The organism is Marinitoga aeolica, assembly GCF_029910535.1.
Lineage (GTDB): Bacteria > Thermotogota > Thermotogae > Petrotogales > Petrotogaceae > Marinitoga > Marinitoga aeolica.
The window spans coordinates 519,045-634,387 of record NZ_CP069362.1; the positions used below are offsets into that span (position 1 = coordinate 519,045).

Here is a 115,343-nt window from a genome sequence, read left to right on the forward strand (position 1 = left end):
AATAGCTAATCTTCTTGCATCTGTACCCCCAGCAGTTCTCATTTTAAATTGTAACATAATATTATTTTCTTTTGCAACGCTTAAAATTTTATCAAAAACTTCTTTTGATAAAACTACACCAGAATGCATAAAAAATGTTGCAGGGCCATTTCCAAGATGTGTTGCCCATTTATCCTCGTCCAACAAAGGATAGTCCCCTGCTGTTGTACCTTCTAATACTAAAGCTACATCTGGTTTTATTTGATATGCGGCTACACCACTACCTCTTAATCCTACCTCCTCTTGAACTACAAAAGCAAAATAAGTATCATATTCTGGTTTATTTCCTTCAGCAATTTTATCTATAATATTCATCATCCATGAACATCCAGCTCTATCATCAAAAGCCTTTGAAACTGCTCTATTACCATTCATGTAAAACTTTGTATCAAAGGTTACCATATCTCCTATTTTTATTTTCTTTTTAATTTCATCTTTTGAAAAACCTGTATATATTTTAAAACTATTGTAATCTGGTTTTGATTTTCTTTCATTTGCACTTAAAAGATGAATTGGTTTAATTTGAACAACTGATAATATTTCACCATTTACCTTCAATCTTTGAGCAAATACAACCCTTGGATCAACTCCTCCAACTGGTGAAATATGAAAAGTTCCATCATCATTTATTTTTGTTACCATAAATCCCACTTCATCCATATGGGCTAATAACATAACTTTTTTAGATGAATCTTTACCTTTAATTTTTGTAATTAAATTACCCATTACATCAATATGATATTCATCAACTTTATCTTTTATCTTTTCTAAAATATATTCTCTAACCTTGTCCTCTTTTCCAGAAATTCCTGGCAATTCTGTTAATTCTGGCAAATATTTTAATAAGTTATTCATTCACTTCACCTTCTTTACCATAATCTGCTATGAAATGGGCTATTAACATTGCTGATTTATCAATATCAGAAGGATCTACTACTTCTACTGAAGAATGCATATTTAAAATAGGTATAGAAATACCTATTGTTTTTATTCCCTCTTTCACAATTTGAACAATATCCGCTTCAGTTCCGCTTCTTATTGGTAATGGTTCAAGTTGATAATTTATATTGTATTTTTTCGCTGTTTCTATTATTTTTTCTGTAACTTCATTATTCATGGTTGGTCCTAAAGCAATTGCAGGACCTTTTCCCATTTCTATTTTTTCAAAATGACCAGGTGTATCACTTCCAAAAGTAACATCTAAAATTATTCCTACCTCTGGATGAATTTCAAAACTTGTTCTCTTAGCACCTTTTAATCCTATTTCTTCCCCTTGATTAAATAAAAAATACACTGTTTTATCTTCTAATTTAAATTTTTCAAGATATTCTAATGTTTTTAAAAGTACTGCACATCCCGCCCTATCATCTATAGCTTTTCCTGTTATTTTGCCATTTAATTCATCTGCTTTTACATCAACAACTCCAATATCCCCAATCTCAATATCTTCAGTTCCTCCATCTATAGAAAAGTCAACATATAAATTGTCAAAATCTGGAGCAGTATTTCTATGTTCTTGTTTTTGTAAGTGTGGTGCTAGCATACCAACTAATCCTAATTTAACACCTTTTTGGGTGAAAAATTTAACTCGTTTGGCTATTAATGTTCTCGGATCAACTCCTCCTATGGTATGAATCATAGCAAACTGTTCATCCACTATTTTAGAAATCACCAATCCAATTTCATCCATATGGGCAAACAAACCTATTTTCTTCATACCGTTTCCATATTTTATCCCTAATGACCCTTTACCAACCTCTAATATTTCTATATTTTTTGAAATTTTTTTAGCTAATTCAATTATTTTTCCTTTAACTTCATTTTCATACATTGAAACGCCAACTGCATCACTCAAGAGTTTTAGTATTTCTTTACTCTCCATTTTATAACCTCCATTATAATTCTATAGGTTCAACATTTATTTGATCATTGTCGTAATGTATCGAAACAGGACCCTCAGGCCATGCATAATTATTTAAAACTATACCACAAATTTCTACAAGTGGAGAATCCATTTCAGATGCTACAATAAATGTATTTTTATGTTGTGTCATACCAACTCTTACAGTGCCTTTTACTTTTCCAAATACTATAACACTACCACCAGCACGAATTTCAGCACCTTGATTAACATTACCAAATATTATTATATCACCCGGGTTATCAAGGATTTGTCCAGATCTTACATGTTTTTTATAAATATTCGTCCCACTTAATCTAAATTCTCTTTTTTTCTTTTTTATTTCAGGGAGATCTTCAAAATATACACCTGATAAATATAAATTCTTTTCTTTAGCCAATTTACCAACTTTAGGAACTATAGAATACATCTCCGGATTTTTCACTAAAATATAAAAACCATCCCCTTCTGAAAAAAAATTACTTAATTTTTCCAGATTCTCAGAAAGTTCTTCTAAAAGTTGCTTTTGTGTAACATTTTTTTCCAGGAAAAAAATGATGTCTCCATCAATAAATTTAGGATATACAATTTCCTTTTCCGAAGCCATACAAAAACCTCCCGTAATTTTCAATTAATATCTATATAATATAATAACATATAATTATTGCTAATGCCAATTTATTATTCTTATTATATTGAAGATAATCCTTAATTATTAGTTGAAATTATGATTTATTGTGGTTTTTTTCATTAGCAAAAAAAAGAAAAATATTGTAAAATATATTATGGTGTATTTTATATAAAAATTTATCTGGAGGTGCTTTATGTTTAAAGAAGAAAAATTAAATGAAATTTTAGAAAAGAAAAAACAGTGGGAAGAAAGCACATTGAAAAAAACATTAGAAAGATTTCCAGAAAGAAAAGAAAAGTTTAAAACAACTTTCAATGAAGAATTAAAAAGATTATATACTCCAGAAGATATAAAAGATATAGACTATTTGGAAGATATAGGATTCCCTGGCGAATATCCTTTTACACGTGGTGTTCAACCAACAATGTATAGAGGTAGATTCTGGACAATGAGACAATACGCAGGATTCGCAACAGCAGAAGAATCAAATAAAAGGTATAAATATTTATTAGAACAGGGACAAACAGGTCTTTCCGTAGCATTTGATTTACCAACACAAATTGGATATGATTCTGATCATTCTATGTCCGAAGGCGAAGTTGGTAAAGTTGGTGTAGCTATAGATTCATTAAAAGACATGGAAATATTATTTGATGGAATTCCGCTAGATAAAGTTAGCGTTTCCATGACTATAAATTCTACTGCTTCTGTTTTACTTTCCATGCTAATAGCTGTAGCAGAAAAGCAAGGAGTCCCACAAGAAAAATTAAGAGGTACTATACAAAATGATATTTTAAAAGAATATATTGCTAGAGGTACTTATGTATTTCCACCAGAACCTTCAATGAAAATTATTGTGGATATTTTTGAATATGGATCAAAATACTTACCTAAATTTAATTTAATCAGTATAAGTGGATATCATATTAGAGAAGCTGGAGCTAATGCTGTTCAAGAAGTCGCATTTACTTTGGCTGATGGTTTAGCTTATGTAGAAGCTGCTATAAAAGCTGGTTTAGATCCAAATATATTTGGTAAAAATTTATCTTTCTTCTTTAACGCCCATAATAATTTTATAGAAGAAATTGCTAAATTTAGAGCCGCCAGAAAATTATGGGCAAAATTAATGAAAAATAAATTTAATGTAACCAATCCAGCTGCATTGAGATTAAAATTCCACACTCAAACTGCAGGTTCAACATTAACTGCCCAACAACCATTGAACAATATTATCAGGGTTACAATGCAGGCTTTAGCTGCAGTATTAGGTGGAACTCAATCATTACATACAAATTCATATGATGAGGCATTGGGATTACCTACAGAACTATCTGCTACTATAGCATTAAGAACACAACAAATTATTGCATATGAATCTGGTGTTACAGAAACAGTTGATCCATTTGCAGGCTCTTATGTAATAGAAGCATTAACAAAAGATATTGAAGAAAAAGCTTTAAAATATATAGATAAAATTGAAAAAATGGATGGAATGGTTAAAGCTATTGAAGATGGTTACATACAGAAAGAAATCTTAAATTCCGCATATGAATCTCAATTAGCTGTTGAAAATGGAGAACAAATAATTGTTGGTTTAAACAAATTTACTGTTGAAGAAGAACAAAAAAGTGGTACTATATTAAAAGTAGATCCAGAAGTTGAAGAAAGACAAAAAGAAAAATTAAGAAAATTAAGAAAAGAAAGAGATAATGATCTCGTTAAAAAGAATCTTTTAAAATTAAGAAATGCTGCTGAAAATAAAGAGAATGTTATGCCTTATATTTTAGAAGCTGTAAAATCTTATGCTACATTAGGTGAAATTACCGATGTATTAAGAGATGTTTATGGCGAATATCACGAAGCTGTAATTCTATAATTTAAATACATTATCAGTTTATTTGAATCTTCAACTATCTTAATATAAATATTTTATAAAATAGAAAAGAGGAGGACTAATAATGGAAAAAATCAGGGTATTAGTTGGAAAACCCGGTTTAGATGGTCATGATAGAGGTGCAAAAGTTGTAGCGAGAGCTCTAAGGGATGCTGGAATGGAAGTCATTTATACTGGAATCAGACAAACTCCAGAAGATATTGTAAACACTGCGTTAGAAGAAGATGTACAAATAATAGGTTTATCTATATTATCTGGTGCTCATATGAAATTATGTGAAAAAGTATTAAAATTACTGAAAGAAAAAGATGCTAATATACCAATATTCTTAGGTGGTATTATACCTGAAGATGATATACCTGCTTTAAAAGAAATGGGAATAAAAGAGGTATTTGGTCCAGGAACTCCTCTTGAAACAATAATCAGCAAGGTGAAAGAAATTGCAAATTCAAAAGAAGCTTGATAAAATAATAGAAAAATTTAAAGATGGAGAAAAATATGCTCTTGCACAGGTAATTTCTCTTGTAGAGAATAATATAAACTATGCATGGGATATAATTTCACAATTACCAAAACAAAAAAAAGAAACACAAATAATTGGCATTACTGGAAGTCCCGGAGCAGGAAAAAGTACCACATTATCAAAAATGGTAAAAGAATGGAGTAATCAAGGACTAAAGATAGGAATAATTGCCGTAGATCCTTCAAGTCCTTTTTCTGGCGGGGCATTTTTGGGAGATAGAATTAGAATGAGAAATCTTTCCGGAAGGGATAATATATACATCAGAAGTGTTGCTTCAAGAGGTAGTGTTGGTGGGTTATGCGATTCTATCTATGATATAGTTGATGTAATGAAATCATTTGGATTTGATAAAATAATCATCGAAACTGTTGGAGCAGGTCAGTCAGAAATTGAAGTAATATTTGTTGCAGATACAATCCTTCTTGTATTATCTCCAAATACCGGGGACGAGATTCAAATGTTTAAAGCTGGTATTATGGAAATTGCTGATGCATACATTGTAAATAAGATGGACCTACCAGAGTCTGATAAATTTGTCTTACAATTAAAAAATACATTGTCTTTAGAAAGCGAATCCAAAACCAAGATAATTCTTCCTGTTAGCGCTATAAGAAATGAAGGAATAAAAGATGTTATTGATTGGATTGACTCACACTTTGAAGAAATTAAAAAAACGGGAGAATATGAATTTAGAAAAAAAAGAAGAATAAAAAGACGTGTTAGAAGTTCTATAATTAGAAATATTGATAATATAATTGAATCAGCAAATTTTAATTTTGAAAACATGACTGATTTAAAAGAAAAAATAATAAAGTATGTATGTGAGGTGGATAAAAATGAAAAAAATTGATCATATTGGTATAGTTGTTAAGTCAATTAAAGACGCTTTAAAATTATACAATGATTTACTTGGTTTGGAAATAACTGGTGAAGAAATTTTAGAAGATAGAGGTTTAAGAGTTGCTTTTATAAAGGCAGGAGACACAAGAATAGAATTACTTGAACCATTAAATGATAATTCAGAAGTTTCCGGTTTTTTAGCTAAAAAAGGTGAAGGTATGCATCATATTGCTTATGAAGTTGAGAATGTTGAAGAGATAATTAAAAATGCAAAAAAATTAGGGTTAAAACCTTTAAGTGATGAACCAAAAAATGGTGCTCACAATACAAAAGTTGTATTTTTACACCCTAAAACAACTAATGGAGTACTTGTTGAATTAGTTGAACACCAATAATACTCGAAAGGAGTGTAATAAATGGATGAAAAGTTTCAAGAAATTTATGAAGAATTTTTAAAAAGAAAAGAAAAGTTACTCGAAGGCGGTGGTCCTGATAAAATAGAAAAACAGCATAAATTAGGAAAATTAACTGCCAGAGAAAGAATTGAATTACTGTTAGACGAAGGCTCATTTGTAGAAACTGATTTATTTGTAAAACATAGAAGTACAAACTTTGGTTTAGATAAAAAATCATTTCCATATGACGGTGTAATAACTGGTGTTGGAACAATTAATGGTAAAAAAGTCGCTATTTATTCACAAGACTTTACTGTTCAAGGCGGTTCTTTAGGAGAAATGCATGCCAAAAAAATAATGAAGTTACAAGATATGGCTATAAAATATGGCATGCCAATAATTGGTATCAATGATTCTGGTGGAGCTAGAATTCAGGAAGGTGTAGACTCATTATATGGTTATGGTGGAATTTTTTATAGAAACACACTGGCTTCTGGAGTTATTCCTCAAATAACAATAATTGCTGGTCCTTGTGCTGGTGGTGCTGTTTATTCACCTGCAATAACTGATTTTATAATTATGGTTGATAAAACTTCGCAAATGTTTATAACAGGTCCTCAAGTTATAAAAGCTGTTACTGGCGAAGATGTGGACAAAAACCAGCTTGGTGGTGCCATGGCCCATAATGCTAAAAGTGGTGTAGCTCATTTTATAGCAAACTCAGATGAAGAAGCCATGAATATTGCTAAAAAATTATTGACATACATACCATCAAATAATCTTGAAACTCCTGAAGATTTTGATTTTGATAATAACTTTGATTTACCAGAAACGATTTATGATATTGTTTCTCCAAATCCTAAAAAGGGATATGATGTAAGAGATATTCTTAATTTAGTTTTAGATAAGGACTCTTTCTTTGAAGTTCACAAATATTATGCACAAAATATTGTTGTAGGATTTGGAAGAATTGGCGGAAAAAGTGTAGGTATTATTGCAAACCAACCTAAATTCTTAGCAGGTGCTTTAGATATAAATTCTTCAGATAAAGCTGCTAGATTTATTAGATTCTGTGATGCATTTAATATTCCTATTATTACCTTTGTTGATACGCCAGGATTTCTACCAGGTGTAAATCAAGAACATGGTGGAATAATAAGGCATGGAGCCAAATTATTATATGCATATAGTGAAGCTACTGTTCCAAAACTAACTGTTATTTTAAGAAAGGCTTATGGTGGAGCTTATATTGCCATGGCTTCGCAGCACATTGGGGCTGATTTTGTATTCGCTTGGCCTACAGCTGAAATAGCCGTTATGGGTTCCGAAGGTGCTGCAAATATAATTTTTAGAAAAGATATAAAAAATTCTGAAAATCCAGAAAAAACAAGAATGGAAAAAATCGAAGAATATAAGAAAGAATTTGCTAATCCTTATGTTGCTGCTGGAAGAGGATATATTGAAGATGTTATCGATCCTAGAGAAACCAGAAAAGTTTTAATCCAAACATTATTTATGTCTGAATCGAAAGCGGAAGCAAGACCAAATAAAAAACATGGAAACATTCCATTATAATTGGTGGTGTAATTATGGGTAATGTATTATCTATTACATTCGTAGGAATTGTAATTGTATTTTTGGTTTTATTTATTTTAAGTATGTTTTTTGTTTTTTTTAGATTCCTTTCTCCAACAAATGAAAAAAAAGTAAAAAAAGAGATAAATATACCTCATCAAAATCCAAAACCTGTAAATAATATAGAATTATCAAAAGAAATTGAAGATGATAGCGAATTAGTTGCTGCTATTATGGGAGCAATTACTATGGCTATGGGAAATAAATCATATAAGATAAAGAGTATAAAACCTGCTACTATAATGAAAAATAAAAAATATAGTATGTGGGGAATGTTACCACCTGTTGTTACCTGGAGAGCTAAAAGATTAGGAGGGAGAAAATGATCAGAAAATTCAATGTAAAGGTAAACGGAAAAACTTATGAAGTTGAAGTTGAAGAATTAGGTGTAGAAACAGTATCACAACCAACTCAAGTTCAGAAACCAGAACCTGTTCACGCATCTGTACCAACCGCGCCAAGGGCCGAAACTCCAAAAACAGCAGCTGCGCCTAAACCAACACCAGCTGCAACAGCTTCAGTATCTTCTGGAAAAAATGTTGTAAAAGCACCATTACCTGGAGTAGTAGTTGATATTAATGTCGCAGAGGGTAATAGAGTTTCTAAAGGTCAAAAATTATTGGTTATAGAGGCTATGAAAATGGAAAATGAAATATTAAGTGACTATGATGGGGTAGTTGAAAAAATTCTTGTAAAAAAAGGAGATAACATAGACGGTGATCAAGAATTAATAATAATATCTTAAAAGAGAGGCTCTTTAGCCTCTCTTTTAATTAATTAATAAAAATAATAATGACACATTTCAATAAACTTCTCAATTTATTCCTTTTATCATTTTCATCCAATTATTAAATAATTGTTCTGATGTGATTTGGTCATTTAAATAATCAACAAAATCATTACTAAAAAATTTATAAAGAATATAATCAATTTTATTATCAATAGGAATAGCCATTTTTAATTGTGATGCAACAATATCCCCTTTTTTCTCTAATTCTTCTAAAAGCTTCCTATTTGGCATAATTGTATTATTATATTTATAAAATTGCTCTGCTACTTTATCGCTTGAAAGATACTTAAAAACCTTATTTACAATTTTTTTATTATTTAATATTACCCATTGTTGTCCTCCCATAGGAGAAAATCTTGTATCTTCACCTTTAGGGATTAAAGAAATTCCAAAATCTATTTTCTTATCTTTTAAAGTCGAAAAACTCCATGGACCATTATATATAATCTTTACTTCATTTTGAGAAAACATTTTTATCATATCGTCATAAAAATCTTCCGATGATTTAGGAATTAGCTGGTTTTTATATAAATATTTAATCTTTTCTGCTATTTTTATAAATTTTTCTTTATTTACTTTTTTGGTTAGAAAATTCTTATCTTCGCTTCCAAAAATTGTACTCATCCACCACCCAGAATTATACGGTAAATAAATTGCATACTTATCTATTTTACTTTTATTAAAATCAGATGATTTAAAAGTATGCCCATTTATATCTACTGTATTTTCTTCAATAAAATTCCATAATTCATCTAATGTATTTGGAGGTGCATCCACATATTTTTTATTATACAACATTACAAGGCAATCTACAGCTTGTAATGTTGGTTCTCCATATGTATATTTTTTAAACCATTCAGGCATTTTTATATCAACTCTTGCTATATCTACTTCCTGATTAGAATCTATAATTTCCTTAATTCTTGAAAAGTGGCCTGAAAATGGAATTCTTCTTATGTCAAATTTAACAAAATGGGTTAAACTATAAGATTTCAAAATCTTTTCCAACCCTTTAGTCTCATTTTCTGACATCTGTGTAACTACTGTAATATTTTCTCTTGGAATTAAAAAATATGTAATTATCAAAATAAGTATCACAATAGTTACTTTTTGCACCTTCATATTTACATCTCCTTATAGTAACTTTTTATTTCTTCAATATTTTCAAGAAATATTTGTACTATTTCCGGATCAAAGTGTTTCCCACTTTCTTCTTTAATAATTTTTATTGCTTCACTTATTGAAAATCCTTTTTTATATGGTCTTTCTGAAATTAATGCATCAAAAACATCACAAACAGCAACGATTCTTCCTTCTATTGGTATTTCTTTACCTTCAAGCCCATAAGGATATCCTGTTCCATTGAACTTTTCATGATGATATAACGCTATTCTTGCTGCTAAATCAAAAAATTCATCATCTATTTTTTTCAAAATTTTATATCCTATTTTTGTATGCTCCTTCATTTGTTCATATTCTTCTTCAGTTAATTTTCCAGGTTTTAGTAATATTCTATCTGGTATTCCTATTTTTCCTATATCATGCATCTGAGCAGCATAATAATACTCTTTTATTATTTTTTCATCTTTAAAAATCTTAGAAGCTATTATTTTAGCTACTTTCCCAACTCTAACTATATGATTACCAGTTATTTCATCTCTAAATTCAGAAATATTTCCTAACAAACTTATAATTTCTTGAATAAGAACTTTATTTTTTTCAATATACTCTATATTATTTTTAAACATATCATCTAAAGTTTTTCCAATATTATCTATCTCTTTTATACCTGTACTCGAAATAATATAATTTGTTTCTTCACCTTTCAAAATTTTATTTCCAATTTTTTCAACGTCTATAGAAAACTTTTCTATACTATTTTGAATTTTTATATAATATCTTTTATCTATCCAAAAAGATATTATAAATATAATTCCAACTACAATTATCCATTGAACACTACTTTTCAAAATGTAATTTATTAAATTTAAATCAAGGTCCATTAACATATATATTGGATATACACTATATGTACTATCATTAAATCGCACATAATAATACTTATCATTTAACTTTATAATGCTTTTATTAATCAATTTTATATTTCTGAAATCTATGTTTCTCATATTATTTTCATTTGAGCAAATAATTTCTTTTTTTAAGGATACCATTATATAATTTCCTTCAAAATTTATTTTTCTCAGCACTTCTCTTATTATTGTAGGCAAAAATATCTTTTTTAATATTATTTTATTTTTTTCAATAGAATAATTCAAAAGTTCTTTATCCCTTATAATAGAATATCCTCCAAATGCTCCAACCTCTTTTATTGAATTCAATATTTCCTGTGGAGGAATTTCAATAATAACCTTTTTTGTTCTGACTAAAACACTATCAATTTCTTTGGTAATTTCTGTAAAAAATATATTTGATATTTTATTATATATATTTTTCTTATAACTTATTTCATCTCTTATATTAAAATAAATGGTTATTGGATATAAAAACAAAAACACTAATCCTAACAAAATGATACTTTGTTTATTAAATACTTTTATCAATGAATATTTTTTCATTACTTCTACTCCCTTGATTATTTATATTCATAAATATACAATGTTTGTTTCCCATTTATTATTTTCTTTTTTTTATCTGACTTATTTCCAAAGAATTTTTCAAAATCTTCATGTGAAGTTATTATAGAATATTTAAATTTAGGATATTTTTTTCTTAAATACCTCATTTGTTCATATATTTTTTCTGCATGTTTCTTATCTTTTAATCTCTCCCCATAAGGTGGATTTGTAATAATGTATCCTTCATCATAATCCAGTTTTATACTTTCCATATTATTTTTTTCAAAGTTTATATATTTATCTAAATTAAAGTTCTCAGCATTCTTCCCAGCTATTTCTATCATTTTATAATCTTTATCAAACCCATATATCTTTAACTCTGTATATTTTATGGAATCTATAGCTTCTTTTTTTATTTTATCTAATCTATTTTTATTAAAATTATGCCATGATTCAAAAACAAAATGTCTATAAAGACCAGGAGCTATATTTAATCCATACATCGCAGCTTCTATAGGAATGGTTCCAGAACCACAAAAGGGATCTATTAAAACATGTTTCCTCTTCCATCCAGCTTTCAAAATCATTGCAGCAGCAATTGTTTCTCTCAAAGGAGCTTGGCTCACCAATTTTCTATAACCTCTTTTATGCAATCCTTCACCTGTTGTATCTAAAACAATTGTAACTTTATTCTTTTTTATATATACTCTAAATTTATATATTCCAGCTTCTTCAAGATAACTATTAATTTTATATTCTTTCTTTAATCTTTCAATTATTGCTTTTTTTACAACCGATTGTATTACTGATTGATTATATAATACGGATTTAGATGTTCTAACTTTATCAATTATAATTTTACCATTTTTAGGTAAAAAATCTACCCATTTAATATCTGTAATTCCTGAAAATAATTCATCAAATGTTTCAGCATAAAACTCTCCGATTTTTATAAATATTCTTTCTGCTGTTCTTAAATTCAAATTTAACTTATAATATTCATAATCATTACCATAAAATTCAACCATTCCGTCATTTGCTTTTTCGATTTTATAATTCATCTTTTTTAGTTCATTAGAAAGTATCTTTTCCAAACCCAAAGCGCATAAAGCTATATATTCCATATCCACACCTCTTCTAAATTTTATTATTTTATTATAACATTTATTTTTTAACATAATATTTTATTTTCAAATTGATAAAAAAGCTAATTTTATGTTATAATATTTAAGTATTATTGTTTATAGCCAAAAATCAAAATTTTTCATACATTTTAAGGGAGGGACACCATGAAAACTCTTGGTAAGATTTTGTTATACACTGTAATCGCTCTAATGAATGCCGGATTAATATGGTCTATCTTTATATTATCGGGTTTAGGCAATTATGGATTGGCAATTGTTATTGCAGCTTTTGTAGTATTAGCAAATGTAGCCATTTTCTCAAAAAAAGGATATCCATATAGATATACCTTACCTGCTATGTTCTTTCTATTTATTCTAACTGTATATCCTATATATTATACTGTTAGAACTGCTTTTACAAACTACGGAACTGGTCATCTCTTCACAAGAGATCAAGCAATCCAAATACTCTTAAACGATCCAAACTATTTATTTGAACCCGAAAATGGGAATAGCTATAATTTTAAAATTTTTGTAAAATTAGAAAATTTTAAGCCTACTGAAGATTTCTTAATTGTACTATACAACGATAAAGAAATGCTCCTTTCAGAAAAACCTAAAGAGATAATCTATGATTCAAAGGGAAACCCTAAAAATGCTTCTGCAAATTTAAAGCCTATAAACGAAAATTATATGACAGTCTCTATTAATGGGAATATTTATACTGCTTTTTTGAAACGAAAACTTGATGACACTTTTAAAAACTTATCCATTGAAGAAAAAATGAATAATGTTCTGGGTTTCGAAACAAAAAATGGAAAAAAGTATGTATATTTCTATTCCCCAACTGATCCAGACACATTCAAAAATGCCGCTTTTTATAATTCAGTTTTAAGACAGAAATATCTCGGTGTTTTAGAACTCAAAAATTACGATGGTAAAAAATACAGATTATCTTCAAGATACATTTATAAAAAATTTTCAGAAGCTTATAGAATCTACGAATTGAGGGTAAAACCTGTTTTTATAAACAATAAAAAAACTTATAAAACTATTATTTTTAATACTAAAACCAACAAAGAGCTTATAGATAGAGATAATGCATTCTGGGATTATAATGATAAAGGGGAATTAATAAGATTAATTGGTTATTCTTCGTTTGTTGGAACATACCAATTTGATAGAATAAGAAAAGATCCTAAAATATCAGGTCCTTTTTTAAAAATATTCTCGTGGACATTTACTTACGCAGCTTTAAGTGTTTTATTTAGTTTTGTTATTGGTATGGTATTAGCATTAATGTTGAATGATAAATTAATGAAAGGCAGAATATTATATAGAACATTGTTGATTATTCCATGGGCTGTCCCTGCCTTTATATCTGTATTGATATGGAGAAATGGATTTTTCAATGAAACATATGGCATTATAAATAGATTTATTATTACAAACTTAGGATTACAACCAATAAAATGGTTAAATGATCCTTTTTGGGCAAAAGTTGCCGTTTTAATTGTAAATACGTGGTTAGGTTTTCCATATATGATGACCATAACATTAGGTGCTTTACAAAGTATCCCAGATGAATTATATGAAGCCTCATCTATTGATGGAGCTACAAGGTGGACACAATTCAGAAAAATTACTTTACCTTTATTAATGGTTTCATTAACTCCTTTATTGGTAAGTAGTTTTGCTTTTAATTTCAATAACTTTGTAAATATTTATCTTTTAACCGGTGGTGGTCCTGCAATGCCTGGTGCAACTACTCCAGCAGGTTCAACAGATATTCTGATTTCATATACTTACAAACTGGCTTTTGAAGGTTCGAGAGGTCAGGATTTTGGATTTGCGAGTGCTATATCTATTTTAATATTTGCAATTGTTTCTGCAATTAGTTACTTTAACTTCAAATTATCAGGTGCTTTTGAAGAGGTGAGCAGATAATGGCTATGATACAGAAAAAAAATTATTTATTAAGACATATATTTCTAATTATTATTATTGTGATAGTACTTTTTCCACTAGTTTGGGTTGTAACAACATCCATCAGAAGAGATAACGCTGCTTTTTCGCCAAAACTTTTTTCATCAAGAATAACACTAAATTACTACAGAGACTTATTATTCCCAAGAGCTACTGTTCCAGAATTAATAAAAGATATAAATGGAACTGCACATTTTATAGGTAAAAATTCACAGTTAAGTCTTGAAGAGGCTAGTAAAAAGTTAAATAATGAATTATCTGATTTTACTGCATATATTTCACAAACAAATACATATTTAGACGATATTGATTCTAACTTCAAGAATTTATTGTCTTCTTTAGAAACAAATAAAGAAGATATTATCAATGACATAAATAAATCAAGAATATCTGAATTAAAAAATTTAGAAGAAATTGAAAAATCTATGCTCTCAGATATAACCACAGATAAAATATCAGAAGAATTAGATAATTTAAAGAATTCTATTAATGAGTATTATAAATTAAGAAATGAAATATTGCTCACATTAAATAATATTCCTAAAACAACAAAAAATGAAAAATATTATCAAGATACATTATCAACAATATTTTCCACATCACCAAAATATACTTTATGGAAAATAAAAACATATAAAAAATGGTTAAAAATAGAAAATAACGAAAATATTTCAAATTTAAATTCCAGTGTAAAAACTCTTATTGATAAATGGAAAAATATTTCATTAAGTGCAAAAAAAATTGACTCATACTTTGAAAATTTAGAAAAACAAATGCTTGGTAAAGATCTCGAAAACATAAACTTATATGAAACTGAAATGAAAAATATACAAAAAAATATTTCTATTACAAAAAACAATATATCAAAGATTGAATCATTAGTAGTTAAATATAACAATGATTTATCTTCTTTATTAGAAATTTATGCGCCAGATAGTCTAAAAATAGAATCGGCAGTTAATATATTTAAAAAATATAAAAATCAACAGATTAATAATAGTAATGTCTTAGCCCTTTCCAATGATATAAACTATATATCTAATACATTTTTAGAGATAAACAAAAACATGGCGAGCCTTGCTGACTTTGAAAATTATAAAAATGCAATTGAAATCTACACAAAATCATTTGCATGGTTAAAAAACTATTTAATATATATAAATCCTGAACTCGAATACGTATCTCCTGCTTATAAAACCTTAATTGAAACAATAAAAAACGTAAAAACAACTTTAGATACATTAAATTCCGTAGCATTAAATTTAAAAACAAATCTTGAAAAACTTGAAAATTATCAAAACACACTCAACAAACTAAATAGCGAATTAGAAATAACTCAAGAAAAATACAACGAATTATATAGTAAAAATAAATCAGTTCTAGAAAACTTTGAAAAATTAAAAAAATATGGTGAATTCACTATTATAAAAAGTATAGCTCAAATACCTATTTCTAATTATTATGAATCAGAATATTTTTCAGATATATTAAGTTCTAAGCTATTCGAATTTTATAAACCTTCTAAAAAAGATTTGAATATTTTTACATTAAAGAAAAATATAGAAGAAGCTAATGAAAAATTTCTGGAAAGCAAAGCTTCCTTTAAAAAAATTATCTCTGAAATAAATCCAAATCTTGAAAAACTTGAAAATAATTCATCTGATTATCTAAAGATTAATTATGGTGGTTATACTGCTGATATTGAACCAGTAATGAAAATTTCATCAGTATATAACTCACAATACGGTCCAGCAAAAGCTAATATTTCAAGAGCTTCAAGAATCGTTTCTGATTTAGCTGATTCAGTAAAATACAAAACATTAAAATCAGATTTAAGAAATATTGATAAAAATATATATGATTTATTGGATAATTGGAATCCAAAGCAAAGAAAACCTTTCTTACGATGGTTACTAAATTCTATTATTGTCGCTGGTTTAACTTCTATACTAACTGTAATGATTACCTCTGTTGCGGCATATCCATTTAGTAGAATGAGATTTATCGGAAGAAAAGAAGGATTATTGTATTTAATGCTTATTCAAATGTTCCCTGCTATAATGTATATGGTTGCATTATATGGAATGCTTAAATTCATGGGAGATTATTTTGGCTTTATTGGATTGGACACGTTATCTGGTTTGATATTTGTATACCTTGGTGGTGTTTCCTTTAATATGTGGCTTATCAAAGGTTATTATGATACAATCCCTGATTCACTTGAAGAATCTGCTATGATCGATGGCGCTACACGATTCCAAACATTCTGGTTAATTGTATTACCTTTAGCATCACCTATTTTAGCTGTTGTAACTATATTATCTTTTATGGGTACATTTAATGAATTTGTATTAGCTAGAATTGTATTATCAAGCGAACAAAACTTTACATATGCTGTTGGTTTACAGACATTTACATCAGGGCCATTTGAAACAGAATGGGGATTATTTACAGCTGCAGCACTCTTAGGTGCAGTTCCAATGGTATTATTATTCTTATCAATGCAAAAATATTTAGTTGGTGGATTAACTCAGGGTTCTGTAAAAGGATAATAACAATAATAAATGTCCCAGCATTTCAATTGCTGGGACATTATTATTTTATTTCAACTTCTTCAGTTCTTAAATATTTATACAGGATACACTAATTTCATTATAAAAACTTCTCAATAATAGAATCAAGAAAAAGTCTTTCATTGTCTTCAAAAGAGTAATATCCTAAAGCAACACGTTTTTGACCAAGACCATATTTAATTGCAAAATCACGAACCTTTCCTTTAGGATAAGGCGTAATTGGCCATTTTATATCATAACGAACACAATTTCTTAAGAACATATCAAAAGTTCTCATTTCTTCCTCGTTGAGTTCGAAATAGTTAAGAATAAACTCTTTGAAATTTTTCGCATTTTTTAAAAGATTAAAGATGAGTTTTTTTCTTGATACGTAAAATAAACTGACTTCGTCAGGAAGAAAATCTTCAGTAAGATGAGAATTATTATAAAAATTATCTATCAAATTTTCTTCTTGAAAATTTGATAACATTAGATTAAAAAAATACATCTTCTCATAATTACTTGAGAAGTATTTAATGATTTTATCCTTATTTCCTTCAAAAATTAATTTTAAAATGCGACTTTTTGCAAAATATGGCTTTTCTATTAATGATGAATATGTTGAGAAAAACAATTTAGGAATTTTACTTCTTACAGTTGTTTTGAATTTTGCTATATTACTGTTGAAATTGTTTTTAATATAAATCTTGTAAATTTCATTATTTATAGCAAAAGGATAATTAGAATTAAATGAAAGGTTATAATCATCAATAATCTTTCTTAATTCAGAGGATTTTTTTGATGAATGATAACATTCTTTTTTTATTTTTTTTGATATAAAATTATTCAAATTTTTTGTTAATTCGTAAGTTTTTATATTATCACTAAAGATAAATTTGTTGAATTTATCGCCAATTTTAAAATCAGAATATTTATTATGCAATTTATAAATAATATCAGTTATCTCAAAAATTCTTATATTATTGTTCATAAAATAGATTTCAAAAATAGTATCAAATTGATTATACATTTTTGGTAAATCTTCAAAATAATAACCAAGATAATACTCTAACAAATTTGCTACATATAATGCTTTCTTTTTATCAACATTTCTTAGCCACCACGCAGCATTATTTAATCCAGAACACATTATTGTAGGATGAGGAAATTTTTTAGCTAAAATATATCCTTCAATTGCTTGCTTGTATGCTTCATCATATTTCTTTTCATCTCTAAACTTCCTTGCTTCAGAATATTTCAATAATGCCATCTGAACATAACTTTCATTATATTTATTACTGCATATATTTATATCCCCCAAATCATCTTTATAAATGGAGCATAAATGTTTTAAACCTGGAAGAATTAAATTTCTAGCATACTCTGGAATAAAAGAAAAATTTTTTTTCAAATAAAAATACTCTTTTTTAGCGTAATCTTTTTTATCTAAAATAATAAGAATTTTTATCTTTTCGAATCTTGCAAGTTCTTTTAGGATTGTTGTTGTTGTTGTTGTTGAAATAATAATGTTTGCATATTTAATGGCAAGATTATGTTTATTTTCCCATTTAGCTTTTAATGATTCAATATATAAATTTAAATGATTTTTTTTATCTAAAATTCTTATAACCCAATTAAGGATAGGAAGAGAATATTTACCGTATTCAACAATACTAATAATTTTTTTTAAAGAAATAGTATTCATTTTAATCACCTTGTATAAATATATTAACATAAATGTTTCACAAAAATCCAAAATGAATCAAAACTAAAAATCAAGGAAAAATACAAAATAAAAAAACGTGAAAAAATTTTTGAATTTATTAATATAAGAGAAATACAAAAAATATTACATAAATGTAAAAGAAAACAAATTAATTAAAAATTAAAAAATTACAGTTTCTAAAGCATTGATAAATAGCGGATTTTTATTTTGGATTTTGTTTAACAAAACCACAAAAATTCATTGATAAAATGAAAATTGTGGAGGTGAAAAAGTGAAAAAAATCATATTGTTAATATTAATAATGTTTTTGTTTTCTATAATTATTTTCAGTGATGAAAACAATGAAGATATTTATTCTACAGATTCAACCAATACTCAAATTCAAACTGAAGTTTCTGAATAAAAAACAGCTCTATGCTCAATTGTTTCATTAATATTATAACATATGACACTTTTGCAATACAATGTGGTTTATAAACTAAAATGAAAAATTTTTCAGATGACTATTAATATCCAGTACTAGGAAAACATAATTAGAATCTTCATAAGGTTATAATGTCTGTTTTATTGGAAAGATTATTTTGAATGGCAATGGCATAGAAGAATTATAATTGAGTTGCAAATTACATATTATTTCATTTTTGATTCACCGAGGTGAAAAAAATCACAGGAGGGAAGAAAATGAAAATAGTTAATGATGCAAAAAACGAAAGTTTAAAATGTTTCATTGTTTGTTCTGGTGCATGCGTTGTAATATGTTCTTTGGATACAATAACTCCTTTGTTAGATGCAATGGGTGTGGCATCATATGCTAATGCGGAAAATGTATCCTTATAGGAGTGAGTTTTATGAAAATAATTAATAACAATAACAAAGAAGAAGGTTTAATATGTATTATTGGTTGTGGAATAATTTGTGGAGTTGGATGTCAAACTGATTCTCCTATAATACCTATAATGGATGCTGCAGCTGGTATTTCTGGAACTATAACTGGTACTGGCGCTAAATTGTAATTGAAATTATTAGTTTTTTTAAAATTCACCTCGGTTTTTTTATTAAGTATTATAAATTTAAAATAATTATATAAAATATGCATTTGAGAGGTGGGAATATGAAGGGATTTATTTTTAAAACAAAAAAAGGAAATTCTTATTTTTATTCTGATATTACAGGAGAAGTTATATTCATACAATCTAAAGAAGATATTAAAAACTTTTATAACAAACATCAAAAAATGTATACTTATGATGATAAAATGGTTAATATTACAAATATTGAAAATGATCTAAAAAAAAGAGGAAGTAAAGAATTATTTTTTATTGTTACCGAAGATTGCAATCTTAGATGTAAATATTGCGCTTATTCAGGAGAATATTCTAATATGAGAACACATAATAATGTTCATATGGATTATGATATAGCCAAAAAAGCTATTGATAAATACTTCTCAGATATTTCACAAACCCAAAAGGAAAATCCATATTTTATTCCAGCTATTGGATTTTATGGTGGAGAACCTTTACTTAATTTTGATTTAATAAAAAAGATAATAGAATATATAAAAAATAAAAAATACAAATGTCATTTTACTATCACAACGAATGGAACTATATTAAATGATGAAATAATAAAATTTCTTGTTAAAAATGAAATTTCTCTTGCTCTTAGTCTTAATGGCTCTAAAAAAGAGCATGATAGATTACGAGTATTTTCAAATGAAAAGGGTACATTTGAAATTGTGTATAATAATATATTAAAAATAAAAGAGAAATATCCTCATTATTATAAAAAATATTGTTCTATAATTGCGTGTTATGATTATGGAACAAATTTATTAAAAATGAAAAATTTTTTTGATAGGAGTAATTTATCAGAAAGACTAATCAGACTTAATATGATAGGAAACTCTTATACTAATTGGTATAATCAATATTCAGAAGAAGAAAAGGAAAAGTTTTTTTCTCAAATGAACGAACTAAAAAATTTATATTTCCAGAAAATTAAAAAAAAATGAGAATGATAAATTTTTATCTTTATTATTTGGATTATCATATTTTACTATACTTAATAGAAATATAAAAATAAATTTATATGAAAGCAGACCTTCATTTCTTCCATTTACAGGAACATGTATACCAGGAGAAAAAATAGCGGTATCTCCCTCGGGAGACTTGCATTGTTGTGAGAAAATCAACTATAATTTTCCTATTGGTACAGTTGAAACCTGGTTGAATTATTCAAAAATAGAGAAAATAATAAAAAAATACAATCAAAAATTAAAGTCAGAATGCTTAACCTGTTCTGTGTCAAGATTGTGCCCACTTTGTTTCGCTTTATTAGCGGGGAATGGGGAATTCGAAAAAGATCCTTCAAATATTTGTGAAAATATCAAAAAAGGCATAAAAAAATCTTTTGAAGAAAACTGGGATTTACTTGAGGAAAGAATTAATATATTTGATTTAATCAAGTATTCTAAATATAAACAATGTGGGGTGTTTTTATGAAAAATAAATATTTTAAATTAAACAAAGATTATATTTTAGTGACCGGGGAAAAAAATAAAAGTTTAATTTATGATTTAAAAAATGGAAATATGATAGAATTAGAAAAAGAATGGACAGACATTTTAATCCAATTAGAGAATGGAAGTAAAATAGAGGATGTAAAATCAATTAATAAATATGACGTAATAGAAAAAATAAAAAATGAAAAAATGGGGGAATTTTATGATAATTTTATATATGAAAAAAAAACTCGTAAAGGGATGATTCTTCCTCTTGAAGGTATGCAAAAACTCCCCCCAATAATTCATAAATGTTATATTCAAATACCTACAAGTTGTAGTTTGAATTGCAAATTTTGTTTTTTACTGAAAAGTTATCCATGTTTAGTATGTGCTAAAAATTCAAATGTAAATTCTATAGATTTAAAAGTATACAAAACATTTTTGAATAATTTATTGAATTTAAATGTTCATAACATAATATTTTATGGTGGAAACGTCCTTTCTTATACAAATATAGAAAACTTATTAAAAATATGTTTGAATAGTAAAAAAAGGCCAGAAATATGGTTTTTACTCCATTGGAGACATATTAGAAATAATAAAATGTTAGAAAAAGAAATATACAAAAAAACAAATTTCTATGTTACATTTTCTGCAAATGATGTTTTTAATATTAATAACGGAAAAAATTTTTCTTTATTTATAGAAACATTAGATTATATGAAAAAATACATAAAACATTTTGAATTAACCTTTGTACAGGATACTAAAGAAATATCTGAATTTAAAATTAAAAGTATGCTTGATTTTATAATAAATACATATAAAACAAAAATATATATTTCAGAACTTTTAGATGAAAATAACAAAAGTTTTACGAATCATTCATTTATGCGAGTATCGCCTGAAATTTTTTGGAATAATTATTATTACCATCCGTGTTTGAATGGAACCATAACATTGAATGCAGAAGGAAAAATATTACCCTGTCCTTCAATGGAAAATGAAATAATCGGGGATGTTGCAGAAAACAAAAATGCTCTTAAAGAAGTATTTTTAGATAATAAAATAGATAAATATTGGAAACTAAATCTTGGGAAAATAGAACAATGTAAAGAATGTATATATAGATTTGGCTGTTTTGAATGCAGAGCAATAGAAGTAAAAATAAGTCAGGAATTGAATGGAAAATCATTATGTAAAAGAGGTGATTGAAATGGAGTTATATTCAATTATCATAATATTGACAGTTTCAGTAATATATTATACAGTCAGAATAAAAATGGAATATAAAGAAGGGACATTAAAATATTATTTAAAAAGTCAATTAAGACATTTTATAGTCATTGCAATTATATTAACATTATTCTGGATAATACTAAAATAAGAGGAGAGGATATATATGGAAATAATAAAATTTAAAGGAGTAAAAAAGCGATATTATAATGGGACTGAAGCAATAAAAGGGGTGGATTTTTCAGTAAGAAGAGGAGAAATAATAGGAATAATAGGCCCAAATGGTGCTGGAAAAACCACATTAATAAAATTAATACTGGGATTATTAAAACCAACAGGAGGTGAAATAGAAATCTTTGGAAAAAACATAAAAAACATAAAAAAATCAGAAAAGAATAAAATAGGTATGGTGCTCGATACACCAGGATTATATGATGATTTAACAATAGAAGAAAATATAAGATTCTGGCAAAAAGTATATAAGAAGAACAATAATGAAATCTGGGATTTAATTGATAGATGGAAATTAACAGAAAAGAAAAAAACATTGGTAAAAAAGCTTTCAGCAGGAATGAGGCAAAAGATCGCAATATTAAATTCATTATCGCATGATCCTGAATTAGTAATAATGGATGAACCTACATCAAACCTCGATCCTGAAGCCAGAAGAGATATAGTGGATTTTTTAAAAGGTTTTAAAGGAACTGACAAATCATTGATAATAACATCACATGATTTATTTGATATAGAAAGAATATGTACGAGAATAATATTTCTCAGGAAAGGAAAAATTATAGTTGATGGAACATTAAAAGAAATGAAAAAAGCATTAAAAATAGAAGATAAAGTAAAAATTATAGTTAGTCAAAAAATACCTGAAAAAATAATAAGAGAAAACAACATAAATATATCTGATGAAAAAACAACAATTATACCAGAAGAAAAGGTTGATGAAATATTGGAAATATTCCGAAAAGAAGGAATTGATGTAAAAAGAATAGAAGACGAAAAAACAACACTTGAAGATATGTATATCTCAATTGTCAGGGAGGATGAAGAAAATGTGGGCTATAATTGAAAAAGAATTAAAGACTTTCTTTCGTAAAAAGAAAGAAAGAAATTTATTCATAATAGTAACAATAATATGGACAATAACAATGCACATAGGAGAGAAACATATATACAATCCATATTTTACTGTAGGCGTATTAGTTTCTTTTTTTATTCCATATATCTATGGATGGATAGCTTTTAATGAAGAAAAAAAGAATAAGAATCTTTTATATTTATTATCTTCGCCACTTGATATAAAAGAGATATTTGCTGGTAAAATCATAGCTTTATTTATATTCACAATAGGTATAGAAATTTTGACTATAACAATAGGAATGATAATAAATCCATTTGCGGGAGGAATATATCCAACAGTTTCTGATCTAATTACATTAATTCTTACAATACCTATAGGAATGACAATAATAAGTGCAATATTAGGAATTAGTCTTATGATTTTAGATAATCCATTTATAATAAAAATAGTGCTATTTTTATTAATTTATTTTTTTGCATTTAAGAGTGAAAAAATAAAGAATATATTTATAATATCAGAATTGTACTACATATTATTTGGAATATTGCTGATAATAGGAATAATATATCTGACACCATTTCTTCTTAATAAGGAGAAAATATATGAATGAGAACCTATTAATCTGGAGGTAGTGAAATGGGAAACATAGGATTTCTCTATAAATACACTAAAGGGCATAGAGGAAGATTGATGACATCGACGATAATGATAATAATATTATCGTATGTATCAATAATGCCAGCAAAATACTACAAAGAAGCAATGGATAACGGGATATTGGCAAGTGATTATGAATATTTAAAAAAGGTTTGTATAACATTAATAGGGATTTATGTATTAAAAAGTATATTGAACTATATAACCTCAAAAATATTTATAATCAGCAGTCAGAGTATAATATTTGAAATAAAAAAGGATCTATTAAAAAGGGTATTAAAATTACCAATGACCTTTTTTGAAGGAAAAGAAACGGGATATATAATGGCAAGAGTTGGAGAGACAGATAAATTACAGATACTATTTTCACAACAAACATTTAAAATATTGATAAGCATAATAGAATTTATAATAGTGTTATATATATTGATGAAATATAATGTAAAACTGACATTAATTGCACTGGCAATAATGCCGTTGTATTATATAGTAACAAGTAAATTTACGGGAAATATATCAAAGATTTCAATGGAATTAATGGAAAAAGGCGCAAAAATGAGTGGAAAATTAGAGGAAAGTATAAGCGGAATAGAAGAAGTTAAAAATCTAAATATAGAAGAAAAAGAAACCAAAAAAAATATTGATTATAACAAAGAATTTGTAAAAACCGCGATAAAACAGGGGATATTATACTCAATAGGAATGGAATTATTAACGTTAATAAGTGCAATAGCAGGAATAATAGTATTATTTATGCAGGAAAAGATATAATCTTTTCAGGATTTACAATAGGTGGATATATAGCATTTGCAAACTATATAGGAAAATTATATGCACCTGTAATACAGCTGGGAACAACAACATTAACAATACAACCAGCATTGAATTCATTAAAAAGAGTAAAAGAAATAATGGAAGAACTAACAGAAGAGGAAAGAAATATAAAAGGGGAGGAATTGACAGAAGAGATAAAAGAGATAAAAATGGAAAATATAGAATTTTCATATGATGGAAAAACGAAAGTATTAAAAGAGATAAATCTGGAAGTAAAAAAAGGAGGAAAAATAATTATAAAAGGACCAAATGGTTCTGGAAAAACAACGTTGATGAAGTTGTTATTGGGAATATATGATGCGGCTTGCCCCCTGGATATTGGAGAATAAATAAGGAAAACTCATTTTTTCACACAAACAATAAAATCATTAAATTTAATAGATTTAATTTCGTCTAAGTTAGAATCAATATCTTGATTAGAAAAAAGATTAAAAACAAAATCAGGAGTAAAATAATTTAAAGAACCGTGAGGCCTTAAATTATTGTAAAAATAAATGTATGAAATATAGTAATTATAAACATCATCAATATGTTCAAATTCAATAGATTCAACAAATTCACGTTGAACACTAGAATGAAAAGATTCAATATAAGCTTGAGAATTAGGATTATTTTTGTAACCAAATTCATGAATAATATTTAATTCATCCATAAAAGCAGCAGTAATTTTAGCTTTAAATTGTGGTCCATTATCTGTCCTAATAATGAGATTATCAGGAGTAGCACCTCTAAAATTAATAGCTTTTCTTAAAGTTGAAATAAAATCTTTAGCTTTAATAGAATTACCAATATAAACACCAACAACAGCCCTATCAAAACTATCGATTATAGTAAGTATTGCGATATAACCATCATATTTAGTGGGGATAAATTTAATATCTGATTCCCAGTATTGATTAGGTCTGGTAATATCGTGATTTTTAGGTCTTCTTTTAGGATGTTTTGGATGATGACGATAATTTCTAATAAGATTTAATTCTTTTCTTAATCTATGAATCTTTTTGTGATTAATAATAATATTATACTTGTGTCTAAAAATAGCAGCTAACTTCTTAGAACCAAGAGTTTTGTAAAAGAACTCAGGATTCAAAGGGTCATCAATAGATAACAAATCAACAAGCAATTGTTTAATATAATCATCAGAAACTTTTTTACCGTCAGCAGTATAGGAATGACCTTTAAAATAAGACTTTCTGGTTCTTTTAACAACAAAAAACAACCTGGTATTATAATAAAAAGAACTGGAACTAATGTTATAACGATTGAGTAAAAAAGAAGTAGAAACACCAAAATCTCTATATTTAAAAACAATCAAAAGATTACCAATAAAAGTCACTTTTTCCAGTTGTGTTTTTTTTTCAAAAAGTTAATCTCATCTTCTTGCATTTTAATAAGCAACTCTTTTTCAATAAGAAGACGTTCATAATATTCAATTTTTTTCTTTAAAGAATTAGTATCATTGGAATTATTATCAGGTTTAACAATACCAGCAGACTCATAAATAAAAGGAGGAACCTTAGAAATATCAGAAATAATGGACTTAGGCCTTCCTTTCTTAGAATTGAAGATATTGTCATCATAACCAGAATCTTCATATTTTTTAACCCATTTATGTAAAGTATGAGGGGAAGGAATACCATTCTTACTAGCAATATCGGATAAAGACTTATCAGAATTAAGATATTCTTTAACAACTTGAAGTTTGAAATCAGGAGAATACTTATTTCTATTTTTCATACCAAACACCCCTTTCATTCCTTTAGTTTAATGATATCATTTTCTTATTTTTTCTCCAAATATTCCATGGGGTGATTACGTGATGGATATAGAGGAAAAATAATTATAAATGGAAAGAATCAAAAAGAAATAGATGTAAAATCATTGAGAGAAAAATTCGGAATAGTATCGCAGAAAATATTCCTGTTTAACGATACAATAAAGAATAATATAATGTATTCATCAAAAGAGATCAGAGAAGAAAAATACAAAGAAATATTGAAAAAAAGCGAATTGGAAAAATTAATAAAAAAATTCCCATTAAAGGATAATCATATGATAACAAACAACGGGCAAAATTTATCAGGAGGACAGAAACAATTAATAGCAATAGCTCGAGCTCTGGCAAAAGGAGCAGATGTATTTATATTTGATGAAGCAACAGCACATATAGACAAAGAAATAAAAGAAACAATAAAACGGATAATAAAAGAGGAATTAAAAGACAAAATATGTTTTATAATAACTCATGATGATGATTTTGATGAAATTGGGGATAAAATATTAAAGTTAAAATATATTGAAGGTGATTCAATCTCTGAATAATGTGAGGTAAAAGCTTCACTTTAGGTAGCATGTAATTTTTTGTGTAAATGCCTCTTCTTGGATGGTAATAATTAAATAAAATTAGATTATTATTTTTAAATTATTTTCATATGAATTATCGTCTATATTGTAATGTGCTTTAGTAGTAATTTTTAGAAGTTTTTGATGTGTTTTTTTGGAAATAAACACTCTTTTGCAATTTTAACTGCAAGATTTAACATTATTAAATTGAGAATATATTTTTAGTGTTGTTTTTAGATTTATTTTTATGTATTCTTGATTATTTCAGGTTTTTGAATTTAGTTGTATTAAGAATTATAGACGTATTTTGTTATTCTTTCTTTAAAAAAGATGGATAGTTCGAGATTTCCAGTTTCTATATCGAGCTGTCCATCTTTTTGTTGCATCTATTGTTGCTAAATACAGTATTTTCATTAATGCATCATCATTTGGAAATATGGCCTGCTTTGCCATTTTAAAAACCCTCTTCTTGGTATTCTACTATATAAAGAAGAGGGTTTTTATTTTTTTCTATTTATACAAAATTTTTTATGGCCTATTTTATTCCAACTTCTTCAGTTCTTAAATATTCAATATGACCTTTATTTTTTAATATTTTCAATATTTCATTTTCTTTATCTTCTTCTATTGCAATTTCAAAACTTACATCTGCTGCAAATTCTTGATTTACTATTTTCCACCCATTTAATCTTTTTAATAATCTTTCAATTTCCGCATGTTTTGAATAATCTGTTTTCACTTTATATATTTTTAAATCTATATATTTTCCTATTTTAGAATTTATAATTGTTTCTTCTGCACATTGTGAATAAGCATCTATTAAGCCTCTTACTCCAAGTTTTACGCCACCAAAATATCGAGTTACTACTATTGCTATATTTGTTAAATCGTGTTTTTCAATAATACCAAATATAGGCTTTCCAGCAGTTCCTGATGGTTCTCCATCATCAGAATAATTAAATTTATTTCCATTCACTTTATATGCCCAGCAATTATGTGTTGCATTTCTATACTTTGAAGATATTTCTTTAATAAATTCTTTTGCTTCTTCTTCAGTATTAACTTTTTTTACATTACCAATAAACTCTGAACGCTTTATTTTTATTGTTGTTTCTTTAGGCGTTAATATTGAAAAATATATTTCAACCACCTCATTTCATTATTGATACAATTTAACTTTATATATTTCATATTCTTGAATATATATAAATTCATTTTCAGAAATCCATTTTACAAAATTCACATAACCTTTATCAACTAAATATCTTTTTATTTCTTCACCTGTTTTCAAATCTTTGATTATTATAAATTTTCCATCTGTCATTATGAGTTTATTTTTATTTATATCTATAGAAACTATCTTTCTAAAGAAATGATGGATTATCTTTTCCATATCTCCATTTAATATATTATATACGAACAAATTTGAATTAATATCCTCAATAAGTATTTTATAACTGTTTTTATATGGAATTATTTTTTTTATAGGATATGTTGTTATTATACTTTTTAAATATTTTTCCCCATCATTATAATGAAAAATAACTTTATTAGATGGTGTATTACTAAAATTCCTAAATTTATCCTTTGAATAATATGAAATCATAATTTTATTGCTAAAATCTCTTTTTATTTCTACCAAAAATCCCAAACTTCCATAATACTTTTTTATTTCATTTTTGTTTTTATAATCATATTTCACTATTTCTTTATCTTTATTTCCATAATAAATATAATCTCCATCAAACTCTGCTGCCACCTGATACGTTTGTTTTTTAAAAAGCAGTTTTTTACTTTTTAAATCATATACTCTTACTTCGCCATCTACTGTAGATATAAATAATTTATCTTTTTCTATTTTTATATTACTAATATAATCATATAATTCAATATTTAATATTTCTTTATTATTTTTTCTTATAGCAACTTCACAAAACTCATTTTCTATAATTTCATAATCTCCAATTTTATTATAAGAAACTATAACATCATCTGATTCATAAAAACTTTTTGCATTTTCTATATAATCAGGAAATACTTTTAAGTTCTTAAATCTTTTATAATATTCCCTATTTTCTTCGATATCATTATCAAGAGAATAAAATCTCAAATATCCATCTATATATTTAATAAATAAATTATCTGTTAAATATCCCATTTCAGGATATGCAACTCTACCTACATTGATAGACTTTATTATGTTAAAATCATTCAGATTTATCTTTAATATTTTTCCAGATAAATATAACACATAAATATAATTATTTTTTGAAGTTATTGTACTAATATAATCATTTTCAGGATACAAGACTTTCACTGTTTCATATGTATCTTTATCTAAAAAAGTTATTTTATTAAAACCGGAAGTTACAACTAAATATTTGTTTGTAAGTAATATTTTCTTTATAAACCAATCTGAAATCTTGATAGTGTTTTGAACACTATAATCTTTTATTATATCTATAGTGCCATCAGATTTTCCAATTATAATTTTATCATTAATATTTTTTATTGTCTCAATATTTTCATATGGAATAGTTTTTTCAATCTTTTTTGCATACATATTATAAAAAAACAAAAATTTTCCATTTGAAATAGTTATGAAATTACTTATAATTTTACCTATCGGAAATTTATTCCTATAATTCTCAAGTGTAAAGATATCTAATAATTTTTGTGTTTCCCTATCATATATTTTTAATTCAAATATATCAGAAATAATATCATATGTAATTACATACTTTTCGTTTTCATCTAAAATATATTTACCTTTAAATAATTTATATTCTTTTTTTATAGGATTTATTATTTCTATATAATTATTAGTATGTCTAATAATATCATTCCTATATACAGTAACTTTATCATCTGTTTTAAAGTTATAAATATTTTGAAGTTCTATATTTGGAACTATATATTTATCATAATAAAGATAATAAAAATAGTAATGAGCATATATACCATTAAATTCATTATTTTTATACTCTCGAACCCACCTTATCCAATCTTTAACTAATTCATCAAAATTCATCCCTGTTATTTCTTCAACATTGGTAAATAAATTTACATATAAATTTTTTATTTCTTCAATTGAATATTTACTCAATAAATATTCAAAAAATGATGGTCCATATCTATAGATATTATTATTTTTACTCATTTCGTTTAATATTTCTTTAGAATTTTCAAAATTTAAAAGTTTTCCATATTTAAAAATAAAATTCAAATATGCCGTTGAATATTCCGAAGAAAAATATTGCGGTATTGCTTCCACTAATATTTCAGAATTAATATTTCCTTTTTTATAATTCTTTCCATATTTTTCGTATGGAAATTGTGATTCAACAAAATGTACCAATTCATGCCTTAACACTGAGGGTGTAGTATAAATTTCTTCTCCACGAATTGCTAAACCACTTACTTTCATTATTGCACTTAACTCATTATCTTTTAGAATAAATACTTTTGCCTTCTTTTTCACATTTCCTATATTAAAAAATGAAAACATCCTATCAAGAAATTCCTGTTCTTTTTGAGCTACAATCCATGCATATTTAGAAAACTCATTATCATTTTCAAAATAAATTTCTAAATTTTTAGTTTCAACTTTAGGCCAATTTTTTTCTGCGTATTTTTTAATATTATCCAGTATAAATTCATTTCTTTTTATAAGGTGGTAATCAATTCCAAAAGATATTATTGCAACTAAAACAATAAATAAAAATAACACCATTTTTTTCATTTTTCCCATCACCCCTATTTTTTATTGTTAAAATGCAAAAATCCCGGAAAATTTTTCCGGGATTTTAATTATATTAGAATAAATCTGCTTTTCCAGCTGAACCTAAAACTTCCATTCTATCTGTAATTACTTTAATTGTATATTCTCTTGCTAATTTAAAATATTTCCTTGGATCAAATTCTTTTGGATTTCCATTTAAAAATTCCCTTAATCCTGCTACAAATGCTATTCTTAAATCTGTATCTGTATTAACTTTGTTAATTCCACATTTTACTGCTTCTTTTAATATTTCTGCTGGAACACCTTTAGCTCCACCAAAATCTGCTCCATGTTTTTCTGCAATTTCAACAAATTCTGGAACTACTGAAGATGCACCATGTAGTACTAATGGTCTTTTTACATATTCTTTAACCTTTTTAATTCTATCATAATCTATTTTTGCTGCACCTTTAAATTTAAATGCACCATGTGATGTTCCTACTGCAGGAGCTAAGAAATCAACATCTGTTTCTTCAACAAATATTTTTGCTTCTTCTGGATCAACTAATACGTTCTCTGCTGCTACTGCTTCATCTTCAATACCAGCTAATTGTCCTAATTCTGCTTCAACTGATACGCCTGCAGCATGAGCAATCTTAACAATTTCTTTTGTTATTTTCATATTTTCTTCAAATGGATGTTCGGAAGCATCAATCATAACAGATGAATATCCAGCTTTTATAGCTGCAACAATATATTCAAAACTCTTTCCATGATCAAGATGCAATGCTACCGGGATATTTGCTTCATCTGCAAAAGTTCTTACCATTTTCACAAAAATTTCTGCACCTTTTCTAAAATCTCCATTCCCTGCATATTTCATTGCACCCTGACTTGTTTCAATAATAACTGGTGAATTCATTTTTATTCCAGCTTCAATTATATAATGTAAAAATTCAAGATTATTAATATTTAAAGCTGGAACTCCATATCCATGTTTGTCAGCATTTTCCAAAATAACTTTAGTGTCTACATAAGGCATTTTAACCCCTCCCAACAAATAATTTATCGTAATTCGGAATAATTATATCATAATACTGTTAAATCTCTTCTAACCAATTTACATTATCTAAAACAATTGCCAACTCTTCAAATAATTTTTCAAAAAAAGCTTTTTTTAATCCTTTGTTTTTATTCGCAAAATGATCTATATTCCTTAATATTGAATAAGCAGAATCTTTTGAAAGAATCTGCGAGAATTCTTTTATATTTTTTGCTATCAATTTGTGTTCAGCATTATCCAATATTTTTATCATTTCATCTTCTTCAAGATTCTCAAAATATTTATTTATTCTTAAAACAATAGAATTTTTTTCATCAATATTCATACTTTTCACTCTATTTAAAACTATATCATCAAGTTCAAAAAGTATTTTTTCCGGTGTTGGTAAATTACTTTTTTCCTCCAGATAATTAACAAAAGTTCTTGCAGCTTCAGGGCCAACTATTCCTGAAGCTAAAATATAAGCATATTCTTTAACTTCAAGTTCTGACAAATTATTTAAAACTCTACTTAATTTATACCAACTTCTAGGACTGGGTTTTAAATCCAATCTAAAAGACACACTTTTTCCATTAGAAATAAATTCTGGATATTCTTTTATAAAAGAAATAACTTCATTACTTACATCCTGTTTTTTAGCCCAATTAACCCATTCATTTACCTCTGGATTTAAACTTAAGTGAAAAAATCGTGACATAAATGCAGGATCAGTTATTAAATCTACCTGATCATAATCATCGTCAGGCGGGTTAGCTGCTGCCATTATCCATGTTCCTTCAGGCAAAATATGGTTATGAATTCTCCTGTCTAATAATAATTGCATAATAGCATTTCTAATAGATCTATGAGCCCTATTAATTTCATCTATCATTATAATTGTATTATCCTCTTCAGGCCACCAATCTGGTTTTAAAAAAACTGTTTTATCCTCACTTTTAGAAGGTAATCCTATTAAATCCCCTGGTTCCATTTGAGATATAACTAAAATTATTAACTTCCGATCTGTTTCTTTTGCTATATCACGTGCAATATCCGTTTTACCAACACCAAAATGTCCCCATAATAATGGTATTTCACCAGACTCCATAATCTTTTTTGATAAAAATTTTATATCACTTGGTTTCATTCCATCACCTCATTATCCATTTGAATTAAATCTTCTTCTTGATATTTCTTCTTGGATCTTCATATACCCATTTTTTATGGCAACTTTTCCCTTATTTGCAGTTTTTATTTGCTTTTTTACCTTTTCCATTTCTGATTTTATCTTATTAATCCTTTTTTTATCATCCTCAGTTAATTTTTCTACCCTATTCTTTATTAATAGAGATGAAGAATATTTAACCATTTTATCAAGGATTTTTTTTCTTTGCTCTAAAATTTTTGGCAATGTTTCAAAATCTTCATTTAAAATAATTCTATCTATGAGATTTTCTATTTTATTTAAATCTTCTATCAAATTTTTTATTTCTTCGGAATTTTCTTCCATTTTAATTCCCTCTTTCTGCTTTTTTATCGCGCAAATATGCTTTTATTTTTTCGATTTCATCAGCATTCATCCCATATTTCCACCAATATGGTAATACTGAATTATTCAATAATAATGGATCAGTATCTGGTTTCAACCATCCTTTTGATATCAAGTCCATATACTGGGGAGTGTTAGGGATTGGCGTAAATTCATTCACTGATGGAGTTATCCCTAAATCAAAACAAAAATCAATACCTCTAATTACATCATCAACTTTTTGATCTGGTAAATTTGTCATTATATATGCTGATGTCTCTGTTAACCCTTCATCTAATAAATATTTTACAGCTCTTACCAAATCTTCATTTGTAACTTTACCACCAGTTCTTTTTTGCATTTCTTCATCGGATGTCTCATATCCTAATTTAATAACTTTAAAATTAGCTTTTGCAAATAATTTAGCTATTTTTTTATCTACTAATTTTGCATGTATTCCATTTGGTAAATGATATCTAACATCAAATTTTGAAAGAGCTTCTAATAATTTTTCTTTCTCTGGATGAATCAAAAAAGCATCGTCAAAAAACACTACATCTTTTACTGGTTTTTCTTTAAGAATTTTTTCAAGTCCTTTAATTATATTTTTTATACTTCTTTTCTGATATTTCCACATTCTGGGAGTAACACAATAAGTACATTTAAATGGACATCCAATTGAAGAAGTTATTACAACATTAGGTATCTTCCCTTCATATAACTCATATAATGGTTCTAAATTCTCAAACCAATCTATTTCAGTTATATTTTCATTATAATAATCAAGTAATTGTTTTATAGCTATATTACCTGTTCCGTTAATCACTTTAACATTTAAACTGTTAAAATATTTTTTAGCGTGGTCTGGCATAATATTAACATATATGCCGCCCAAAAATATAGGTTTTTCAGGAAAAATTTCTCTTATTACTTCAATAGTTTTATATACTCCATAATACCAATAAGTCATTACAGAAGTAACCAATATTCCATCAACGTCTTTATAATCTTTTAATCTTTTAATAAATTCATCTTTGGGTAGTCCATATCTTTTGAATTTTCTCGGTATATCTTTTATTACATATGGTTTTTCTACTTCTTCAAAATAAAATTTTCCAGTTCCATAATATCTATCTTTAATTAAATTATTTTCTATAAAATATTTATCATATCTATTCATTAAGTCTATTAAACTAACTTTATATCCATGATTTTTTAATATACTTCCTATGTATAACAGGCCTAATGGTTTTAACCAAAAATCGTATGCTGCTGTATCATAAATCCATGGATTTATCAACAAAAAATGTTTTGATGAATGATTCATCAATCTACTCCTTTCATTAATTCATAAAAGGTGTTTAATCCTTTTAATGTCAAATATGGATCATAATGATTAAATTCAGGAATTATTCCCTTTAATGATTTACCAATACCACCCGTTATAACTATTTTAAATTCTTTTTTATATTCACTCTCAATGTCCTTTAATAATTGTTGTATTCCATATACAACAGTTTTAATTATTCCAATTTGAATATTATCTATTGTATTTTTACCTACAGAATAATCTAAAAATTCCAACTCTACCTGAGGTAATTTGGCTGTTTTAGAAAACAAAGCCATCATTTGCGTATTTATCCCCGGTATAATTGCTCCACCAATAAAATTACCTTCATATAAAACATCTATTGTAATTGCTGTTCCGAAATCTATTGCAATAGCATTCTCACCATAATATTTTTTTAACGCCAAAATATTAGCTATCCTATCTGCACCAACCTCATTGGGATAGTCAACCTTTAACTCAATACTATTTAAATATTGTGAATTTACAAAAATTGCATCTGATTTATAATATTTTTGTGCAAATTTAGCCAGAATATAATTAACCGATGGAACAACTGAAGAAATAACGACAGAATCAATATCCTTTTCTTTTATATTTTCTCTATTAAACAGCGGAAACAAATGTGAATATAATTCATCTTCTGTCTCAAAAGATTTTGTCCCAATTCGCCATGTATGTAAAATTTTTTCTTCATATATTCCTACTACAATATGTGTATTTCCAACATCAAATAATAATCTCAATCTATTCACCCCAAATCTCTGAAGCTGCTTTCCTTAATCTGTTCATTATTGAAATTCCCAATCCTTTATCTTCTACTCCTTCAATTATAATAACATCATTATTTGTTTTATCTGCATTTCTTAAAATAGAAAATAAATTTACGGCTATTCTATAGTAATCATTTTTATTACCCGAAATTATTATATCATATTCATTAAAATATTTTTTATCTTCTTCAAACAAAACAAGCAAAGGCTTTTTAAACTGTTTTATATTCTCTTTTATTTTCTGAATTCTTTTTTCTGAAAATTCCACTAAAATTGTTTTCTTATCTGGAGCATAATGTCTGTATTTCATTCCTGGAGCTTTAGCAATGTCAACCTTTCCCTTTCCATAAATAAAATCTGGAATATTTATTTTACCAAAAACTTCAATTAATTTTTCTGGTGTTATTGGTCCTGGCCTTAATAATGTTGGTATTTTTTCAGTTAAATCTATAACAGTAGATTCCAATCCAAAGTTAACATCTCCACCGTCTATAATAATATCTACTCTTCCTAACATATCCTCTATTACATGTTCAGCAATTGTTGGACTGGGTTTTCCTGATAGATTCGCACTTGGTGCTGCTATAGGAACTCCAGACATTTCAATTAATTTATTTGCAATAGGATGAGCTGGTATTCTTACTGCAACAGTAGGCCGATTCGCAGAAACTATATCAGGAACATTATTTTTTTTATTTAACACAAAGGTTATAGGACCCGGGACAAATATTTTTATTTTTTCCAGCATTTCGTTTGAAATATATGCAAATTCACGTATTTTTTCCAGTTTATCTATATGTAAAATTAGAGGATTGTCCGATGGTCTTCCCTTAGCTTTATATATTTTTTTCACTGCATTTTCATTCAATCCATTAGCACCTAAACCATATACAGTTTCTGTAGGGAATACAACTAAATGGCCTTTTTTTATTTCTTCAGATGCTATTCTTAATTTTGATTCATCGATATTTAATGGATCTAACTTTATTATTTCAGTTTTCATTTTTTCTCCTTTTATTTCTTTTTTTGCCTCCTCTAAGAAAGCAACTGCCTCTCTTAAATGAGGTATAACTATAGATCCTCCAACAATCAATGCAATATCAAAAACTTCATAAAACTCTTTATCTGTAACCCCTTCTTCTAAACATCTTTTAATATGATACGCTATACATCCTTCGCATCTTAATACCATAGAAGCAACAAGCCCCATCATTTCTTTATACTTTGTAGGTATTTCACCATCTTTATACACTGAACCATCTAAATTAAAAAATCTTTTAGTATTTAAAGTTCCATTTTTTAATATTTTCTCATTCATTTTTTCTCTAAAATCATTAAATTCTTTTAAATTCATACTCTACCTCCTTAAAATTTTTTCAAACATATATTTTATAATTTAATATACATCTATAATCTATCTCACATTTGTTTTTGAATAATTATAATAATGTAAATTTTTAATTTCTCAACAAAAAGATAGATGTAATAAAAATACTTGTATATTTTTAGTTATCATTATAGCTTTGGCTATAGGAATTTATTTTTATGATATAATAAATATGAATCTGAAATTAGGAGGTATTTTGATGACACACAAAAAAGTTTTCATCTGGGATCTTTTATTTATCATATATTTAATAGTATTAACATATTTTGCTACCACACCAAAGCCACCATTTAATTATTCAAAGTTCTATGGTGAAGATAAAATATGGCATTTTTTAGCTTATGCGGGAGGTATGTTTTTATTCTTAAAAAGTTATTTTAATAGAAAATTCTTTCTATATTTTTTTGGAGCTATAATTTTTATTCTTCCTATAGGAAGTGAATATATTCAAGCATTATCTCCATATAGATATTTTTCTATGTATGATGCTTTAGCAAGTTATGCAGGCATTTTAGCTGTAATAATAACTTTGATAATTTATAAAAAATTTTTAATAAAGAACAAAACATAATTAAAAGGATTTCCAGCTGGAAATCCTTTTAATTTTTATTATTATCTTCAATTATTTCTTGCTTTACATTTATATATTCTACTCCACCTTCTTCAATTTGCATTTGATTTTCATCTTCACCTTTTTCCCACTTATCAAATTTTTTCATAACTAAATCATATGTTTTTTCACTAACTTCTGGTAATTTACCTCCTAAAATCCCTTTCACATCTTCAAATCCTTTTTTAACTGCATTTCTTAATAATTCAATTTTTGATTTATCATTACCAGAAATAGATTTAGCAAATTCTAATATTCTATCTGATACTGCTTCAGGACTCCACTTACCATTTTTTAATTCTTCTTTCATTTCTAATTTCTCATCTGGTGTAATTCCTAATTGTTTTTTTATTTTATCTTCTACCCACGCTTTAAATTCATCAAACATTTTTTGTGAATCACTTTGTAATTCTTTCCAACGATTAGAATTAATCTTAAGTTTCTTATTAACCAAACTTGAATAAGTAGCTTTCATATATTCTATCTCGGTTTTAACATAAACATCTCCTTTAAATTTTTTGTCTATAACTTTTCCATTGGCTTTTTCAAAATTTTCTTTTTTATCAATTTTTTTTACTTCTGAATACTTAAAATACTCAAAACCATTATTATCGATTCTCATTTTATCACCTCCATTTAACTTATCGACTATTTTTAATATTACATTAATAATAAAAAGGCTCCTTTAAGGAGCCTCAGACTATATTTTAAATTTCTTTAATCCTTCAACCAATGATTCTGATTTCATCTTTAATTCCTCTGTAAATTCTTCTAATTTTCTTATATTATCACTTTGATTACTTATTGCTTCTGCAATACTCGAAATTTCTTCTGAAATTAAAGAAACTTCACGTGTAATTTTATCCATTCCTGCTGATATTTCTTCCGTTGATGCGCTTTGTTCTTCCGAACTTGAACTTAAATCTTCTATATTTAATGTAATTTGACGTATTTTTTCCATTATGACTTCAAATTTTTCTGAAATATTTCCTGATTCTGTTTCTACATCTTTAATTATTTCACCTGTTTTTTCAGTGGCTTTGCTTGCACTTTTTGCACCTTCCTGAATTTCTAATAGTATTTGAGCAATTTGTTCCGTAGCTTTTTTAGATTCTTCTGCCAATTTCCTTATTTCATCTGCAACTACTGCAAATCCTTTACCTGCTTCTCCTGCTCTTGCTGCTTCTATTGCCGCATTCAATGCTAATAAATTTGTTTGTTCAGTAATATTTTCTATTGTTTCAACAATTTGTCCTATATTTTCTGCGTTTGAAACTAATTCATTTACAGTATTTACTGTTTTATTTGATTGTTCTACAGCATGAGATATTATTTCAACGATTTTTATAATTGATTCATTTCCTTCTTTTGCAGTATTAGATACATCTAAAGCTTCTTTTGATAAATTTTGAGCGCTTGTTGATATATTTTGAGCTGCTGCTGTAATTTCTTCAACTCCAGAATTTATTTCTTCTACAGATGCAGCGGCTGAATATGAACTTTCACTTATTTTTTCTGTTTTTTCATTAATATCCTTCATTTGTGCAGACTGAATATCTGCATTTTTGTTTATGTCAAACGACATTTTCTCCAAATCTTCTGATGAATGTTTTATTTCTTTTAAATAATTAACAAGATTTTTAGACATATAATTCAATGATTTTGAAATTTCAGCAATTTCATCCTTTCCTTTAATTTCAAATTTTTGAGTTAAATCACCTTCACCAAATTTTTTCACTTTATCTGCTAATGTAATTAAAGGTTTAGCTATAGAATTTCCCAATAATATTGAAACAAACAAGGCAACTATAACAGCTAATAAAACAATTATATTAAAAAATTGTATTAATTTTTTTGAATTTTCTAACAATATATTTTCTGGAATAGATATGGCAACAGTCCAATTTAATGATTTTACAGGAGTATAAAACAACATTCTTTTTCCATCATTAGCAACAATATTACCGTATCCTTTTTCACCATTAAGCATTTTCTTAGACAATTCATCCATACCCTTAAATTTAGATTCCAAAATATTACTGCCAATATAATCTTTAATTGAATGAGCAATTATAATTCCTTGGGAATCCGTAATAAAGCTATAAATATCTTTTTCATTATCAGTAGTTAAAAAATCCAAAAATCTATTTACGGAAATTGTAGCACCAATTAATCCAATAGTATTATTATTTTCATCTTTAATAGAATGTGCAATAACAATAATAGATGAACCATCAGCTTTTGAAATTAAAACATCACTAATTGCTATATTTTTTCCAGACATTATTTCCTGAAAATATTTTCTATCTTTAATATTTGTTTTTACATCTGAAGTTGTATATGCATTACCATTTTTATCTGCAATAAAAAGCATCGAAAAATCGTTCAAAACTTTCAAATCGTTTTTCAATACATTAATAGAATCATCAATATTCATACTTTTAAATAACTTTTTATTAGAAATTATTTCCATCTGATGAATTAATCCATCAAAAAAATTTTCAATTTGTTTTGATTGTTGTTCTAAAATTGAAAAAGAAGAATCTGAAATCATTGTTTTTAATGAAGATCCTAAATAAAAATATAAAAAAATACCAACAAATAATCCTGCTAAAATAATGATAATTGAAAAAGTTAAAGTAATTTTTGTTTTAATAGATTTCACTATATCCCTCCTTAGCAAACTATATTATATAATGCATTGTTTATTTTATTATACCATATGTTATATAAATATATACAACATAATAGTAACAATGTTAAAAATTATAACATTTATTAAGTTAATTTTTCAAAAATAAAGTAATAAATAAAAACCCCTGTCATAGAGACAGGGGAAAAATAAAAAGAGGGGCGCTACCTACTCTCGCATGGATTGCCCATACTACCATCGGCCCAGATATGCTTAACGGTCGGGTTCGGCATGGATCCGCGTGTTTCCATATCTGGTATCTGCACCCCTCAATACTCATTCACATGTGCATAGTTACTTAATAAGGTCAAGGCCTCGGGCTATTAGTACCGGTCGGCTCAATACATCACTGTACTTACACCTCCGGCCTATCTACGTCCTCGTCTCGAACTGCCCTTACCTCCGAAGAGTGGGAAACCTCATCTCGGGGCCCGTTTCCCGCTTAGATGCTTTCAGCGGTTATCGGTCAGGTACATAGCTACTCAGCTCCTGCTCCTGGCGGAACAGCTGATTCACTAGCGGTACCCTCACACCGGTCCTCTCGTACTAGGTGTGACCCCCCTCAAGTTTCCTACGCCCGCAGCAGATAGGGACCGAACTGTCTCACGACGTTCTGAACCCAACTCACGTACCGCTTTAATGGGCGAACAGCCCAACCCTTGGGACCTACTTCAGCCCCAGGATGCGATGAGTCGACATCGAGGTGCCAATCCGCGCCGTCGATATGAACTCTTGAGCGCGATAAGCCTGTTATCCCCGGGGTAACTTTTATCCGTTGATCGACGGCCCTTCCACTCGGATCCGCCGGGTCACTAAGACCGTGTTTCCACCCTGCTCGACCTGTCAGTCTCGCAGTCAGGCAGGCTTTTGCCTTTACACTCTCCTGTGGATTTCCAACCCACATGAGCCTACCTTCGCGCACCTCCGTTACTCTTTAGGAGGCGACCGCCCCAGTCAAACTGCCCACCTAACACTGTCCCATCACTGCTCTTCACAGTCAATGGTTAGTAACCCATCATGCTGAGGGTGGTATCCCACCAGCGGCTCCACCTACCCTTGCGAGCAGGTTTCTCTGCCTCCCACCTATCCTGTACACAACATGACAAGTTACAATGTCAGGCTACAGTAAAACTCCACGGGGTCTTTCCGTCTAACTGCGGGTACTGGGCATCTTCACCCAGTCTGTAATTTCACCAGGCCCTCCGCTGAGACAGTGTCCAAATCGTTACGCCATTCATGCAGGTCGGAACTTACCCGACAAGGAATTTCGCTACCTTAGGACCGTTATAGTTACGGCCGCCGTTTACCGGGGCTTCGGTTCGTACCTCTCAGCACTCCCCTTAACCTTCCGGCACTGGGCAGGCGTCAGACCCTATACGTCCTCTTTTCGAGTTCGCAGAGTCCTGTGTTTTTGGTAAACAGTCGCCTGGACCTTGTCACTGCGACTCCCCAATGCAGTATAAACCACATCAAGGAGCACCCCTTCTCCCGAAGTTACGGGGCTATTTTGCCGAGTTCCTTAGCGGAGGTTAGCCTGCTCCCCTTAGCCTTCTCAGCTCGCCCACCTGTGTCGGTTTTCGGAACGGGCATACATCAACCAGTAAGCGAGGTTTTTCTTGGCAGCCTGGCTACCACCTCGTTGGACCTACGTCCTCCCCATCACGCTTCAGCCTCCACCGGCGGATTTACCTACCAGCTTCTCAGACCTTTGCGCTTAGATGAGCCTGCCACTTGCTCACGAGGCTTTACCTTCTGCGTCACCCCTCTTACTATCGGTCATGTATGGCACAGGATTCTTTACCTGTTTTCCATCGGTTACTCCTTTCGGATTCACCTTAGGTCCCGGCTTACCCTGGGCGGACGACCCTTCCCCAGGTACCCTTGGGCTTTCGGGGGGAAGGATTCTCACCTTCCTCTCGTTACTCATGCCCACATCCGCTCTTGTGCTTCGTCCAACATACCTCACGATATGCCTTCTCCCTACTGCACAATGCTCCCCTACCAATCCGCAGATTCCGCAGCTTCGGAGTATAGCTTCAGCCTCCTTACATTTTCGGCGCAGTCCGCCTCAACCGGTGAGCTGTTACGCACTCTTTTAATGATGGCTGCTTCTAAGCCAACATCCCGGCTGTCTCTGGCAGTCCACTACCTTTCACACTTAGCTATCTCTTCGAGCCCTTAGCTGGCGGTCTGGGCTGTTTCCCTCTCGACCATGGAGCTTTTCCCCCACAGTCTGTCTCCCAACCACTAAGTAACGGTATTCGGAGTTTGACAAGTTTCGGAGGTTACCCCCCTACGCCTATCAGTGCTCTACCCCCGTTACTCTTGGTTGAGGCCGTGCCTACACACGTTTCGGGGAGATCCAGCTATCACCAGGTTCGGTTGGCTTTTCACCCCTATCCACAGGTCATCCGAATGCGTTTCACTGCATACCGGTTCGGGCCTCCATTGCGTTTCACCGCAACTTCACCCTGCCCATGGATAGCTCACCTGGCTTCGGGTCTGCATACATTGACTCTACGCCCTTTTCAGGCTCGCTTTCACTTCGGATCCACCTCTCCCGGCTTATCCTCGCCAATGCATGCAATTCGTGGGCACATTAATCAAAAGGCACGCGGTCACTCCTCTCAGAGCTCCCACTTCTTGTAGGCTTACGGTTTCAGGTTCTCTTTCACTCCCCTCCCGGGGTCCTTTTCACCTTTCCCTCACGGTACTTTTCCGCTATCGGTCGACGGGTAGTATTTAGCCTTGGATGGTGGTCCACCCTGATTCACGCAGGATTCCTCGTGTCCCACGCTACTTGGGAGAGTAATCCAGGAGCTTCTATGTATTTCGCCTACGGGACTTTCACCCTCTTCGGTGTACCTTCCCAGATACTTCGGCTATACATATTTCACTCCCGAGCCTCATGCAGTTGGCTCCGATTACTTCCCTCTACCCCAGTTAGGCAACGGCTGCACCCTTTTACACCTAACTGGTTTGGGCTCCTCCCCTTTCGCTCGCCACTACTCAGGGAATCTCTCTTGATTTCTTTTCCTCCGGGTACTAAGATGTTTCCCTTCCCCGGGTTCGCCTCCCTTTCGGGATCTTCGGGTTGCCCCATTCGGATATCCACGGATCTACGCTCGCTTGCAGCTCCCCGTGGCTTTTCGCAGCTTGCCACGTCCTTCTTCGCCTCCCGTCGCCTAGGCATCCTCCGTAAGCCCTTTTTACCTTGACCTTATCTTTCACTATGCACTTGTCAATGAGCTGGTGGAGTAGAGGGGACTTGAACCCCTAACCTTCTGCGTGCAAGGCAGACGCTCTCCCAGTTGAGCTACTACCCCTACTCCTTCACTACTGAACAGAGACACCCATTTTTTTCTCCTTAGAAAGGAGGTGATCCAGGCGCACCTTCCGGTACACCTACCTTGTTACGACTTAGCCCCCCTCGCTGACTCCACCCTCAATAACCGGCCTCCTTTCGGTTAGCCTGGCCATCTTCGGGCGTTTCCAACTCGGGTGGCTTGACGGGCGGTGTGTACAAGACCCGGGAACGTATTCACCGCAGTGTGGCTGACCTGCGATTACTAGCGATTCCGGCTTCATGCAGTCGGGTTTCAGACTGCAATCTGAACTGGGGTAGGGTTTCTGGGATTCGCTCCACCTTTCGGCCTCGCTGCCCTCTGTCCCTACCATTGTAGCGCGTGTGTCGCCCAGGACATAAGGGGCACGATTACCTGACGTCATCCCCTCCTTCCTCCGCCTCGTCGGCGGCTGTCCCGTTAGGGTTCCCACCTTTACGTGCTGGCAACTAACGGCAAGGGTTGCGCTCGTTGCGGGACTTAACCCAACACCTCACGGCACGAGCTGACGACGGCCGTGCACCACCTGTTTAGGCTCCCAGTACCGAAGTACCAGGTCGGATACATCTCTGCATCCTACCACCTATATGTCAAGCCCTGGTAAGGTCCTTCGCTTAGCTTCGAATTAAACCACACGCTCCACCGCTTGTGCGGGTCCCCGTCAATTCCTTTGAGTTTCATCCTTGCGGACGTACTCCCCAGGCGGCCCACTTATCGCCTTAGCTTCAGCACGAACGGTACTACCGCTCACACCTAGTGGGCATCGTTTACGGCTAGGACTACCCGGGTATCTAATCCGGTTTGCTCCCCTAGCTTTCGGGCCTCAGCGTCAGGTTTACCCCAGGAGACCGTCTTCACCACCGGCCTTCTTACCTGTATCTACGCATTTCACCGCTACACAGGTAATTCCGTCTCCCTCTAGTAACCTCAAGTCAATCAGTTTCAGACGCAACCCCCTGGTTGAGCCAGGATCTTTTACATCTGACTTAATTGACCGCCTACACCCCCTTTACGCCCAGTGATTCCGGGCAACGCTCGCCCCCTACGTATTACCGCGGCTGCTGGCACGTAGTTAGCCGGGGCTTTTCCTTATCTACCCTCATCAGTGAGTCATTCCCTACTCACCTTATTGTTCGATAAGTTCAGGAGTTTACGTCCCGAAGGACTTCTTCCTCCACGCGGCGTCGCTGGATCAGGGTTTCCCCCATTGTCCAATATTCCCCACTGCTGCCTCCCGTAGGAGTGGGGGCCGTGTCTCAGTCCCCCTGTGGCCGGCCACGCTCTCACGCCGGCTACCCGTCGTCGGCTTGGTAGGCTTTTACCCTACCAACTACCTGATGGGTCGCAGGCAGCTCCTCCAGCCATGCCAAGGCACGCTTTCACCTCTCGGTCTTATCCGGTATTAGCCACCGTTTCCAGTGGTTGTCCCGGTCTGGAGGACACTTTCCTACGCGTTACTCACCCGTTCGCCACTAGTACTACAGCCCGAAGACTGCCTCCTCGTTCGACTTGCATGTGTTAAGCACGCCGCCAGCGTTCGCCCTGAGCCAGGATCAAACCCTCCATCCAAGATTTCGAGTTCGATCTTAACTCTCACTTTTTTACTTCCGCTGGGTGTCTCTGTTCACTTGTCAAGGAGCTTCTTCTTTTCCTCTTCTTTTTCTCTCGCAGACCTCTTCGTCCGCGTCCGAGTATATATATTACCACCTTTCTTCCATTTTGTCAACTTACAATACTGTTAATTTCGTTAAACCTACGTGAATTCATTTGAAAACCATATATATTGTTGGTTTTAACTCTTTATTTTTTATGCAATTAATGTTTTTTTAATTACTTCAAACTTTTATTCTATATCATTAACATATATATGATAGAATAATTTATAAGAAAATCTCAAAGAACAAATATGGAGGTGTTTTAATGCTAACACTTTTTTGGTTTATGGTTGTTATAACAATCGTTGTATTTTTTCATGAATTAGGTCATTTTCTTTTTGCAAAATTATTTAAAACCAAAGTAGAAGAATTTTCTATTGGCATGGGTCCAAAATTATTTTCATATAAAGGAAAGGAAACAGAGTTTCGTTTTAATCTTATTCCGATAGGTGGATATGTTAGAATTGCAGGCGAAGAACCAGAAAACGCAGAAGGACTATCTGATAACCCTGAACTTTTTTATAATAAAAAACCATGGCAAAAATTCTTGATCGCCTTTGCTGGACCATTATTTTCTATAATATTAGGATATATTGTTTTATCAATTTCTGGGTTATTATATGGATTCCCTGAAGTTAAAATAGAAAAAGTTATAAAAGATTCACCTGCTTATTATGCTGGCATAAAACCTGGAGATGTTATTAAAAAGGTCGATGGGCACATTGTTTTTGATAGTTCAATTTTAAGCTTAGCTATTAAAGAGGGAAAAGAATTAAATTTAGAAATTATTAGAAATGGAAATCCCATTAATTTAAACATTAAACCGGGCTTTTTCGATCCTGAATATACTATAATATTTAAAAGTGATGAAGATATAAATATTGATTCCTATAATATAAAATCATTCAATATGAATCCTCCAGAAAAAATTCAAGAAATTTTGCCTAATCTTGAAAAGGGAGATAAATTAATTATTGAATTAGAAAATGGAAAAATTTTAAAAGGAAAAATTGAGGGATACTCAATATCTCCACAAAGATATGCCATAGGTGTTTATTTTGCAACTTTTTCAAATGTTATAAATAAAGATATTTCTCCTTTTAAAAAAGAAGATAAAATTATCGCCATAAATGGCAAAAAGATAAGTAATGGTCTCGATTTAATAGATTTGTTATCTTCAATTTCTATGTCTCCAGATGATAATCTGATTACAATATCTAATAATAAAATCACTGAAGTTAAAAAAAGCATAAATTCCGAAACATTAAATATTATAACTTTAAGAAATGGCAAAAAAGCGGAAATTCAGCTAAGCAAATCTAAATTTCTATCTATTTTACAGGAACCATTAATCTTAAAGTTTGCTTTTGATAAGTGGAGACCAAAAGGATTAGAAGTCATATCTGTTTCTTTTCAATGGGCAAACACCTTGTTAAGAGCTATGGTGGATGTTATTGGTCAATTATTCACAGGAAAAGTTAAAACCACAGATGTTATGGGACCTGTTGGTATTGCAGGTGCAGTTGGTCAAGCCGCAAAAGCTGGCCCAGAAGCTTTAATTTCTTTAATAGCTTTAATCACACTAAATTTAGGTATTGTCAATTTATTACCTATTCCTGCTTTAGATGGTGGAAGAATTGTGTTTTCAATTTATGAAATGATTACTGGAAAAAGAACAAATCCTAAAATTGAAGCTACTATTCATACTATAGGGTTCCTCATACTTATGGGACTTTTCGTATATTTTACATATAATGATATTTTGAGATTTTTCAAATAATTATACTGGAGGTAATTTTATGTTTTCAAAAAATACTGTGTACATTAAAAATATTCCTATTGGAGGAAATAATCCTATTATTATTCAAAGCATGACAAATACAGATACACTTGATACAGAAAAGACCATAAAACAAATTATAAATCTTTCAAACGCAGGAGCAGAGGTAGTTAGAGTTTCTGTAAGAACATTAGAAGATATACCTTCATTTAAAAAGATATGTGAAAATTCTACAGTACCGATAGTTGCTGATATTCATTTTGATTATAGAGTCGCAATAGAATCTATAAAAGCCGGAGCTGCAAAAGTTAGAATTAATCCGGGAAATATAGGTGAATCTTGGAAAGTAAAAGAAGTGGTTAAAATAGCAAAAGAATATAAAATACCTATAAGAGTCGGTGCAAACTCAGGATCAATAAAAAAAGAATATGAAAATAGTAATATGCCAAGGTATCAAGCTTTAGCAGAAAGCGCCTTACAGGAAGTTAAATTAATGGAAAATGCTGGTTTTCAAGATATTGTTATTTCAATCAAATCTACCGATGCAAAAGAAAACTTTCTTGCTAATAAATATATTTCAGAAAAAGTTCCATATCCTTTACATATAGGGATAACTGAAGCAGGAGTATATGAAGATGCTTTGGTTTTATCTTCTGCAGGATTAGGCGCCTTGTTGTTAAATAACATTGGCGATACTATAAGAATATCAATTGCAGGAGATCCTATTCAAGAAGTATTAGTGGCAAAAAAATTATTAACTTTATTAGGGTTCAAAAAAGGCCCAAGAATTATAGCCTGCCCTACATGTGCAAGAACTGAAATAAAAGTCGAAGAATTAGCTACAAAAGTAAAAGAATGGACCAAAGACATAGAGAAAGATTTAAATATTGCCGTAATGGGATGTGTTGTTAATGGCCCCGGAGAGGCAAAGCATGCAGATATAGGAATAGCAGGCACTAAAACAGGTGGTGCAATTTTTATTAACGGTGAAATTGTAGAAACAGTTTCTGAAAATATGTTAGAAAATACTTTTAAAAAATACATTGAGAATTTAATAGAGAAAAAATAAAAACAGCTGAAAAGTTTACCTTTTCAGCTGTTTAATATTATATTTCTCATTTTAACAAATGCTTCTGTTGTAATTATCACATCACCTTCTGCAGAGTGACGACTTACTTGTTTACTAATATTCAATCTTGAAGCAATCGCATCAAGATTATGCTTCCTTTCTTTTTTAAAAATCTTTCTTGACATCATTATCGTATCTATAGTTTTATTACTCAAATTATTATATCCTACTAATTCTAATTCTCTATTCAAAAATTTCATATCAAACCCTACATTTTGAATTACCAATATCTTATTATATATAAAATTCAAAAAGTTATCTGCTATTTCAAAAAATCGAGGAGCACCTATTACATGAAAATCCGATATCCCTGTCATTTTTGTAATAAAATAAGGTATAGATCTTTCAGGATTAATATATGTAACAAACTTATCTTTAACAAAATAATTACTTTCTTCAGTTATAATATTATAAACAGCTATTTCTATTATTCTATCACCATTTTGTGGATTAAGACCTGTAGTTTCTGTATCCAAAATACAAAATTCATTATTATTTTTCAACAAATTTAGCATCATATCACCTATTCAAATATTTTTATAACTAAAACATTAAATTTATCTTCCGAATTATTTTTTAACCCATGTTCAAGATTTTTATCGCAAAAAATCATATCATTTTCATTTACAGAAATATCATTGTTTTCAAATTCAACTATACCCTTTCCTTTTGAAACAAAAAATATAGTATCAAAAGGAACAGCGTGTTTATTTACTTTTTCACCAGGTTCTAAACTTATTAAAACTAATTCTATTTTTTTTGATGTAAATATTTTTCTACCATCAAAATTAATACCAGGAATTTTATTCAGAGAATCATATTTTACTAATTCCATTTTTTCACTCCTTTTTAAATTTGACAATTTATATATAAACTATATTATATCATAATGGAGATGAAGTTATGATAACATCAATTTGGCAAGATCCTTCAACAAAGATTTTCTATTTTAAAGAAAATATAAATTCAGATATAAAACAACAAAAAAGGTATTTTAATCTAATATTTGAGCATACTGAAATAAACAAAGTGCAAAAGATTCTGTCAAAGTACAGAATAAATAATTATGTTGATATAGATTTTGATTGGAAAGATATATATGGAAAAAAGTTAATAAACACTACACTTGATATAAATTATAATATTTTTAGAAAAATTATTGATGAAATGGAAAGAAACAATGTTTATGTGTATGGAAAAAATATAATGAACATATTTAACAGCCCCATTTCCGAAAAACCAGAAGATAAAAAAATATGGTTTTTAGATATTGAAGTGAATAGTGAAGATATTAAAAATTATACAGGAAATATTACTTCTATCACATATTATGATACATATAAAAAAAATGAATATATACTCGTTGTTTATGACAAAAAAATTAAATCCAACAGAAACATCATAAAATTCAAATCGGAAAAAGAAATGTTGATCTATTTCAACAAATTAATCTTTACTGAAAAACCGGATATTATAACTGGTTGGTTTTCAAATGGCTTTGATATACCTTATATTATAAGTAGAGCTAATTATTACAATATAAATCTAACTGCAATTCCTGGTTTAAGACATAATTCTTTTCAAAGAGATGGGAAATATTATAATTCTATTCCCGGTGTAAATTTAATTGATTTTCTGGAAATGTATAGAAGATATGTACTGGATAAACCAGCCTCATATAAACTGGATATTGTAGCCAAACATCATAATATAGAAGGAAAAACAGAAATAAAAGGATATAATTATTATAAAAGCGATATAAATAAGTTTATTGAATATGCAGGCAGAGATGTTGAAATTCTGGTTGAGCTTGAAAATAAATTAAAACTCATAGGTTTAATCTGTTCTTTGCAGGCATTAATTAGAGTTCCTTTTCCTATTCTTTTTGGAACCTCAAATTCTATAGAACATTATATTCAACAATTTATTTTAAAGGACAAAATAACGTTTAGATTTTATGAAAGAGAAAATACCGGTATTCATGTAAGTGGTGCCATTGTTTTAACTCCACCCAATAAAACATATGATAATGTTATAGTCCTGGATTTCACTTCACTTTACCCAAATATAATTGCTACTTTTAATATTTCTCCAGAAACACTTATATATAATATCAATTATAATAAAAAACATATAGATCTCGGGAAAATATTGCCAGAAGAGGAAAACGATAAATATCTTCCTATAAAATTCACATTAGAAAAAACTGGAATATTATCATCTTTAGTAAAACATTTGTTGAAAGAACGTTTATATTATAAAAACCTAAAAAAAGAAACTGATCCCAATAATCCTGATTATACAATTTATGACATAAAACAATATAATTATAAAATTCTTTTAAATTCAATGTATGGTGTTCTTGGTACAAATAATTTTGCTTTACATGATATTAGAATTTCTCTTGCTATATTAGCCGCTGCAAGATCTGCTTTAAGATATGTAAATAATACATTGAATAATCATCTCTTTGAAAACATAAAAATAAATAACCGCAATATAACTTTCAAAACTCATGTATTATATTCAGATACGGATAGTTCTTTTAATTATATTGAATGTAGCGAAAATTTATCAAAAAAAGATATAATAGAAATCGGAAATTATTTAGCAGATTTTATTAACAAAAAACTTCCAGAAGAATTTATCCCTAAATTTACAGAAGAAAAAATAGAATGCACATTAAATATAGAAGTAGATAAGATATATAAGAGAGTGCGTTTTTTTGGCATTAAAAAAAGATATTTTGGTTATGATTTTGATGGCAAAATCATAACTCATGGTGTTGAAATAGTAAGAAAAGACACTCCGGAATCCATAAAAGAGATATTAACCACTTTATTTTTAAAAGCACTAAATAATGAATTAACTATAGAAGATATTATTAGTCAATATAACAAAATAAAACAATATAATATTGAAGAAATTGCATTAATTAAAAGCATTAGAAGAAAGGATTTCACAAAATATAAAACATTACCCAATCATATTAAATCCGCCATATTTATGGAAAGTGTATATAATTTCAAATATGCCTATGATGATAGATTATTGTATTACTATATTAAATATTATAATTATAAGCATTTTGAAAAGATTAAAAATATTTTTAACAAAATGCCCGAACATAATGTCTATTATATTTCTGCAAGTATTGAAAGAGAACATCTTGAAGAATTTAAAAAATTATTATATAATGATTTTGAAATTGACTATTACACTCTTTTCCAAAAACAAGTATTATCTTCTTTGAAGCAATTCTCTGAATATAGAAATTTAATAGAAAAAGCTAATTTAAAAATTAAATTATTAGAAGGTTTTCCTTTAAAAGCAGAACAATTAAAATTATTTAGGGAGGAGACATAATGGAAAAATTACTGGAAAAATATGCTGAACTTTTAGTAAAAGTAGGAATTAATGTTCAAAAAGGGCAAAGAGTTTTTTTAAGATCCACAATTGACGCTGTAGATTTTACAAGAAAAGTTGCAGAAAAAGCCTATGAAGCTGGAGCAAAAGAAGTATACACGGTATATAATGATGAATATATGCTATTTTTAAAATTAAAATATGCTGATAAAGATTTGCTAAATGAATTTCATCAATGGGAAGTAGACATGGCAAAATATTTCTGTGATGACAAAGGAGCATTTTTAAGCATTATTGGTTCAGATCCAGATATTTTAAAAACAATAGATCCACAAAAAATAGGGCAATATTCTAAAACAAGGCAAACAGCAATGAAAGAAGTATCAAAAGTTATAATGGCAGATAAAGTTTCATGGTCAGTGGGAGCTGTACCTTCTGAAAAATGGGCTAAAAAAGTTTTCCCAAAATCTGAAAAACCTATAGAAGATTTATGGAATGCAATTTTAAAAACTGTTAGGGTAAACGAAAAAGACGACCCCGTAGAACTTTGGAATAAACATTTAAATAATCTTAAAACAAAGACTGAATATTTAAATAACAAACAATATGATTACTTAAGGTACGAAGGTCCTGGAACAGACTTAATGGTTGGGCTTCCAGAAAATCATAAATGGCTTGGTGGTGCCCAAAAAAATGAAGATGGTACGGTATTTTTACCTAACATTCCAACAGAAGAGGTATTTACCGCTCCACATAAAGATAAAGTAAATGGATATGTTAAAAATAGCAAACCATTAGTGTATGGTGGAAATATAATAGATGGTTTCACAATGGAATTTAAAGATGGAAAAATCATAAAAGTTACTGCTGAAAAAGGAGAAGATGTTTTAAAACAAGCTATTTCTCTCGACGAGGGAGCAAGCTACCTTGGAGAAGTTGCATTGGTTCCTGTCGACTCACCTATTTATCAATTAAATGTTGTATTTTACAATACATTATTTGATGAAAATGCAGCTTCTCATTTTGCATTCGGAAGAGCTTATTCTACATGTGTTGAAAATGGGGAAAATATGAATGAACAAGAACTAAAAGAAGTTGGATTAAATAATAGTATTACACATGTTGACTTCATGATAGGTAATGAAGAAATGAATGTATATGGTATTAAAAATGGTAAAGAAGAATTAATAATGAAAAATGGAAGATGGGTTATATAATAAATAGCAGGCTTTAATGCCTGCTATTTTAATAATTTTTCATTTCTTTTAATACTTCCAATAAAAATTCCCATGTTCTTCTCACAGAAGATATACTCATTTTTTCTTGTGGTGTATGAACATCATATAGATTAGGGCCAAAGGAAATCATATCTACATCCTTCATTTTTCCAGAAAGAATTCCACATTCCAAACCTGCATGTATTGCTGCTATTTCTGGATCTTTTCCATACATGTTTTTATATACCTTTTTCATTAACTCTCTTATTTTTGAATCTGGTTTATATTCCCATGCTGGATATGGTGCATTTGTAGTTATTGAAGCTCCATTTAATTTAGCTATAATTTCTGATTTGTTATGTATAAAGTCTCTTAATGTTTCTACAGAACTTCTTGTTGCTGATGTGAATTCAATTCTATTTTCATATGTCTTTACAACACCTAAATTGCTTGAACTTTCAACAAGCCCTTCAATAGCCTTACTCATTGTTTGAACACCATCATGAACTAACATTAAAATGTTTACTGCTTTTTCAAATGAGTAATTACTTAAAACCTTTGATGGTTTTTCTATTTCTTCTAGATCTACCTTTACATTAGGATCTGAAATGCTTAACTCATTGCTAAATGTTCTTTGCCAATATTCAACTATTTCTTTTGTTTTTCTAATATCATTTACTACAATTTCAGCTTCTGCTTCTCTTGGAATAGCATTACTTTTATCTCCTCCATTTATTGTTGCACATTCCAAATCTGTTTTTTTCATTAAATCATATAATACTCTTCCCAATAATTTATTTGCATTTCCTCTTTGTTTAATTATTTCCATTCCGGAATGTCCACCTTGTAATCCAGAAATTTTTAATTTTAACCCATATTTATTTTTTGATTCCACATATTCTATTGGTAAGGTTATAATATCCCTTAATCCACCTGCACAACTAACATAAAATATTCCCTCTTCTTCTGAGTCTATGTTTAATAACACTTTACCATTTAATAATTTAGGGTCTAATTCATTAGCACCAGTCATACCCGTTTCTTCTTCAGTTGTAAATAATGCCTCAATTGCAGGATGTTCAATATCATTTGAGTCTAATAATGCTAATGCATAGGCAACAGCAATACCATTATCTGCTCCTAATGTTGTATTAGTAGCTTTAATATAATCTCCTTCGATTTGTAGCTTAATTGGATCTTTTGAAAAATCATGTGTTGAATCAGATGTTTTTTCACATACCATATCTATATGTCCTTGGATAATCACTCCAGGTATATTTTCATATCCTTTAGTTGCTGGTTTTTTTATAATAACATTTAATGCTTTATCTTGAATATATTCTAAATTTCTTTCCTTAGCAAAATTTACAAGATAATCACTTATTGCTTTTTCATTACCTGAACATCTTGGAATTTTACTAATTTCTTCAAAAAAATAAAATACCTTTTCTGGTTCTAACCCTTCTAAAACTCTCATTTAAATTCCTCCTTTTGTAGGTATAATTATTTCTATGATATTATATCATAAATATTTAGCTTAACAAATTAAAAAAACACCTCCTCAGTAGTTAGTGTCATTTTTAGTAATTACACTACTACATTGGAGATATTATTAAATAATTATAGAGTTCCAAAATGCATAATAGAAGCAAAAACTAAAAGATTGTTTTATTTTATACTTTTTGAACATAATAATATGTTATAATATGTATTGAAATCAAAAGTATGAAAACGGAGGTAGATTATGAAAATATTATCTTGGAATGTTAATGGAATAAGAGCAGCAATAAAAAAGGGATTTGTAGAATTTCTTGATGAGGAAGATCCTGATATATTATGTATACAAGAAACTAAAGCAAGAGAAGAACAACTCACCAAAAAGTTTCTTGAACACGGACCTTGGAAAAAATATTTTGTTTCTGCTGAAAAGAAAGGATATAGTGGTGTTGCAACTTTTACAAAAATTGAACCCAAAAATGTATTAAAAGGGTTTGAAAATGAAAAATTTGATTCAGAAGGTAGGACATTAATCACAGAATATGAAAATTTTTCATTATTTAATATCTACTTCCCTAATGGAAAGGCTCGCGATGAAAGATTACAGTATAAAATGGATTTCTACTATTTTTTATTAGAATTTTTAGAAGATTATAAGAAGAAACAACCAAACGTTATAATATGTGGAGATGTTAATACTGCTCATACAGAAATCGATCTTGCAAGACCAAAAGAAAATGAAAACACTTCTGGTTTTTTACCAATTGAAAGAGAATGGATTGATAAGTTATTAGACAGCGGTTTCATTGATACATTTAGGGTGTTTAATAAAGAACCTAATAATTACACATGGTGGGATTATAAAACCAGAGCAAGGGAAAGAAATGTTGGATGGAGAATAGATTATTTCTTTATAAGCACCCCATTAAAAAGTAAGCTTAAAAATGCATTTATTCTTTCAAATGTAATGGGATCAGATCATTGCCCTATCGGCATCGAAATTGATTTATAATTTTAACATAAGTTTAATCAATGATTAGTGTGAAATATGATAAAATATTCCGGAAAGGGTCTAAGGTCTCAAAGCCATAATGGTACCTTAGCCCACTATTATTATTTCAAGAGGAGGTGACTATATGTACGCTATTATCGAAGTTGGCGGAAAACAGTACAAAGTTGAAGAAGGCATGGAACTTTACACAGAAAAATTAAACGGATATGAACCAGGTTCAGAAGTTATATTAGATAAGGTTTTATTCGTAAAAAGTGATTCTGCAAAAATAGGAAAACCTTATGTAGAAAACGCTAAGGTTGTTGCTGAAGTTGTAGAACACGGAAAAGATAAAAAAGTATTAGTTGTAAAGTTCCAAGGAAGAAAAAATTATAGAAGAAAAAAAGGACATCGCCAACACTACACAGCTTTAAAAATCAAAAAAATTGAAGCATGATAGATGTAAAATTTAATTTTAAGAAAAAATTTGTTGAAATTAAAGGACATGCTGAATTTGATGAATTTGGAAAAGATATTGTTTGTAGTGCTGTAAGCGTATTAACTCAATTTGTAGCTGAAATAATCAAAAATGAAAAAAATGGTAATTACAAGAAAAAAGATGGTTATTTAAAAATTAGCTGGAAAGATAATGAAATGTCTGATAAATTGATTATGTATTTACACGATGCATTAAAAGGTATTGAAAAAAGTTATCCCGATAACTTGAAAGTGGAGGTGAATAAATAATGAAAATAAATCTTCAGCTCTTTTCTTCTAAAAAGAGTGGAGGTACAGCAAAAAACGGAAGAGATTCCAAACCAAAGTACCTCGGAGTTAAAAAAAGTGATGGTCAAAAGGTAATTCCAGGAAACATTATTGTTAGACAAAGAGGAACACATTTCCACCCAGGTAATAATGTAGGTATGGGAAAAGATCATACAATATTTGCTAAAATAGAAGGTTATGTAAAATTTGAAAAGAAAAACAACAGAAGATTAATTAGCGTTTATCCCGAAAGATAAGTTGGTGATAGCATGAGCCGTGTAAAAATTTTATCCACGGCAGGAATATTAGGGGCTTTGTCTGTATTATTAATGTTTTTAGAATTCCCTATTTTTCCTTTCGCAAATTTTTTAAAGTTTGATCCAAGTGCTTTACTAATTATTGCATCTTTGTTTTTATTTGATTGGAAAACAGCTATGTTTTCATTAATAACAAAAGATCTTGTTTTTTACTTTGTAAAATCAGGAGATTTAATTGGAGTTTCAATGGATTTTGTTGCTATTTTTACTTTTATATCTATAATTTCTATCTTTAGATTAAACATAAATAAATATATTAAATATGTTGTAGCAGCGTTTTGTGTTGGAATTGCAATGGTTTTAATGAATATGGCTATTATACCAATATATTTTAAAATGTCTTTTAGTGATGCAGCAAAATATTTTGGTTTAACTCCATGGACGCTTATTATCACTATAGTAAGCTTTAATTTAATAAAATTTATTGCGAATGCAATTTTAGGAGACTTGTTATATAAAAGAATTAAAAACTTTTTTTCCTAAGAAAGGAGGACAGCAAAATGGCTTCAATTATGACTCAAAAGAGTTATTTAGCAAAAAATGAAGAAGTTGAAAGAAAATGGTATGTAGTTGATGCAGCAGGTATGTCATTGGGTAGATTAGCTGCACAAGTAGCAAAAGTGTTACAAGGAAAACACAAACCAACATATACACCTCATGTTGATACAGGTGATTATGTTATTGTAATAAATGCTGAAAAAATAGTATTGACAGGTAAAAAATTGACTCAAAAGAAATATTATAGACATACAGGTTATCCTGGAGGAATAAAAGAACAAACAGCAAAAGATATTTTAGAAAAATATCCTGAAAGATTAATTGAAAAAGCTGTTAAAGGTATGCTTCCTAAAACAACATTAGGAAGACATATGTTTAAAAAATTAAAGGTTTATTCTGGTTCTAATCACCCTCATGAAGCACAAAAACCAGAAAAGTTGGAATTATAAGGAGGGAATAATGCATGGCTGAATTAATAGATTATTACGGCACAGGTAGAAGAAAAGCTTCTATCGCAAGAGTACACTTAAGACCTGGCGAAGGTAAAGTTAGAGTTAATAAAAAAGAATTTGAAAATCTAACACAATATTTTAATAACAATCCTGTTTGGTCCAAACACGCTTTAGAACCATTAACAGTTACAGAAAACGAAGGAAAATTTGACTTAGTAATCACTGTTGAAGGCGGCGGAATGAACGGTCAAGCTGGTGCAATCAGATTAGGTATCGCAAGAGCTTTATTACAATATGATGAAAATTTAAGACCTGTATTAAGAAAACACGGATTATTAACAAGAGATCCAAGAGAAGTAGAAAGAAAGAAATACGGTTTAAAGAAAGCAAGAAGGGCACCACAATTCTCAAAGAGATGATTTTTGGATTATATCAAAATGTTGCATAATAAGGGAACGGTTTTTCCGTTCCCATCCTTTTGCTATATGGAGATGGTATTTTGATACCAAAAGAAATTATTGATGAAATAAACTCAAGATTAAATATCAAAGATATAGTTGGGAATTATCTTTCCTTAAAAAGAACGGGAAAGAATTATACTGCTTTATGTCCTTTTCATCCAGAAGATACTCCTTCTTTTTTTATTTTTCCTGCAACTAACACATTTCATTGTTTCGGTTGCGGAGCTCATGGAGATCCTATTAGTTTTATTCAAAAATATGAACAACTAAGCTTTATTGATGCTGTAAAAAAAGCTGCATCATTAGCTGGTGTAAATATTTCTCAATATTTAAAACAAAAAGAATTACCTGTAGAATTACAGATATTTGAAAATTATCATAAAAAATACAAAGAAATCCTTTTAAATTTATCAAAATCTCATCCCGCTTGGAAATATTTGAATAATAGAGGAATTACTATAGAATATGCTGATAAATTTGATTTAGGATTTTCAAATGGTTCTTTAAAATCTTCTATATTAGATGATTTTGATTTACCTATAACCCTCGGAAATGAATTAGGAATAATTAGAAAAAATGGTAGTGAAATTTTTTCTAATAGAATAATAATTCCAATAAAAGATGATTTTGGAAGAGTTGTTGCTTTTGCCGGAAGAACTATAAATAACGAAAATCCTAAATATTTAAATAGTCCAGAAAATAAATTTTTCCAAAAATCTAATATATTATTTTTATATGAAAAATCAAAAAATATCATTAAAAGAGAAAAATATTCTATCTTAGTTGAAGGTTATTTCGATGCAATAAACATGCATATTAATGGTTTTGAAAACACAGTAGCTATCCTTGGTTCTGCATTCACCTCAAATCATGCAAAAAAATTAATTAAACTAACAGACAAAGTTATTACTATGTTTGATATGGATTCTGCTGGACAAAACGCAACATTAAAATCATTGGATTATTTATTATCCTATGGTTTTCAAGTAGCTATTGCACAATACAATTCCAAAGATCCAGATGAATTAATTAAAAAATCTGGTTCGAAAGGAATTTTAAACACCTTAGAAAATTCTACAAAATTCTATGAGTTTATTCCTGAGTATTTTAAAGATAAATATAATTTAAATGATGAGTTTGGAATAGAACAATATCTTGAAAAAATGGCTGAATGGTACTTAAAATTTCAAAAATCAAAACATGCTGCAATCTTAGATACATTTATTAAAAGAATATCATTGATTCTTTTAAAACCCGAAAACAATATAAAAAAAGCCATAGATAATATATTAAAGTATAAAAAATTTAATAAAAAAATCCTCCCATATGTATCTCAAACAGAAAATACTATATCTTCTAAAATAAAAAAATATAATGAGCTTGATAAACAACTTATATGGTTATGGATTAAACATAAAAGATTTAGAAACATTATAACGGAAAAACTTTCATCAAAAGATTTTGAAAGTTATGGAAAAGAATTTTTGGATTTTATAGAAAATGGATATGATTTATCTTATATCCTTGAAAATGGTAGCGAAGAACTGGTTGATTTAATAAAATTGACATGGAATTTTGATTATGATATAGAACCAGAAAAGGTATTTTCAAGTCTAATATTATCAGTGGAGAGATTTCGAAAAGAAAAAGAAATTAAAGAGCTTAGAAAATTATTAAACTCTACTGTAGATCCAAAAGAAAAAAAAGAGATAATGAAAAAAATTTTTGAAATACTCGCTACCCTCAAAAAGCGAGGAGGTGTTTTTTAATGGCAGATAAAAATTTAATGAAAGCCATCGAAGAGATTGGCAATTTAGAAATTGGTGATGTTGACAAATCTAAAGAATTTGTTGAAGTTAAAAAGAAAAAGAAAAAAAGTTATAAACCTCCAAAACCTTTTGAAAAGATTATTAAAGAATTAGTTAAAAAAGCAAAAAAGAATAATATGGTATTAACATATGAAGATATTGATAAAACTTTACCCTCTGAATTGGATACTGAATTAATTGAAAAAGTATATGAAGCATTAGAAAAAGAAGGAATAATGGTTGATGATGGCTCTCAATTAGATGATGAAAGCATTCACGAAATTGAAGAAATTATTGAATCCGAGGGTGCTGCTACAATTGAATTAATGGACTATTTAGAAGATGGGGTTACACAAGTATTTGATAACATGTCTCTGAAAGACCCTATAAAAGTTTATTTAAAAGAAATTGGCAAAATAAAATTATTAACTCCTCAAAGAGAAAAAAGGTTAGCTAAAAGGGCTCATGAAGGCAACAAAAAAGCAAGAGATGAATTAATAAGAGCTAATTTAAGATTAGTTATATCTATCGCAAAAAAATATGTTGGAAGGGGATTATCATTCCTTGATTTAATCCAAGAAGGCAATATAGGTCTTATTAAAGCAGTAAATAAATTTGATTATAAAAAAGGATTTAAATTTAGTACATATGCAACATGGTGGATAAGACAGGCTATTACAAGAGCTATTGCTGATCAGGCAAGAACTATAAGAATTCCTGTTCATATGGTTGAAACTATAAATAAATTCAATAAAATAATAAGGGAATATCTTCAAGAATATGGAGAATATCCTTCTCCTGAAAAATTAGCCGAATTAACAGGAAAACCTATAGAAAAAGTAAATGAAATATTGCTCACAGCAAGGGAAACTATTTCTGCAGATTCACCACTTGGTTCATCTGATGAAGATGACTCTACAATTGGTGATTTTATAGCTGATGATTCATTAGACAAACCTTCTGAAGTTGCTATGAAAATGTTATTAAGAGAAGAATTAGAAAAGATATTAGATACATTACAACCAAGAGAGGCTATGGTTTTAAAAATGAGATATGGCCTTCTTGATGGAAAAGTTAAAACATTAGAAGAAGTTGGACAATATTTTAATGTAACCAGAGAAAGAATTAGACAAATAGAAGTAAAAGCTTTAAGAAAATTAAGACATCCAAGCAGAAGCGCTCAATTAAAAGAATTAAGTTCCATGTTAGGTAAAGAATTATAATCGGAGGATTATTATGGAAGAAAAAGTTTTTAATATAAAAAAAAGTGAATATGTTATTCCAGAGTTTTTCAAAGAAGAACTTGACGAAGAACAGTTAAAAGCAGTTACCAATTCTACCGGAAGGTCTCTTATAATAGCTGGCCCGGGTTCAGGGAAAACCCGGGTCATTACATATAAAATAGCTTATTTATTATCACAAGGAATAAAACCAGAAAATATTCTACTTGTTACTTTTACAAGAGCGTCTGCTAAAGAAATGATAGAAAGGGTTAAAAACGTTACTAACATAGACACTTCTTCATTAACCGCAGGAACATTCCATCACGTGTGTAATATGCTTTTAAGGCGATATGCTAAAATCCTTGGTTATGAAAATAATTTTTCTATTCTTGATTCCGAAGATGCCAAAGATTTAATGAGGATTGCTAAAAATGAATATAAAGGCAATTTAACTAAAGAAGAGGCTAAACAAATACCAAATGAAGGTGTTATTCTAAAAATTGTGGGATATGCTGCTAATACCATAAAATCATTAAGAGAAGCTATTTTAGATATAGCTCCATATTTAATAGATTATGAAGATGATATAGAAAAAATTTATATGAATTATTTAGAATTAAAACAGAAAATAAATGCTATGGATTATGATGATATGTTAGTAAACACATTACGTCTTTTAGAAAATAATGAAGATATTAGAAATCATATTTCTTCAAAATATAAATGGGTATTGGTTGATGAATTTCAGGATACCAGTTTGGTTCAATTGAGAATAGTTGAATTTTTATCCAGTGTTCATAAAAATCTAATTGTAGTTGGTGATGATTCTCAAAGTATATATTCATTTAGAGGATCAAGATTTGAAAATGTTGAAGATTTTCAAAATCACGAAGATGTAAAATTATTTAAAATTCAAACAAACTATAGAAGTGTTCCTGAAATAGTTGAACTTGAAAACTATTTAATTCCTACACATTCTATACCAAAAAAACTAAAACCTTTTAGATCATCTTATAATTTTAAGCCAAAAATTGTAAAAACATATGATGAATTAGAACAGGCAGAATTTGTTGTTCAATTAATAGAAAATAAATTCGATGAAGGCATTTCACCAGAAGATATTGCTATATTATATCGTTCTCACAGTTTATCTATGACATTACAACAAAAACTTGATGCAAATAAAATATCCTACAAATTATTATCTGGAAAAAGATTTATAGAAACAAGACATATTAAAGATATTATGGCATTTTTGAAAATAATAAACAACCCTTTTGATAATATATCTTGGTCAAGAGTATTAAAATTATTTCCTGGAATTGGTCAAAAAACAATGGTAAAAATCACAAATGAATTTTATGCGAATTTAATGGAGTATACTACACCATATGATGCTTTTGAACATATTAATTTAAAGAAATACCCTAAATTAAAAGACATTATATTATACCTATATGAAAACGAAACAGAAAACCCACAAGATTTAATAGATTATATTTATTTAGAATTTTATAGAGAATATCTTGAATTAAATTTTAAAGATGCTTATTCAAGGAAATTAGATGTTGAAAGATTATCAGAAATCGCCTCAAGATATGAAACTCTTGATAAATTCCTTGAAGAATTAGCCTTAAGTGAAAACATTGAAATACAAGGTGCAGAAAAGGATAGAAAAACTGAAAAAATAACTTTAACCACTGTTCATGGTGCAAAAGGGCTTGAATGGAAAGTTGTAATAATAATTTCAGTAAACCCTGGTGATTTTCCTAATGGCATGGCTTTAAAAGAAAAGAAATTAGACGAAGAAGAAAGGCTTTTTTATGTTGCAGTAACAAGAGCTAAGGATGAATTATATATTGTAAAACAATTAACTGGTACTGCCAAACCTTATTATGGTAATTCATTTTATATGAGGCAAAAACTTCCAGACTTTACAGATAAAATACCAAATAGACTTGTCGAATATTGGAAAATAGGATATACAGAATAGCTCCTCAAATTTTGAGGAGCTATTAATTTTATTAAAGAACATAAAATTGCTATCTATCCTCTTGCACTGGTATACCTTTTTAGTGATTTTTTTAACTATGAATAGAGGTTTCCAAAATCACATAGATATAATTTTGATTGAAGCCGAACATGGATGCGGTTCTGAAAGGAGACCATAAAAAATTTTGTGTAAATAAAAAATAGAACCCTCTTCTTGGTATGGTAAAATAAAACCAAGAAGGGGGTTTTTAAAATGGCAAAGAGAAAGAAAAAAGAAGAAAGTAACATTGAAAAGTTAGCAAAGTTAATAGCAAGGGATCCTGAAGTAAATACAATGAAAGATGTATATGATAAGATTAAAGAATTGATGGGACCAATAATACAAGAAATGTTAGAAGCTGAATTAGAAGATGAGTTAGGGTATGAGAAATACGATAAAGAAAATAAAGAAACAGATAATTCTAGAAATGGATACAGCTCAAAAAAGGTAAGATCAAGTATGGGTGAGATGGAATTAAAAATACCCAGAGATAGAAAAGGGGAATATGAACCGAAAATAATACCAAAATATAAAAGAGATATTTCAGATATTGAAGGTAGAATAATAGGAATGTATGGTTTAGGATTAAGTACGAAAGATATAGCTAAGAATGTAGAAGATATATATGGAGTAGAATTATCAGCTGAAATGATAAGTAAAATAACTAATAAGATATTACCCGAAATTAGAGAGTGGCAAAGCAGACCATTAGAAGAGATATATACTTTTGTTTTCATGGATGGAATAGTATTTAAAGTAAAAGATGATGGTGAAATAATTAAAAAGACTGCATATGTTGTAATAGGAGTAAATATTGATGGATTTAAAGAAGTCCTTGGTATATACATAGGGGAAATTGAATCATCAAAATTTTGGTTAAGAGTATTGAATGATTTAAAAAATAGAGGAGTTAAGGATATATTAATAGCTTCAGTAGATGGATTAACTGGATTTCCACAAGCAATTAAAGCTGCATTTCCTGATACTGTAGTACAAAGATGTATAATACATCAAATAAGAAATACATTAAAATATGTTAATTACAAAGATAGAAAGGAACTTGTAAATGATTTAAAAAAAGTATATAAAGCACCGAATAAAGATATAGCTTATTCAAATCTACAGGATTTAAAAGAAAATAAATGGACAAAATACAAATTAGCATTAGAAAGTTGGGAAAAACACTGGGAAACAATATCGCCATATTTTGATTATGGTGATGATGTAAGAAAAATAATGTACACAACAAATGTAATAGAATCATTGAATAGACAATATAGAAAAGTGACTAAAAATAAAACTTCATTTCCAAATGATGATGCATTATTAAAAATATTATATTTAGCAACAATAGATGCAACAAAAAGATGGACAGCTCGATATAGAAACTGGAGTAAAGTCCTAAACGAACTATCCATCTTTTTTAAAGAAAGAATAACAAAATACGTCTATAATTCTTAATACAACTAAATTCAAAAACCTGAAATAATCAATAATACATAAAACTAAATGCTAAAAACTAACACTAAAAATATATTCTCAATTTAATAATGTTAAATCTTGCAGTTAAAATTGCAAAAGAGTGTTTATTCCCAAAAATCACATCAAAAACTTCTGAAAATTACTACTAAAGCATATTACAATATAGACGATAATTCATATGAAAATAATTTAAGAATAATAATCCAATTTAATTAATTTATTACCATCCAAGAAGAGGCATTTACACAAAATTTTACATGCTACCTCTGAAAGGAATCTAAGAATGATTAATTTTTTCAGATTAGCAATCATTTGTTTAAATAAGTTTTATTTTAATTCCACTTTAGACGCGAATATTATTTTATTTTATACTTTGTCTAAAAACTAAAATCCTCTTTTCAGGGAGATTTTAGTTTTATTAATAATTATATTTTTTCTATAATATAATCTTCAATATCCCTTTTTTCTGAGTTTATATTTATTCCTATTATGTATATTTCTTTACCTTCACTTATGTATTTTTCATAATATTTCTTTTCTTTTATTTGCTTTATTGCTTCTTTTGCACTTTTATCTAATTTTATTTCAAATAAATATATTTTATCATTATGTTCTAATACTAAGTCACTTCTTCCAAGATTTGTTAATTCTTCTGCTGTTACATTCAATCCTGCTGATGCTAATATTGTATATATTAATGAGTGATAATAACTTTCTCTTTTTTGGTGTAAGTTATACGGTATCGCACTTATTATCCTTTTTATTTCTTCTATTTCATTTGCTTCTATTTTTTCATATATTTTATTTTCTATTTCTTCTATTTCTTCTAATCCATAATTTGCTTCTAATATTAATTCTGAAAAGCTATTTTTTACTTCTATGTTTGGATAGTCTAATATGTATTTTTTTCTTAGTCCATATCTTTTTATTCCTTTAAATGTTAAATAACCAGCCTGTGCGAAGAATATGTTTGCTTTTGCATCTTCTATTTCTCTTGTTGAGAAATCCATTGCACTTACTGGATATTTTGTTAATTCTTCATAGGTTACTTTTTTACCTTTTATATATTCATATATAAATGATGGTGACCCACTTTCAAACCAATAATTTTGAAATTCTTTTTTTTGGAAGAATTTTAATATTGAAAATGGATTATATACAAAGTGTTCCCCATCAAATGAGAACCCATTATAATATTTTTTCATTTCCTGTAATAGTTCTTTTTCTGTTATTTTTAATTTTTCTGCAGTTTCTTTTATGTATTCAGCAAAATAACTTTCCAGTTCTTCTTGTGTGTATCCCAACATTTGTGAATAATCATTATCTAATGATATATCATTTAAATTATTCAATGCTGAAAATACTCCTGTTTTTGTGAATTTTGTTATTCCAGTTAGAAAAACGAATTTTATATATTCATCCCTGGATTTAATTGTTACATAGAAATCTCTTAGTATTTCTCTATATCTTTCTGCTTTTTCTTTGTTATTTATATTATCTAATATCGGTTTTTCATATTCATCTACTAATATTACTACTTTTCCTTTTTTGGAAAGTTTTATTATTAATTCATCAAATGCAAATTTATAATCTTCTTCTATTATTTCTACATTATTCCTTTGACCTTCTTGTTTTATTAATTTTGTCAAACTCTTTTTAAATCTTTCTTCATTATCTGTTGCTGCTAATAGAACGTTTAATCTTATTATTGGATATTCTTTGAATTCCCATTTGTCATATATGTATGTATCTTTAAATAATTCTTTTTCTCCATTGAATATGTAATATAATGTCGATATTGTTAAGCTCTTCCCAAATCTTCTTGGACGAGATAAAAAATAATATTTTCCATTATCTATTAAATCAAAAATGTATTTTGTTTTATCCACATATATGTAATTTCCTTCTATTATTTCCTTATAATCCTGTATCCCTATTGGTAGTTTTTTCATCAGTTCCACCTCCATTTTAATTATACCATATAAGAAATAATAAAATTATTATAAAAAATAAAGTGCCTGATTTTTAAATCAAAATCAGACACTTTATTAATGAATATTAATATAATATATTTTCTATAAATATTTTTAAAGTGTTAAATTCTTCTTCCAAAGTTGGCATTTGTATTTTCCATATTGGTTCTTTTTCAAAAATTTCTGCTTTAGTTTTATATACCATTTTATTATCTGGATTTAATATAATTATTGTATGTGGATAAAATAACTTCATTTTTTCTTGAATAATTTCATATTCATTTATTCCCTCAATTAAAGTAACTTCTAAATTAGAATATTCTTTTTCAAAAATTTCTTTTATATTATCTTTTTCTTCTTTATTTACTAAGAGTAAAATTTTAACTTCTAATTTATCAGAAACATTATCATTTAAATATCTAAATATCTTATTATATTCTTTATTCAATGGTACAAACAGTATTATTTCCCACTTTTTATTATTTTTTATTTCTATTTTTTTATCTGCAAAATTTATATTTTCAGGAAATTCATAACCAACATTACCAATTATATTTTCATTAGTTTTATCAAAAATAATTTTTTCTCCATTTTTTGAAACTTCTGCTACTTCATAATTTTCTCCATTTATATTAATATACTTTTTAAATATTTCATTACTTTCATATTTGTTATCTGAATTTAAATCTATACCTAATACTATATTTTCCAAATCATATACACCATCTGAATTTGTATCTGCAATAAACATTTTATACCTTTTATCGTTAATATTAACATAATCCTCTTTTCTTGTTATTCCAAAATATCCAAATTTATCTAAAAAGTACTCTAATACAATCGTATATTCATAATTTTGACCTTCAAAGTTATAATTAATTGTTGTAAAATCATATATTTTATTATCCATACTTTCAAATATATAGTTATCGGTATAATCATCTGTCAAATTTTTATTATTATTCGAATCTACAATAATAACTCTTTTATTATTTTTTATACCTGTAATTACATTAAAATAGCTATTTCCAATATTAATTTTACCAAATTGAATTTTTTCAAGGTTTGGATATACTAAAATTTCTGAAGGTTTTTGAGATAATACTATTGGCTTAAATAATGTCTGCATCATACCAACTTTTGTTTGATCTAATTTAACTGAAACTGACGCATAAACAAACACAGGTAATAACAATAAAATAATAAGCAGCTTCTTCATCCTATCACCCCCGTTATTAATTATAAAAATCACAATCCACTTTAAGTATAAAACATTATTGTTAACAATTAAGTTTTTTATGGTTACAAAATAATTAAAACAAGTTTTTATATAATATACTCCTGGGAATTCCCAGGAGTATATATTATTTCATTAAATATTTAATTGTATTTATTGCAAGTTGTGCATCATTTCCCCATTGCCAACCATTATGTAATAAATCACTGGTATCTCCAGTTCCATCATCAAATGGAGAACTATCCCCAATCGCAACTACTTTTCCTTTTCCATAATTAGTCACTATCATATATGGCTTTTTCTCTGAATTTGCAATTAATACTTTCACATTTTTATTTAGTATTTTGATAGATGATCCATTCCAAACTCCTATATTTTTAATTCCTTGTGTAATCTCATCTTTATATACATATTTTAAAGGTGCTTCTTCTAAATCATCTCCAACAAATTTAAACCCAAAGGTTTCAACAAACGTATTAAATATTCTTGGTGAATCCCAACCATTTCCATTCCTGTCTGAATTTCCATGATCTGCAATTATGAATAATGATCCTCCATTTTTAACAAAATTCAATATTGCAGCTATTTCTTCTTCCTTAAATGGTTTATTGGGTTCCGGAATAACTAATATTTTATACATCTGAAGTATATTTTCATCTAAATTTTCTTTTATTTCATTAACACTTAATCCTAAATTTCTAACTGCATCAGCAAAATCCGAATATGCTCCATTTATTACCCAATCAGCATTTCCAGCAGTTTGCCCATGATAATTGTCAAATAATACTTTATTACTATAGCTGTCTTTTTCTTTATTCACTGGAATAATTTTCATACTTGTTTTATTTCCTTTTTTATCAGAAATAGCTCTTAAAACTAATTTGAAATTTTCTGGTATTGTTTCTAAATCGATTTTTATAATTGTATTATTTCTCAATAATTCTACATTTTTTATGTTACCTTTTAATATTCTAATAGATTTATTAGCTATAATACTTTTTTCATTTAATGGTTCATTAAATTCTATATAAATTGAATTATCTCTTATTGCATATGTTTTCACTTCTGGAGGAAACACGTCATCGACAACTATATCTTTCATATCTCTTGGCCAAAGTTCATATGCTGACATATATTGACCTAAAACCCCTACAACTTTCATATTTATTCCTGTTTTAAATAATGCTGGATTTATTCCTGTATTTTCACGAATAAATACCATCCCTTTTCCGCTTCCATCATCTATAAATATTTTTCTCACATCGTATTTATCTATTTTTACTATTTTACCCTCAGTTTCTAAAAACATCCCTTCATATTCTTCTTTATTTATATCTTTAGTTTTTATTTTTATAGGGTTTGGTAAAGGATTATTTCTCGATATTATCTTATAATAATGAGATTTATTATCACTTTCTAAAACCAATTCTGTATTATTTCTATGTGTCCAAATATATCCTCTTGCTTCCACCAAATCGCCTCTATTGACATTCTCAAATTGTCCTCCTCTATAATATAGATTTATTCCTCCTGTTTTATCTTGAATTATGATTATGTTAACATCATATGGTCCAGGCTCAACAGTAACTATTCCTCTAACAGTCACTGTTTGCAAATCTTTTAATTGTCTCGCATCTGAGATACTAATAACATTATTAGATGAAAAGGCTATAATAATCATAAACAAAGTAACTAATACAAGGATATTTTTTTTCATACTAAATCCCTCCTAAAATTGTTTTAATTTAACATAACATTATATCATAAAAAATAAAAAGTGGAGCACATTTATTTAAATGCACTCCACTTTTTATTTATACTTTTTTAACAACTATTCATTTAATATGATTTTAGTCTTTTTCCTCATTGTCTTTTTCTGAATCATTTTCTAAATCATTATCTAATTCATCTTTTAATATTTTACCATTATTAGCATCAATTTTTACATCATGAATTTTTTGACCATCATTTATTAATACTCCATACACTATATTACCATTCTCATCTTCAAGCTGTATATCAGTTATACTTCCATTAATATAATTTAACGCTACGCTTTTTGCTTCATCTTTTGTCAATTTTACTTTCACATTGATCAAATTATCATCATTTTTTTCTTCGTCTGAATCTTTCATATTTTTTGATTGTTCAACAGTGGTAGATTTTTGACTTGGTAAAATATTTTTATTTGTTGCAAAAATAGAAACCGTACTTAAAATAATTAAAGCTGCTATCATACTTACAATAATTAATTTTGATCTCATAAAATCCCTCCTTTTGTTTTTTGTATTTTGTTTTTTTATTTATTTTTTAGCTTATCGCATATTCTCACCTCCCAAACTTCCTACAACTAGATACTATAATATGAATATGAGAATATGCTTAAAAAAATATGAGAATTTTATCAGTTTTGTTTTGTGGGGAAAACTATTATCATTTTTGTTCCTTTTCCCAACTCACTATCTGCATAAATTATTCCACCATGAATTTCAACAATCTGCTTAATAATTGATAATCCTAATCCAAATCCTCCAATTTCTCTAGATCTTGATTTATCGGCTCTATAAAAACGTTCAAAAATAAAAGGTATATCATCTTTAGAAATCCCTATTCCGTTATCTTCTATTATTAATTCTATTTTTTCCCCATTTATATATTTGCCTTTAATATTTATTATACAAATATCCTTAGAATATTTTATACTATTATCTATTAATCCTCTTATCATTTGTTTTATAAGCCTTTTATCTGCATTTATTAAGATATTTTCAGAAATTTCATTTTTTATTATTATTTTTTTATTCTTAATTATTTCAATTTCTTTTATAATTTCGTTTACTAAACTTTTTATATAGAAATTACTTTTTTCAATTTTTATGTTATTATCATCACTATTTGCTAAATATAATAATGTATCTATTAGCTTAGAAACATTATCTAATTCTCTTTTAATAGAATTAATACTTTCATCCAAAACTTGAGGGTCTTTCTTTCCCCACCTACTTAAAATATCTATATAACCTTTAACAACAGCCAGGGGTGTTGTTAGTTCATGTGATGCATCCATAACAAATCTTTTTTGTTTTTTATACCCCTCTTCTATTCTACTAATAAAGGAATTAAATGTTTCAGAAAGTCTTTTTATCTCATCATCTGGTCCTTTGATTTTTATTCTCTTTGATAAATCATTGATTGTTATTTTATTTGCTTGTTCAATTATATTATCAATAGGTTTAAGAACTTTTTTACTCATAAGAAATCCCAAAAACATTGATATAAAAAAAGCTATTAAATTTATTATTATTAATATCCAAAATAGAGCTTTTAAAAAATTATTTTCATTATCAAAATCTTTAACAATTTGAATATCATAAGAATTATTATTAAAATCTAAAAAACTACTATTAAAATAAATCAAATTACCTTCTTCACTATTTTCTACCAAAGTTTTAAATATATTTTTATTTTCTTTATAAGAATCTTTTTTTTCATTAGACTTATATATCAATTTCCCATTTTTTACTATATATAAGTCTATATTTTGATTAATTCCAAAAAGATCAATTAAATTTTGATTATAAAAATTACTATCTTTTAAAATATACTCTTTTAGTTTGTGTTCCAAATTCTTTATTTCTTGTGATACCTTATAATAAATATAGTATTTAGTACTAAAATATGTTGTCCCACTCACAATTATTAAAGTTATTATAAACAAAACTGCATATATAATTGCTAATTTAAATGATATTGTTTTAAATTTTTGAAGTTTCATTCTATCACTCCTCTATTTTATAACCAACACCACGAATTGTTTTTATTAATTTTGTACCATATGGGTAATCGATTTTTTTTCTAAGATATCTAATGTAAACATCCAATATATTTGGTTCTCCAAAAAAATCGTAACCCCATATTTTTTCTATTATTTGTTCCCTTGTTAGAACCCTTCCTTTATTTTTAACTAAATATTCAAGTAATTCGTATTCTTTTTTGGTAAGTTCAATAATTTCTCCCTTTTTAATTACCTGTCTTTTTATAAAATTAATAGTTAAATCCCCTATTTTTATTTCTAAATCTTTTTTCCCCATATTTCTTCTTCTTCTAATCGCCGCTCTAATTCTTGCTAGCAATTCTTCCATCTCAAATGGTTTTGTAACATAATCATCAGCTCCCATATCTAATCCAATGACCTTATCCATTATATCTCTTTTTGCAGTTAACATTATTATAGGGATATCAGATATTAATCTGATTTTTCTACATATTTCTAGACCATTAATTTTTGGCAACATTAAATCAAGTAATATAATTTCATAATTATTTTCTTCAAACATCTCAAGCCCTTTTTTACCATCAAAAGCTACATCAAATGTATACCCCTCATGTAGTAATTCTAATTCTAATACTCTAACTATAGCTCTATCATCTTCTATTATCAATATGTTTTTCATTTATAATCCTCCTAAACACTTATTTCTCTATTTAAAGATTATATAGTTTTCTTGTTAAAAACATATTATTCTATTCTGAGAAAATTCTCATTTTTAATTTTTCTAATTTTAAAATTTATTTGTTATAATAAGAAAAATTATAAAAAATTTTATTTAGAGGGGGAATTTTATGAAATTTATTAATCAAAAATTATTAATAATATTTATTATGTTTATTGGAATAATTTCAATTTTTAAAGTTTCATATCCATTTATACAAGATAGAGATGAAAATCTGATATTTCAAAATACAAATTTAGCAAAAAATAATGTAACTTCTGATGATTATACTTTTGTTGTTCTTGGAGATAACAAAAACTCTATATCTACCTTTAATAAAATTATTCAACAAATAAATAATGATAATTCTGTCAAATTTGTAATAAATACTGGTGATATGGTTTTTGATGGCAATCCTATAAAATATGATTTCTTCTTAAAACAAGTTAAAAAATTAAATAAACCTATGTTACCTGTAGTTGGAAATCATGACGTCGCAGATGGTGGAGTTGATAGATATTTAAAAATATTTGGGCCGTTATATTATTCATTTCATTTAAAAAACTCCTATTTTATTATGTTAAATAATTCAAATGAAGAAGAATTAGACCCTTGGCAAATGAATTGGTTAAAAGATGAACTGGAAAAATCTAAAAATTATAAATATACTTTCGTTTTTATGCATGTTCCTATATATGATCCACGAAATGATATTAATCATCAACCTGGGCATTCATTAAAAAATTTATCCAATGCTAAAGAATTGTTAGATCTTTTAAATAATTACAATATAACTCAAGTGTTTTTTGGACACATTCATGGTTATTATGTAGGGAAATGGGATAATGTTCCTTATACTGTTACTGGTGGTGCTGGTGCAGAATTAGTTGGTAAAAATCCAAAACATGATTTTTACCATTATATAAAAGTTCATGTAAATAATAATAATGTTTCATATGAGTTAATTAAATTGGATTCACCAGATTTTAATTTCATTGATAGAGTAGGTGCTTTTTTATGGATATATTTATACTCCACTATTGTTATTAATTTTTGGTTTATATTACTTTTAATTTCAACTTTAATTCTTTTAAAATTATATCTTAAAAAGTTTGGATTCTCCTATTTTTCTCTCGCTAAGAAATTTTTCAAAAGAAAGCATTAATTAAAAATTCATTATTTAAACTGGAGGTGTGATTTGTTGAAAGATTTTATACTTGGATTAATAATGGGAATTGCTGAGTTACTCCCAGGAATTAGTGGAGGTACAATAGCAGCCATCTCTGGAAGATATGAAATAATTTTAAAATCTGCATCCGATATTATTTCTTTAAAATGGACAAAAAAATCATTAAAAATAATAATTTCTTTACTTACAGGAATGATGATTTCTATATTATTACTATCCAAAATTTTATCATTTATATTTAATAAATACCCTGAATATTCATATGGTATTTTTACAGGATTAATTATAGGAGGTTTACTTTATTTATTAAAACGTGTAGATATTAAAAGAAAGTATAATTTTCTTATAACTATTTCAACTTTTATAATAGCTTTTGCGTTTTTGTCTTACATAAAAAATATTGAAAATTCTTCAGGAAATATTAATTTCTGGTATTTAATTTTCGGAGGAATTATAGCTGTTTCTGTTATGGTATTACCAGGTGTAAGTGGTTCATCTATGCTTTTAATAATGGGGCTTTATAAACCCGTTATAGAATCTATTTCAAAATTCAATTTCAACATCATTATTCCTATTGGAATAGGTATTTTTATTGGTTTAATTTTTATAATTAAAATATTAGAACATTTTATGGAAGTTTTTCATGATCAAGTTATGTCATTTCTAATAGGATTAACAATAGCAGGAATGGTTATTATTTTTCCAATAACTTCTAAATGGTTGACTTACGTATTTTTTATAATTGGCATTTTTTTATCAAGATATTTCGAAAAAATACTAAATAATTAAAATTTAATTAAAGGAGTATAATTATGAATTATACTAAAATTATAAGTATTATCTTTGCATTTATTTTAGGAATAATTTCAATTTTTAAGGTCTCATATCCATTTATACAAGATAAAAATGAAAATCTGATATTCCAAAATACAAATTTAGTAAAAAATAATGTAACTTCTGATGATTATACTTTTGTTGTTCTTGGAGATAACAAAAACTCTATATCCACTTTTGATAAAATAATTAAGCAAATAAACAGAGATAATTCTATCCGTTTTGTAATAAATACTGGAGATATGGTTTTTGATGGTAACCCTATAAAATATGATTTCTTCTTAAAACAAGTTAAAAAATTAAATAAACCCATGTTACCTGTAGTTGGTAATCACGATGTTGCAGATGATGGAGTAGGTAGATATTTAGAAATATTTGGACCATTATATTATTCATTCCATTTAAAAAACTCCTATTTTATTATGTTAAATAATTCAAATGAAGAAGAATTAGACCCTTGGCAAATGAATTGGTTAAAAGATGAACTGGAAAAATCTAAAAATTATAAATATACTTTCGTTTTTATGCATGTTCCTATATATGATCCACGAAATGATATTAATCATCAACCTGGGCATTCATTAAAAAATTTATCCAATGCTAAAGAATTGTTAGATCTTTTAAATAATTACAATATAACTCAAGTGTTTTTTGGACACATTCATGGTTATTATGTAGGGAAATGGGATAATGTTCCTTATACTGTTACTGGTGGTGCTGGTGCAGAATTAGTTGGTAAAAATCCAAAACATGATTTTTACCATTATATAAAAGTTCATGTAAATAATAATAATGTTTCATATGAATTAGTTAAACTAGATTCACCAAATTTTAATTTTATTGATAGAGTAGGTGCATTTCTATGGCTCTATTCTTATTCTACTATTGTCATTAATTTTTGGCTTATATTACTTTTTTCCAATATAGCATTTATAATATTTTTATTATACTTTTAGTTAAAGGTGGTGTTTTAATAATGCAGGAAATTTTATTAGGAATTATTCAGGGTTTAACAGAATTCCTACCAGTTTCAAGTTCTGGCCATTTAGCTTTATTTTCTAAATTAATTAATTTTGATCCAAATGTTTCGTTCTTTGCTTTTCTTCATTTAATGACATTTTTTGCTGTTTTATTGTTCGTGTATAAGGAAGTATGGTTTATTTTAAAAGGAATGTTTACTGGTAAAAAAGATGCATGGAACTTAGCTTTAAAAATTATAGTATCTTCTATTCCTGCAGCTTTTATTGGATTAATGTTTGAAAATCAAATTAGTGAAGCTTTTTCATCACTAAAATTAGTAGGTGTATTTTTCTTATTCACTTCAATAGCTATGATTTTATCAGACAGATTTAATGGAAAAAAAGAATTAATGGATATTACATATATTGACGCAATAATAATAGGGTTATTTCAGGCTGCTTCTATTTTCCCTGGAATTTCAAGAAGTGGTTTTACACTATTCGGCGCTTTACTTATGAACACAAAAAAAGAAGCTGCATTAAAATATTCCTTTTTAATGAGTTTACCCGTAACATTTGGGGCTGGAATGCTTGAAATACATAAAGTTAATTTTACTGCACCTGTTATTTATTCTGGAATATTTACATTTATTTTCGGCGTTTTAGGATTGTTTATATTAAAAAAGACTGTTATAAATGGAAAATTGAAATATTTCGGATATTATACTATAATAGCTGCTATACTGAGTTTTATAGTTTAGGGGAAATTTTATAATGAAGATACTTTTAACTGGAAAAATGGGTATTGGCAAATCAACAATATTAAAAAAAGCCATGAAAAAATATAATATAAAAAATGGCGTTTTTACCAAAAAAATTGGTGAAAATGTGTATGCCTGGTTATTAAATTCTGACAAAAAATATATTATAGGAAAGAAATCTAATTATGGCATGCAAATAAATGAAGAAGGTTTTAATACTCTTGTTAATGAATTAAAGAAGATTAAATTTCCAGAGTTTTTTGTTATCGATGAAATCGGATATTTAGAAGAAAAGCATATCCCATTTTTAAATGAAATAAAAAGGTTAATAGAAGAATCAAATAACTTTATAGGAATTATAAGATTGTTTTTTCACGAACGATATTATTTTTTAAATGATTTACCTGTGATTGAAGTAACAGAAGAAAATAGAAATAATATTGAATTATAAAATAAAAGCTCCAGATTGCTCTGGAGCTTTTATGATGCCATATATCTATATGGAATCGGGGGATGGGGATTTCGAAATTATTATATCTTAGATATATTAATTAAATATTACAGAAATAAGTTTTTTTTGTATTTTTAGTTACTTTATACCTTAAACTTTCCAAAAATCGACGAGGCCAATATGGCCTCGTAGTTTTATTTTATTTATTTTTTAATGCTTTTAATACTTTTTCTGGAGTTATTGGTAAATCTTTTATTCTAACTCCCACAGCGTTATAAATCGCATTTGCAATTGCTGCTGGAGGTGTATCAATTCCAATTTCTCCTACACTTTTTGCACCAAACGGACCTGTTGGTTCATAGCTATCAACCAATTCAACTTCAAGATTTTTAATATCAACCCTTGATGGAATTTTATAGTTTAAAAGATTATTTGTTAATAAACGTCCATTCTTATCATATTTTACTTCTTCATACATTGCCATACCTATTCCCTGTGCAAGACCACCTTCAACCTGAACTTTTGCAAGATTTGGATTAATTGGAGTCCCACAATCAACAACAGCTACATAATTTAACAAATCTATTTTACCTGTTTCTATATCTACTTCTACTTCAGCATATCCAGCCATAAATGGCGGTGGTGATTCTTCACCAACATAAGAACCCGTAGCACTTAATTGTTTTTGATTTTCATTATAATACAAAATTTCTGCCAATTTTTGTAAAGTAATTTTATTATCCTTTGTTTTTATTTCCTTTCCATCAAACTCAACTTCTTCTACTGGAACCTCAAAATATTCTGCTCCTGCTTTTATTATTTCCTCTTTCATTTTTTCTGCTGCTTTTCTTACTGCATTTCCTGATACATATGTTGTAGATGATGCATATGCCCCTACATCAAATGGTGTTACATCTGTATCTGAAGAGTACGGTATTATATTTTCTGTTGGAACATTTAAAACTTCTGCAGCTATTTGAGATAGTATTGTGTCACTTCCTGTTCCTATATCAGTAGCCCCTATTAACAAATTAAAAGAGCCATCTTCATTTAATTTTAATGTTGCTGCACCCATATCTATTTTTGCAATACCAGAACCCTGCATAGCAATTGCCATTCCAACACCTTTAACTTTTTTACCTTCTTTTTTAGTTTTAAATTTATTTTCCCAATCTATTTTTTTAGCACCTTTTTCTACACATTCATCTAATTTACAACTTCTAACTATCATATCTACACCTTCTCTACCTTCACCCATAATCTTGAAGATAGGAGATGTCTCATTTTCCCTAATCATATTTATCTCTCTTAATTTTACAGGATCCATATTCAATTTATAAGCTAACATATCCATTGCGGATTCAATTGCAAAATTTGCTTGAATTGCTCCATATCCTCTAAATGCTCCTGCTGGAGGATGATTAGTATATACTACATCTCCACCAAATCTAACGGCTTTTACTTTATTATACATTGGTAATACTTTAGAACCAGCAACCATGAACGTTGTTAAAGCATGTTCTCCATATGCTCCAGTATCGGACAACCCTCTAACATCTATAACTTTTATTCTTCCATCTTTATCTGCTCCTATAGTTACGTCGAATCGCATAGGATGTCTTGTATAAGTAGATTCAAAAACTTCTTTTCTTGTATAATAAACTTTTGCCGGTTTACCCGTTTTTAAAGTAACTAATGCTACATATGGCTCACCATGGATAGCCTGTTTACCGCCAAAACCACCACCAACACGAGGTTTAATTACCCTTATCTTTTTTATAGGCAATCCTAATGCTCTGGCTAAAATTCTTCTTACATGAAAGGGAACTTGTGTTGAAGTAACTACAACTAATCTCCCCTGCATATCCATATATGAATAAGCTGCATGTGGTTCCATCATAACATGTGCTTGAGCCTGTGTATAAAATCTATCCTTTACAACTACATCTGAATTTTCTATTTCCTTTTCAATATCCCCTATACTCATTTCATATGTTGCTGCTATATTATTTTTAGGATCTGAACTCACAAAGCTTTCGCTTTGATAATCTTTTTCTGGATGAATAATTGACTTAGAACCTTTACTTTTTTCAAAATCAAGTACAGGTTCTAAAATTTCGTATTCTACCTCCAATAACTCTAATGCTTTTTCAGCAGTATATTCATCTCGTGCAGCAACAACTGCTACTTCATCACCAACATATCTAACATATTCATCTAAAATATATTTATCATATGGAGATGGTTCTGGATATCCCTGCCCTGCTCTTGTGAAAATATTTCGAGGAACATTTTTATAAGTTAATATACATTCTACCCCATCTAATTGTTCTGCTTTTGTTGTATCTATATTTTTTATTTTTGCAAATGCATGAGGACTTCTCAAAATCTTTACTACCAATGAATTTTTAGGTGCTAAGTCATCTGTATATACCGGTTTTCCACTAACTAAACCATATCCATCAACTTTTTTTATTGAACTCTTTACTTCTTTCATGCTTTCACCTCAAAATACTTTTTTATAGCTCTCATTTGTGGAACATAACCTGTACATCTACACAAATTCCCAACTAAATATTTTTTCATATCTTCTTCACTTGGATTTTTTAATTCTTTTTTCATTGCATATACATTCAAGATCAATCCCGGACTACAAAAACCACATTGATCTGCACCTTCTTCAAGTAAAGCGTTTGAAATTGCTTTAAATTCCGGATCTTCTGACAGCCCTTCAATTGTTGTTATTTCATGTCCATCAGCTGAAGCTGCTAAAACGGAGCAGGACAAAACGGGTTTCCCATCCATCAGAACTGTACACACACCACATGTCCCTGTATCACAACCTTTTTTTACACTCATATAATCAAGCCTTCTTAAAACGTCAAGAAGAAATTCTGAAGGGGATATTTCTACTTCTTTTTTTACATTATTTATTGTTAATGCTATTTTCATTTTAAAACCTCCTCTAACCCTCTTCTTACAAGAACAGGTGCAATCATTTCTCTATATTCTTTTGAACCTTTAATATTAGAACCATACGTCATTTCTTCTGCTGCAATTTTTGCTCCTTCTTCAATATCATCATTTTCTTTTAAATATCCCATAGCTTTTTTAGCTAAAGAAGCAACACCTGGTCTTGCTCCAATTGCTATTCTAAAATCCTTATTTTCATCAACCGAAACAGCTGCATTTAATATTGAAAAATCATAAAAAGAATTTCTCATATATTGAAATGACAATTTTCTATTTTCTTTTTTTATTATCAGTTCTACTATAATGTCTTTTCTTATTTTTTCTTCTAAAAAAACTTCTAATGGCATTCTTCCATTATTATATAAAACTATATCTGTATTTAAAGCTAATAACACTGTAATCAAATCAGAAAAACCTAATCTTGGAAATACCGTTCCACCTATAGTTGCTATATTTCTTAATTGAACAGACCATATTGCCTGTAATGCTTTAACCAATTCTCCATTAAAAGATTCTTTTATTATTTCATTTTTTTCAATTTCACCTAATGTTGTTGCACCACCTATTCTTATTTCATTATTTTCTATCTTTACATAATTTAATCCTGCCTCTTGCAGATCAATTGCAAGATTAATTTTTCTTGATGAAAGCCTCATAAAAGCTCCGCTTCCAATAATTTCTGCCCCTTCAACATTCATCAATTTCTCATAAGCTTCTTCAACACTTTTGGCCCTATAATATTCTTTAATTTCAATCACACCTATCACCCTTCCCTATTAAAATTATAATAAGCTTTAACTAATAAATTTTTCACCATTTTTTTTCTATATTCCGCAGTAGCTCTTACATCTGTTATAGGATTTATATTTTTCATATATATTTCTCCAAATCTTTCAAATGTCTCTTTTGAAAAAGACTTTCCGATCATTTCTTTTTCTACATCTTTAAATCTCATTACTGTTGGTCCAACTGAACCATAGGCAATTTTTATGTCATCTATAATACCATTATCAAGTTTTAACAGTACACCTATACTAATTACTGAAATATTCATGGCATTTCTTTTTCCAACTTTTTCATAATAATATTTATATTCGCTTCTATCTCTAAGTTCAATTGAATTTATAAATTCTTCTGGTTTTAGAGCTATTTTTCCAGGTCCTGTTACCAATTTAGAAATTTTTATTTTTTTATTGGATGGTTTTATTTCAGCATATCCTCTAAATAAATATGCTGCAAGAAGAAAATCTCCAGCCGGTGAGGCATTTGCAATATTACCGATAGGCGTAGCTCTATTCCTGATTTGTGGGGAACCTATTTTATTTATTATTTCAACTATCATAGGATACTTCTTGATAAATTCTTTATTTTCTGTTAAATCACTATATGTAGTATTTATTGGGATAACAACTTTCCCATCTTTAAATTCTATTTCTTTTTTTTCTAAACCTTTTGTATCTATAATAATTTCTGGCTTACATACCTTAGCTCTCATTTTTACCATTAAATCTGTTCCACCTGATAATAATTTGGCATCGTATTTTGATTTTAATTCACTAATTTCATCTATTGTATGAGGTTTAAAATATTTAAATTTCATTATTATCACCTCGTTTTGTAGCAGCTAATTTCACAGCTTCTATAATTTTGGTATATCCTGTGCATCTACATAAATTCCCTTCTAACCCATTTTTTATATCTTCATCAGATGGATTCGGATTATTATCTAATAATACCTTTGTTGACATTATAAATCCAGGGGTACAGAACCCACATTGAATAGCTCCTTTTTCCACATATGATTCCTGAATATAGGTTTCTCCTTTTTCATTTAAACCTTCTAAAGTCCATACTTCCTGACCATCCAATTCAACAGCTAAAACCATACATGAATTTACATTTTTTCCATTTAAGATTATGGTACAAGCACCACATTCACCTTCTCCACATCCTTCCTTTACAGAAGTCATTCTCATATCATCACGCAAAAAATCAAGAGCTCTTTTATATTCTTGAACATCATATTCAACATTTTTTCCATTTAATTTGAATTTAATTTTCATATTCTTCAATCACCTCTCTAACTGCTTTTAAGTCTGGTTTTATTTTTCTTAATTTAACAAATTTTTCTATTGCTTTTATATCTTTTAATCCATTTCCAGTAATAACAATTGCTACTTTAGCTTCTTTACCGAGTTTTTTAGCAATTTTCTTTAGCCCTGCATACGATGTTGCACCTGCAGGTTCACCAAATATTCCTGTTTTTAAGGATAATTCATATATTGCACTTAATATTTCTTCATCAGAAACAGAAATAAAATATCCTCCACTTGCTTTTACATATTTACATGCTTTTATCACATCTCGTGGTTTTCCAACACTTATACTATCAGCAATGGTATTCGTCTCTATATCATCAGGTAAAAATGGTTCTCCTTTGTCAAAAACTCTTTTTACTGCTGAGGCCCCCTTTGCTTGAACACCTATTATTTTAGGTATTCTATCTATTAACCCTAATTGATAAAGATCATAAAAACCCTTATAAAAAGAGCTAATAACAGTTCCATCACCAACACTAACTAAAAGATAATCTGGAATATTCCAATTATTTTGAATTGCTATTTCTAATGCCCCGGTCTTTTTACCTTCAAGTAAATAAGGATTTATTGCAGAGTTTCTGCAATACCATCCCTTTTCTTCACCTATTTTCATAGAAATATCAAAAGCTTCGTCATAACTTCCATCTATAGGAATTACTTTTGCACCATATATAAACAGTTGGGAAATCTTTGCAATTGGCGCTGAAGCTGGAAGAAATATAAAGGTTTTTAATTTTGTAGGTGCACTTAATCCTGCAAGAGAGCTCGCAGCATTTCCAGTTGAAGCACAATATATTGTATCGTAACCTTTTTCATATGCTTTTGTGATAGCTATAGCCGATGCTCTATCTTTATAAGAAGCTGTTGGGTTTGTTCCATCATATTTGATAACTAATTCTTTTATTCCCAATTCTTCTGCTAACGAAGGAGTATTATAAAGTGGTGTCCCTCCAACATGCAAAGGTGTTCTGTAGCTTCCTTTTTCAATTGGTAAAATTTTCTCAAATTGCCATATATTTTCATATTTTGAAAATTCTTCCCTATAAATTTTTATATTTTCATAATCATATATAACCTCTAACGTTCCCATCCTATTACCACATTTAGGACATGTATATTCAACCTCAGATGACTCATATATTTTCCCACAAGTAATACATCGTAATTTATATTTTCCCATTCCTATCCTCCTTGTTTTTTTATTTTTTCATCTGTATTAAATTTTACATTATTTTATACTTAAATTAAACCTTATTTAAACCTTTTTGCAAATGAATATAATCAATAATATTTAATTATTCCCTCTTAATAGCTTTTTTTGTAATATCTTATATTAAACAATAAATGGCTCCGATGATACGGAGCCATTTAAAAGCATATTTTTTGTAAACTCGTATTATTATTAATTTCTAGCCACATAATGCGTATGTAGCAAATGATGCGCAATTTCACTATTTGGTTCTTCAAGAAAATCTTCATATAACTTTTTAACAGCTGGATTTTCATGAGACTTCCTTAATTTTGAATCATAATCAATTTCATATATTGCTTCCATTCTCTTAAGCAACACTTCTTCTGTAGTTGGAATTGGCTGTCCTCCACCACCTATACATCCACCAGGACATGCCATAAATTCAACAAAGTGATATTCTACTTCGCCATTTTTCATCTTTTCAAGTAATTGTCTTGCTTTTCCTAATGTATTGACAACGGCAACTTTTATTATTTTTCCATTAATTTCAACTTCTGCTTCTTTTACTCCTGCTAAACCCCTTACCGATGTAAAGTCTAATTTTTCAAGTTCCTTTCCTGTTAATATCTCGTATGCAGTTCTTAAAGCTGCTTCCATAACTCCACCTGATGCTCCAAATATTGCTCCTGCACCTGTTGATATTCCAAATGGATCGTCATATTCTTCTTCAGGAAGATTTTTAAAGTCTATTCCTGATTCTTTTATCATCTTTGCTAACTCTCTTGTGGTTAATACAAAATCAACATCGCCAGCTAATTCTGGTCTATGCATTTCATATTTTTTTGCAGTACATGGCATTATAGAAACAACTACTAATTTTTCTTTAGGAACACCTAATTTTTTTGCATAATAATGTTTTGCAACTGCTCCAAACATTTGTTGTGGTGATTTTGCAGAAGAAAGATGTGGTAAAAATTCAGGATAATTATGTTCAATAAATTTTATCCATCCAGGACTACATGATGTAAATAATGGCAGCTTTCCACCTTCCTTAAACCTATGGATAAATTCTGTTCCTTCTTCCACTATAGTTAAATCAGCAGTGAAATTGGTATCAAAAACTTTATCAAAACCTAATAACCTTAAAGCCGCAACCATTTTTCCAGTAGAAATAGTCCCAGGTTCCAGTCCAAATGGTTCTCCAATAGCCACTCTAACTGCAGGTGCTGTTTGTACAACAGTAATTTTTTCTGGGTCATTAATTGCTTTCCATACTCCATCAATATGATATACTTCATGCAAAGCACCTGTCGGGCAATTCATAACACATTGACCACAATTTGTACAATCAACATTTCCCATACCTTCATCCATAAATGTTGTTACTATTGTATTTGGTCCTCTATTTGCAAATGTAAATATATTAACACTTTGAACTTCAGAACATGTTCTAATACATCTTCCACACACAATACATTTTGTTGGCTCTCTAACTATGGAATAACTCGAAAAATCGGTAGGTAAGTTTTTTTCTACTGGGGGTATATTTATTTTTGTTACTCCTATCTCTTCTGCTATTGTTTTCAATTCACAACTTGTAGCTTTAGGACATGTCAAGCAATTTAATTCGCAACTTATACCATGTGAAGCTACTATCAACTGCATTATTGTTTTTCTAACTTTTCTTACTTTTTCGGAATGTGTTTTTATTTTCATTCCTTCACTAATTTTTACTGCGCAAGATGGCACTAACGTTTTTGAACCTTCAACTTCAACAACACATAATCTACATCCTCCATATGGTTCTTTACCTTCTATATAACATAGTGTTGGTATTTTTATATTAGCTTTTTTTACCGCTTCTAAAATAGATATATTTTCTGGCATATTATATTCCCTATTATTAATAGTAATTTTCATCTATCTCACCTCCGGTGAAAAAAATAATTTTAAAAAAATTCCTATTTTTATTTTAGAGATAGATTTCATCTATCTCACCTCTTCATAAAAAAATTTATCCAGCACAGAATAAATAAAGTTAACTGAAGATTGCCCAAATCCACATCTAGCAGCAAGTAATATAGCTTCCCTCAATTCACCTATTATCTTTTTATATTCTTCTTTGTAGCCTTTTTTCTTCAATTCTAATAATATTTCTTTTATATTTCTATTGCCTTCTCTACATGGAAAACATGTTCCACATGTCTCTTTTACAAAGAAATCAGAAACATTCAATAAAATATCTATTAAATCATGTTTTTGTGATACAACTATCATTCCACCAGATCCTACTGATGAACCTGCATTTTCTAAATCCTCATATGTATATGGAATATTAATTTCATCATATTTTAATATTGATGTTGCCAACCCGCCTGGAACAACAAAATTTAATTCATCCTTTGTTCCACCAGCCAATTCAATAATATCTTTTAATGTTCCACTACCAAATTCTATTTCATAAATACCGGGTAATTTGACATCTCCACTAATTGAAACTAATTTTGTTCCTCTGCTTTTCTCTGTACCTAATTTTGCAAAAATATTATCTTCATACTTCATTATTTCTGCTACTGTTGTTAAAGTTTCTACATTATTTACTACAGTAGGCTTATCATACAACCCTCTTTGAACAGGATATGGAGGTTTTATTCTTGAAAAGCCTCTTTTCCCTTCAATTGAATTAATTAAAGATGTTTCGTCTCCACAAACATATGCACCTGCACCTTTAATAAGTCTTAATTCGAAATTAAAATTGCTACCCAAGATATTTTTACCAAGTAAACCTCTATGATATGCTTCTTTTATAGTCTTTTCAAAAATATCTATTGCTTTTGAATATTCTCCTCTAATATATATATATCCAAAATTTGCTTTAACAGCATATGCTGCTATTATTATTCCTTCCAATACTTTAAATGGCATATTTTCTAGTAAAAATCTATCTTTAAATGTTCCAGGTTCACCTTCATCAGCATTACATATTAAAAATTTCACATCATTTTTTTGAGCTAAAGCAAATTCCCATTTTTTACCTGTTGGAAATCCAGCTCCTCCTCTTCCTCTTAAACCAGAATCGGTTATTTTTTTCACAATATCTTCAGATTTCATTTCCAATGATTTTTTTAACCCCAAAAATTCATAATTATCCATTGTCTTTTCAACATCTGATTTTAAAAAGATCTTTTCTTCTAACATCAATCCCACCACCTTATATACATTCTTTTAGAATAGAAATGGCTTGTTGTGGAGTTAATTTAGTATAAACTTTATTATTTACTAACATAACTGGTCCTTCTCCACAATGCCCTAAACATTCTACAATTTCCAGAGTAAATTTTTTATCAGCCGTTGTTTCACCCGACTCAATTCCCAAATATTCCTTTATCGTTTCTACAACATTTTCCGCATTATTTAAATGACAGGATAAACTATCGCAAACCCTTATAATATACCTTCCTCTGGGTTCAACATGAAACATCGAATAAAATGAAATAACTCCATATAACTGCGATTTCGGCATATTCCTCGACTTAGCAATTCTAATAATTTGTTCTTCTGGTATATATCCATATGTATCTTGAATATCATGAAGCTCTTCTAATAAGGTTTTTTCATAAAATTTTTCCATAATATTCACCCCCTCAATTATATATTACTCTTAAATTAAAAAAATAACAAATGTATTTATATTCAATTAAATGAAATTATTCACGATTATTCTCATTAACAAGTTATTAATGAGTATTTTTTCACTTTGTAAATTTTCACAAATAAAAAACAGAGAGCCTTTTTAAGCTCTCTGTTTTTTATTATATTATTTATTTGTTGTAGTTGCTTCTGTTGTTGTTGCATTTTTTGATTCTTGATATTCCTTTTCTGCATCAGCAATCATTTTATCTATTCCAGGATATTTTGGATCAAGTTTCTTAATTTCCTCTAAATATCCTATTTTTGAAAATTTATCTTGAGAGAATGTGTCATTGAAATCAATTAATGTTTCTAATGCTTCTATTCTTGTTTCTGTTGATGCTTTTGAGAAAGCCACTCTATTTAAATTAAAGCTTATTTCTCTTAATTGCTGTCCAAAATATTGGAACATAGCATTTGCATCGATATATTTTAAATATTGTTTATATGTGTTTATTTTATTCTCTGAATATTTTAAAGCAACTTCAGGTTTTTCAGGTGCTTCCTGATAATAATAATCAATTGTTTTTGTTGAGCTTGGATATTCTGCAAATAATTCATCTAATACTTTTATTCTTTTTGATTTTAATTCATCTAATTCCTTTTGCAATTCTGTTTTACCTTTTACTATTTCTTCATCTGTATATCCTTTTAATTCATTTTTGAGATTTAAGAAATCTCTTGCATCTTCGTATTTAAATCTTTCTTTTAATAATTTTGTATATTCTTCTCCAGATACATTTTTCATTTTAGCACTAATTTCATCATATTTTTTATTTATTTCGTCAATACCTAATTTGAGAATATTTTCATCAACATCATCTTTTAATGTTAAATATTTTGTGAATTTATCTAATCTTTCACTTAAAATACTTTTTAATAAATTAGTAGCATTTATATACAGTGCCATTTCGTTAGCAGATGCATCAACAGCTAATTCTCCATTGTCAAATACTATCTTTTCAATTGAAGATATATATTCTCTTATTTTATTTTCATCTTTTGATTTTGACAATTCATTATATTCATCATATGCTTTTAAATCTTCATCAAGAAAATTCAATCCTAATTTTTCTTTTTCTTTGTATTCTTTTAACCAGGAAACAAATTTATCATTTTTTAAAGTTTTTTCAATCTCAGAATATATTTCTGGATATTTATCCATAATGTCTTCTGGCTTATTAAATACTTTTTTATCCTGTACTCTAATTATATGATATCCATAATTAGTTTTTACTGGGCCTACTAATTCTCCTACCGTAGCATTAAATGATGCATCCTCGAATTCTTTTACCATTGTATTGTGTTTAAACCATCCTAATTCTCCACCACTTGTTGCATTTGAAGTATCTTTCGAATATTTTTTTGCAGCATCTTCAAATGTAATTTCTTTATTTTTTATCATTTCCATTATTTTATTAGCAGTGGCTTCATCTGATACAAGAATATGTTGTGCTTTTACTTCTTCGTATTTGCTTTTTAAATCATTAAAATTATCTTTTAAATATTTTAAACCTTCTTCTTTGGATATATTTGAAACACTATTTTTTACTCTATCAAGGATAAATTGTGTTTTATATGCATTTTTATAGTTCGCTTTAATCAAGTTTCTTAAATTATCTTCACTTTTGTAATAATCTAAATATTTTTTCCAGTTATCAGGATTTTCTTTTAATTTTGCTATTTGATCATCAATATATTTATCAAATGCTTCTTCAACTTCTTTATCAGTTGGCATCAATCCATTGTTTTCAGCATAATATTCAATTACTTTTATGTCGAATAACTGTTTTGCTGCAGTATATGATAGCATTAACTCATCAAATACAGGATCTAATTTTTGACCATATGATGTATATTGTTGTCTCATTTGTGAAACTTCATCATTTACTTCATAATCCATTATCCAATATGGGTAATCTAATTCTGTTCCATCTTTTGTAATAATAGCTACTGCATTATCTTTTGATGGTTTATTGGAAGTTGCTTTTGCTTTGGATGCACCTAAATATGCCGCAATTGACCACCAAACAATACCAGCTGTGAATAATACTACAATTATAATTACAATTGTCTTTTCCCATTTAACAAACCAGTCTCTCATCTAAAAACCCCCTCTATTCCTGCATATTATAATAGTCTAAAAACCGGGGGAATCCCCGGTTTTTGTTTTTTATTATCTTAAATACATACCTTTTGTTACTTCCTCTAACTTTAACAATCTTTCCCATCTTGTATCTACATATTTTTGCATTTCTTCAATCATTTCTTTGTATTCTGGATGTTGTAATGCTTTTCTAAATCTTCCAATTGATTTTATGTATTCTTCTATTGGCTTAAAGTTTCTTGGTTTTCTTGTAATCTTGTATACTCCTCTATCAATTTCATATAATGGCCAATATTTTGTTTCTACAGCTAATTTTGTAACTTTAGGTCCTGTGCTTTCAGGAATTCTCCAAAATCTTACACAAGGAGCTAATACAGCAATAAATGCTGGTCCTTCATGTTTTAAACCTTTTTCAACTTTTGCCATAAAATCAAATGGATCTGATGTTGAAGCTGTTGCTGCATAAACATTTTCATGTGCTCCAATTATTTCAACAATATTTTTCTTGAATTGTACTTTACCAGTTTTTACTTTTCCAACAGGTTCAGTTGTTGCATCTGCACCTGGAGGTGTAGAACCTGATCTTTGGTTACCTGTATTCATATAACCTTCATTATCATATAAGATGTATAAGAAATCGTGTCCTCTTTCTACAGCTCCTGATAATGATTGAAGACCAATATCATATGTTCCACCGTCTCCACCAAATGCAATAAATTTAATTGGTTTATCTGTTTTCAATTTTCCTCTATTTTTCAATGATCTATATGCTGCTTCTGCACCAGAAATTGTTGCTGCAACATTTTCAAAAGCATTGTGTATATAAGGAATATTCCAAGCTGTAAATGGATATATTGTTGTAGAAACTTCTAAACATCCAGTTGCTGCACCTACTACTGGCTCATATCCTAAAGCTTTTGCTGTCATTGTTGCCCATTTTGCAACCATTGGCGCATTACATCCTGGACATAATCTATGTCCTTGTGTAAATGGCCAATCTTCTTTTTCTACCAAATTAATTAATTGTTTCATATTTACAGGCACTATTATTCACCTCCATTATTCTTTTAAACCAAGATATCTTTCTTCGTTTGGATCCAATTCACCTTTAATTGCGTCTTCAAATGGAACATGTAGCATTGTTGGTGTAACGTCTCTTCCACCCAAACCATATACATAAGTTCCCATCATTGGTCTTTCCTTTGCTTCGTATAATGCTGATTTAACTAATGAATATAATGGTGCTTCTTTACCAAATGACATTGCTCTATCAAGTACCATAACTGCTTTTCTACCATCAAGAGCTTCTAAAATTTCTTTTTTAGGGAATGGTGTAAATACCCATGGTTTTACTAATCCAGCTTTTATGCCTTTTTCCCTTAATTCATCAACTACATATTTAGCTGTTGATGCTGCAGAATTCATAACTACCATTACATATTCTGCATCTTCCATTCTATATAAATCTAAGAAGTCATATTTTCTTCCTGAAATTTTTTCATATTCTGCAAATACTTCTGGTAATGCTTTATATGCATTTTTTAAACCTTCTTGTTGTTGTCTATGGTGTTCAAAGTAATAGTCAAATAGATCTAATGGACCATGTGTAATAGGATTATCAATATCTAATAATGGATATTTTGGTTCCCATTGTCCAACAAATTCTCTTACTACTTCATCATCTAATATTTCTACACCCTCAACCCCATGAGATGTAATAAATCCATCTAAGTTAACCATAGCAGGAGTTAAAACTTCTTCCCTTTCAGCTAATTTTGTTGCAATAATTGTCATATCATATGCTTCTTGAGAATTTTCACTGAATAATTGAATCCATCCTGAATCTCTTACTGCATATGCATCTGAATGATCACCATGGATATTGATAGGTCCTGATAATGCCCTATTAACTATAGGCATAACAATAGGTAACCTCATTGATGCTGCTATATATACAATTTCAAACATTAATGCTAAACCATTAGCTGCTGTTGCTGTCATAGTTCTTGCACCAGCTGCTGCTGACCCAACAACAGCACTCATTGCTGAATGTTCTGATTCAACTGGTACCATTACTGTATCTACAACTCCATCTGCAACAAATTGTGCAAAATATTCAACTATTGGAGTTTGTGGTGTTATTGGATATGCAGCTACAACATCTGGATTAATTTGTCTCATTGCATGAGCAACTGCAGCTGCACCAGTAATTGCTAACTTTGTAGGCATTTATACTCAACCTCCTTATTTTAAAAATTCCGTTTCAGGTTTCATTGTAATTGCGTTTACAGGACATACTTCTGCACAGGTTCCACAACCTTTACAGTAATTATAATCGAAACCTAGCATTTCTGTTTTTCCATCTTCTTTTACTTTACCATTAATTGCCATATCTGGACAATATAACCAACATTGCATACAATTTATACATGCATCTTTATCTACAATAGGTCTCATTATTCTCCATGTACCTGTATTGTATTCCCTTGCTGTAGCTGGTTTATCTATTACTCCAGCAATTGGCATTTCTTTCCAGCTATCATATTTAGGCATCGCCTTTCACCTCCTGATAACCTCTTTCAACTGCTCTAATATTTGCTTCAACTACTTCAGGTCCAAATTTTTTCTCGAATGTTTTCTTAACTTTTTCTTTAACTACTTCTAGAGGAACAACGTGTGTTAATTTAACCAAAGCACCAATCATAACGGTATTTGGAATACCTCTTTTAATTTCTTCTAATGCAATGTCTGTTGCTGGAATTGTATATATTTTTCCTTTGAATCCTGTTTTTTCTCTTACTTCTTCAGGAGACATAACTGTGTTAACCAACATAAGTTTGTCTTCTGTTAATCCTGCAGTTAAATCTGGTAATCCTAACATCGTGTCATCAAATACAACAACAACATCTGGATTTTCAATACCGCTTCTTATTCTAATTGGAACATCTGCAATTCTGTTAAATGCTTTCATCGGTGCTCCTGATCTTTCAGCACCATATTCAGGGAATGCTGTAGAATATTTTCCTGCTTCTACGGCTGCTTCTGTCAAGAATTGTGAAGCACTTTTTGCTCCTTGACCAGCTCTTCCATGCCATCTGATTTCAAAATATTTTTCTGGCACTCTTATGCCCTCCTTTCAAATATTGATCACATAATGTCACTATAATCAATGTTATCAAAAATTTTATCCACCCACATATAATATTTTAACTTATTTTTTTCGATTTTTCCACTCTCAAGCATTGCATTAAGTTCAAAAAAACGTTTCACATGTGTTTTTATTCTGTTAACTGCATATTCTACTGTTGTACCCGAACTTATAATAAATGCCCAATCACTTGATTGTGCCAGCATTAGCTCTTTTATCATCAATAATATAATATTTTTTTCCTGTTCATTCCATTTTTTATTAATTTTCTTTTTCAATATTTCTACCATTTCATAAATAGCTGGATATATCCAATCATTATTGCCATTTATCCATTCTTCAAAAAAACCATTTATTCCCCATGAAGATTTTGCTGGTGTCATCATCTGAACTTCCTCTATTTCAGATAAAATATTTTGCGGATGTTTTAATTCAATATTATTAGAATTATACACATATTCTATTACTTTTTCTAAAAACATGATGCCCTCATACCACCAATGTCCAAAAAATTCTGTATCAAAAGCATATGTCATAACAGGATTTAATCCTGGATACTTTTCATTTAATTTCCTTAACTGATTTACTCTTTTTTGAACAAAATCATCTGCATCCTCTTTCACTGCAGCATATGCTTCATCAATATCATACAATAATTTATCGTACAGCTCTTTGTCTTTACCTGTAATCTTATGATATTTTATTCCAGTGTTACATCTTACACCACTTTTATCAATATAATCTTTTATATATTCATAGTCTCTATCAAATCCTATATCTCTATAAAATTCTCTATATCTTGGGTCATTTAAATATCCTGATTCTGTATCAAAAATTTCTATATTATTTTCCTTATCTCTTGAAAAAACAAACATTTTCGAATTGGTAATAACAGGATTATATACATCATAAATTGGATATGGATTTCCATATATTAATCCTTCTTTTTCAACAAAAAAGTATTCAAGGCCAAATTCTTTTAAATAATTATCAAGCCCTTCATAATACCCCATTTCCGGTAACCAAAAACCTTTAGGATAATGTCCAAAAAATTTTTTAAATGTTTCTAATCCATATTTAATTTGCATTTTTATAACTTCTGGATATTCTGAATACAATGGCAATACCGCATGAGTTGCTGACGTTGTAATTAGCTCTAAGTAACCTTTTTCTTCATATTCTTTAAAAGCATTTAATATATTTTTATTGTATTCTTTTTCAAAAATTTCCAAAATCTCTTTAAAATTATTTTTATAATAATCTGCCATTTTATGTTTTATTAATTCTTCATCCTTAGTTTTTTCGTATTCTTTTTCTGACAATTCGATAATTTTTTTTAGATATCTAATATATTTCTCCTGTAAATCTATACTATTCAACATTTCAATTAAAGTTGGAGAAAAACTCATAGTTAATTTAAAATCAATTTCTTTTCTTTCAAGATTTTTAAACATTCTAATGAGAGGAACATAAGTCTCTGTTATAGCTTCAAATAACCATCTTTCTTCCATAAATTCTTCATAGTCCGGATGTCTAACATATGGTAAGTGTGAATGTAACACAAAAAGTATTTTTCCTTTATTCATTTTTTTATCCCCCTGTTTAAGGAATACAAATTCCACACAAAAGATCCTCCACCAGATATTGGTGGTCTATCTCCTAATTGAGGTAACGTCATATTACCATTTGCTATGCTAGGAATTTTTTCTATAATATTAATATTTACTTTTTTTCTTATTTTTTTCTTTTTAGATGTTTTTACATCGTAAAAAATTATATTTTCTGAAATATTCAAGTTGTCAGAAGGCATCTTTAATTTATTGCTTCTAATCAATGGTATAAAATTCTTATCATAATCTAAATATCCTATTTCTCCTATATATTCTGTATTTGAGGATGGCACAAAAAAATAATAACTTTTATATTCTCTTAAATCATTAATAGATTCATAAATCCTATTTGCCTCATCAATTGGAAAATCTTTATTGGTTATATCATAAAATCTCATAATCATTTTGGCATTTTCTGGTATTTTATTTATTTTCTTCAATAATTCTTTTGAAAAGTTCCAGAATGCAAATATCCAGTTTGCATTAACACTAGTTATTACAAGTAAATTTTCATTAAGTAGTTCATTTTTATTCTCTACTAAATCTATCCTGCTAATTTTTGGCATTTGATATGATAATTGGTTAGTTGTATCTGTTATTAAACCTTCTTCTTTTAGCTGCAATAATTTATTTTTAATTACCTTTATTATATCTTTTTTTCTCATTGATCTTTTCAGCTTAATACCCATATTCTTTGCTATGTTTCTTAATTCCTGAATACTTGGTTCCTCATTTTCTAAAAGCCTGGAAAGTTTCTTGTCAATTATCATAATTCAACCCCCAATTAATTTTTTCCAACCTTTTAAATTGTATCATATATTTTTTTTTAGCAAACAGTAAAAATAAAAAGTATTTTAATCCTAATCTTATTTATTTAATAATAATAACATGAATTCATATTTATTAAAGGTTATACATTTTTTACATTTCTGCAAAGAATAATAGGAATAACTTCCCCTTCTATAATATTAATCGCTTCTCTGATAGTTGCTCCAGTGGTATAAACATCATCTATTAATATGTATCTTTTGTTTTTATTACTATTCCCTTCAAAAATAAATTTATTCTTCACTTGCTGTGTCCTTTCAAAGTATGATTTTGTTTCAACTTGAGCTTTTGAATATCCTTTTTGTATTTTTAAATTTTTTCTTAATGGGAATCCTGTAATTTTGGAAAATTCTTTTGCTATTAAATAAACAGGATTGTACCCTCTTATTTTTAAATGCTTTTTTGTTGATGGTATATACAATATTTCTGGAAGATCATTAAATTCAATATTATAATATTTATATGTTTTGTATATTAATTTTGCAAAAATATTTGCAAAATGTGTATTTTGCTTAAATTTAAATTCTTTAATAAGTCTTGATAGTGGTTCTTCATATAATCCTGCAAAATAAATTATTTTATTATTTTTATTTATAAATGAAGACTGAAAAAGCGAGTCTTCACAAGACTCGCAAATTAATTTTCTAAAATTTATATTTTTACCACAAACCATACATTTGTTTGGAAATAATTCATTCAAGAACACTTGGTACTACCTCAGGATTTAATTTTAATAATGTTGTTAATGCTGTTAATTTTAAATTTCCATTTTCACTTTCATCTTTTAAAATGTTATATGGTATTTCCCAAAAATTATTTGCTTTTAATATTTTCAATATACTCAAAGCATTTTTCCTCAAATTTAATGGATACATTTTATTTTCAGCAATTTTAGCTACTTCCATAAGAAATTGTTCTGCTTTTAGTTTTTTTATTATCTGTAAAGCATAATTTTTTCTTTTTACAGATAATGATTCTAAAAATTCTGGCACTTTTTCAAGAAGTGTATAATCAAGAAAATGTAAAAGGTATGAAACAGCCCCAGCTAATAATTCATCTTCCACAACATCCAATAATGTTCTTGCATAGTCAACATAATTCATATCATCCTTTTCCATTGCTAATCTAAAACCAAAATTCTTTATTTTTGATATTTCAGAATTAATGAACTTATCTACAACCCAATCCTGCACTATATCATTCCCACAAATTTTTTTACCTTTATTAACTAATTCAAATAATATTTCTATATCATCTTCTTCATCTATATTTTTTGTAAAAAATGTTTTTGAAATTTCGCAAGGTAATCCTGAAATATATTTTATTAATAATAATTTTATTTGTTTATCTGCATTTATATAAATTTCATTAAATGTATTATAGACAGTTACAGAATCATTTGATTCAAAATATCGCTTCAATATTAATTTTTTCAATGATAAAGGAACTTCTTCTGATAATATAATCTCACTAATATTATCAAACCCACTTATTAAAATTTTTATTTGTGGGTTAGGATCATCTTTAAATTTATCACTAATTTTATCCAAATCTTCAGGATAAAATTCTATAAACGAGTTTACTAATTGGAATCTTACTTTAAAATCAGGATCTTTAGCTAATGGGTATAAACTTCCAAAATCTTCACAACCTAAAGATAAATAAAGTCTTATTGCTTCTTTCCTTATTGACGGTGATATATCAGTAAACAAATCTTTTAATATTTCACAATCCAATCTTCCTAATTTTTCAAGATATTTTAATGCAGATAGTCTTACATCAGGACTATTATCTTTTAACATTTCATGCATATGTGTAATTTCTACCTTTTGTTTAGATAATTCCTGTATAGATTTAGCTTTTACAGTTGAAACTTTAGATTCTAATAATTCGAGATAGAGTCTCATATTATCATGTCTTATTTTTTCCTGTAAAATCTTATATGCTTCTATAATTGGATTTGACATTTTACCACTCCTCAGAATAAATATTTAATCCATAATTTTCTAGTTGAAATTTTAATATTTTATCCTCTTTTTCTATATCAACATTTTTGCCTATATATAAATATTCATATGTTTTTCTATTATATTCATCTACAAATACCATTTTTAAATAATTTGAATATTTTTCTATTTGTAATTTTTCTCCATTTTTACGTTCAAATTCAAAATATTTTTTATATCCTACATCTTTAAAATCAACTGTTTCAACTTTTATATCATCTCTAAAAAATCGAAATACATTTACAATGCTATTTTCTATATTTATTATATTAAAATTTATATATAAAATTTGTTTAAACATAATAATTGTCCTTGCAAATAAAGCAAGGACAATTATAGATAATATTGAAATTAAAATTAATGATATTGATGTTTCTAACATAAGATATCCTTTTTTCATCCTATTGGCTCCGAAAAGAATAGTGAAAAATCTTTTCTTCCATTTAAAAATCGAAATTGAATTTTTAAATCATCAATAAAATCTTCTGGTGGTGGAACTATATATGTTATCTTAAAAAACATATAATCTACAAGATTTGTAGAATACTCTTTTTGAGATAATGGATATCCAAATCCTGCTTTTATAGAAAAGTTTTTTTCTTTTAATTTTAATCCTGAATACATCAAAAAGATACTTCTATTTTCAGTAGCTTCTTTAGTTATTCTATCATTAAACCATGCGATACCAAAATCAATATTACTGTTATTGTTTATCTGTAAAATAGAAGTACTAACATCTATTACTGTCAAGAAATTAAAAGAGGGTGTACTAACATAAGTTATATCACTGGAAAATTCAAAATTGCTCTCTTCAAGCCCTAACATTAATGCCATATTCCAGTTATTTTCACCCGTCAATATAGTCATTCCTATATCAAAATTAATAGAAAAGATTACTAACCCAAACAAAAGAAATAAGGAAAGAAAAATTTTTTTCAAGTTATTTCACCTCAGGCTTATATTCCTCGAGTTTATCTTTATTTTTTAATCTCACATGGCCCTTTTCAATTTCTTTAAAAGCTATTGTAACTAAATTATTGTCAGAAGTTTTAACAAGTGGCTTCGCGGTTGCATCAAATCCTTCTTCTTTCAAAATTTGAACCCTTTTAGCAACCATAATAGGAACAACATATTTAAATCCTACTTTTTTCATAATTTCATCATAATTGAAATCCATCGACATGTTTATTCCTCCTCAAATTTAAAAAATGAATATTTCCCAAGGTGTTCTGTTACTCTTTCTGTTTTTATCTGTTCAGCAATAAAAATAGATATTAATTGATTTATTGCTTCGTTCAAATCTTCATTTACTATTAAATAATCAAATTCATTGATTTTTGAAAGTTCCCATTTCGCATCTGCCAACCTAATTTTTAGGTCTTTTTCTTTTTCTGTTCCTCTATTCATAAGTCTTTTCTTTAATTCAGAATAAGATGGCGGTGCTATAAAAATTAAAACTGTTTCTTTAGGCATTTTTTTTACAACGTTCAAAGCTCCTTGAACATCAATATCTAAAACGATATTCATCCCTTCATTAATTTTATCTTTTATGTACTTTTTAGAAGTTCCATATTTATGACCATGAACTTCAGCATATTCTAAAAATTCATCATTTTCAACCATTTTATCAAATGTTTTCTCATCAATAAAAAAATAATCTTTCCCATCCTTTTCACCAGGTCTCGGTGGTCTTGTTGTATATGATATAGAAAAAGAAAATCCTTCTAATTTTGACATTGCATTTTTTATAATTGAAGATTTCCCTACACCGCTTGGGCCACTCACTACGTAAAGAATACCTTTGGTCATTTAGAATATACCTCTCTCCTTATTTTTTCCAACGCACTCTCAACATCATAGAAATTCTGCATAAATCTTCCACTTATAGTTTCTGGTTGAATAGCACTTAAAATAATATGATTGCTATCTGTAATCACTATAGCTCTTGTCTTTCTTCCATATGTTGCATCTATTAATTTACCTTCTTCTTTTGCTATATCCTTTAATCTTTTTAATGGCGATGATTCAGGATTAACAATAGCGATTACCCTATCACCAATAACGACATTACCAAAACCAATATTTATTAAACCGTACACAACTTACACCTCCGATAATAAATTTATTATTAATGAATATTTTGTACCTGCTCTTTTATTTTATTCACATGTAATCTACCATCAATAGATAATGCTGTTATTTCTTTTAATTTGGATTTTGAAGCTATTGTATTAAATTCTCTATGCATCTCTTGAGCCAAAAAATCAAGATTTTGTCCCAATGACTCCAAATTTGATGAAGAAACTTCTCTAAATTTTTTCACATGCATTTTCAACCTATCGATTTCTTCTGTAATATCTCCTCTTTCCAATATAAGTGCTATCTCATATTCTAATCTTTCTTTATTATAATCTATTTCTAAATCCAGATCTTTTAATGATTCTTTTAATTTTTCTTTATAATATTCTTTCATTTTAGAAGAATGCTTTTCTATTTGAATTGTAATTTCTTCTATTTTATCAACATATCCCATTAAAACCTTATATATTTTTTCTCCTTCAGACTCTTGCGTTTCTATCGTTTTACTAATTGCTTTCAACAATACTTTTTCCAACCCATTCCATATATATTCTAAATCTTTTTCATCAATTGAATACCTCATTATCTCTTTAAATTTAATCAGCAAATCAAGGTTAGGTAAATCACTTAAATGAAGATATTGTGCAAGCTCATTTAATGCATCATAGTAAGATTTTGCAAGTGCTTTATCTATTTTTATTATATCTTTTGGCTGTAATAGTCTGATATCTATATATACATTTAGGGATCCTCTTTTAAAATGTTTTTTTAAAATATCATTCACCTTTAACTCTAAAGACGAATATATCCATGGTAAATTTGTTTTTATGTTTAAGTGTTTCCCATTTAATGATTTTATTTCTACTGTATAACTATAATTCTCGATATTTTCCTCTATTCTCCCGTAACCTGTCATACTTCTCATATTCTCACCTCTTTTTACTATACATTATACACCAAATTCTTTAAAAAATCAAAATATTTAAGAAAATTTAATCTTAAATGTACTACCTTTGCCCATATCACTTATAACCTCTATTTTCACCTTAATTTTCTCACTTATCCTTTTAGCAATAGACAATCCTAAACCAAAACCTTTTGTTGAACGAGATTTATCAGATTTATAAAATCTCTCAAATATTTTAGGTATTTCTTCCTTTGCAATCCCAGGCCCCTTATCAATAATTTCAATAGAATTGTCTAATAATTTTATAAAAATTTCATTTTCATTATTTAATTTAGTATATTTTATAGCATTTTCAATAATAACCTTAAGTAATATGCTCAGATAATCTTTATTAGTATTTATATATATATCTTTTAATTCTGTATTTATTTTTATGTTTTCATTTTTATAAATTCCTATAATCTTTTCTATTACTTCTTTCAAATTTACTTTTTCAAATTTTATTTCTTCATCTGCTTTAGTCAATAATAATAAATTCTCTACCATTTCTTTTAAATAATTAGATGATTCTTTCATATTATTCAATGATTCATAAAAAACCTCTTCATCTTCCTTTCCCCATCTCTCAATTAATTTAATATATCCAACTATTGAGGTTAAAGGAGTTCTTAACTCATGAGATACGTCAGAAACAAATTGTTTTTGTAATTCATACCCTTTATTTATCTTTTCTAACATTGAATTAATATTTTTTGTTAATGTATGAAATTCTATAAATTTTTGTTCTGGTATTCTTTTATCCAAACTTTCTACATTTATTTCGGATATTTCTTTTGATATTTCCAATAAAGGTTTCAAAGACTGTTTTGCAAAGTAATAAGAAATAAAAATAGAAATTAAAACACTTATCAAACTAAGTCTAAAAGATAATAAATTAAATGTTCCAAGTAAAGCCGTATATTCTAATGAAGGTCCACCTATTATTAAATTAGAATCTCCAAAAATTCTGGTTTTAATAAAAATATAATATAACCCATCTTTTTTATAAACCGCAAAATCTTTTTTTATATGATAAATTTCATCATTTACAATGCCATATGGATCATTTAATACAATACCATCTAAAATCACTACTTTATTTGATATTATACTATTTTTTAGTCTTTCAGAATCCTTTAATACATTCATATTTCTCATCATAACTCCCATTCTTTCAGACGGAAACGGTTGAGAAATCTTTTCTATCTGCTGTTTTAATATAACAGCATAAGATCTTACAGATATTCTTTCAACAAAATATCTTAATGAAAAAATAATTGCCAATAAAACAACCATCATTACCATTGTATATATAATTGTAAGATTTACAACAACACTTTTTTTACTCTTCTTTAAAAACGTAACCAACACCTCTCACTGTTTTTATTTTTTTCCCTTCATTACCTAATTTTTTTCTTAAATAATTAACATAAACTTCTACCAAATTAATATTTTCAGGATCATCATATCCCCATATTTCTTCAAGTAATTTTTCTTTTGAAATAACATTATTTTTGTTAATTATCAAATATTTCAACAAGTTAAACTCAGTAAGTGTCAAATTTATTTCTTTTCCATTTACTTTAACTTCCATTTTTTCGGAATCAATTTCTATATTAGAAGCTATTAAAACTTCATGTTTCCCCAATCTTCTTAACAGTGCTTCTATTCTGGCTAAAAGCTCTTCTATTTCAAATGGTTTTACAACATAATCATCAGCACCAGTTTTTAACCCTTCAACCCTTGAACTTACATCCCCTCTTGCTGTAAGCATTATTATTCCAACATTGTGATCATAACCTCTTATTGATTCTGCAACTTCTATCCCATCAATTTCTGGTAACATTAAGTCTAAAATTATTATATCTGGTTTAAATAATTCATATTTTTCCAAGCCTTCCTTACCATCATTAGCTATTTCAACCTGAAATCCCTCGTGCTTTAACTCTAATTCCAATAATCTCGAAATACTTTTATCATCTTCTACTACTAAAATTTTAAACACATAATCACCTTCTTAATATGTAAATCCAATATATAGTTCCTTCAATGTTGTTTCAATTATCATATAACCCCCAAAATTTTCTAAAAAGAATTTTATGCCATACTTTGTCGAAAAATCCAAATTAGATGATACTGGCTGTTCAATAATAATTGACGCTTCTCTCTTTCCAAATGTTGCCATTATAGAAAATTTCGTGTTATAATCCACAGTATCTATCAACGTACTAAAATCAAATGTCCCTTTTAAATCATATAAATAATATTTGATAAACGGAAAGGAAAAACCTGAATCAAAACCATATTTAATATTGGAAACATCTTTAAAAGATAAAATTCCATCAAATCTTCCTGTCACATCATTAAGGGTAGGAATAACTATATCCAACGAGAATACTGACTTCGCCGCAGTTCCTACATTAATCATCATTATCAATAATACAAAAATTAAAAATACCTTTTTCATCTTTTTACCCCCCTATGTTATAATATATTTGTAATCTACTAAAATTATAGTTTATTTATTTTACAATACAATTAAAACATATTATAACTAATTATAATATATTATTCTTAGAAATTACTTAAAATCAAAATAGCGAGGTGTTTAACATGGAATTTAGAGGAACCACAATCGTTGGAGTTAGAAAAAATGGAAAAACTGTAATTGCTGGTGATGGTCAAATTACACTTGGCAATACAATATTTAAAGGAACTGCAAGAAAAGTTAGAAGATTAGGAGAAGGTAAAGTTATTGCTGGTTTTGCTGGTTCAGTTGCCGATGCTTTAGCTTTATTTGAAAGATTCGAAACCAAATACAGAGCAAATGCAGGAAATTTATTAAAAGCTGCTGTTGAACTTTCTAAAGATTGGAGAACAGATAAGGTTTTAAGAAAATTAGAGGCTATGTTATTGGTAGGAGACAAAGATTATTTACTATTAATTTCAGGAAATGGTGAAGTTATTGAACCAGAAGAAAATGTAATGGCTATTGGTTCTGGCGGTCCATATGCTTTAGCTGCTGCAAAGGCATTATTGCAAAATACAGATTTAGATGCAGAAGAAATTGCAACAAAAGCTTTAAAAATAGCTGGAGATATATGTATATATACTAATCAAAATATCACTGTGGAGGTTATTGAATGAAAGAAAAAGTTTGGGTAGTAAATAATGAAATTTTACAGGATATCGAATTTTATAATGGATTTACTATAGTAGAACAAAATATGCTTGAAAAAATTTTTAAAAATGCCTATTTTATCGATAGAGAATTAGCAGAAACTGATGAATCAAAAAAACAAATTATTCCATATGTTGTTATAAAAGATGAAAAAGGTAAAATTTTAGTTGTACAAAGAACAAAAAAACAAACAGAAAAAAGATTACATAATTTATACAGCGTTGGAATTGGCGGTCATATAAACCCTATTGATGAAAGCAACAATCCTGAATTGACATTTTATAATGGATTAAACAGAGAATTAAACGAAGAATTATATATTGACAAATTAAAATCATTAGAATATGTTGGTTTGATTTTAGATGATTCAACAGAAGTTTCCAGAGTTCATCTTGGAATTCTGTTTATTGCTTATGTTACAACCGCAGATATTAGAGAAAAAGAAAATTTCAATGAATTATGGTTAGATGAATTAGAATTTAGAAATTTCAATGGTAATTTTGAAGGTTGGTCTCATATTGCATTAAGAGCTCTTGAGGTGATTTAATGCTCTTAAAAGCATATGCAAAAGTCAATCTTTTTTTAGATGTGGTGAATAAAAGAGATGACGGATATCATGACATTTTAACTTTATTTAATAGTATTCCATTATACGATGAAATTGATGTTGAATTTTCTGAAAAAGAAATATTTACATCTACTCCTAAATTAGATTTTCCATGGGAAAATAATCTAATAAAAAAAGCAATAGATACTTTTAAAAAACTAACTGGTTATAATTTCAATTTGAAAATTCATTTAAATAAAAAATTACCTCAAGGCGGTGGAATCGGTGGTGGAAGCGCTGATGCTGCCGTCATTTTAAGATTTTTAAAAGAACATTATAAAATAAGTAATTCAGATATTATAGAAATTGGGTCAAAAGTCGGTGGTGATGTACCTTTTTTAATATTTGGTGGTACCGCGATTGCTGAAGGAATTGGGGATAAACTTACATTTTTAGAACCTCTAAACCTGGATTTTGAATTTAAATTTCCAGGAATACATGTTTCAACTCCTGAAATGTATAAAGAAATTGATAATAATTGGAACAACTTAAAACATTTAGGTAATCCAATGATATTATACGAAGCTTATAAAGAAGGAAATATAGAAAAAATAAGAAAAAATTCTTTTAATATTTTTGAACAGGTTGTTTTTCTTAAATATCCAAAATTAAAAAATATTAAAGAGGAAATGTTAAAAAACTCTATTGTTTCATTAATGAGCGGCTCTGGAAGTACTATATTTTCAGTAAAATAAGCTGCCATTGGGCAGCTTATTTTAGATTAAATCTTCTATATATCGCATCGATATTTCTTAAATAATAATGTGGTGTGAAAATTTCATCAAATTCTTCCTTAGAAAATAGATTTCTGATTTTTTCATTATCCCATAACAATTCTTTAAAGTCTTTTCTTGTTTCCCATGCTTCTAATGCATATTTTTGAACAAACTTATATCCTTCTTCTCTGCTCATCCCCTTATCTATTAACGATAATAACACTCTTTGAGAATATACTAAATTATATGACCTTTCAAATGTTTCTTTCATCCTGTCTTCATTTACAATAAGATTTTCTATTAAATATTGTGTTTTTTTCACCATATAAAATGCTATTAATGTTGCATCTGGTAAAAATACTCTTTCAACAGAAGAATGAGATATATCTCTTTCATGCCATAATGCTATATTTTCATATCCTGCTACAGTATAGCTTCTAAGCATTCTCGCCATACCTGTTAATCTTTCACATAAAATAGGATTCTTTTTGTGTGGCATAGCTGATGACCCACGTTGTCCTTTTTTAAATGGTTCTTGTGCTTCTAAAACCTCTGTTTTTTGCAAATGTCTTATTTCAACCGCTATTCTTTCTATTCCTGCTCCAATTAATGATAATACAGAGAGATATTCTGCATGTCTATCACGCGGCACAACTTGTGTTGCTACTGTTTCTGGTTTTAAACCTAATTTTGTTAATGCTATTTTTTCTATTTCTGGATCTATATTAGCATAATTTCCCACAGCACCACTGAGCTTCCCATAAGATATATTCTCAATTGCCCATTCAAATCTCTTTATATTTCTTTCTAATTCTGCTAAATATGATAACATTTTTAATCCAAAAGAAGTTGGTTCAGCATGTACTCCATGTGATCTTCCTACTGTATATAAATACTTGTATTTTATGGCCTTTTCTTTTAATATTTCTACTAATTTTTTTAATTCTTCTAATATTAATTCTCCAGCTCTTTTGAGCCCCAAAGACCAGGCGGTATCTACTATATCTGAAGAAGTTAAACCTTTGTGAAAATACCTTGCTTCATCATCCATACCATCTGTAATTGATTTTATAAATGCTATTACATCATGATCTACAACACTTTCAATTTCAAGAATTTTATCTACATCTATTTTTGCTTGACTTCTAATTTTTTCAGCAGTACCTTTTGGCGCTATCCCTTTTTCTTCAAATGCTTCAACTACAGATAATTCTATTTCCAACCAACGTTTATACTTTTCTTCTTCTGTCCATATTTCTTTCATTGGTGATAAAGAATATCTTTCTATCATTTTTTCCCTCCATATTTTAAAAAAATATTGTTTTTCTTTAATTCTTTTAATGTACAAATCCCCATATGTCCTGGCATTATCAGGGTAGTTTCTTCTTTTGCTTTAATATACTCATTGAATTTAGCTAATGATTGAAACATTATTTTTTCATCTCCATAGGGCAAATCCGTTCTCCCTATTGATTCTGAAAAAATAAAATCACCTGTAAAGATAAAATCGCCAAAATCATATATCATGGAACCAGGAGTATGACCAGGATAATATGAAGCTAAAAACTTTAAATCACCATAATTATAGTATCCTTCATATAATTCTTTATAATGAATATTTAGTTTAAGTTCATCAGAAAATAAAAAACTGAGATTAACAGAAGAATCTGTTAACCCCATTTTCTCTTTTTCTGGAATCATTATTTCAAAATTCTCAAAGTCTTTTAATCCTATTATGTGATCATAATGGGTGTGTGTAACAAGCACCCCTTTGTATTTAAAAGAGCCTATGTCAAAAAAGTTAAATATTAACCCATTAAATTTCCCTGGATCTATTATAATTATCGTTTTATTAGTTGTAATTACATAAGTATTTACACCAAATGGTGGCAAAATAAACAAATAAACTTTAATACCTTTATCTCCATAAAAAGGGAATATATCCATTTTTCTTTACCTCTAATCATTATTTTTTAATCTTCTTAATAATTCTTTTTTCTTATCTTTCATTTCTTTCATACGTTTTTTAGAATCAATAAAAATAGATTCAATATCCTGGCCACTATATTCTAAAAGGCCATAGCTAATTGAAATTTTATATACTTTATCTGTTGTTATATTGAACTTTTTTACAAAGTCTACCAATCTTTTCAGAATCTTTTGAGTTATCTCAAGGTTTAAATACCTTAACACAATTAAAAACTCTTCTTCCCCTATTCTAAAAACAAAATCTCTATCCCTAATAGTCTTCTTTATAATCCCCACTAACTCTAAAATCATTTCATTTGCTTCATTTTTACCATGTTGTTCCAATACACTTTTATAATTATCCAAACTTATATATATTACGCAAAAACTCTCTTTATTACTTATTATTTTTTGAAATACTTTTATTGATCCTTTTTTATTAAATAATTTAGTCAAATCATCTTTCAATGCCATATCATATAAAAGTTCTTTTTCCTTTTCAATCATTTCGAATTTCTTTTTTAAATTTAATAATTCATTCTCCTCTTCACTTATTTTCTTTGAAAGAGTTGTTACTAAATGGGAGTAATATTTAATTAAAGTATCAATCTCTAAAACATTCGTTTCAACTTCTTCTACCTTCCCATTTTCAATATTTTTTATCAATCTAATCAAAGGTTTTTCAACTTTTCTTGAATTATAACCTATAACCATAGCAAAAATTAAAATAAACCCACCTATAACCAGCATCGAAATATATATTAAATAATTCTTTACTTTTACAATATCTGAAAAATTTATTTCTACTTTCGTCAAAGCTGCAAAATTAAAACTTTTTTCATCACCAGATGGTCTCCATTTAAAATAAATATATACTTTCTTACCATCAGATTTTTCTTTAATTATATAATCTTTTATTTCACCATCAGAATATTTTAATTTGCTAAAAATATCCTTTTCTTCATTATCCAATAATGGATAATCTGATGAAAACGGAATATATGAATTATTATAAGTGTAAATACCCTCAATAAAATTGAATTTTATAACAGAAATATCTTTCAAAAAATTAGGGATATTTTTTTCATTAAGTAATAATCCAACCTCAAATATATTACCATTTTCCATTACTTTATATCCATATATTCTTGGATTATTTGTTTTTACTTCAAAAGATATTTTCCCTATAAATTTTTTATCATTTTCTAACTTTTTTTTCAAGTTTCTCCAGTATTCAGGAACCCTTAACGACAAATTCAACCCCAAATCATTTGTATAATCAGTTTCTATTATTATTCCATTCTTATCTATTATATAATAATTTACATTTTTTATTATTTGTTTTTCTTTCAAAAATTTTATTTCCGGTATTGAAAAAATATTCTGTCTATTATTCTTCTTATAATTCGAATATGCTTCATCCAGAGTTTCTGACAAAATCTCTTCATAATTACTGCTATGAAATTCTAGATATTTTATACCATTATTATAATATCTCGAGATAGACGCAATGGAGCCTTTTATAGTCGAATTATACAAATGTCTAAATAATATATTTTCTGTTACCGAAATAATTATAATCATTATTATTCCTAATATTACCATTATAATAAATGAATTGCTAAATAATAAATCTTTCAATCTTTTTTTATTCAAAATATTCACCTCCCATTCCCCCGTAATATTATACAATAAATTTTCCAAAAAAGAAAATCAAATAATCAAAAAAGTTATAAAAGTTATTACTTCCTCGAAATCCTATTTTGACCTAATTTTAACAGTATTAAAGTAAATTATCTGTATAATATACACTAGAAAAAAACTTTAGAAAAGGAGTGTTGAACGTGCAAAAAGAAATTATTTCCGAAGAAAAGAATGTAAAAAGGTATCTTATCAAATTTGACAAAAAAGAAATTGATAATGCAGAAAACCAAATAGTTAGAGAATTAAACCAAAGATACACATTTCATGGATTCAGAAAAGGTAAAGTCCCAAAAAAAGTTATGAAAATTAAATTTGGTGAAGATTTTATAGAAATGGTTAGAGAAATTTTAATCGAAAAAGTTGAAAATGAATTTAAAGATGCGAAAGTTTTGTTTGGTCCATATATTGAATCATTTGCATTAGATAACGACTACGCTGAAATCGAAGTATTAATTCACGAACATCCTGAAGTTGTTTCAACCAAATTCGAAGAATTAAAAGTTGAAGTCCCTACAGAAAAAAAAGTTGTTGAAAAATTTGTAGAAGACAGAATCAAAGAATTATTAGAGGAAAATCCTATTTTAGAAGAGAAAGAAGAACCAGCTGAAATTGGAGATTTAGTAAAAGTAAAATACACTGTATTAAACGAAGAAGGAAAAGAATTATTCAAAGATAAGGAAAGTGAATACGTATTATACGAAGAAGACAAAAGACCTATGGTTACAGATTTAATTGGTAAAAAGAAAGGCGATTATGTGGAAATAAACAGAGAATTTGAAGATAAAAAATACTTATATCAAATAACTGTTGAAGGCGTCTATAAAAGAATTGTTCCAGAATTAACAGATGAAATTGCAAAAACATTAGATGCAGAAGTAAATTCAGTACTCGAATTAAAAGAAAAATTATCTAAAGAAGGTGCAGAATCATTTAGAGTATGGAAAGATGATTATATTAAAAATTATATCCTTGCTGAACTACATAAATATGTTGAAATTGATGTTGCCGATGAAACAATTGATGATTTTGTTGAAAAAACTTTAGAAAGAGTAAAACAAAACGGAAAATATGACGAAGAAGTTGAAAAACACGGCGGAGAAGAAAACTACATTAACGAATTAAAAGAACAAGCTATAAAATCAGTAAAAGAAATGACAATAATAAATAAAATTGCTGAAGAAAATAACTTAAAAGTTGAAGAAAAAGAATTGAGCGAATCTATACATTCTTTTGCACACATGTACAGAATTCCACATGATAAAGCAAGAGAAATAATTTATTCAAACGCTGAAATATTGGGAAATTTAATGTGGGATATTTTAAGTAAAAAAGTTGCTGAACATATTTCAAAAAATGTTGAAGTTGTTGAAGTAGAAAACTTCGAAGAAAAACAAAACGAAGAAAACAAAGAAGATGAAAATTAATAAAAATTAATAAAACAGGGATATAATCCCTGTTTTATTAATTTAATTTAAGCTTTGATTATTAGCTAAAAGTATGATTTAGGGGTGATTTGATGAATATTTTAGAGGTTATTTCAAAAGATATAAAAGCTAAAGAATGGCAGGTAAAAAATACTATAGAGTTGCTGGATAATGGAAATACAATTCCTTTTATTAGTAGATATAGAAAAGAAGCCACAGGAAATTTAACAGAAGAAGATGTTAGAAAAATTTCTGAATTGTACCAATATTATACGGAGTTAGAGAAAAGAAAAGAAAGCGTCATAAAATCCATAGAAGAACAGGGAAAATTAACAGAAGATTTGAAAAATAAAATATTAAATTCCATGAAGCTGAGCGAAGTTGAAGATTTATATTTGCCTTATAAAAAAAGAAAAAAAACTAAAGCAGACATTGCTATCGAAAATGGTTTAGAACCATTAGCACAAAAATTATTATTACAGGAAATAACAGAGATTGAAAAAGAAGCTGAAAAATTTATAAATGACAAAGTTCCTTCTATTGATGAAGTTTTAGAAGGGGTTAAATTTATTATAGGGCAGTATTTCGCCCACAATGAAAAAATAAGAAAAACTTTAAGAAATGATTTATTAAGATTTGGAAAAATAGAAAGCTCTAAGAAAAAGAAATTCTTAGAAGAAAAAACTAAATATGATATGTATCACGAATTTTCTCAAGAAATTTCAAGAATACCTAATTACAGAGTGCTCTCTATCAATAGGGGTGAAAAAGATGGTGTTTTAAGTGTCAAATTAACTATCGAAGATAAATATATTGAAAAATTATATAGAAATTATTTAACCAGATTTCCAGAAAATAATAAGGTTATAAAAGTAGGGCTCGATTACGGATTTAAAAATATGTTATTCCCATCTATTTCGAATGAAGTTAGAAATATTTTAACTCAACGTGCAGAAGAAAAATCAATTGAATTATTTTCTAAAAATTTAAAAGAATTATTACTTACACCACCTTTAAAAAATAAAAGAGTTTTAGCTATAGATCCAGGTTATAGAACAGGATGTAAGGTTGTAGCTTTAGATGAATCTGGTAAGTTTTTGGAAAATAATACTATTTATCCTGTTCCACCTCAAAATGATTTTGAAAATGCTGAAAAAATTGTTTTAGATCTAATTAAAAAATATAATTTGAATCTTATCGTAATAGGAAATGGAACTGCTTCTAGAGAAACGCAAAAATTTATCGTTGATACTGTTAAAAAACATAATTTGAATTTAAAATATATTTTTGCTGATGAGTCTGGTGCTTCTGTGTATTCCGCTTCAAAATTGGCTGTTAAAGAGTTTCCAGATCTTGATGTTACTGTAAGAGGAGCTATAAGTATCGGAAGAAGAATTCAAGATCCATTAGCAGAATTTGTAAAAATAGATCCAAAATCTCTTGGAGTTGGACAATATCAACACGATATGAATCAAAAATTATTAAAAGAAAAATTAGAAAATACCGTTGAACATGTAGTAAATCTTGTTGGTGTTAATTTAAACACTGCATCTTCAGCATTATTACAATATATTTCTGGTATTACACCAAAACTTGCAGAAAATATAGTAAAATATAGAGAAGAAAATGGTCCTTTTAAATCAAGAAATGAATTATTAAATGTTAAGGGATTTGGTCCAAAAGCTTTTGAACAGGCTGCTGGCTTTTTAAGAATATTTGATGGAGAAAATCCTTTAGAAATTACAGGTATTCACCCTGAAAGTTATGAAAAAACAGAAGAATTACTAAAATTTTTCGGATTCAAAAAAGAAGATATTCTTGATAATGAAAAATTAAATTTGATTAGAAGAGAATTGGATAAATATACAACCAATGACAAGATCAAAGAATTATCTGAAAAATTAGATATTGGAGAGTACACATTAAAAGATATTATTTCAGAATTAAAAAAACCCGGAAGAGATTTAAGAGATGATCTACCTCAACCATTATTATATGAAGATGTTCTAACTTTAGATGATTTAAAAGTTGGTATGATTTTACAAGGAAGAGTGACTAACATCACAGATTTTGGAGCATTTGTAGATCTTGGTATAAAAGAAAATGGTTTAATCCATAAATCAAATGTTTCAGATAAATTTATTAGGCATCCTTCTGAGGTTCTAAGTATAAATCAAATTGTTACTGTAGAAATTTTAGATATAGATAAAGATCTTAAAAGAATTAATTTAAAACTTAGATCATAAAAAATGCTGAGGTTAATTCCTCAGCATTTTTTTGTTTTTTTCATTTCATACATCAATGTATCTACTTTTTTTAAGTTTTCTGTTAAAGTTATCGTTTCATCCAATTCCGTTATTCCAAAAGAAATGCTTATTGGAAATTCCGAATGTTTCAATTTTTCCTTTATTCTATTCATAATTTTTTTTGAATCTTCAATATTTGTATTTGGAAAAATAATAATAAATTCGTCTCCACCATATCTTGCAAAAATATCAGATTCACGGATATTTTCATTAACAACTTCAGAAAATAAAATTAAACACATATCTCCATAATCATGCCCATAAATATCATTTATCATTTTAAAATCATCTATATCTATAAAACTTATTGTTATGAGATCACCATATCTTTTACTTTGTTCATAAATTTTTTTTAAATATTCCCCTAAAAAATTCCTATTATATGCTTTGGTTAAATGGTCTTTTATCGACATTTCATAATATTTTTCTTTTTCCTGATACAATTCTCTATATAGATTGTTAAATCTTATAACCGATTGAATTGCATATGTTATTTCATCTAACAATGCAAATTCCAACTTTGTAAATCTATCATTTTTAGGTCTTTCATACAAAATTGCTCCATATACTTCATCATTTTCATCCTTTAATGGAACGCCATAAACACTATATGGTTTTGGCCTGGCACCAACATGGTGTATTTTATATCCATATGGTAGCTCATAATTAAGAGAATCTGAAATATATATTTTTTTGTTGTAATCTATAACGTATGAAGTCAATGTTTTATTACTTCTTAAAAATTCTTTTCCTGTTAAAACTATATCATCTATAATACCAAATTCAATATAAATTTTGTTTTTATCTTTCAAAGTGGCTATAGCTATTTCTTTAATAATATCATATTCTTTTAAAACATTAAATATCTTTTCATACGTTCTTCTACTATTGAAATTTAATTTTGATAATTCTTTAAAACTTATCTCACTTATCTTTTTTGATATTTCAAGATATTTATAATCGAGTAATTTTATTTCATTTGTTACATCTAAGACTGTTATTACATAATATTTTTCATTTTCTATAATAACACCTTCAAAACCAATTTCTATATACCTTTCTTTAAATTCTTTTACATCTTTAAAGGAAATTTCATTATTTGCATTTTGGAATATATTTATATAATCCATCAAATTATGCAGTTTAGTTATATCTGATTTTATTTTAACATAGTTTTTATAATCAAAATAAATCTCCAATGGTGAAATTTCTTCTAAATTTACATCAAATAATTTAGCTATTCTTTTAAATGCATTATTAAGATATTCAACTTCTCTTTTGTGAATTATCAATATCCCCATATTTTCATTTTCGAAATGCTTTTCAAATATAATATTCTTTACTTTATCATTCATAGCCATCCCCCTGAATAACAATGATTATCTATTTTATTCTATATCTATTTTTTTACATTTTAATGTTTTTGGTGACAATAATTTTAATTATAGATTAGCAGAAGATTGATTATTAGTTTATAATATATTTCCTTTAAATATAACATATTGCGGTTTTTCATGATTTCTCAATGATTCTAATATATTTTTCTCTTTTAATATTACCAAATTAGCTAAATTCCCTTCTTTTATTTCAAAATCTTTTATTCCCATACTTTTAGCTCCGTTAATAGTTATCATATCATATAATATTTCCATATCTTTTTGTGTTGTCATCCATAAAATATGAGATGCTAAAAAAGCTACTTCAAGCATATTATTCCTTCCATAAGGATAATAAGCATCCGAAATATCATCTTGTCCTAATGCTACTAATGCTCCTTCTGAAATTAATTCTTTTACTCTTGCATGAAGTGGCCCAGTATGAGGATCTGTTATAATTCCAATTCTTGCTTTTTTTAATAATTCTATTAACTTCATTAAGTATGGTGTAGAATACATAGACATTGCTCTGGCGTGATGAGCCAATACTTTTCCTTCAAACCCTTCCTTTAAAGTTTTTACGGCTAACATTTCAAGTGTTTTTAATCCAGGGTCTCCAGCATCATCAACTAACATAGATATAGGTTTATTAAATTCTTTAGCAATTTCAAACATTTTATCGATATGTTCTTTTTCATCTTCTTCGGTTAATTCAATCCACGGAATACCTCCAACAACATCTGCACCTAATTTTATTGCTTCTTTAATCAATTCATATGTCCCTGGTTCTTTTACAATTCCATCTTGAGGAAAAGCTACAACTTCTAAATACAATTTATCTTTAAATTCTTCTTTTACTTTTAACAAAGATTTTACTCCTACAAGTTTAGCTTTACTATCTACATCTGCAAAAGCCCTTATATGGGTCACTCCATTTTCTACTGCTAAGTTTAATGCTTTTCTTACATTTGGAATAATCCATTTTTCATCATATTGCTTTTTTATCTCTGCCGCAAGCTCAATAGCTGTCATAGCTCTTCCCATATTTTCACCATGATAATCTTTTAATGCTTCTTCATTCATTTTCATTAATGTATAAACTTTACATAGGTGAAGATGCGGATTAACAAAAGATTCTGTTACTAAATTCCCATGAGCTTCAATGATTTTTTCTGATTTATCACTAATATTATCTGAAATTTCAACAATCCTACCACCTTTTATACCAATATCTTTTAACTCTTTATAATTCCTTAATTTTGCATTTTTAATTAAAATATCGAACATTTTCTCCCTCCTAGCAAAAATGCGGCAATAATGCCGCATCTGTTTATAAACTATTTATAACTTTTTTTGATATTTCATTGTGTTTTTCTATTAATCTTGGTAATTCCTCATCAAGAATTTTTCCATCTTTAACTCTTATTTCCCCATTAATAACATTCAAATCAACTTGTTTTCCATCACACATTAAAACAGCTCCAAGTGGATCATCAAGTCCTCCAGCAAATTCTAATCTGTTTAAATTAAATCCAATAAAATCAGCAGCTTTACCAATTTCTATACTTCCAATATAATCATCCATTCTTAGAACTCTTGCTCCACCTATTGTTCCCATTTTTAATGCTTCTTTTACAGTTAAAGCATCCGCACCGTATTTTACCCTTTGCAATAATAATGCGTTCCTTATTTCTGCAATCATATTATTAGTATCATTACTTGCGCTTCCATCTACAGCTATCCCTATTCTTATTTTATCCTTCATTTTTGTTACTGGTGCAATCCCAGAACCTAAACGCATGTTTGAAGAAGGACAATGTGCCATACCTACATCATTTTTTGCCAATTTTTCAATATCTGAATCGCTCAACCAAACAAGATGAGCAAACCAAGCTCTCGGATTAAGCCAACCTAATTCTTCCATATAATCAACAGGTTTTTTGCCAAATTTTTCTAAACAATACTTATCTTCATCTAATGTTTCAGCTACATGCGTATGCATTAATACATCGTATTCTTCTGCTATTTTCACAGTTTCTTTCATAAGATCTGCTGTTACAGAAAATGGAGAACACGGAGCTAATGCTATTCTTAACATTGAATATTTTTCAGGGTTATGATATTTTTCTATAACTCTAATACTCTCTTTTATTATTTCTTTTTCAGTTTGAACAACACTATCTGGAGGTAATCCACCATCTTTTTTACTCATAGACATACTTCCACGCGTTGGATGAAATCTTATTCCCGTTCTCATTGCTCCTTCTATTTCTGCATCTATAGCTTCATTTAATCCATATGGATATAAATATAAATGATCAGTTGTAGTAGTAACCCCTGTTTTCATCATTTCATAATTAGCAATAATAGAACTAATATAAAATCCTTCCCTATCAATAAATTTCCATCTTTCATATAAAAAAACTAACCAATCAAATAGTTTTGCATTTTGAGCTCCTTTAACATTTCTTGTTAATGATTGATATAAATGATGATGTGTATTTACAAACCCTGGCATTATAAGCATATCTTTACAATTAATTATTTCATCTGCTTCTAAATCAGGATCACCTGTACCCATATCCTTAATTACATTATCCTCAATATAAATATATGCATTTTCAAGTTCCGTATCTTTATTATCAAAAGTTGCAAGATATGATATGTTTTTAAATAACTTTTTCATTCGTCAAGCCACACCTTCCTTAAAGTTGCTTTATGTTCCTCTCTATATTGTTCTAGCATTTTATCCATTTCCTCTACTTTTCTTTGATGCTCTTTCCAATATTTTTGTTCTTTTTGTGCATTCAGTTCTTCTAATGTTTTTCCCTGTTGTTCAATCCATGTATAATATTTTAAGTTGTGCCATCTTTCTCTATTATATTTATCTCCTTCAAATATGCCTGATGTTTCCTGATAAAGGAATATTCTCTCTACTCTTGATTTTGCTTCTGCTCTATCAAGTTTTCCATATGTTTTTGTCATTTGTTCCATAACAGAATGATATCTATCTATATTGTCAGTAGCAACCACAAAAATATTATCATCAGATTTTAAATTATAGAATTTAGCCATTTTTATAGCCCCAATT

110 protein-coding genes, 1 tRNA gene and 3 rRNA genes (2 of these 114 cut by a window edge) are annotated in these 115,343 nt (G+C 28.3%); 47 read left to right on the top strand and 67 right to left on the bottom strand.

Translation table 11 applies throughout. The features are described from left to right. The 3 genes in view from JRV97_RS02500 to JRV97_RS02510 are tightly spaced (at most 13 nt apart) and all read right to left on the bottom strand, a layout consistent with a single transcriptional unit that may run on beyond the window. Window positions 1-894 carry the 5' portion of a M42 family metallopeptidase gene (locus tag JRV97_RS02500; RefSeq protein ID WP_280999882.1) on the bottom strand. It extends 144 nt beyond the left edge of the window, so 894 of the gene's 1,038 nt are visible here — the first part of the coding sequence; its start codon is at window positions 892-894; its stop codon lies off the left edge, out of view. Beyond that, entirely contained in the window at window positions 887-1,921 is a 1,035-nt protein-coding gene (locus JRV97_RS02505) for a M20/M25/M40 family metallo-hydrolase (RefSeq protein ID WP_280999884.1), read from the bottom strand. The genes JRV97_RS02500 and JRV97_RS02505 overlap by 8 nt, the downstream gene beginning before the upstream one ends. 13 nt (window positions 1,922-1,934) lie before the next feature. Continuing rightward, window positions 1,935-2,546 carry a septum site-determining protein MinC gene (locus tag JRV97_RS02510; protein ID WP_280999886.1) on the bottom strand — a complete coding sequence of 204 codons (612 nt, stop codon included), beginning with the start codon at window positions 2,544-2,546 and terminating at the stop codon, window positions 1,935-1,937. Window positions 2,547-2,763: 217 nt separating this feature from the next. On the opposite strand from JRV97_RS02510, the gene JRV97_RS02515 reads away from it, so the two are divergent. From JRV97_RS02515 to JRV97_RS02545, 7 genes are all read left to right on the top strand, one after another. Beyond that, window positions 2,764-4,446, top strand: coding sequence for an acyl-CoA mutase large subunit family protein (locus tag JRV97_RS02515; protein WP_280999887.1), 1,683 nt, complete (start codon window positions 2,764-2,766; stop codon window positions 4,444-4,446). 82 nt (window positions 4,447-4,528) lie between these two features. Further along, entirely contained in the window at window positions 4,529-4,927 is a 399-nt protein-coding gene (locus tag JRV97_RS02520; protein WP_280999889.1) for a cobalamin B12-binding domain-containing protein, read from the top strand. Then, window positions 4,905-5,837 carry a methylmalonyl Co-A mutase-associated GTPase MeaB gene (gene meaB / locus JRV97_RS02525; RefSeq protein ID WP_280999891.1) on the top strand — a complete coding sequence of 311 codons (933 nt, stop codon included), beginning with the start codon at window positions 4,905-4,907 and terminating at the stop codon, window positions 5,835-5,837. The genes JRV97_RS02520 and meaB overlap by 23 nt, the downstream gene beginning before the upstream one ends. Beyond that, window positions 5,818-6,222: a methylmalonyl-CoA epimerase gene (gene mce / locus JRV97_RS02530; protein WP_407081565.1), complete on the top strand. Its 405-nt coding sequence runs from the start codon at window positions 5,818-5,820 to the stop codon at window positions 6,220-6,222. The genes meaB and mce overlap by 20 nt, the downstream gene beginning before the upstream one ends. A gap of 21 nt (window positions 6,223-6,243) precedes the next feature. Continuing rightward, window positions 6,244-7,797 carry an acyl-CoA carboxylase subunit beta gene (locus JRV97_RS02535; RefSeq protein ID WP_280999895.1) on the top strand — a complete coding sequence of 518 codons (1,554 nt, stop codon included), beginning with the start codon at window positions 6,244-6,246 and terminating at the stop codon, window positions 7,795-7,797. Between the two features lie 14 nt (window positions 7,798-7,811). After that, window positions 7,812-8,183 carry an OadG family protein gene (locus tag JRV97_RS02540; protein ID WP_280999897.1) on the top strand — a complete coding sequence of 124 codons (372 nt, stop codon included), beginning with the start codon at window positions 7,812-7,814 and terminating at the stop codon, window positions 8,181-8,183. After that, window positions 8,180-8,602: a biotin/lipoyl-containing protein gene (locus tag JRV97_RS02545; RefSeq protein WP_280999899.1), complete on the top strand. Its 423-nt coding sequence runs from the start codon at window positions 8,180-8,182 to the stop codon at window positions 8,600-8,602. The genes JRV97_RS02540 and JRV97_RS02545 overlap by 4 nt, the downstream gene beginning before the upstream one ends. Window positions 8,603-8,671: 69 nt before the next feature. Here the strand turns inward: JRV97_RS02545 and JRV97_RS02550 are convergent, their stop codons facing one another. The 3 genes from JRV97_RS02550 to JRV97_RS02560 are packed head-to-tail and all read right to left on the bottom strand — an operon-like array spanning window position 8,672 to window position 12,347. After that, window positions 8,672-9,769: a sugar ABC transporter substrate-binding protein gene (locus tag JRV97_RS02550; RefSeq protein WP_280999901.1), complete on the bottom strand. Its 1,098-nt coding sequence runs from the start codon at window positions 9,767-9,769 to the stop codon at window positions 8,672-8,674. A gap of 2 nt (window positions 9,770-9,771) precedes the next feature. After that, a complete protein-coding gene (locus JRV97_RS02555) occupies window positions 9,772-11,223 on the bottom strand; it encodes an HD domain-containing phosphohydrolase (RefSeq protein ID WP_280999903.1) in 1,452 nt (483 codons plus the stop codon). Between the two features lie 17 nt (window positions 11,224-11,240). After that, on the bottom strand, window positions 11,241-12,347 hold the full coding sequence (locus JRV97_RS02560; protein ID WP_280999904.1) for a THUMP domain-containing class I SAM-dependent RNA methyltransferase: 1,107 nt from the start codon (window positions 12,345-12,347) through the stop codon (window positions 11,241-11,243). 165 nt (window positions 12,348-12,512) lie between these two features. Between JRV97_RS02560 and JRV97_RS02565 the strand changes: the two genes are divergently transcribed. Next, entirely contained in the window at window positions 12,513-14,294 is a 1,782-nt protein-coding gene (locus JRV97_RS02565; protein ID WP_280999906.1) for an ABC transporter permease subunit, read from the top strand. Beyond that, window positions 14,294-16,885, top strand: a complete 2,592-nt coding sequence (locus JRV97_RS02570; RefSeq protein WP_280999908.1) for a sugar ABC transporter permease — start codon at window positions 14,294-14,296, stop codon at window positions 16,883-16,885. The genes JRV97_RS02565 and JRV97_RS02570 overlap by 1 nt, the downstream gene beginning before the upstream one ends. 100 nt (window positions 16,886-16,985) lie before the next feature. Here JRV97_RS02570 and JRV97_RS02575 read toward each other — a convergent pair whose 3' ends face one another. Then, window positions 16,986-18,590 carry a hypothetical protein gene (locus JRV97_RS02575; RefSeq protein ID WP_280999910.1) on the bottom strand — a complete coding sequence of 535 codons (1,605 nt, stop codon included), beginning with the start codon at window positions 18,588-18,590 and terminating at the stop codon, window positions 16,986-16,988. 292 nt (window positions 18,591-18,882) lie between these two features. Between JRV97_RS02575 and JRV97_RS02580 the strand changes: the two genes are divergently transcribed. The 11 genes from JRV97_RS02580 (at window position 18,883) to JRV97_RS02630 (ending at window position 25,263) form a co-directional block, all read left to right on the top strand. Further along, a complete protein-coding gene (locus JRV97_RS02580) occupies window positions 18,883-19,014 on the top strand; it encodes a hypothetical protein (RefSeq protein WP_280999912.1) in 132 nt (43 codons plus the stop codon). Window positions 19,015-19,292: 278 nt separating this feature from the next. Next, window positions 19,293-19,448, top strand: a complete 156-nt coding sequence (locus tag JRV97_RS02585; RefSeq protein WP_280999914.1) for a huazacin family RiPP peptide — start codon at window positions 19,293-19,295, stop codon at window positions 19,446-19,448. A gap of 11 nt (window positions 19,449-19,459) precedes the next feature. Then, window positions 19,460-19,624, top strand: a complete 165-nt coding sequence (locus tag JRV97_RS02590) for a hypothetical protein (RefSeq protein WP_280999916.1) — start codon at window positions 19,460-19,462, stop codon at window positions 19,622-19,624. Window positions 19,625-19,722: 98 nt separating this feature from the next. Further along, complete coding sequence (locus JRV97_RS02595; RefSeq protein WP_280999918.1) at window positions 19,723-20,625, top strand: radical SAM protein; 903 nt, start codon at window positions 19,723-19,725, stop codon at window positions 20,623-20,625. A gap of 214 nt (window positions 20,626-20,839) precedes the next feature. Continuing rightward, window positions 20,840-21,115 carry a hypothetical protein gene (locus JRV97_RS02600; protein ID WP_280999920.1) on the top strand — a complete coding sequence of 92 codons (276 nt, stop codon included), beginning with the start codon at window positions 20,840-20,842 and terminating at the stop codon, window positions 21,113-21,115. Continuing rightward, window positions 21,112-22,332 (top strand): hypothetical protein, encoded by a 1,221-nt coding sequence (locus JRV97_RS02605; protein WP_280999922.1) that lies wholly within the window; start codon window positions 21,112-21,114, stop codon window positions 22,330-22,332. Before JRV97_RS02600 ends, JRV97_RS02605 begins: the two co-directional genes overlap by 4 nt. Window position 22,333: 1 nt before the next feature. Continuing rightward, entirely contained in the window at window positions 22,334-22,504 is a 171-nt protein-coding gene (locus JRV97_RS02610; protein WP_280999925.1) for a hypothetical protein, read from the top strand. 15 nt (window positions 22,505-22,519) lie between these two features. Beyond that, the gene (locus JRV97_RS02615) at window positions 22,520-23,431 is read left to right on the top strand and encodes an ABC transporter ATP-binding protein (protein ID WP_280999927.1); all 912 of its coding nucleotides are present in this window, start codon (window positions 22,520-22,522) and stop codon (window positions 23,429-23,431) included. Beyond that, window positions 23,415-24,053: an ABC transporter permease gene (locus JRV97_RS02620; RefSeq protein WP_280999929.1), complete on the top strand. Its 639-nt coding sequence runs from the start codon at window positions 23,415-23,417 to the stop codon at window positions 24,051-24,053. Before JRV97_RS02615 ends, JRV97_RS02620 begins: the two co-directional genes overlap by 17 nt. Window positions 24,054-24,079: 26 nt before the next feature. After that, window positions 24,080-24,871 (top strand): ABC transporter ATP-binding protein, encoded by a 792-nt coding sequence (locus JRV97_RS02625; protein WP_280999931.1) that lies wholly within the window; start codon window positions 24,080-24,082, stop codon window positions 24,869-24,871. A gap of 140 nt (window positions 24,872-25,011) precedes the next feature. Then, on the top strand, window positions 25,012-25,263 hold the full coding sequence (locus JRV97_RS02630; protein WP_280999933.1) for an ATP-binding cassette domain-containing protein: 252 nt from the start codon (window positions 25,012-25,014) through the stop codon (window positions 25,261-25,263). A gap of 11 nt (window positions 25,264-25,274) precedes the next feature. On the opposite strand, the gene JRV97_RS02635 is transcribed toward JRV97_RS02630, so the two are convergent. Together JRV97_RS02635 and JRV97_RS02640 are read right to left on the bottom strand one after the other, a co-directional pair. Next, window positions 25,275-26,249, bottom strand: coding sequence for an IS3 family transposase (locus JRV97_RS02635; RefSeq protein ID WP_280997953.1), 975 nt, complete (start codon window positions 26,247-26,249; stop codon window positions 25,275-25,277). Between the two features lie 17 nt (window positions 26,250-26,266). Beyond that, window positions 26,267-26,671 carry a transposase gene (locus JRV97_RS02640; RefSeq protein ID WP_280997950.1) on the bottom strand — a complete coding sequence of 135 codons (405 nt, stop codon included), beginning with the start codon at window positions 26,669-26,671 and terminating at the stop codon, window positions 26,267-26,269. Window positions 26,672-26,770: 99 nt separating this feature from the next. Between JRV97_RS02640 and JRV97_RS02645 the strand changes: the two genes are divergently transcribed. Beyond that, window positions 26,771-27,256 (top strand): ATP-binding cassette domain-containing protein, encoded by a 486-nt coding sequence (locus JRV97_RS02645; RefSeq protein ID WP_281001024.1) that lies wholly within the window; start codon window positions 26,771-26,773, stop codon window positions 27,254-27,256. A gap of 342 nt (window positions 27,257-27,598) precedes the next feature. On the opposite strand, the gene JRV97_RS02650 is transcribed toward JRV97_RS02645, so the two are convergent. The 9 genes from JRV97_RS02650 to JRV97_RS02690 all read right to left on the bottom strand — a co-directional run bounded on the left by JRV97_RS02650 (window position 27,599) and on the right by JRV97_RS02690 (window position 37,043). Beyond that, window positions 27,599-27,730, bottom strand: a complete 132-nt coding sequence (locus JRV97_RS02650; RefSeq protein ID WP_280999935.1) for a hypothetical protein — start codon at window positions 27,728-27,730, stop codon at window positions 27,599-27,601. Window positions 27,731-27,812: 82 nt separating this feature from the next. After that, window positions 27,813-28,427: a YigZ family protein gene (locus tag JRV97_RS02655; RefSeq protein ID WP_280999937.1), complete on the bottom strand. Its 615-nt coding sequence runs from the start codon at window positions 28,425-28,427 to the stop codon at window positions 27,813-27,815. Between the two features lie 9 nt (window positions 28,428-28,436). After that, window positions 28,437-31,028, bottom strand: coding sequence for a hypothetical protein (locus JRV97_RS02660; protein WP_280999940.1), 2,592 nt, complete (start codon window positions 31,026-31,028; stop codon window positions 28,437-28,439). 64 nt (window positions 31,029-31,092) lie between these two features. Further along, a complete protein-coding gene (gene fba / locus JRV97_RS02665) occupies window positions 31,093-32,040 on the bottom strand; it encodes a class II fructose-1,6-bisphosphate aldolase (protein WP_280999942.1) in 948 nt (315 codons plus the stop codon). A 58-nt stretch (window positions 32,041-32,098) separates the two neighbouring features. Then, on the bottom strand, window positions 32,099-33,187 hold the full coding sequence (locus JRV97_RS02670) for an AAA family ATPase (protein ID WP_280999943.1): 1,089 nt from the start codon (window positions 33,185-33,187) through the stop codon (window positions 32,099-32,101). Between the two features lie 12 nt (window positions 33,188-33,199). Beyond that, window positions 33,200-33,550 (bottom strand): coiled-coil domain-containing protein, encoded by a 351-nt coding sequence (locus JRV97_RS02675; RefSeq protein WP_280999944.1) that lies wholly within the window; start codon window positions 33,548-33,550, stop codon window positions 33,200-33,202. 1 nt (window position 33,551) lies between these two features. Beyond that, window positions 33,552-34,895, bottom strand: a complete 1,344-nt coding sequence (locus JRV97_RS02680; protein WP_280999945.1) for a B12-binding domain-containing radical SAM protein — start codon at window positions 34,893-34,895, stop codon at window positions 33,552-33,554. After that, window positions 34,895-35,662, bottom strand: coding sequence for a type III pantothenate kinase (locus JRV97_RS02685; protein ID WP_280999946.1), 768 nt, complete (start codon window positions 35,660-35,662; stop codon window positions 34,895-34,897). Before JRV97_RS02685 ends, JRV97_RS02680 begins: the two co-directional genes overlap by 1 nt. A gap of 1 nt (window position 35,663) precedes the next feature. Beyond that, on the bottom strand, window positions 35,664-37,043 hold the full coding sequence (locus JRV97_RS02690; protein WP_280999948.1) for an L-threonylcarbamoyladenylate synthase: 1,380 nt from the start codon (window positions 37,041-37,043) through the stop codon (window positions 35,664-35,666). Window positions 37,044-37,275: 232 nt separating this feature from the next. Between JRV97_RS02690 and JRV97_RS02695 the strand changes: the two genes are divergently transcribed. Next, window positions 37,276-37,647, top strand: a complete 372-nt coding sequence (locus JRV97_RS02695) for a VanZ family protein (RefSeq protein ID WP_280999950.1) — start codon at window positions 37,276-37,278, stop codon at window positions 37,645-37,647. 28 nt (window positions 37,648-37,675) lie between these two features. Here JRV97_RS02695 and JRV97_RS02700 read toward each other — a convergent pair whose 3' ends face one another. The 6 genes from JRV97_RS02700 to JRV97_RS02725 all read right to left on the bottom strand — a co-directional run bounded on the left by JRV97_RS02700 (window position 37,676) and on the right by JRV97_RS02725 (window position 45,291). After that, window positions 37,676-38,308: a hypothetical protein gene (locus tag JRV97_RS02700; protein ID WP_280999952.1), complete on the bottom strand. Its 633-nt coding sequence runs from the start codon at window positions 38,306-38,308 to the stop codon at window positions 37,676-37,678. 78 nt (window positions 38,309-38,386) lie between these two features. After that, window positions 38,387-40,351, bottom strand: coding sequence for a methyl-accepting chemotaxis protein (locus tag JRV97_RS02705; protein WP_280999954.1), 1,965 nt, complete (start codon window positions 40,349-40,351; stop codon window positions 38,387-38,389). A 183-nt stretch (window positions 40,352-40,534) separates the two neighbouring features. Then, window positions 40,535-40,648, bottom strand: a 5S ribosomal RNA gene (rrf, locus tag JRV97_RS02710). Window positions 40,649-40,681: 33 nt separating this feature from the next. After that, a 23S ribosomal RNA gene (locus JRV97_RS02715) occupies window positions 40,682-43,598 on the bottom strand. A 30-nt stretch (window positions 43,599-43,628) separates the two neighbouring features. Next, a tRNA-Ala gene (locus tag JRV97_RS02720) sits at window positions 43,629-43,704 on the bottom strand. A gap of 45 nt (window positions 43,705-43,749) precedes the next feature. Then, a 16S ribosomal RNA gene (locus JRV97_RS02725) occupies window positions 43,750-45,291 on the bottom strand. The 16S, 23S and 5S rRNA genes sit together here with 1 tRNA gene alongside, the layout of an rRNA operon. Before the next feature lie 351 nt (window positions 45,292-45,642). Here JRV97_RS02725 and JRV97_RS02730 point away from each other — a divergent pair. Both JRV97_RS02730 and ispG read left to right on the top strand, forming a co-directional pair. Next, window positions 45,643-47,157, top strand: coding sequence for a M50 family metallopeptidase (locus JRV97_RS02730; RefSeq protein ID WP_280999956.1), 1,515 nt, complete (start codon window positions 45,643-45,645; stop codon window positions 47,155-47,157). 19 nt (window positions 47,158-47,176) lie between these two features. After that, window positions 47,177-48,226, top strand: coding sequence for a flavodoxin-dependent (E)-4-hydroxy-3-methylbut-2-enyl-diphosphate synthase (gene ispG, locus JRV97_RS02735; protein ID WP_280999958.1), 1,050 nt, complete (start codon window positions 47,177-47,179; stop codon window positions 48,224-48,226). A 23-nt stretch (window positions 48,227-48,249) separates the two neighbouring features. Here the strand turns inward: ispG and JRV97_RS02740 are convergent, their stop codons facing one another. Together JRV97_RS02740 and JRV97_RS02745 are read right to left on the bottom strand one after the other, a co-directional pair. Then, window positions 48,250-48,801: a 3'-5' exonuclease gene (locus JRV97_RS02740; protein ID WP_280999960.1), complete on the bottom strand. Its 552-nt coding sequence runs from the start codon at window positions 48,799-48,801 to the stop codon at window positions 48,250-48,252. 8 nt (window positions 48,802-48,809) lie between these two features. Then, the gene (locus JRV97_RS02745) at window positions 48,810-49,121 is read right to left on the bottom strand and encodes a cupin domain-containing protein (RefSeq protein WP_280999962.1); all 312 of its coding nucleotides are present in this window, start codon (window positions 49,119-49,121) and stop codon (window positions 48,810-48,812) included. A gap of 68 nt (window positions 49,122-49,189) precedes the next feature. Between JRV97_RS02745 and JRV97_RS02750 the strand changes: the two genes are divergently transcribed. Beyond that, a complete protein-coding gene (locus tag JRV97_RS02750) occupies window positions 49,190-51,652 on the top strand; it encodes a DNA polymerase domain-containing protein (RefSeq protein ID WP_280999964.1) in 2,463 nt (820 codons plus the stop codon). After that, a complete protein-coding gene (locus JRV97_RS02755) occupies window positions 51,649-52,869 on the top strand; it encodes an aminopeptidase (protein ID WP_407081566.1) in 1,221 nt (406 codons plus the stop codon). The genes JRV97_RS02750 and JRV97_RS02755 overlap by 4 nt, the downstream gene beginning before the upstream one ends. A 28-nt stretch (window positions 52,870-52,897) precedes the next feature. On the opposite strand, the gene JRV97_RS02760 is transcribed toward JRV97_RS02755, so the two are convergent. Further along, window positions 52,898-54,346: an aminoacyl-histidine dipeptidase gene (locus JRV97_RS02760; RefSeq protein WP_280999968.1), complete on the bottom strand. Its 1,449-nt coding sequence runs from the start codon at window positions 54,344-54,346 to the stop codon at window positions 52,898-52,900. 267 nt (window positions 54,347-54,613) lie between these two features. Between JRV97_RS02760 and xth the strand changes: the two genes are divergently transcribed. The 11 genes from xth (at window position 54,614) to JRV97_RS02815 (ending at window position 64,374) form a co-directional block, all read left to right on the top strand. Continuing rightward, window positions 54,614-55,378: an exodeoxyribonuclease III gene (gene xth / locus JRV97_RS02765; RefSeq protein WP_280999970.1), complete on the top strand. Its 765-nt coding sequence runs from the start codon at window positions 54,614-54,616 to the stop codon at window positions 55,376-55,378. 124 nt (window positions 55,379-55,502) lie between these two features. After that, window positions 55,503-55,814, top strand: coding sequence for a 50S ribosomal protein L21 (rplU, locus tag JRV97_RS02770; protein WP_280999972.1), 312 nt, complete (start codon window positions 55,503-55,505; stop codon window positions 55,812-55,814). Beyond that, window positions 55,811-56,104: a ribosomal-processing cysteine protease Prp gene (locus JRV97_RS02775; RefSeq protein WP_280999975.1), complete on the top strand. Its 294-nt coding sequence runs from the start codon at window positions 55,811-55,813 to the stop codon at window positions 56,102-56,104. The genes rplU and JRV97_RS02775 overlap by 4 nt, the downstream gene beginning before the upstream one ends. Beyond that, entirely contained in the window at window positions 56,101-56,379 is a 279-nt protein-coding gene (gene rpmA, locus JRV97_RS02780) for a 50S ribosomal protein L27 (RefSeq protein ID WP_281001026.1), read from the top strand. The genes JRV97_RS02775 and rpmA overlap by 4 nt, the downstream gene beginning before the upstream one ends. A 12-nt stretch (window positions 56,380-56,391) precedes the next feature. Further along, entirely contained in the window at window positions 56,392-56,922 is a 531-nt protein-coding gene (locus tag JRV97_RS02785) for an ECF transporter S component (RefSeq protein ID WP_280999977.1), read from the top strand. Window positions 56,923-56,939: 17 nt separating this feature from the next. Then, entirely contained in the window at window positions 56,940-57,386 is a 447-nt protein-coding gene (rplM, locus tag JRV97_RS02790) for a 50S ribosomal protein L13 (RefSeq protein ID WP_280999978.1), read from the top strand. Between the two features lie 14 nt (window positions 57,387-57,400). Further along, window positions 57,401-57,808, top strand: coding sequence for a 30S ribosomal protein S9 (gene rpsI, locus JRV97_RS02795; RefSeq protein ID WP_280999979.1), 408 nt, complete (start codon window positions 57,401-57,403; stop codon window positions 57,806-57,808). 80 nt (window positions 57,809-57,888) lie between these two features. Beyond that, complete coding sequence (gene dnaG, locus JRV97_RS02800) at window positions 57,889-59,619, top strand: DNA primase (RefSeq protein WP_280999980.1); 1,731 nt, start codon at window positions 57,889-57,891, stop codon at window positions 59,617-59,619. Further along, entirely contained in the window at window positions 59,619-60,881 is a 1,263-nt protein-coding gene (gene rpoD, locus JRV97_RS02805; protein WP_280999981.1) for an RNA polymerase sigma factor RpoD, read from the top strand. The genes dnaG and rpoD overlap by 1 nt, the downstream gene beginning before the upstream one ends. Window positions 60,882-60,894: 13 nt before the next feature. Then, window positions 60,895-62,874 carry an ATP-dependent helicase gene (locus JRV97_RS02810; protein ID WP_280999982.1) on the top strand — a complete coding sequence of 660 codons (1,980 nt, stop codon included), beginning with the start codon at window positions 60,895-60,897 and terminating at the stop codon, window positions 62,872-62,874. 252 nt (window positions 62,875-63,126) lie between these two features. Beyond that, complete coding sequence (locus tag JRV97_RS02815) at window positions 63,127-64,374, top strand: IS256 family transposase (RefSeq protein ID WP_280997532.1); 1,248 nt, start codon at window positions 63,127-63,129, stop codon at window positions 64,372-64,374. 446 nt (window positions 64,375-64,820) lie between these two features. On the opposite strand, the gene JRV97_RS02820 is transcribed toward JRV97_RS02815, so the two are convergent. The 6 genes from JRV97_RS02820 to JRV97_RS02845 all read right to left on the bottom strand — a co-directional run bounded on the left by JRV97_RS02820 (window position 64,821) and on the right by JRV97_RS02845 (window position 72,059). Next, entirely contained in the window at window positions 64,821-66,347 is a 1,527-nt protein-coding gene (locus JRV97_RS02820) for an ATP-binding protein (RefSeq protein ID WP_280999983.1), read from the bottom strand. A 106-nt stretch (window positions 66,348-66,453) separates the two neighbouring features. Continuing rightward, window positions 66,454-67,587 carry a hypothetical protein gene (locus JRV97_RS02825; RefSeq protein WP_280999984.1) on the bottom strand — a complete coding sequence of 378 codons (1,134 nt, stop codon included), beginning with the start codon at window positions 67,585-67,587 and terminating at the stop codon, window positions 66,454-66,456. Between the two features lie 145 nt (window positions 67,588-67,732). Further along, window positions 67,733-69,322 carry a Gldg family protein gene (locus tag JRV97_RS02830; RefSeq protein WP_280999985.1) on the bottom strand — a complete coding sequence of 530 codons (1,590 nt, stop codon included), beginning with the start codon at window positions 69,320-69,322 and terminating at the stop codon, window positions 67,733-67,735. A gap of 133 nt (window positions 69,323-69,455) precedes the next feature. Further along, on the bottom strand, window positions 69,456-69,869 hold the full coding sequence (locus JRV97_RS02835; protein WP_280999987.1) for a PepSY domain-containing protein: 414 nt from the start codon (window positions 69,867-69,869) through the stop codon (window positions 69,456-69,458). 140 nt (window positions 69,870-70,009) lie between these two features. After that, window positions 70,010-71,380 carry a sensor histidine kinase gene (locus JRV97_RS02840; RefSeq protein ID WP_280999989.1) on the bottom strand — a complete coding sequence of 457 codons (1,371 nt, stop codon included), beginning with the start codon at window positions 71,378-71,380 and terminating at the stop codon, window positions 70,010-70,012. A 4-nt stretch (window positions 71,381-71,384) separates the two neighbouring features. Then, window positions 71,385-72,059, bottom strand: a complete 675-nt coding sequence (locus JRV97_RS02845) for a response regulator transcription factor (RefSeq protein ID WP_280999991.1) — start codon at window positions 72,057-72,059, stop codon at window positions 71,385-71,387. Between the two features lie 169 nt (window positions 72,060-72,228). Between JRV97_RS02845 and JRV97_RS02850 the strand changes: the two genes are divergently transcribed. From JRV97_RS02850 to JRV97_RS02870, 5 genes are read left to right on the top strand one after another with little or no spacing between them, the layout of a single operon-like run. After that, window positions 72,229-73,263: a metallophosphoesterase family protein gene (locus JRV97_RS02850; RefSeq protein WP_280999993.1), complete on the top strand. Its 1,035-nt coding sequence runs from the start codon at window positions 72,229-72,231 to the stop codon at window positions 73,261-73,263. Between the two features lie 33 nt (window positions 73,264-73,296). After that, a complete protein-coding gene (locus tag JRV97_RS02855; protein WP_280999995.1) occupies window positions 73,297-74,076 on the top strand; it encodes a DUF368 domain-containing protein in 780 nt (259 codons plus the stop codon). A 23-nt stretch (window positions 74,077-74,099) separates the two neighbouring features. After that, the gene (locus JRV97_RS02860) at window positions 74,100-75,077 is read left to right on the top strand and encodes a metallophosphoesterase family protein (RefSeq protein ID WP_280999998.1); all 978 of its coding nucleotides are present in this window, start codon (window positions 74,100-74,102) and stop codon (window positions 75,075-75,077) included. A gap of 20 nt (window positions 75,078-75,097) precedes the next feature. Beyond that, window positions 75,098-75,841, top strand: coding sequence for an undecaprenyl-diphosphate phosphatase (locus tag JRV97_RS02865; RefSeq protein WP_281000000.1), 744 nt, complete (start codon window positions 75,098-75,100; stop codon window positions 75,839-75,841). Between the two features lie 13 nt (window positions 75,842-75,854). Continuing rightward, window positions 75,855-76,292, top strand: coding sequence for a nucleoside-triphosphatase (locus JRV97_RS02870; RefSeq protein ID WP_281000002.1), 438 nt, complete (start codon window positions 75,855-75,857; stop codon window positions 76,290-76,292). A gap of 199 nt (window positions 76,293-76,491) precedes the next feature. On the opposite strand, the gene JRV97_RS02875 is transcribed toward JRV97_RS02870, so the two are convergent. The 27 genes from JRV97_RS02875 to JRV97_RS03005 all read right to left on the bottom strand — a co-directional run bounded on the left by JRV97_RS02875 (window position 76,492) and on the right by JRV97_RS03005 (window position 101,437). Beyond that, window positions 76,492-78,789, bottom strand: a complete 2,298-nt coding sequence (locus JRV97_RS02875) for a xanthine dehydrogenase family protein molybdopterin-binding subunit (RefSeq protein WP_281000004.1) — start codon at window positions 78,787-78,789, stop codon at window positions 76,492-76,494. Next, window positions 78,786-79,244 (bottom strand): (2Fe-2S)-binding protein, encoded by a 459-nt coding sequence (locus tag JRV97_RS02880; RefSeq protein ID WP_281000006.1) that lies wholly within the window; start codon window positions 79,242-79,244, stop codon window positions 78,786-78,788. Before JRV97_RS02880 ends, JRV97_RS02875 begins: the two co-directional genes overlap by 4 nt. Beyond that, the gene (locus JRV97_RS02885) at window positions 79,241-80,023 is read right to left on the bottom strand and encodes an FAD binding domain-containing protein (RefSeq protein ID WP_281000008.1); all 783 of its coding nucleotides are present in this window, start codon (window positions 80,021-80,023) and stop codon (window positions 79,241-79,243) included. Before JRV97_RS02885 ends, JRV97_RS02880 begins: the two co-directional genes overlap by 4 nt. Window positions 80,024-80,028: 5 nt before the next feature. Next, window positions 80,029-80,865 carry an FAD binding domain-containing protein gene (locus JRV97_RS02890; RefSeq protein ID WP_281000010.1) on the bottom strand — a complete coding sequence of 279 codons (837 nt, stop codon included), beginning with the start codon at window positions 80,863-80,865 and terminating at the stop codon, window positions 80,029-80,031. Then, window positions 80,855-81,328, bottom strand: a complete 474-nt coding sequence (locus JRV97_RS02895) for a (2Fe-2S)-binding protein (RefSeq protein WP_281000012.1) — start codon at window positions 81,326-81,328, stop codon at window positions 80,855-80,857. The genes JRV97_RS02890 and JRV97_RS02895 overlap by 11 nt, the downstream gene beginning before the upstream one ends. Further along, a complete protein-coding gene (gene thrC, locus JRV97_RS02900) occupies window positions 81,318-82,544 on the bottom strand; it encodes a threonine synthase (RefSeq protein WP_281000014.1) in 1,227 nt (408 codons plus the stop codon). The genes JRV97_RS02895 and thrC overlap by 11 nt, the downstream gene beginning before the upstream one ends. Before the next feature lie 222 nt (window positions 82,545-82,766). Continuing rightward, window positions 82,767-84,476, bottom strand: coding sequence for an NADH-dependent [FeFe] hydrogenase, group A6 (locus JRV97_RS02905; RefSeq protein WP_281000016.1), 1,710 nt, complete (start codon window positions 84,474-84,476; stop codon window positions 82,767-82,769). A 69-nt stretch (window positions 84,477-84,545) separates the two neighbouring features. Further along, window positions 84,546-85,754: a complex I 51 kDa subunit family protein gene (locus JRV97_RS02910; protein ID WP_281000018.1), complete on the bottom strand. Its 1,209-nt coding sequence runs from the start codon at window positions 85,752-85,754 to the stop codon at window positions 84,546-84,548. 13 nt (window positions 85,755-85,767) lie between these two features. Then, window positions 85,768-86,187 carry an NADH-quinone oxidoreductase subunit NuoE gene (gene nuoE / locus JRV97_RS02915; protein WP_281000020.1) on the bottom strand — a complete coding sequence of 140 codons (420 nt, stop codon included), beginning with the start codon at window positions 86,185-86,187 and terminating at the stop codon, window positions 85,768-85,770. Between the two features lie 186 nt (window positions 86,188-86,373). Next, the gene (locus JRV97_RS02920; protein WP_281000022.1) at window positions 86,374-88,350 is read right to left on the bottom strand and encodes a peptidylprolyl isomerase; all 1,977 of its coding nucleotides are present in this window, start codon (window positions 88,348-88,350) and stop codon (window positions 86,374-86,376) included. A 72-nt stretch (window positions 88,351-88,422) separates the two neighbouring features. Further along, window positions 88,423-89,397 carry a thiamine pyrophosphate-dependent enzyme gene (locus JRV97_RS02925; RefSeq protein WP_281000024.1) on the bottom strand — a complete coding sequence of 325 codons (975 nt, stop codon included), beginning with the start codon at window positions 89,395-89,397 and terminating at the stop codon, window positions 88,423-88,425. 15 nt (window positions 89,398-89,412) lie between these two features. Next, window positions 89,413-90,582, bottom strand: a complete 1,170-nt coding sequence (gene porA / locus JRV97_RS02930; RefSeq protein WP_281000025.1) for a pyruvate ferredoxin oxidoreductase — start codon at window positions 90,580-90,582, stop codon at window positions 89,413-89,415. Between the two features lie 15 nt (window positions 90,583-90,597). Continuing rightward, entirely contained in the window at window positions 90,598-90,906 is a 309-nt protein-coding gene (locus tag JRV97_RS02935; RefSeq protein ID WP_281000027.1) for a 4Fe-4S binding protein, read from the bottom strand. Continuing rightward, window positions 90,899-91,474 carry a 2-oxoacid:acceptor oxidoreductase family protein gene (locus JRV97_RS02940; RefSeq protein WP_281000029.1) on the bottom strand — a complete coding sequence of 192 codons (576 nt, stop codon included), beginning with the start codon at window positions 91,472-91,474 and terminating at the stop codon, window positions 90,899-90,901. The genes JRV97_RS02935 and JRV97_RS02940 overlap by 8 nt, the downstream gene beginning before the upstream one ends. A gap of 26 nt (window positions 91,475-91,500) precedes the next feature. Then, complete coding sequence (locus JRV97_RS02945; protein ID WP_281000031.1) at window positions 91,501-93,087, bottom strand: glycoside hydrolase family 57 protein; 1,587 nt, start codon at window positions 93,085-93,087, stop codon at window positions 91,501-91,503. After that, window positions 93,084-93,881 (bottom strand): DUF4912 domain-containing protein, encoded by a 798-nt coding sequence (locus JRV97_RS02950; RefSeq protein ID WP_281000033.1) that lies wholly within the window; start codon window positions 93,879-93,881, stop codon window positions 93,084-93,086. The genes JRV97_RS02945 and JRV97_RS02950 overlap by 4 nt, the downstream gene beginning before the upstream one ends. Window positions 93,882-94,021: 140 nt before the next feature. Beyond that, complete coding sequence (locus JRV97_RS02955; RefSeq protein WP_281000035.1) at window positions 94,022-94,645, bottom strand: ComF family protein; 624 nt, start codon at window positions 94,643-94,645, stop codon at window positions 94,022-94,024. Continuing rightward, a complete protein-coding gene (locus JRV97_RS02960) occupies window positions 94,632-95,906 on the bottom strand; it encodes a HEAT repeat domain-containing protein (protein WP_281000037.1) in 1,275 nt (424 codons plus the stop codon). The genes JRV97_RS02955 and JRV97_RS02960 overlap by 14 nt, the downstream gene beginning before the upstream one ends. A 1-nt stretch (window position 95,907) precedes the next feature. Next, window positions 95,908-96,345 (bottom strand): hypothetical protein, encoded by a 438-nt coding sequence (locus JRV97_RS02965; RefSeq protein WP_281000039.1) that lies wholly within the window; start codon window positions 96,343-96,345, stop codon window positions 95,908-95,910. Next, window positions 96,342-96,884 carry a hypothetical protein gene (locus JRV97_RS02970; protein ID WP_281000042.1) on the bottom strand — a complete coding sequence of 181 codons (543 nt, stop codon included), beginning with the start codon at window positions 96,882-96,884 and terminating at the stop codon, window positions 96,342-96,344. Before JRV97_RS02970 ends, JRV97_RS02965 begins: the two co-directional genes overlap by 4 nt. A gap of 1 nt (window position 96,885) precedes the next feature. After that, entirely contained in the window at window positions 96,886-97,128 is a 243-nt protein-coding gene (locus tag JRV97_RS02975) for a DNA-directed RNA polymerase subunit omega (RefSeq protein WP_129409982.1), read from the bottom strand. Between the two features lie 2 nt (window positions 97,129-97,130). Further along, on the bottom strand, window positions 97,131-97,754 hold the full coding sequence (gene gmk / locus JRV97_RS02980; protein WP_281000045.1) for a guanylate kinase: 624 nt from the start codon (window positions 97,752-97,754) through the stop codon (window positions 97,131-97,133). Then, window positions 97,751-98,044 (bottom strand): DUF370 domain-containing protein, encoded by a 294-nt coding sequence (locus JRV97_RS02985; RefSeq protein WP_014297016.1) that lies wholly within the window; start codon window positions 98,042-98,044, stop codon window positions 97,751-97,753. The genes gmk and JRV97_RS02985 overlap by 4 nt, the downstream gene beginning before the upstream one ends. Before the next feature lie 29 nt (window positions 98,045-98,073). Then, entirely contained in the window at window positions 98,074-98,949 is an 876-nt protein-coding gene (locus tag JRV97_RS02990) for a YicC/YloC family endoribonuclease (protein WP_281000051.1), read from the bottom strand. Between the two features lie 57 nt (window positions 98,950-99,006). Beyond that, window positions 99,007-100,338: a sensor histidine kinase gene (locus tag JRV97_RS02995; protein WP_281000052.1), complete on the bottom strand. Its 1,332-nt coding sequence runs from the start codon at window positions 100,336-100,338 to the stop codon at window positions 99,007-99,009. Further along, window positions 100,313-100,975, bottom strand: a complete 663-nt coding sequence (locus tag JRV97_RS03000; protein ID WP_281000054.1) for a response regulator transcription factor — start codon at window positions 100,973-100,975, stop codon at window positions 100,313-100,315. The genes JRV97_RS02995 and JRV97_RS03000 overlap by 26 nt, the downstream gene beginning before the upstream one ends. A 12-nt stretch (window positions 100,976-100,987) precedes the next feature. Then, window positions 100,988-101,437, bottom strand: coding sequence for a hypothetical protein (locus tag JRV97_RS03005; protein WP_281000056.1), 450 nt, complete (start codon window positions 101,435-101,437; stop codon window positions 100,988-100,990). A gap of 146 nt (window positions 101,438-101,583) precedes the next feature. Between JRV97_RS03005 and hslV the strand changes: the two genes are divergently transcribed. The 3 genes from hslV to ispE are packed head-to-tail and all read left to right on the top strand — an operon-like array spanning window position 101,584 to window position 103,453. Further along, a complete protein-coding gene (gene hslV / locus JRV97_RS03010) occupies window positions 101,584-102,117 on the top strand; it encodes an ATP-dependent protease subunit HslV (RefSeq protein ID WP_281000058.1) in 534 nt (177 codons plus the stop codon). Further along, window positions 102,114-102,698: an NUDIX domain-containing protein gene (locus JRV97_RS03015; protein WP_281000060.1), complete on the top strand. Its 585-nt coding sequence runs from the start codon at window positions 102,114-102,116 to the stop codon at window positions 102,696-102,698. Before hslV ends, JRV97_RS03015 begins: the two co-directional genes overlap by 4 nt. Then, entirely contained in the window at window positions 102,698-103,453 is a 756-nt protein-coding gene (gene ispE / locus JRV97_RS03020; RefSeq protein WP_281000062.1) for a 4-(cytidine 5'-diphospho)-2-C-methyl-D-erythritol kinase, read from the top strand. Before JRV97_RS03015 ends, ispE begins: the two co-directional genes overlap by 1 nt. Before the next feature lie 16 nt (window positions 103,454-103,469). Here ispE and purB read toward each other — a convergent pair whose 3' ends face one another. The 3 genes from purB to JRV97_RS03035 are packed head-to-tail and all read right to left on the bottom strand — an operon-like array spanning window position 103,470 to window position 107,098. Next, complete coding sequence (gene purB / locus JRV97_RS03025; RefSeq protein WP_281000064.1) at window positions 103,470-104,765, bottom strand: adenylosuccinate lyase; 1,296 nt, start codon at window positions 104,763-104,765, stop codon at window positions 103,470-103,472. Continuing rightward, on the bottom strand, window positions 104,762-105,421 hold the full coding sequence (locus JRV97_RS03030) for an MBL fold metallo-hydrolase (protein ID WP_281000066.1): 660 nt from the start codon (window positions 105,419-105,421) through the stop codon (window positions 104,762-104,764). The genes purB and JRV97_RS03030 overlap by 4 nt, the downstream gene beginning before the upstream one ends. A 12-nt stretch (window positions 105,422-105,433) precedes the next feature. Next, window positions 105,434-107,098 (bottom strand): GGDEF domain-containing protein, encoded by a 1,665-nt coding sequence (locus JRV97_RS03035; RefSeq protein WP_281000068.1) that lies wholly within the window; start codon window positions 107,096-107,098, stop codon window positions 105,434-105,436. A 188-nt stretch (window positions 107,099-107,286) separates the two neighbouring features. Between JRV97_RS03035 and JRV97_RS03040 the strand changes: the two genes are divergently transcribed. Continuing rightward, complete coding sequence (locus tag JRV97_RS03040) at window positions 107,287-108,570, top strand: trigger factor (RefSeq protein WP_281000070.1); 1,284 nt, start codon at window positions 107,287-107,289, stop codon at window positions 108,568-108,570. 92 nt (window positions 108,571-108,662) lie between these two features. Beyond that, window positions 108,663-110,816, top strand: coding sequence for a Tex family protein (locus JRV97_RS03045; RefSeq protein ID WP_281000072.1), 2,154 nt, complete (start codon window positions 108,663-108,665; stop codon window positions 110,814-110,816). A 20-nt stretch (window positions 110,817-110,836) separates the two neighbouring features. On the opposite strand, the gene JRV97_RS03050 is transcribed toward JRV97_RS03045, so the two are convergent. The 4 genes from JRV97_RS03050 to JRV97_RS03065 all read right to left on the bottom strand — a co-directional run. Beyond that, a complete protein-coding gene (locus JRV97_RS03050) occupies window positions 110,837-112,231 on the bottom strand; it encodes a sensor domain-containing diguanylate cyclase (RefSeq protein WP_281000074.1) in 1,395 nt (464 codons plus the stop codon). A gap of 117 nt (window positions 112,232-112,348) precedes the next feature. Continuing rightward, window positions 112,349-113,539, bottom strand: a complete 1,191-nt coding sequence (locus JRV97_RS03055; protein WP_281000076.1) for an amidohydrolase family protein — start codon at window positions 113,537-113,539, stop codon at window positions 112,349-112,351. Between the two features lie 43 nt (window positions 113,540-113,582). Continuing rightward, complete coding sequence (locus tag JRV97_RS03060) at window positions 113,583-114,938, bottom strand: 8-oxoguanine deaminase (protein WP_281000078.1); 1,356 nt, start codon at window positions 114,936-114,938, stop codon at window positions 113,583-113,585. Continuing rightward, on the bottom strand, window positions 114,935-115,343 hold the 3' end of the coding sequence (locus tag JRV97_RS03065) for a pyridoxal-phosphate dependent enzyme (RefSeq protein ID WP_281000080.1). It continues 1,007 nt past the right edge of the window; 409 of the gene's 1,416 nt are visible here — the last part of the coding sequence; its start codon lies off the right edge, out of view — the gene reads right to left on this strand; the stop codon is at window positions 114,935-114,937. Before JRV97_RS03065 ends, JRV97_RS03060 begins: the two co-directional genes overlap by 4 nt.

Bases quoted from the DNA above. Each gene is read 5' to 3' on its own strand.
- JRV97_RS02775 (WP_280999975.1), top strand. From the start codon at position 55,811: ATGATAGATGTAAAATTTAATTTTAAGAAAAAATTTGTTGAAATTAAA.
- JRV97_RS02850 (WP_280999993.1), top strand. From the start codon at position 72,229: ATGAAATTTATTAATCAAAAATTATTAATAATATTTATTATGTTTATT.
- JRV97_RS02975 (WP_129409982.1), bottom strand. From the start codon at position 97,128: ATGTCGATGGATTTCAATTATGATGAAATTATGAAAAAAGTAGGATTT.
- JRV97_RS02840 (WP_280999989.1), bottom strand. From the start codon at position 71,380: ATGAAACTTCAAAAATTTAAAACAATATCATTTAAATTAGCAATTATA.
- JRV97_RS03030 (WP_281000066.1), bottom strand. From the start codon at position 105,421: ATGGATATATTCCCTTTTTATGGAGATAAAGGTATTAAAGTTTATTTG.
- JRV97_RS02860 (WP_280999998.1), top strand. From the start codon at position 74,100: ATGAATTATACTAAAATTATAAGTATTATCTTTGCATTTATTTTAGGA.
- JRV97_RS02990 (WP_281000051.1), bottom strand. From the start codon at position 98,949: ATGAGAAGTATGACAGGTTACGGGAGAATAGAGGAAAATATCGAGAAT.
- JRV97_RS02875 (WP_281000004.1), bottom strand. From the start codon at position 78,789: ATGAAAGAAGTAAAGAGTTCAATAAAAAAAGTTGATGGATATGGTTTA.
- rplM (WP_280999978.1), top strand. From the start codon at position 56,940: ATGGCTTCAATTATGACTCAAAAGAGTTATTTAGCAAAAAATGAAGAA.
- JRV97_RS02835 (WP_280999987.1), bottom strand. From the start codon at position 69,869: ATGAGATCAAAATTAATTATTGTAAGTATGATAGCAGCTTTAATTATT.
- JRV97_RS03050 (WP_281000074.1), bottom strand. From the start codon at position 112,231: ATGAATGATAAAGTAAAGAATATTATATTTGAAAAGCATTTCGAAAAT.
- gmk (WP_281000045.1), bottom strand. From the start codon at position 97,754: ATGACCAAAGGTATTCTTTACGTAGTGAGTGGCCCAAGCGGTGTAGGG.
- JRV97_RS02630 (WP_280999933.1), top strand. From the start codon at position 25,012: ATGGAAGAACTAACAGAAGAGGAAAGAAATATAAAAGGGGAGGAATTG.
- JRV97_RS02820 (WP_280999983.1), bottom strand. From the start codon at position 66,347: ATGAAAAAACTACCAATAGGGATACAGGATTATAAGGAAATAATAGAA.
- JRV97_RS02880 (WP_281000006.1), bottom strand. From the start codon at position 79,244: ATGAAAATAGCATTAACAATAAATAATGTAAAAAAAGAAGTAGAAATA.
- JRV97_RS02680 (WP_280999945.1), bottom strand. From the start codon at position 34,895: ATGAATCATTCATCAAAACATTTTTTGTTGATAAATCCATGGATTTAT.
- JRV97_RS02960 (WP_281000037.1), bottom strand. From the start codon at position 95,906: ATGTCAAATCCAATTATAGAAGCATATAAGATTTTACAGGAAAAAATA.
- JRV97_RS02845 (WP_280999991.1), bottom strand. From the start codon at position 72,059: ATGAAAAACATATTGATAATAGAAGATGATAGAGCTATAGTTAGAGTA.
- JRV97_RS02815 (WP_280997532.1), top strand. From the start codon at position 63,127: ATGGCAAAGAGAAAGAAAAAAGAAGAAAGTAACATTGAAAAGTTAGCA.
- JRV97_RS02545 (WP_280999899.1), top strand. From the start codon at position 8,180: ATGATCAGAAAATTCAATGTAAAGGTAAACGGAAAAACTTATGAAGTT.
- JRV97_RS02585 (WP_280999914.1), top strand. From the start codon at position 19,293: ATGAAAATAGTTAATGATGCAAAAAACGAAAGTTTAAAATGTTTCATT.
- JRV97_RS02535 (WP_280999895.1), top strand. From the start codon at position 6,244: ATGGATGAAAAGTTTCAAGAAATTTATGAAGAATTTTTAAAAAGAAAA.
- JRV97_RS02700 (WP_280999952.1), bottom strand. From the start codon at position 38,308: ATGAGAATCGATAATAATGGTTTTGAGTATTTTAAGTATTCAGAAGTA.
- JRV97_RS02575 (WP_280999910.1), bottom strand. From the start codon at position 18,590: ATGAATACTATTTCTTTAAAAAAAATTATTAGTATTGTTGAATACGGT.
- JRV97_RS02905 (WP_281000016.1), bottom strand. From the start codon at position 84,476: ATGAAAATTACTATTAATAATAGGGAATATAATATGCCAGAAAATATA.
- purB (WP_281000064.1), bottom strand. From the start codon at position 104,765: ATGATAGAAAGATATTCTTTATCACCAATGAAAGAAATATGGACAGAA.
- JRV97_RS03015 (WP_281000060.1), top strand. From the start codon at position 102,114: ATGAAAGAAAAAGTTTGGGTAGTAAATAATGAAATTTTACAGGATATC.
- JRV97_RS02660 (WP_280999940.1), bottom strand. From the start codon at position 31,028: ATGGGAAAAATGAAAAAAATGGTGTTATTTTTATTTATTGTTTTAGTT.
- JRV97_RS02810 (WP_280999982.1), top strand. From the start codon at position 60,895: ATGGAAGAAAAAGTTTTTAATATAAAAAAAAGTGAATATGTTATTCCA.
- JRV97_RS03045 (WP_281000072.1), top strand. From the start codon at position 108,663: ATGAATATTTTAGAGGTTATTTCAAAAGATATAAAAGCTAAAGAATGG.
- JRV97_RS02515 (WP_280999887.1), top strand. From the start codon at position 2,764: ATGTTTAAAGAAGAAAAATTAAATGAAATTTTAGAAAAGAAAAAACAG.
- JRV97_RS02730 (WP_280999956.1), top strand. From the start codon at position 45,643: ATGCTAACACTTTTTTGGTTTATGGTTGTTATAACAATCGTTGTATTT.
- JRV97_RS02505 (WP_280999884.1), bottom strand. From the start codon at position 1,921: ATGGAGAGTAAAGAAATACTAAAACTCTTGAGTGATGCAGTTGGCGTT.
- JRV97_RS02890 (WP_281000010.1), bottom strand. From the start codon at position 80,865: ATGAAATTTAAATATTTTAAACCTCATACAATAGATGAAATTAGTGAA.
- JRV97_RS02945 (WP_281000031.1), bottom strand. From the start codon at position 93,087: ATGAATAAAGGAAAAATACTTTTTGTGTTACATTCACACTTACCATAT.
- porA (WP_281000025.1), bottom strand. From the start codon at position 90,582: ATGCCTACAAAGTTAGCAATTACTGGTGCAGCTGCAGTTGCTCATGCA.
- JRV97_RS02920 (WP_281000022.1), bottom strand. From the start codon at position 88,350: ATGAGAGACTGGTTTGTTAAATGGGAAAAGACAATTGTAATTATAATT.
- JRV97_RS02615 (WP_280999927.1), top strand. From the start codon at position 22,520: ATGGAAATAATAAAATTTAAAGGAGTAAAAAAGCGATATTATAATGGG.
- nuoE (WP_281000020.1), bottom strand. From the start codon at position 86,187: ATGGAAAAATTTTATGAAAAAACCTTATTAGAAGAGCTTCATGATATT.
- JRV97_RS02595 (WP_280999918.1), top strand. From the start codon at position 19,723: ATGAAGGGATTTATTTTTAAAACAAAAAAAGGAAATTCTTATTTTTAT.
- JRV97_RS02935 (WP_281000027.1), bottom strand. From the start codon at position 90,906: ATGCCTAAATATGATAGCTGGAAAGAAATGCCAATTGCTGGAGTAATA.
- hslV (WP_281000058.1), top strand. From the start codon at position 101,584: ATGGAATTTAGAGGAACCACAATCGTTGGAGTTAGAAAAAATGGAAAA.
- JRV97_RS02555 (WP_280999903.1), bottom strand. From the start codon at position 11,223: ATGAAAAAATATTCATTGATAAAAGTATTTAATAAACAAAGTATCATT.
- JRV97_RS02690 (WP_280999948.1), bottom strand. From the start codon at position 37,043: ATGAATTTAAAAGAATTTAATGATTTTAGAGAAAAAATGAATGAGAAA.
- JRV97_RS02910 (WP_281000018.1), bottom strand. From the start codon at position 85,754: ATGTTAGAAGAAAAGATCTTTTTAAAATCAGATGTTGAAAAGACAATG.
- JRV97_RS02865 (WP_281000000.1), top strand. From the start codon at position 75,098: ATGCAGGAAATTTTATTAGGAATTATTCAGGGTTTAACAGAATTCCTA.
- JRV97_RS02760 (WP_280999968.1), bottom strand. From the start codon at position 54,346: ATGAGAGTTTTAGAAGGGTTAGAACCAGAAAAGGTATTTTATTTTTTT.
- JRV97_RS02750 (WP_280999964.1), top strand. From the start codon at position 49,190: ATGATAACATCAATTTGGCAAGATCCTTCAACAAAGATTTTCTATTTT.
- JRV97_RS02640 (WP_280997950.1), bottom strand. From the start codon at position 26,671: ATGAAAAATAGAAATAAGTATTCTCCTGATTTCAAACTTCAAGTTGTT.
- JRV97_RS02870 (WP_281000002.1), top strand. From the start codon at position 75,855: ATGAAGATACTTTTAACTGGAAAAATGGGTATTGGCAAATCAACAATA.
- rpoD (WP_280999981.1), top strand. From the start codon at position 59,619: ATGGCAGATAAAAATTTAATGAAAGCCATCGAAGAGATTGGCAATTTA.
- JRV97_RS02540 (WP_280999897.1), top strand. From the start codon at position 7,812: ATGGGTAATGTATTATCTATTACATTCGTAGGAATTGTAATTGTATTT.
- JRV97_RS02670 (WP_280999943.1), bottom strand. From the start codon at position 33,187: ATGAAACCAAGTGATATAAAATTTTTATCAAAAAAGATTATGGAGTCT.
- xth (WP_280999970.1), top strand. From the start codon at position 54,614: ATGAAAATATTATCTTGGAATGTTAATGGAATAAGAGCAGCAATAAAA.
- JRV97_RS02895 (WP_281000012.1), bottom strand. From the start codon at position 81,328: ATGAAAATTAAATTCAAATTAAATGGAAAAAATGTTGAATATGATGTT.
- JRV97_RS02560 (WP_280999904.1), bottom strand. From the start codon at position 12,347: ATGGAATATATAGCTTTATGCGCTTTGGGTTTGGAAAAGATACTTTCT.
- rpsI (WP_280999979.1), top strand. From the start codon at position 57,401: ATGGCTGAATTAATAGATTATTACGGCACAGGTAGAAGAAAAGCTTCT.
- JRV97_RS02695 (WP_280999950.1), top strand. From the start codon at position 37,276: ATGACACACAAAAAAGTTTTCATCTGGGATCTTTTATTTATCATATAT.
- JRV97_RS02825 (WP_280999984.1), bottom strand. From the start codon at position 67,587: ATGAAGAAGCTGCTTATTATTTTATTGTTATTACCTGTGTTTGTTTAT.
- JRV97_RS02675 (WP_280999944.1), bottom strand. From the start codon at position 33,550: ATGGAAGAAAATTCCGAAGAAATAAAAAATTTGATAGAAGATTTAAAT.
- JRV97_RS02745 (WP_280999962.1), bottom strand. From the start codon at position 49,121: ATGGAATTAGTAAAATATGATTCTCTGAATAAAATTCCTGGTATTAAT.
- JRV97_RS02605 (WP_280999922.1), top strand. From the start codon at position 21,112: ATGAAAAATAAATATTTTAAATTAAACAAAGATTATATTTTAGTGACC.
- JRV97_RS02590 (WP_280999916.1), top strand. From the start codon at position 19,460: ATGAAAATAATTAATAACAATAACAAAGAAGAAGGTTTAATATGTATT.
- JRV97_RS02620 (WP_280999929.1), top strand. From the start codon at position 23,415: ATGTGGGCTATAATTGAAAAAGAATTAAAGACTTTCTTTCGTAAAAAG.
- JRV97_RS02520 (WP_280999889.1), top strand. From the start codon at position 4,529: ATGGAAAAAATCAGGGTATTAGTTGGAAAACCCGGTTTAGATGGTCAT.
- JRV97_RS03060 (WP_281000078.1), bottom strand. From the start codon at position 114,938: ATGAAAAAGTTATTTAAAAACATATCATATCTTGCAACTTTTGATAAT.
- JRV97_RS02625 (WP_280999931.1), top strand. From the start codon at position 24,080: ATGGGAAACATAGGATTTCTCTATAAATACACTAAAGGGCATAGAGGA.
- JRV97_RS03005 (WP_281000056.1), bottom strand. From the start codon at position 101,437: ATGAAAAAGGTATTTTTAATTTTTGTATTATTGATAATGATGATTAAT.
- JRV97_RS02965 (WP_281000039.1), bottom strand. From the start codon at position 96,345: ATGAAAAAAGGATATCTTATGTTAGAAACATCAATATCATTAATTTTA.
- JRV97_RS02510 (WP_280999886.1), bottom strand. From the start codon at position 2,546: ATGGCTTCGGAAAAGGAAATTGTATATCCTAAATTTATTGATGGAGAC.
- ispE (WP_281000062.1), top strand. From the start codon at position 102,698: ATGCTCTTAAAAGCATATGCAAAAGTCAATCTTTTTTTAGATGTGGTG.
- thrC (WP_281000014.1), bottom strand. From the start codon at position 82,544: ATGGGAAAATATAAATTACGATGTATTACTTGTGGGAAAATATATGAG.
- JRV97_RS02610 (WP_280999925.1), top strand. From the start codon at position 22,334: ATGGAGTTATATTCAATTATCATAATATTGACAGTTTCAGTAATATAT.
- JRV97_RS02830 (WP_280999985.1), bottom strand. From the start codon at position 69,322: ATGAAAAAAAATATCCTTGTATTAGTTACTTTGTTTATGATTATTATA.
- JRV97_RS02950 (WP_281000033.1), bottom strand. From the start codon at position 93,881: ATGATAATTGACAAGAAACTTTCCAGGCTTTTAGAAAATGAGGAACCA.
- JRV97_RS02550 (WP_280999901.1), bottom strand. From the start codon at position 9,769: ATGAAGGTGCAAAAAGTAACTATTGTGATACTTATTTTGATAATTACA.
- JRV97_RS02650 (WP_280999935.1), bottom strand. From the start codon at position 27,730: ATGGCAAAGCAGGCCATATTTCCAAATGATGATGCATTAATGAAAATA.
- JRV97_RS03055 (WP_281000076.1), bottom strand. From the start codon at position 113,539: ATGTTCGATATTTTAATTAAAAATGCAAAATTAAGGAATTATAAAGAG.
- JRV97_RS02740 (WP_280999960.1), bottom strand. From the start codon at position 48,801: ATGCTAAATTTGTTGAAAAATAATAATGAATTTTGTATTTTGGATACA.
- JRV97_RS02565 (WP_280999906.1), top strand. From the start codon at position 12,513: ATGAAAACTCTTGGTAAGATTTTGTTATACACTGTAATCGCTCTAATG.
- rplU (WP_280999972.1), top strand. From the start codon at position 55,503: ATGTACGCTATTATCGAAGTTGGCGGAAAACAGTACAAAGTTGAAGAA.
- JRV97_RS02785 (WP_280999977.1), top strand. From the start codon at position 56,392: ATGAGCCGTGTAAAAATTTTATCCACGGCAGGAATATTAGGGGCTTTG.
- ispG (WP_280999958.1), top strand. From the start codon at position 47,177: ATGTTTTCAAAAAATACTGTGTACATTAAAAATATTCCTATTGGAGGA.
- JRV97_RS02570 (WP_280999908.1), top strand. From the start codon at position 14,294: ATGGCTATGATACAGAAAAAAAATTATTTATTAAGACATATATTTCTA.
- fba (WP_280999942.1), bottom strand. From the start codon at position 32,040: ATGCCTTATGTAGACACTAAAGTTATTTTGGAAAATGCTGACAAACAT.